Origin of the sequence: Collinsella sp. AF20-14LB (genome assembly GCF_003459505.1) — a bacterium.
Taxonomy (GTDB): Bacteria; Actinomycetota; Coriobacteriia; order Coriobacteriales; family Coriobacteriaceae; genus Collinsella.
In genome coordinates this window covers 1-115,343 of record NZ_QRWD01000003.1, presented here as the reverse complement: position 1 = coordinate 115,343, position 115,343 = coordinate 1, and the positions used below count along the sequence as shown (strand labels likewise).

Genomic DNA, 115,343 nt, shown 5'->3' with positions numbered 1-115,343 from the left:
CGAGTTCGATCAGGCCATCCTCACGCACGTTCGTGATGCCTACAACCTGGCCATCGGCGAGCGTACGGCAGAGGACATCAAGATCAAGGTCGGCTCCGCCGTGCCGCTTAAGGACGAGCTCGACGTCGAGGTCAACGGCCGCGACGTGATTACCGGTCTGCCCAAGACCGTGCGCATCGAGAGCGAGGAGATTCGTCGCGCGCTCAACAAGCCGCTCGACGAGATGGCCAAGGCCGTCAAGGACGCACTCGACGCTACGCCTCCCGATCTTGCCTCGGACCTTATGTACTACGGCATTTTGCTGACCGGTGGCGGCGCGCTGCTGCGCGGTCTCGACGTGCGCCTGCGCGATGAGACCGGCGTTTCGGTCAACGTCAGCCCCACGGCGCTCGATAACGTCGTTAACGGCTGTGCCCGCGTGCTCGAGGCCAATGCGTTTGATGGCGGCTTCGTCCAGACCAATGCTTAATTTCCAAAAGGTGGATTCCATTTGGCACGATCTTCGGGTTTCTCCACAAATCTGAATACCAAGCGACAATCAACGGGTATGCGCCCGTTGATTGTTTTCAGCCTGATTTCGGTGTTGCTGCTCACGTTTTACATCCGCGAGGGCGAGGCAGGACCGATTCATGCCGTGCGCTCGGGCGTGACGACGATTACCTCGCCGGTGCGCTTTGTGGGCTCGGCTGTGGCGGCTCCCTTCAATGCGATCGGTAACGTGTTCTCTAACCTTACGGCGTCGCAGGACACGCTTGACGAGCTTAAGAAGCAAAACGAGGAACTGACCTCTAAGGTTGCTGAGCTCTCCGAGGCTCAAAAGACCGCCGAGCGTCTGGAGGGGCTGGTCGGCCTGCAGTCGACCTATAACCTCAAATCGACCGCTGCTCGTATCGTTGGTGCCTCCGGCGATGCCTGGACCTCGACCGTTACCATCGACAAGGGCTCTGCCGACGGGCTTACCATCAACATGCCCGTGACGAGTTCTGCCGGTGTTATCGGCCAGATTATCGAGGTATCGGCCAAGACCTCTACCGTGCGCCTGATTGGCGACGAGAACTCCGGCGTATCCGCCATGGTGCAGGACACGCGCGCCCAGGGTATGCTGCAGGGTCAGGCTGACGGCACGCTGCGTCTTGAGTACGTGAGCGTCGACTCCGATGTTAAGGTTGGCGACATCATCGTTACTTCTGGCATCGGTGGCGTGTTCCCCAAGGGCCTTCCGCTCGGCACCGTCTCGTCGGTTGAGAAATCGGCAAACGACGTGTACTACACCATTGTGGTGCGCGCCCAGACGACGGCCGAGAACAACGAGGAAGTGCTGGTCATTACCTCGCTGACCGACGAACAGTCGGCCTCGGATGAGGACGTGAACACGGCCAACGGCACGCCGCAGGGAACGTCGCGCGATGCTGCGACCAAGACGAAGGACGAGAGCCCGGATGACAGTTCCGACACGTCCGAGACGACCGATTCCGGCTCGAGCGAATAGGGGGCATGTCCATGGATCTACATGAGCAGGGGATGAGCTCCCGCACGTTTGTAATCGCCGCCATCGTGTGCGTGCTGTTGCAGGCAGGCCTGGCACCGCAGATCTCCATTGCGGGCGGTCGCGTCAACTTTATGATTATCCTGGTGTGCCTAAGCGTGTTCTCGGGCGACCCGACCCGTGCCGTCGTGTGCGGTTTTTGCAGCGGCTTGTTCTATGACCTTTCCGCTGCCGTGCCGGTGGGCGTTATGTCGCTCCTGCTGACCGTGGGTTCTTTTGCCCTGGTGCATAGCGCTGCCGGTCAGACGGGCGGTACCCCGAGTGCGCGCGGCATCACGGTGGGCGCCTTCGCGTTCGTCATTAATGTGATCTACAGCATCATCTTGCTGTTTATGGGTTTGGAGACGAGCTTTGTCGTGGCGATCTTCGGCCATGCACTGCCGTCTTCGATCCTGACGGGTCTGGTTGCCATTCCGTTTTTGATGTCCGGCGTCGTGCCGCAGTCCGGTTATGGATTCTCCGCACGTGGCGGACGCCAGACGGGCATGCGCTTTAAGCCCAAGACCCGTAAGCTCAAATAGGGGAGGCTCGTAGATGTCTTCCCAGATGACGGTTATTATCGCCGGTATCGTGCTGGTTGTGGCCATCGTGGTCGCACTGGTCATCATGCGTCGCGGCGATTCTCGTTTTACCTACGATACGCAGCATGGAACGGCCCCGCGCGCCACCGAGGGCGAGGGCAATACCGCGGCGACCGCCTTTAAGGGCCGCTTCTCCATCCTCACCACGGGTGTGGGCGCGATGTTCGCGGCGCTTGCCGTCAAGCTGTGGGGCATGCAGATGGTCTCGTCGGACTATTACGAAAAGCAGGCTAATAGCAATCAGACGCGCACCGTTACCACACCCGCTGTGCGCGGCCGCATCCTCGACCGCAATGGCGTGGCGCTTGTCCAGAACCGTCCCTCACTTGCTGTCGTGGCCTACCGCGACCTTGCGGAGGATGAGGTTCTGGTTCGCCATCTTGCCAACGTGCTTGGAATGCCTTACGTGGCGGTCCTTCGCAATATTCAGGACAATACAGAGGGCGCTCAGAGCCTGCATACCATCGCGACGGACGTCCGTCGTTCCACGGTTGCCTATATTCAGGAGCATGCCGGCGAGTTCCCGGGTGTCAAGATTGCCGAGCGTACCGAGCGCCAGTATCCATATGGCGAGACGGCATGCCATATCTTGGGCTATACCGGCACCATTACCTCCGAGCAGCTCGAGGCTCAGAATAAGAAAACCTCTGGCGATGATGATGCTTCTGCTGGCAAGATTACGTACCAGTCGGGCGATATCGTGGGCCAAGCGGGCGTTGAGAGCTACTACGAAAACCTGCTGCAGGGTATTCGTGGCGAGCAGACCGTCAAGGTCGATGCCTCGGGCAATGTGACCGGTCAGGCTGGCGCCGTGCCCGCGAAGGCCGGCTCCGACATTAAACTCACGCTCGACCTTAAAATCCAACAGGCCTGTGAGACGGCGCTGTCGAGTGCTATCGAGCTTGCCAAGACCACGGGCCACAGTAACGCCGGCAACGGCGCCGTGGTGTGCCTCGATCCCAACAATGGTGAGATTCTGGGCATGGCGAGCGAGCCCAAGTTCGATCCGTCGGTGTTTATCGGCGGCATCTCCAACGATGTGTGGACTGAGCTCAACGATGACGAGGGTTCGCACCCGCTGCTCAACCGCGCCATTAGCGGACAGTACATGTCGGCTTCGACCATCAAGCCGCTCTCGGCACTGGCCGGTCTTGAGTTTGGAACCTACACGTCGGGGCAGACGACCAACTGCACGGGCTATTGGACGGGTCTGGGCAAGTCGTGGGGCAAGTACTGCTGGCTGCATTCCGGCCACGGCACCATGACGCTGCAGTCGGGTATCGCCAACTCGTGCGACCCCGTCTTCTACGACATGGGCAAGGCGTTCTTTTATGACGAGAAACATTCCGAGGGCCTGCAGGAGGTCTTTCGTCGCTGGGGCCTAGGCAAGACCTGCGGTATCGATCTGCCGAGTGAGGGCGCGGGCCGTATTCCCGATGCCGAGTGGAAAGAGTCGTACTTCACCGACGCATCTGCCGAGGACCGCAAGTGGAATGCCGGCGATATGACCAACATTGCCATCGGCCAGGGCGACATCCTGGTGACGCCCCTGCAGATGGCGTGCGCCTATATGGGTCTTGCCAACGGCGGTAAACAGTACGTGCCTCACGTGTTTTTATCTGCCGTGTCGCGCGATGGCGACGGCGATGCCTATAAGTACAACGGCAAGGGCAAGAAGAAGCGCCTGGAGGCCAAGATCAACAGCGATTCGGATTTGGCTCTAGTTCGCAACGGCATGCACGACGTGATTTACACGGCATCAACGTCCCTGGCGGCGCACTTTGGCACCCTGACGCCGCAGGTATACGGCAAGTCGGGCACGGGCGAGAAAAGCGGCGAGGACGAATACGCGTGGTTCTGCGCCTATGCACCGGCCGATGATCCCAAGTATGTCATTGCTACTGTCCTGGAGCAGGGCGGCGGCGGCTCAGATACCGCGATGCATGTCGTGCGCGACGTGCTCGGCGTGATTTATGACGAGCCCGATACCTCTTCGGCCTCGGGCGATTCTTCGGTTCGATAGGAGGTTGCGATGGATTTTTCTCCGGCGGATCTGTTCCGTTCAACCAAGACCGGCTCTCGCAGCAGCCTGGACCGCGTCAACAAGCAACTTTCGGCCTCGCGCGGCACGTTTCGCCAAAAGGTGCATATCGGTGTGCTCGTGGCTACTGTGGCGCTCGTTGCCTACGGTGCCATCATCATCTGGTCGGCTTCGCAGTTTAAGGCCGATGCCTCGTTCTCACGCCATCTGCTGGGAATTGGCATCGGAGCGGTGCTGGCGGTGCTGGTCTGGCGTACCGATCTGCGCGGTATTTCCAATTTCTCGACGGCGTTGCTCGTCATCGACCTGATCGTGATCTTTTCGCCCAAGATTCCGGGTCTGTCCTATACGGGCGGTCTGGGCATGACGGGCTGGATCAAGATTCCCGGTATCGGCTTGACATTCCAGCCGGTTGAGCTTGCCAAGCTCATCACCATCTTCTTTATTGCTACGCTTGGCTCGCAGTATAACGGTCGCATCGATACCGCTCGCGACTACGTCAAGCTCTGCGGCATGCTGTCCATTCCGTTTTTGGCCGTCGTTGCCATGGGCGACCTGGGCTCGGGCCTGGTCGTGCTGGTTTCGGGCGCCATCGTCATCTGCATGAGCGGTGCACGCGGCGAATGGGTGCTGTCGACCTTGGCCCTGCTGGTTGGTTTGATTGCGCTCATCTTGGCGCTCGATTCGGTCTTTGATTCGCTGCTCGGCCACGATGTGCTCATCAAGCAGTATCAGATGAACCGTCTGACGGTCTTTATCGACCCCGATAATGCCGATTCGGACGATGCGTACAATCTGCAGCAGTCGTTGATCGCGGTCGGCTCGGGCGGTTTCTTTGGTAAGGGCCTGGGGCATGCGACGCAGTCGGCCGGCGGCTTCCTACCCGAGTTCCATACCGACTTCGTCTTCGCCTTCCTGTCCGAGACCTTTGGCTTCTGCGGCTCCTTTTTGCTGCTGTGCTTGTACGTACTGCTCATCTTTTCGACGATTCGCGTCGCCTTTAAGTGTGAGTCGCTGTTTTTGCGTCTTTCGTGTGTGGGCATCGTTGGCATGTGGACGTTCCAGACCTTTGAAAACATCGGCATGTGCATCGGCATGATGCCGATTACTGGTATTCCGCTACCGTTTATTAGCTTTGGTTCGTCTTCGATGATGATTCAGCTGCTGACGGTGGGTATCGTACAATCCATATGGCGGCATCGTTCGGGCGCCGCGTAACCGCTGGAGGGGTTTGCTATGAAAATTCCCGTAGATAAGCTGACCCGCGCTTTTAAGATGGGCGCGTCCGTTAAGAAGGATTCCGATACGCCGGTGCGCGTCTCGGTCTATCTGGATTCGTCCGCCTCGCGCTTTCTGGCCGAGACGGTGCGTGACGCCTTTGTGCCGCAGATGACCTCGGGCATTGTGCGCGTCGAACGTCTGGGGGAGGAGCGAATTGCTCCAAAGACCGATACCGATGTGGTGCTGGTGCTCTCGTGTGGTTCCGACCGCTTGGAGAGTGCCGTGCAGGAGCTCGTGATCGCCGGCGCGCCCGTATGCGTGCTTGCCGAGTCTGCTGTGGAGGTGCCGTTTATCGAGGAGTCCACGCCCATGCTCGGCGTGGTAGCGGCAACCGATAAGACGTATCTGCTCGAGACGCTTGCCCGCTGGATTCTCGATCGCACCGACAAGGAAACGGCTTTTGCGGCGAACTTTGCCTTCATGCGCATCGCGGCGGCCAATCGTATTATCACCTCGTGCGCGCTTACCAATATGGCGACCGGTGCGCTGGTGTTTTTGCCGGGCGCCGATTATCCCGTTATGGCGCTGGCGCAGGTGGGCATGCTCTTTGAGCTCGCTGCCGTCTTTGGGCGCGGCATTAAGCCTGAGCGCGGCTACGAGGTCGCGGGCGTGCTTGCCGGCGGTCTTGTGATCCGCGCGGTCACCCGCGTGCTCGTCAAGCAGACGCCGCATATTGGGTTTGCCGTCAAGGCGCTCACTGCTGCCGCGGGCACCTACGGCATGGGCCGTGCGCTCGTTTCGCTCTACGAGCGCGATGTCGACTACAGCCGTGCCAACGAGGTGGTCACTTCCACGTTCTCCCGTGTTCGCGATCTGGTGACCACCGTCGCGGGCGCTACCCGTCCTATCGCGTCCTACCAGGACGCATCCGATCTCGCAGCTTAGGGGTTTTCCGTTGCGCGTTGCATACCAAGACTGTTTTCATTTAATTGAGCCGCTGCTCGCCAAGGTCGAGAAACCGAGCCGCTATATCGATCACGAGTGGGGCACGCTTTCCAAGGCCGATGCCGACTACCGTTGCTGCCTGATCTATCCGGACGTATACGAGGTTGGTCTGCCCAACCAGGGCATCGCCATCCTCTACAACATTCTTAACCAGGCCGAGGGCATCTCCTGCGAACGCGGCTATGTGCCGTGGCCCGATATGGGTGACGGCATGCGCGAGGCAGGCATTCCGCTGCTCTCGCTCGAGGGTGCAGCGCCGGTCGCTTCGTTTGATATCGTCGGTCTGCATGTGCCGCACGAGATGGCGGTGACGAACTTCCTCGAGGCACTCGACCTCGCTGGCATTCCGCTGTTAGCGGCCGACCGTACCGAGGACGACCCCATTATCATCGCCGGTGGTCCCTCGGTGTATAACCCCGAGCCGTACGCGGCCTTCTTCGATGCCATCCTCATCGGCGAGGGCGAGGAGTCGCTGCTCGAGACCTGCCAGCTGCATCGTCGCCTGCGCGACGAAGGGGTCCCGCGCGCACAGATTGTTGAGCAGCTTGCATCCATTGCCGGCAACTACGTGCCGTCGCTCTATGAGGTTCGTCACGACGAGCCCTGTTCGCCGCATGGCTACACCGTGCCGCGTGAAGGTAAGGATGCGCCGACCGTGGTCTACAAGCGCGTCGTCGAGGACTTTGGTGCCACCAATCCGCTGTCGCAGTCGTGCGTACCCTATGCGCAGCTGGTTCACGATCGCCTGTCTATCGAGATCCTGCGCGGCTGCGCCCGCGGCTGTCGTTTTTGCCAGGCAGGCATGACGTACCGCCCGGTGCGCGAGCGCTCGGCCGACCAGATCGTCTCGTCGGTGATTCAGGGTCTGGAAAAGACCGGCTATGACGAGGTGTCGCTGACCTCGCTCTCCACGACCGACCACTCCTGCATTCGCGACGTGCTCGGCAGGCTCAACCGTCGCCTGGAGGATACGGGTATTCGCGTGTCCATTCCGTCGCAGCGCCTGGATTCGTTTGGCGTGGATATGGCCGAGTCGGTCGCCGGCGAAAAGAAGGGCGGCCTGACGTTCGCGCCCGAGGCCGGCAGTCAGCGCATGCGCGACATCATTAACAAGAACGTGACCGAGGAGGACCTGGACCGTGCGGCCAAGGCGGCCTTCGAGGCCGGCTGGAACCGCATGAAGCTCTACTTTATGATGGGCCTTCCCGGCGAGCGCGACGAGGACATCGTGGCCATCGCCAATCTGGCCGATCACGTGCTGGAGCTCGGTCGTTCCGTGGTGCCCAAGGCTCGTCGTGGCTCGATTTCGGTGTCCATCTCGGTTTCGGTCTTTATCCCCAAGGCTGCCACACCTTTCCAGTGGTGCCCGCAGCTCGATTACGACGACGTCAAGCGTCGCCAGAAGCTGCTTATCACGAGCGTTCGCAACCGTGCCGTCCGCGTGCATTACCACGATGCCGAGACCTCGCTCATCGAGGCCGCGCTGTCCCGCGCCGGTCGTGACATGACGCCTGTCATCATCGATGCTTGGCGTGCGGGCTCTCGCTTTGACGCCTGGGTAGAGCATTTCTCGCTCGATAACTGGAAGGAGGCTGCTGCCAAAAACGGCATCGACCTCAATGAGCTTGTGCACCTGCCCTACGAGTTGGACTGGCGCCTGCCGTGGGAGCACGTGAGCCCCGGCTGCACGCGCGGCTTCCTCGAGCGCGAGTACCGTCGCTCGCTCGAGGGCGTCACGACTCCCGACTGCACCCGCACGTCGTGCACCGGCTGCGGAATCTGCCCCACGCTCCACGCCAAGAATGTATTGATGGGTGATCGCGCATGAGTGAGCGCCTGACCGACAACCCCACGCTCTTTAGGCTTCGTGTTCGCTATGGCAAGCGCGATCGCCTTAAGTACCTGGGCCATCTCGAAGTAATCCATACCATAGAGCGCATCGTGCGCCGTGCGGGACTTCCCTATGCCGTCACGCAGGGCTTTTCTCCGCACATGCGTGTGGGCTTCTCTTCGGCGCTACCGGTGGGTACGTCGTCGACCTGCGAGTGGTATGACCTGTTTATGACCGAGTTCGTGGCGCTCGACGAGGCGTTTGAGCGCCTGTCTGCGGCGTCTCCGGCCGATCTGGCCCCCATCGAGGCGGCGTACATCGACGTGCGCACGCCGGCGTTGACGGCGCAGCTCACGCGCCTGTCGTATCGCATCGACCTGCACTTGGATCCCGAGACGCCCGTAAGCGCCGATGAGGTGCGTCGTGCGATCGACACGCTGCGCGCGGACCATGGCATCGACTACGCGCGTGGCAAAAAGAGCAAGCGCTTGGATTTGGATCACACGCTCGTGGGCTATGAGCTTACGGCGGGGGAGTGCCTGGACCATTTGGTGCTCATGCTCGACACCCATGCCGACAACGAGGGCTCCATGCGTCCGGAAATTTTGCTTTCCGCTGCTGATGTTTTGTTGCAGGGCTTGACCCCGGGCGTGGATGCACCTATTGTTTCCACCGGTATGCAAGACCTCGTGACCATCTGCTCCTACGATGTCGAGCGTCAGAATCAAGCATGCGAGGACGACGAGGGCCGACTCGTCAGCCCCATACCTGTGCGAACTTGTGGATTTGCTCCACATACTCGTTGACGGGGGTATTATCGCCTGCTACTATATTCGGCTGTTGCACTAACTGATGCATGAAGGGCAAGTAAACATGTACGCAATCGTTAACACGGGCGGCAAGCAGTACAAGGTCGCCACCGACGATGTCATCACCGTCGAGAAGATCGAGGGCAATGAGGGCGACAAGGTCACCCTGCCGGTCATCTTCCTCAACGATGGTAAGAAGATCGTCACCGATCCCGACAAGCTGGCCAAGGCCAAGGTTACCGCTCAGATCGTTGAGCAGTTCAAGGGCGAGAAGCAGCTGGTCTTCAAGTTCCACAAGCGCAAGCGCTATCGTCGTCTGAAGGGTCACCGTCAGCAGCTCACCAAGCTGAAGATCGTGAAGGTTCAGGCTACCTCCCGCGCCAAGAAGGCTGTCAAGGCAGAGGCTGAGGCTGTCGCCGAGGCTCCCGTCGCCGAGTAGATTACACTCGTAACGAAAGAGTAGGTATACACAATGGCACACAAAAAAGGACTCGGTTCCTCCCGTAATGGCCGTGACTCCCGCGGTCAGCGCCTTGGCACGAAGCGCTATGCCGGCCAGACGGTAACCACGGGCACGATTCTCGTCCGTCAGCACGGCACGCACATCCATCCGGGTGAGAACGTTGGCCGTGGCAAGGACGATACGCTGTTCGCGCTGGTCGACGGTACCGTTGAGTTCCACAAGGGTATCAAGCACAGGGTCAGCGTACGCCCGCTCGCGAACGCGTAATTCACCCTTCATAGAGCACATATGTGGGAGGCACTTGAGTTTTAGGATTCAAGGGTCTCCCTCTTTTTTGTAGGAGGCGATTCTGTTGTCACAGTTCACCGATATCAGCCGCATTAACGTGTGCGGCGGCGACGGCGGAGCCGGATGCATGTCGTTTAGGCGCGAGGCATTTGTTCCCAAGGGCGGCCCCGATGGCGGCGACGGCGGTCGTGGCGGCAATGTCGTCATCCAGGCCGATGCTCAGCTGTCTTCGCTGATCGATTACCGCTTTAAGCATCACTTCCGCGCCGAACGCGGCACGCACGGGCAGGGTGCCCGTCGTAACGGCAAGAGCGGCGAGGACCTGATCCTGAAGGTTCCCATGGGCACCGTGGTGCGCGAGCTCGACCCCGAGACGCAGACCCCGATGTTCGAGATTGCTGACCTGGTGCACGATGGCGAGCGCGTTGTCGTGGCGCCCGGCGGTGCCGGTGGCCTGGGCAACACGCACTTTGTGACGTCGGTGCGCCGCGCGCCCGCGTTCGCTCAGCTGGGCGAACCGGCCGAGGAGCACTGGATTGAGCTTGAGATGAAGCTTATGGCCGATGCCGCACTCGTGGGCTTCCCCTCGGTGGGCAAGTCCTCGCTTATCGCGCGCATGAGTGCCGCCCGTCCCAAGATCGCCGACTATCCGTTTACCACGCTTGTGCCCAACTTGGGCATGGTGCGTGCCGGCGAGTACTCTTATGTTGTCGCCGATGTTCCGGGTCTTATCGAGGGCGCGAGTGAGGGCAAGGGCCTGGGTCACCAGTTCCTGCGCCACATTGAGCGTACGGCCCTGATCATGCATGTCGTCGACATGACGGGTGGTTTTGAGGATCGCGATCCGGTCGAGGATTACCACATCATCAACCGCGAGCTCGAGCAGTATGGCGCAGAGCTCTCGGAGCGCCCGCAGATCGTCGTTGCCAACAAGTGCGATGCGCCGGGCACGGCCGACAAGATTGCCGACCTCAAGCGCGCCGCGCTCGACGATGGACATATGTTCTTTGCCGTGTCCGCCGTGACGGGCGCCGGCCTCAACACGCTGATGCTTGCCGTGGGCGAGCAGGTGGCTAAGCTGCGTGCCGAGTTGGCGGTCTCCGCTGAGCCGGTCGATCTGCGCGACGAGGAGTGGGAGCGCCGCCGTCTGCAGCGCGAGAAGCGTTTCCGCATTGTTCAGGAAGAGCCCGGTGCCTTCCGCGTGGTCGGTCGTGCCATCGAGCGCATGGTCATCCAGACCGACTGGGAAAACGAGGAAGCCGTCATTTACCTGCAGCACAAGTTTGCGCGTATGGGTGTTGACGACGCGCTCGAGAAGGCCGGTTGCCGTGCGGGCGACGAGGTCCGCATTTGCCAGCGTGCCTTTGACTTTGAGGGCGCTGAGGACTTCTCTGAGTACGAGGAGCTCGAGGACGCTGGCGAGGACGCTGCCGTTGAGGCCATTGACGTGGCCGATGCTGCGGATGAGGGCGTCGAGGTTGTCGATGCGGCGGGTGCCGCGGACGATGCCGAGACCCCGGAGGGCGAGTAAGCCATGTCGCTGCGCGGTGGAATCGGTTTGCCCGAGCTTCCTCTAGAGGATGGGCAGGAGTTTCGGCTTGGCATTATGGGCGGCACCTTTGATCCCATCCATTACGGACACCTGGTGACTGCCGAGCAGGCGCGCGAGTCGCTCGACTTGGACGCTGTGCTCTTTATGCCGGCGGGCTCTCCTGCTTTTAAGCTTGACAAGCCGGTGACGCCTGCCGAGGACCGTTATGCCATGACGGTCCTCGCCACCGCCGCGAACCCGGCCTTTTTGGCGAGCCGGTTCGAGATCGACCGTCCGGGCGTAACCTACACGGCCGATACGCTTCATGCCCTTCGCGACTTTTACCCGCCGCAGGTAAAGCTCTACTTTATTACGGGCGCCGACGCGATTATCGATATCGTGACCTGGCACAATGCTGATGAGATTGCCGAACTGGCGACCTTCATTGCTGCGACACGTCCCGGTTTTGACATCGATACGGCCCGGGCGCGGATTAAGGAATCGGGCCTGCCATTCGACGTGCGCTATATTCAGATTCCGGCGCTGGCGATTAGCTCGACCAATATTCGCAAGCGGGTTGCCCGCGGCATGAGCGTGCGCTATCTTACGAGCGAGTCCGTGCTCGGCTATATCCGTAAACGCGGCCTGTATGCCGATCTTGGGCAAGATGATTTTGATTGATGGGGGAGAACGTTGTCGGTAGAAGACCAGTTTGAGGGCGACGAGCGCGCGCTATTGACGCGTATCCACGAGTTGCTCGATGTGCGCATGAAGGATAAACGTAAACGCTACGTTCATTCGCTCGGGGTTGCCGAGACTGCGCTGCACCTGGCCGAGGTCTACGGTGTCGACCGCTTTGATGCCGCTGCCGCCGGCCTGATCCATGACTGGGACAAAGTGCTCCCCGACGACGAGCTGGTCACGCGCGCCCTGCATTACGGCATTAAGATTGCCGGCTCTCCTTCCGCTGCGACGCCGCTTTTGCATGGCCCTGTTGCCGCCTATGAGCTTCCGCAGCTTTTTCCCGAGCTGTCGCCGGCCGTTTTCCAGGCTGTCGACCGTCACACCGTAGGTGCTTGCGACATGACGCCGCTCGATATGGTGGTCTTTGTGGCCGATGCCATCGAGCCCAACCGTCACGGCGACTATGCCCATGCGCTGCGCAAGATGGTGGGGAAGTCCTCGCTCGACGAGTTGTTCTTCTCCTGTTTTGCGCAGGGTCTGGTCTATGTGATCCAGACCGGGCGTTATCTTTATCCCACGGCTATTACGATTTACAACCATTACGCCCAGCTGCGCTAGCTCGGGTGCGTCTAGAAAGAGGTATTCCATGGCCGACGAGACCATGACTGACGAGCAGATTCTTGAAGGTGTGGAGCACAAGAGCTTCGCCGCCACGTCCGACCGCACCGCCGCCTCGCTGTCCGCGAGCGGTGTCGCCGCCGAGGATGTCGCCCGCGCTGCCGCGCAGGCCGCCTACGACAAGAAGGGTGAGGACGTGCAGGTGCTCGACCTGACCGAGCTTTCCGACGTGTGCGACTACTTTGTGCTTGCCACCGGTACCAACAACCGCCAGGTCGATTCTATCGTCGACGAGATCGAGGAGAAGGTCGCCGCGGCTTGCGGCGAGCATCCGTTCTCCATCGAGGGCCGCGAGCAGAAGACCTGGATGCTCATGGACTACGGCTCGGTCGTCGTTCACGTCTTCACTCCCGAAGCCCGCGACTTCTACCGTCTAGAAAAGCTCTGGGGTGACGCCCCCCAGCTCCCCCTCGACCTCCTCTAGTGGCTCATTTGATACGGGGCTTTTAGTTAGCCTCGCGCATTTTGCCGGGCAGTTGCGGTTTTCCGTACCTGCCCAGCTTTCTTTTTGCCCAAAGGCGGTTAATCGTTGAAGCGGGATTGGCGGCCGAAGGATAGCGCGGTGTCGCCGAACTTGTCTCGGACGGCGTCGATGGCGACGGAGAGGTCGCGGCGGTCGCTGGATTGGGCTCCGCGGTCATCGATCTCGCAGAACAGGTCGGTTTGGATGCCGCCTTGGTGGTCGAAGTCGCTCATGCCGATGCCTGCTAAGCGCACGTGCATTCCTTCCTGCCAGATGTTGTCGAGCAGTTCGAGTGCAACCGCCACGAAGATGTTCTCATCGTCGGTGGGGTGGGGAAGCCGCCGCTGCGCCGTGCGTCCGCTGCCATACGAATACTTAAGCTTGAGCGTTACCGTGCCGCCCGTCAGTCCCTGACGGCGCAGGCGGCGTCCAACCGACTCTCCCAACAGCGCAATCGCCGCTTCGATGTCCCCACGCTCAGTCAAATCTTTCGCAAAGGTGCGCTCATTGCTGACCGACTTGACCTCGCGCCCTTCATCGAGACTCGTGACTTCGGAGATTTCGAGTCCCAGCGCACGCTGGCGCATGCGTTCGCCGTTGACGCCAAAAATTGCAGCTAGCGTGGATTCCGGCGCGCGTGACAGCTCGCCGAGCGTGTAGATGCGCATGCGGCGCAGTCGCTCCTCGGCCGAGCGCCCGATGCCGCTCATGGCAGATACCGGCAGCGCGGCCAAAAAGCGCTGCTCGGTTCCGGGGCGCACGATGGTCAGCCCAAACGGCTTATCCCGCTCGCTTGCGATCTTTGCGACCGTCTTGTTGCAGCCCACGCCAATGGAACAGGTCACTCCCAGCGCTGCCACGCGGTCGCTTATGCGCCGTGCAACCAGCAGCGGGTCCTCGGGCGCAAAACGACCCGGTGTGATATCGATAAAGGCTTCGTCGATGGATACGCGCTCAACGCGCGGCGTCTCTTCGGCAAGAATCGCCATGACCTGCGCGCTCACCTCGCGGTAGCGATCAAAGTGCCCATGCGTCCAAATGGCCTGCGGACAGAGGCGCCGTGCCTCGGCCGAGGGCATGGCGGAGTGCACGCCAAAGCGACGCGCCTCGTATGAGCAGGTGGACACAACGCCGCGGGAATCGGCATCGCCACCCACGATGAGTGGCTTGCCGCGCCACTCGGGATGGTCGAGCATTTCCACGCTCGCAAAAAACGCATCGAGATCCATGAGGCCCACCGCCGGCCCCGTCCAGGGCGGCGGCGTGACGCCCGCAGCATCTTCATAACCGTATGTATGTTCGCGTCTTTTCATGGCATGAGTATACCGCGCAGCTCATGTGGGGTGCGTGGATGTGCTTGCAAATCGCGAATTCTTGTCTAAGATATGGATTTGCCCTCGACTACACCGAAGAAGTTGGTCTCACGGACTTCACCTGCCCGCGTCGATGGCGTATTATGTTCAACTGTTTGTTTGTAGTTGCAGCCTAAAGCTGCTTGGTTGGAGGAGTTTCCTTTGGCAGTCAAGATTCGCCTTGCTCGTCACGGCGCTAAGAAGCGTCCGTACTACCGTGTCGTCGTCGCCGATTCCCGCGCCCCGCGTGACGGTCGTATCATCGAGGAGGTTGGCCGCTACAACCCGATGACCGCCCCCAAGACCATCAACCTCGACCTCGAGAAGATCGCCGACTGGCAGTCCAAGGGCGCTCAGCTCACCGACGCCGTCGCCGCTCTGGTCAAGGCCGCCAACGAGGGCGAGAAGACCGAGACCGTCGTCAAGAAGTCCAAGAAGCAGCTCGCCAAAGAGGCCGAGGCCGCTAAGGCTGCCGCTGAGGCCGCTGAGGGCGCCGAGGAGTAAATCGTGCCTGAGGTTGACGCTGCACAGCTCGAGGGTGAGGCAATGCTCTCAGATCGCATCGCCGATCTCGTCGAATATCTCGTTGTTCAGATCGTCGACGACCCGGATTCCGTGAGCCTTGAGGTCATCGATGGTGACGACGCCTCTACGATCGAGGTTTCGGTCGCCGAGGATGACGTCGCTAAGGTCATCGGCCGTCGTGGCCGTACCATCAAGGCCATTCGCACGCTCGCCCGTGCACTGGCCGCTCGCCTCGACACTGCTGTCGAGGTAGAGGTTCTGGGCTAGGACCTTGAGGTCCCAGTACAAAAACATCGCCCGTGTGGTCAAGCCGCACGGAAGGAAGGGGGAGGTCCTCGCGCAGCCGCTGCGGGGGCTTCCTTCTGTATTAGAGCCGGGTATGCGCGTCGCCCTGACGCCGCCGGCGCTCAAGCGCGACCGCTTTTGCACGGTCGTGTCCGTCACCGATACGGGCGATGGCGATCTGGTCTCGTTTGAGGGTATTGACGACTTGACGGCCGCCGAGGGCATCACGGGATGCTATGTGCTGGCAAATCGTGACGACTTTGAGCTCGATTCGCTCGACGCCGCCTATACCGACCTGATGGGCCGCGAGGTGGTCGACGAGCGCTTCGGTTCGCTCGGCACGATTGTCGAGATCATGTCGACGCCCGCCAACGATGTTTGGGTTGTCGAGGGCGATCGGTACGGCGAGGTACTGATTCCCGTGATCGAGCAGGTTGTGCTCGATCTTCCCGACACAGGAACAATTTCCGTCCACGTTATGGACGGCCTGATCGATATGGACAAGTAGGGAGGACAACATGCTGATTGAGACCCTTTCGGTCTTTCCCGAGATGTTTGAGCCCGTCATGTCCACATCGATTTTGGGCCGCGCCCGTAAGGCCGGCCTTTTTGATTTTAAGGCGTATAACCTGCGCGACTGGACGCACGACCGTCATCGTACCGTCGATGACGAGCCGTACGGCGGCGGGCAGGGCATGCTCATGAAGGTCGAGCCTATCGCAGAGGCCATCGAGGCCATTAGCGCAGAGGGTCCCAAGCCCACGGTTGTGTTCTTCACTCCCTGTGGCGAGCCCTTTACGCAGCATGTGGCCGAGCGCCTGCTCAAAAGTGAGCGCCTGCTGTTTGTGTGCAGCCGCTACGAGGGCGTCGACGAGCGCGCGTATGCGTATGCCGATGAGCGTCTGTCGATCGGCGACTACGTGCTTACGGGCGGCGAACTTCCCGCTATGGTCGTTGCCGATGCCGTCGTGCGCCTCATTCCCGGCGCCCTTGGTGATGAGATGAGCAACGTCGACGAGTCGTTCTCGACCGCCGAGGACGGAGGCCTGCTCGAGTACGCGCAGTACACCCGCCCCGCCGAGTTCAACGGCGAGGGCGTGCCTCCGGTGCTTGTGAGCGGCGATCACGCCAAGGTCGATGCCTGGCGTCGCAAGAACGCCATCGAGCGCACCTGCCGCTGGCGTCCGGACTTGATCGAGACGGCGCGGCTCACGCCCGAGGAGCGCGCTTACGCGCAGGTGATCCTTGACGCTTCGTATTCGCAGAGCGAGGAGTGAGTATGGTTCCTACGCAACATTCCGCGTTGAGGGGCGCTTTTGAGTGGATCGCGGTCATCGCGATCGCACTGGTCGCCACCTTCTTGATTCGCTCGTTTGTGGTCGAGCCCTTTGTAGTGCCCACCGGTTCCATGGAGGACACGATCGAGATCGGCGATCAGATTCTGGCGCAGAAGGTGACGCTCGAACTCGGACAGCCCGTCAAACAGGGCGATATCGTGGTGTTTCACAACCCCGATGCCACATCCGAGCATGACGTGCTGGTAAAGCGCGTCATCGCCACGGCCGGCCAGACGGTCGACCTTCAGGACGGCAAGGTCGTCGTTGACGGCCAGGCGCTCGACGAGGACTATACGACGGGCATGAGCTGGCCGCTTTCGGTCCAAGCGCCTGGCGCCCAGGTGAGTTATCCCTACACCGTTCCCGACGGGTGCGTGTGGGTGATGGGCGACAACCGCGAAAACTCTGCCGACTCGCGCTACTTTGGTCCCGTCGATCGCTCTGATTTGATCGCTGTGGCGCTTGTGCGCTACTGGCCGCTCAACCGCATCGGCGCTATCGACTAAAAACCGCTATAGTACAGTACCTAACCGTGTAATCGTTTCGACGAGGGGATATTAGAGGCATGAACGCTTCATCGCTTTCCTTCCAAGACATCATCCTGCGCCTCCAGCAGTACTGGGGCGAGCAGGGCTGCGTCATTATGCAGCCCTATGACTCCGAGGTCGGTGCCGGTACCTTCCATACCGCGACCACGCTGCGCTCGCTCGGTCCCGCCGAGTGGCGCACCTGCTATGCGCAGCCTTGCCGCCGTCCCGCCGACGGCCGCTACGGCGAGAACCCTAACCGCATGCAGCACTACTATCAGTTCCAGGTGCTCATCAAGCCGTCGCCGGTCAACGCCCAGGAGCTCTACCTGGGTTCGCTGGCCGCCATTGGCCTGGACCCCAACGACCATGACGTCCGCTTTGTCGAGGACGACTGGGAGAGCCCGACCCTGGGCGCCTGGGGCCTTGGCTGGGAGGTCTGGCTCAACGGCATGGAGGTCACGCAGTTTACGTACTTCCAGCAGGTGGGCGGTATCGAGGTCGACCCCGTGCCCGTCGAGATTACCTATGGCCTGGAGCGTATCGCCATGTACGCCCAGGGCGTCAACTCGGTCTACGATCTGGTGTGGAGCTACCTGCCCGATGGCACGCCCATGACCTACGGCGACGTGTTCCTCGAGAACGAGCGCGAATTCAGTGCCTATAACTTTGAGGTCGCCAACGTCGAGATGATGCGTCAGAAGTTTGACGACTACGAGGCCGAGTGCCATTCCTGCCTGGAGCGCAAGCTGCCGTTGCCCGCATACGACTGCGTCATGAAGTGCAGCCACGCTTTCAATCTGCTCGATGCCCGCGGCGCTCTGTCTGCGGTCGAGCGTGCCAACTACATCCTGCGTGTCCGCGCCGTCGCCAAGGCGTGCTGCGAGGCCTATATGGCCGAGGTCGCCGGAGTCAACGAGAATGCCAACCAGGAAGGCGAGGTGGCGTAAGCCATGGCAGACGCTAAGGATTTCCTGTTTGAGATCGGTACGGAGGAAATGCCCTCCGCACCGCTGAACAATGCCGTCAAGCAGCTTGGCACCATGATCGCCAAGGGTCTCGACGAGGCCGGTCTGGCCCACGGCGAGGTCCGCGTGATCTCGAGTCCGCGTCGTTTGGCTGCACTCGTGGCCGACGTCGCCACCGCGACCGATGAGGTTCACGAGGTCAAGCGTGGCCCCGCGGCCAACATTGCCTTCGACGCGGACGGTAACACCACCAAGGCCGCCCAGGGCTTCGCCCGTAAGTTCGGTGTGGCTGCCGAGGATCTGGTCCGTCGCGAGGACACCGACGGTCGTGAGTACGTCTTTGCCGAGAAGAACATTCCTTCCGCTCCGGCTACTCCGATCCTGACGGCCCTGTGCGAGAAGACCATCGCCGGCCTGCAGTGGCCTAACTACCGTAGTCAGCGCTGGGGCCACGAGCATGCCACGTTCGTGCGTCCGGTCCGCTGGATCTGCTGCCTTTTGGGCGAGGACGTCGTGCCCGTTTCATTTGCCGACGTGATGAGCGGCAACACCACGCGCGGCCATCGCGTCCTGGGCCCCGGTGACCATGTGGTCGCCAGCCCCGCTGTTTACGAGCAGGTGCTCGAGGACGCCGGTGTGCTTTCTGCCGAGCGCCGTCGCGAGGCCATCCTTGCCGGTATCGCCGAGGTCGAGGCCGCCCGTCCTGGCTGTCACGTCGATACGCCCAAGAAGGTCTTTGAGGAGGTCATTAACCTCTGCGAGTGGCCGACGGTGCTCGTCGGTACCTTCGACGAGGAGTTCCTCAAGGTCCCGCACGAGATCATCTGCGAGTCTATGCTCACCAACCAGCGCTACTTCCCGATCTATGACGGCGAGGGCAAGCTGACGCGTGAGTTCGTGGTCGTCTCCAACAGCAAGCCCGAGAACGCCGAGCGCGTGATTGACGGCAACGAGCGCGTCGTGCGCGCCCGCCTGGACGACGCTAAGTTCTTCTACGAGGAGGATCTGAAGATCTCCCTCGACGAGTTCCGTGAGCGCCTGGCCAAGGTTGCCTTCCAGGAGAAGCTCGGCAGCGTGCTCGCCAAGTCCGAGCGTATTGAGCAGCTCGCGCTCGCTATTACCCGTGAGGCTCACCTGGGTGCCCACCTGGCTGCCGATGCCGGCCGCGCCGCTCACCTGTGCAAGGCCGACCTGGTGTCCAACGCCGTCGTCGAGTTCACGAGCCAGCAGGGTGTGATGGGCGGTTACTACGCCATCGCGATGGGGGAGAACGAAGAGGTCGCTCATGCTATTCGCGATCACTATCGTCCCCGCTTTGCCGGCGACGAGCTGCCCGAGGGCACCGCTGGCTGCATCGTGGCCTGCGCCGACAAGCTCGATACCATTGCCGGCATCTTTGCCATCGGCGAGCCCCCGACCGGCTCTTCCGACCCGTACGCGCTGCGTCGTGCCGCCATCGGCATCATCAACATCCTGCGCGACCGTCTGCCGATCGACCCCACGTCGCTCATCGACTTTGCGCTCGAGCTCTATAGCGAGCAGGGCATTGAGTTCGACGCCGCCGAGGTCGCCCAGCAGGTTCGCGACTTCTTCCACGGCCGTCTGGTGAGCATGGCCCGCGACGAGAAGATCCCGGCCGACACCGTTGCCGCCGTTTCCGCGGTGCACATCATTGCCCCGTCGGTCTTCTTCGCCCGCTGCGCCGCCCTCGACGAGGCCCGCAAGAACGACGCCGAGACCTTCGACAACCTGGCGACCGCCTACGCCCGAGCCGCGCATATCTCCAAGCCCGAGCTGGGCGCGGAGTACGATCGCGCCCTGATGGGCGAGGTCGAGCTTGCGCTTGCCGACGCCTCCGAGGCCGCTCAGACCGCCGTCGATGCCGCCCTTGCCGCCGAGGATTATCCTGCCGCGTTTGCCGCTCTCGCCGCCCTGCGCGCGCCCATCGACCGCTTCTTCGACGAGGTTATGGTTATGGACAAGGACGAGCAGCTCCGCGATAATCGCCTTAAGCTGCTCAACCGCTTCGAGGCCGTTTTCTCCGGCATCGCCAACATTGGTGAGCTTGCCCGCAAAAAGTAAGCTAGCCTGCGCATAAGCGCAAAAGGAGCCCCGCATGGATTGCCCGGTCACCGCTCGTTCCACCGTTATCGTTATCTCCGACTCGCTCGGTGATACCGCTTGTGAGGTGGTGCTTGCGGCGTCCGGGCAATTTGATGAAGGGGCTTTTCGTGTTTTACGTCTGCCTAAGGTGACCTCGGTGGAGCAGGTCAAATCGTTTGTGGGCTCGCGCGTCGATGCCGACCATCGCGATATCGCCGTGTTCCATACCATCGTCGACCCGGCGCTTCGTGCTCGCGTGCTCGACTACTTGGGTATGCTGCACATTCGATCGGTCGACCTGATCGGACCGACGCTTGCCGTGCTGTCGTCGCTCATCGGTGTGCCGCCCAAGTGCGTTGCGGGCGTGATTCACAAGACCGATGACCGCTATTTCCATCGTATCGAGGCCATGGAGTATTTCGTTGAGCACGATGACGGTCGTGGTTGCGACGATCTGTCGGGTGCCGATATCGTGCTGCTGGGTGTGTCGCGTACATCCAAGACGCCGCTGTCGATGTATTTAGCCTATCAGGGCTACAAGGTCGCCAATGTCCCACTGGCGCATGGCATGGAGCCGCCCAAGTCGATTTACGAGGTTGACCCGATGCACCTGTTCGGCCTGATTTCGACCGTCGATGTGATTTCCGAAATTCGCGATAGCCGCTTGGGCGATGACTACGCCCGTGCCGTTGCCGGCTCCTATGCCGAGCCCGAGAGCGTGCGCGGCGAGCTTGAGGAAGCTCGTGCTCTCATGAAGCGCTTAGGCTGCTTTGTTGTGCGTACCGACGGCAAAGCCATCGAGGAAAGCGCTGCCGAGATCATTGCTCACCTTGAAGAGATTCAAGAGGCAAGAGCCCGCCGTGCCGTCCGCCGCGCTCAACAAAAGTAGCTCACTTGGGACAAGGTTGTTTGGGTAGCTAATTTGGGACGGGGCTCTTTTAGCTAACCAAAGAGAATACTTGGAAATAATGCTGATAAATGGTAAAGCGATTTAGCAAAAACATCGCATCCGACCTGCACTTTCCTTGTAGTGGTATCTTCATAAGGTAACCACCTTTACCTACCGTTTACCGCCGGTTTTAGCACGTTTACCAAACCGCGCACCCTCTGCTCAAGCCTGTCCAAAACCCGCCGTATAGTTCCCTCACGGCCCGCATCCGGCGGGTCGATTCGTTACCACGGTCGTGCGCGTAAGCGCATGGAAGGGGAAGTATCGTGAGCGATTGCAAGAGGGTTTACCGTTTTGGAACCGACGCCCAGGGCACCTGTGTCACTGAGGGCGACAAATCCATGAACTTCGTGCTTGGCGGCAAAGGCGCAAACCTTGCCGAGATGAGCCGCATCGGTCTGCCGGTTCCCGGTGGCTTTACCATTACCTGCCAGACCTGTGTCGAGTACTCCGGTGCCGGCAACGTCTGGCCCGAAGGCGCACTCGATGAGATCGTTGCCGCCGAGGCGGACCTCGAGGCCCGTTGCGGCAAGAAGCTCGGCGACGCCTCCGATCCGCTGCTCGTGTCGGTTCGCTCGGGCGCTCCGTTCTCCATGCCCGGCATGATGGACACGGTTCTCAACCTGGGCCTCAACGACGACTCCGTTCAGGGCCTTATCGCCCAGACGCAAAACCCGCGCTTTGCCTGGGACAGCTATCGTCGCTTTATCCAGATGTTCTCCAACGTCGTCATGGGTGTCGATGCCGACTTGTTCGAGAATGCCCTGACCCAGGCCCGCCTGGTCGCCGGCGTTCGCGTCGATTCCGAGCTTTCGGCCGAGGACCTGCAGGAACTCGTCGAGACCTTCAAGGGCATCTTCTCCGACAACGTCGAGGCTGCCCTGTATCCCGAGCTCGAGGTCGCTGACGGCAAGCCCGTCTTCCCGCACGACCCGGAGCTTCAGCTGCGCCTTGCCATCCAGGCCGTCTTTGGCAGCTGGATGAACGAGCGCGCCTGCATCTACCGCAAGCAGCATGGCATTTCCGATGAGCTCGGCACCGCCGTCAACGTCCAGGCCATGGCCTTTGGCAACAAGGGCGAGACCTCGGCGACCGGCGTCGCCTTTACGCGCAACCCGGCCGACGGAACCAAGGAGTTCTATGGCGACTTTTTGGTGAATGCCCAGGGCGAGGACGTCGTCGCCGGCATCCGAAACACCGAGCCCATCGCCGACCTCAAGACCACCTCGGGCCTCGAGTCCGCAGGCGAGGAGCTCGAGCGCGTGTTCCTGACGCTCGAGGATCATTACCGCGATATGTGCGATATCGAGTTTACCATCGAGCAGGGCAAGCTCTGGATGCTCCAGACCCGCGTGGGCAAGCGCACCGCCACTGCCGCCCTGCGCATTGCTATCGAAATGGTCGAGGAGGGCCTCATCACCCGCGAGGAGGCTGTGAGCCGCATCGATCCCGCGCAGCTCGACCAGCTCCTGCACCCGCAGTTCGACGCCTCCAAGAAGTACGAGGCCCTGGCCAGCGGCCTTAACGCCAGCCCTGGTGCCGCCGTGGGCGAGGTCGTGTTCTCGAGTGATGACGCCGTCGTGCGTTCCGCCGAGGGCCACAAGGTCATTCTGGTCCGCTGGGAGACCAACCCCGACGACCTGAAGGGCATGGTCGCCGCCGAGGGCATCCTGACCAGCCACGGTGGCAAGACGAGCCATGCCGCCGTTATCGCCCGCGGCATGGGTACGCCCTGCGTTTGCGGCGTTGAGCGCTTCCACATTGACGCGGCAGAGAAGGTCGTGCGCATCGAGGGCAGCGACCGCGTGCTGCGCGAGGGCGATGTCATCTCCATCGACGGCACCCAGGGTATCGTCGTCGACGGCGCGGTCGACCTGGTCTCTGCAGAGCTCACCGGCGACCTGGACACCATCCTGTCTTGGGCCGATGAGATCCGTTTGGACGAGACCGACGGTCACGCCAACCACGTGCGCGTCAACGCCGACAACCCCGAGGATGCCGAGCTCGCGCTCGAGTTTGGCGCCGAGGCCATCGGTCTGTGCCGCACCGAGCACATGTTCCTGGGCGATCGCAAGAACATCATCCAGAGCTTTATCCTGTCTGACGATGAGGCCGTGAAGCAGCAGGCCCTGGCCGACTTGCTCAAGGTTCAGACCGAGGACTTCCTGGCGATGTTCAAGACCATGTCCGGTCGCGATGTGGTCGTCCGCCTGCTCGATCCGCCGCTTCATGAGTTCCTGGATAATCCTCGCGAGTTCGAGGTCGCCATCACCAAGAAGGAGGCCGCCGGCGCTCCCGAGGAGGAGCTCACTGTCCTGCGCGCCCGCCTGCGTCGCATTGACGGCATGGTCGAGTCCAACCCCATGCTGGGCTTGCGCGGCGTGCGCCTGTCCGTCGTCTTTGGCGATCTGCCGCTCATGCAGGTTCGCGCCGTCGCCACGGCCGCTGCCCGCCTTATCAAGGAGGGTGTCGACCCGCGCCCCGAGATCATGGTTCCGCTCGTTTCCATCACGGCCGAGCATGTCCAGACCCGCGAGGTTATCGAGCGCGTGATCGCCGAGGTTTCCGCCGAGGAAGGCGTCGAGCTCAATATTCCCGTGGGCACGATGCTCGAGCTGCCGCGTGCCTGCATGGTCGCTGACGAGATCGCCCATCATGCCGACTTCTTCTGCTTTGGCACCAACGACCTCACCCAGACGACCTTTGGCTTCTCGCGCGATGACGCCGAGGCCAAGTTCATCCCGCTGTACATGCATAAAAAGATCCTGAAAGACAACCCCTTCGAGACCATCGACGCGGCAGTGCTGGAGCTCGTGCGCTTGGCCGTCGAGAAGGGCCGCGCCACCAATCCCGACATGCACTTTGGCGTGTGCGGCGAGCACGGCGGCGACCCCAAGTCCATCAAGGGCCTGTTTAACGTGGCCGACGTGGACTACGTGTCCTGCTCGCCCTATCGCGTGCCCCTCGCGCGCCTGGCTGCCGCTCAGGCCAAGCTCGAGGCCAAGCGTTCCGCCTAACGTTTTGGGTTTAGACGCCTAGCGCAGCCCCCTTCATGCCGCCCGTCTCATTCGTGAGACGGGCGGTTATCATGTGCGGGTTTTGTCTTTTTGTCTGCGTGAAAAAATGTTCTTGCAGCAGAAACCCGCGCGTGTATACTCGAATGCGTTTGTTCAACTACGTGCCGGCCAAGGTGGTACGGCACCTCTAGAAGAGTAAGGAATTGCACATGGATTACATCCGCGCAATCGAGCGTCAGCAGATCCGCGAGGACATTCCTCAGGTTCGCGTCGCCGACAACGTCAAGGTTCACTACCGCATTAAGGAAGGCGACCGCGAGCGCATCCAGGTCTTCCAGGGCGACGTCATCCGCATGGCCGGCGCCGGTGCCCGCGAGACCTTCACCGTCCGCAAGATGTCCTTCGGTGTCGGTGTTGAGCGTACCTTCCCGCTTCACAGCCCCAAGATCGCCAAGCTCGAGGTCGTTCGTCATGGTCGCGTCCGTCGCGCCAAGCTGTACTACCTCCGCGACAAGGTGGGCAAGGCTGCTCGCATCCCCGAGAAGCGCTAAGAAGATCGCAGCGTCTGTCCACTCGTTTGGACACAAGGGTCACCTTCGGGTGGCCCTTCTTTTTATCTGATTTGCATGCAAGGAGGGCCTGGTATGGCCAATATGACGAGCTCGGTTTCGGCATCGCAGGTTGCCGGTGAGTTGGCGAGCGCTACGTTTGAGGAGATCCCCGCCCTCGTGGAGCATTATCGCGAGGACCCGCGCCAGCAGGTGATCAAGGCTTGCGAGCGTGCTCTTAAGCGCCATGCCAAGGAACTTGCCGAGCGCGAGCGCGTCAATGACATGTACGAGCTTATGCATGAGCTTGGCGGCGATGGGGTGGTCGTTGGTGTCGACGAGGTGGGTCGCGGATCGGTGGCCGGTCCTTTGACGGTATGCGCCGTCTGCCTTCCTATGGAGCCGCGCGTCTGGGGCATCAACGATTCCAAAAAGCTCACGCCCGCGCGCCGCGAGTTGCTCTCAGTGAAGATTGCCGAGGTGGCGACGGCAATTGGTTTTTGCCATATCGCGCCTAAGGATATCGATGAGATGGGCATGGCCCGCGCCATTCGAGCCGCTGTCGCGGGCGCCGTGGCCGATACGGGGCTCGAGCCCGATTGCGTGCTTATGGACGGTAACCCCTTGGGCGCCGTTCCCAACGAGCGCGACGTGGTGAAGGGCGATGCCAAGATCGCCTGTATCGCCGCGGCGTCCATCATGGCCAAGGTCACGCGTGATGAGATGATGGTCGAGTACGATGCCGAGTATCCCGAGTACCATTTGGCCGAATCGAAAGGCTACGCAAGCCCCGAGCACATCGAGGCCATTCGCAAACATGGACTTTGTCCACTGCACCGCGTGAGCTTTTGCGGAAACTTTCTGCAGACTGAGCGCCTTTTCTAGGTCAATTGTGGAGACAGGGACCTCAGGGGTTTTATAAACCTGCTGGTAGCGGGCCGTATGCAACACCATTGCTGCGTACGGCCCGTTTTTTGACGGCATTTGGTCAGCTTTTGGTTTGCTTCCGGTACTTACCCGCATGAAAGGTGCCCTCATCATCGGGGCAATGCAGCGTGCGGGAAAGGAGACCCCATGAGTGCCGCAAGCAAAAAGAGCAAGACGCAGCAGCTCAAGGAGCGTTGGGAAAACGGCGAGCTCGACTGCGGGGCGATGACGCCCGAGTTTATCAAGGGACTCAGTCCCCGCGAGCTGGGCATGCTGGGCGAGCTGATCACCATCGACTACTTTAACGAGCGCGGCTACACCTTGCTGGAGCAGGGTTATCGTTGCACCGAGGGCGAGGCCGATCTGGTGCTGCTCGATGAGCTCGACGATGTCGTGGTGATGGCCGAGGTCAAGACCAGACGCGTTGCACTGGATTGCAGCACGCGGGTCTTTCCCGAGGAGGCCGTGGACGCTCAAAAGCAACGCCGCTACCGCCGCATCGCAAGTTGCTATCTCATGGAGCATTATCCGCTCAAGGCGATTCGCTTCGATGCCGTGGGTGTCACCATTCGTGGCGGGCATATCGCTGAGATCGAGCATCAGTACAACGCGTTCGATTGGCAGGTGTCGTGATGGCGTTCGAGACGTTTGCCGTTCACGCGGCCTGCATCCGCGGCGTCGAGGCGATTCACGTCACGGTCGAGGTCTCGCTTGCCGGTGGCGTTCCGGGCATCCAGATGCTCGGCATTCCGAGCATGGAGGTGATGGAGTCACGCGGTCGTATTCGCTGCGCGATGCGCTCCGCCGGGTTCGAGATCCCGCGCTCGGGCATTACGGTCAATCTGGCGCCTGGCGATATTCGCAAGACCGGTAGCGGCTTTGATCTGCCCATCGCCATCGCGGTATTGGCGGCCGATGGTCAGATTCCCCGCGACAACCTCGATCGTTGTCTTATCGCTGGTGAGCTTGGCTTGGACGGTACGGTGCTTCCTGTCAAGGGCGAGGTGGCGTTTCAGCTATTGGCGCGTGATATGGGGCTGTCCTTTATCGCCGGCAGGTCCGATCAGCATGTGCCGCTTGCGGGCGTGGATTGTGGATTCATCGATCATTTGTCTCAGCTTGCCCATGGCATGGGCGATGCCGCGCGGCACTACTTGGATTCTGAAGTGCTCGAGGCGACCTTTGAGCCCGAGCTCGACTATGCCGACGTACTGGGGCAGGAGGTCGCCAAGCGCGGCATGGCGCTTGCGGCGGCAGGAGAACTCGGCTTGCTCATGATCGGGTCCCCGGGATCGGGCAAGACGATGCTCGCGCGTCGTATGACCGGCATCCTGCCCGAGCTTTCCGTTGAGGATCAACAGGAGGCGCTGTGCATCCATTCGGTTTTGGGTGAGAACATTGATGGCTTGTTGGCAGGGCACCGGCCCTTCCGCAGTCCCCATCACAGTATTTCGACCGCAGGTCTTATCGGCGGTGGGCGCCCGGTGCACCCGGGTGAGATCAGCCTTGCTCATGGCGGCGTGCTCTTTTTGGACGAGCTTGCTGAGTTTCCCACGGGTGTGCTGCAGACGCTGCGTCAGCCCATCGAACGCGGCTACGTCAGGATCGTACGCGTCGACGGGGCTTTTACCTTCCCGTCGCGCTTTCAGCTGCTGGCTGCGAGCAATCCCTGCCCCTGCGGCTTTTTGGGCGATCGTGAGGTACCGTGTCGCTGCTCGGCGGCGATGGTCGAGCGCTATCGGTCTAAACTGCGCGGTCCTTTGGCCGACCGTATCGACATGATGATCGATGTGACCCGTCCCGACCCTCAGGTGATTATCGAGGGCGCGGAGGGTATGTCGTCAGCTGAGTTACGTGACTACGTTGTGCGCGGTCGCGCTTTTCGCGCTTGGCGCGAATCCCGTATGGACGATGCTGATGCCGAGGCCGAGGATGACGAGACACGGTCCATTGACGGCGTCGTTTCGACCTTTGAGCTCGATGATGCGGCGGAGAAGTGTGTGCTCGGCCTGTCGAAGCGCACGCATCTCACGGGCCGCGGCATCGTGCGCCTGGTGCGTATCGCGCGTACCATCGCCGACGTCGCCGAGAGCGAGCAAGTGACGCAGGACCACGTGCTCGAGGCGGCGATGTACCAGGGAAGGAGGGACCAATGATGGCCGAGGGGACCTTCGAGCTGCATCCAGGTGACGCGTTGTATCCCGAGACCGTTTTGGAGCTTTCTGATGTACCCCAGACACTCTATGTGCGCGGCAACCCCGAGGTGCTTTCGACGCCCGCGCTCTCCATCATCGGCGCGCGCAAGGCCTCTCCGTATGGTCTTGCCGTGGCAGAGCTTGCGGCAAAGGTTGCGGTCGAGGCGGGCGTGACGGTAGTTTCGGGCGGCGCGGTCGGTTGTGACCAGGCCTCGGGTTGGGCTGCGGTCAATGCCGGCGGCAAACACGTCGTGGTGCTGGGGACGGGCGCCGACGTGGTCTACCCGCGTTCGAGCGCGGGGCTTATTACGCGCACGCTCGATACGGGTAGCGCGGTCGTGTCGATCTCTCCGTGGGGCATGGGTCCGCGCAAGTTTGCCTTTCCGCGCCGCAATCGCGTAATCGCGGCCCTGTCGCAAGCCCTCTTTGTATCCGAGGCGGGTATGCCTTCCGGGACGTTTTCTACAGCCGAGGCTGCTATGGATTTGGGGCGAGAACTTCTTGCCGTGCCAGGGTCGATCCTATCGCCCGAGTCGCGTGGCACGAATTACCTCATTGCGAACGGTGCCTGCTGCATCATCGACGAGGAATCTATCGAGATGGCTATTTCACGCATCTACGGCACCCTGCGCTACTCGCGCCCCGATGCTCCCGGCATTGCCGACCTGGATCAAACACAGCAGACCGTGATGCATGCGCTCATAGCCTCTCCGCTCAAGGTCGACGACATCGCGGCGCTCGTCTCGCTCGATGCCGTCGGCGTACTCAAACTCCTGGGTTCGCTTGAGCTCGATGGTCTTATCGAGCGCATGATGGATGGAAGGTATGCGCCCTCCAAGTTTGCCCTTCACGCTCAGACACCCTTCGGTCACAATGGAAAACATGTCAATTAGAAAGGTGTTTGCAGATGCTGTTTGATCAGGTGACGGTTATCGGTGGCGGTCTGGCGGGTTCGGAGTGCGCGATTCAGCTGGCAGATCGCGGGTTCGCCGTAAGGCTGTGCGAGATGCGCCCCCAGGTTAGCTCCCCGGCCCACCATACCGATCACCTGGCAGAGCTCGTCTGTTCCAATTCGTTTAAGTCGACCCGTCCGGATTCCGCGGCTGGATTGCTGAAGGCCGAGCTTGAGCGCATGGGTTCAGTCCTGCTCGATTGCGCCCATCGCGCGGCTGTTCCCGCCGGTGGCGCCTTGGCGGTCGACCGCGTCAAGTTTTCCGAGTTTGTCGAGGCCGAGGTTGCCGCCCGTCCCAATATCGAGATCATTCACGGCGAGGTCACGCAGATTCCCGAAGGTCACGTGGTCATTGCCGCCGGCCCCTTGTGCTCGCCGGCGCTGAGCGAAGAGGTCATGAAGCTCGTCGGTGGCGACGCCCTTGCGTTCTTCGATGCCGCGGCGCCGATCGTCGATGCCTCCACGCTCGATATGGACGTGCTGTTCTCGCAGTCGCGCTACGAGGAGCAGGGGAGCGGCGACTATCTCAACGCTCCGCTCAATAAGGAGGAGTACGAGGGCTTTATCGAGGCGCTTACCACGGCCGACCGCGTGGTGCTCAAGGACTTTGAGGGCGGCGATCTGTTCCAGGCCTGCCAGCCTGCCGAGGAAGTTGCGCGCACCGGCAAGGACGCCATTCGCTTTGGCGCCATGAAGCCTGTCGGCCTCACCGATCCGCGAACCGGTCGTCGTCCCTGGGCGGCGATTCAGCTGCGTGCCGAGAATAAGGAGAAGACCGCCTATAACCTGGTGGGCTTCCAGACCAACTTGACCTTTGGCGAGCAGAAGCGCGTCTTCCATATGGTGCCGGGCCTGGAGAACGCTGAGTTCTTCCGCTACGGTGTCATGCACCGTAATACCTTTGTCGACGCCCCGCACGTGCTCGATGGCACCTTTGCCGTGCCCGGCACCGGCGTGCGCCTGGCCGGTCAGATCACCGGCACCGAGGGGTACATGGAAGCCGTGGCGACGGGTCTGCTCGCGGCGCTCAACACCTATGCCGAGGCTATCGGTGCCGCGGGCGTCGAGCTGCCGCGTGTGGGCGCCCTGGGTGCGCTCGTGGGCTATGCGACCGATCCTGCCACCGTGGGCTATCAGCCTATGCATGTCAACTTTGGCCTGGTGCCGCCACTCGAGGATGGTAAGCGCCGCAGCAAGCGCGACCGCTACCAGGCCTATGCGGACCGTGCGCTCGAGGCCCTTGATGCCTATCTGGCCACTCGCCCCGATTTGTTTGGAGGCGACCGGTCATAGCCTTTGACCTGTACGACACCGTCGACTCGTTTATCGCCTATATCTCACGTGTCGAGGGACTTTCTCCCAACACGGTGACGGCCTATGGCTCGAGGCTGGAGCGTTTTGCTGCCTGGTGCGAGCGTGAGGATATAGATGCTTTCGCTGCCGACGTGCGCACCATTCGTCGCTATCTTGCCGAACTTTCGCGTGAGCAGGTGGCTCCCCGAACGCTTGCGGCACACCTGTCTGCCATTCGCTCGCTCTATCGGTGGATGGCTGCCGAGGGGGTCGTGGAGGGCGATGTGGTCTCGGCAATTTCCTCGCCCAAGCTCCCGCGCGATCTACCCGGTGTGCTGACGACCCAACAGGTGGAGGCGCTGCTCAAGACGCCTGATACCTCAACACCCGCGGGACTGCGCGATGCGGCGATGCTCGAGCTGCTCTATGCCTCGGGCGCCCGTATCTCTGAGCTCGCAGCACTCAATGTGGAGTCCATTGTGTGGTCCGAACGCACGCTGCGCCTGTGGGGCAAGGGGAGCAAAGAACGTATCGTCCCTCTGTATCGTCGCGCGCTCGAGGCGACGCGTCTCTATATTGAGGAGGGGCGGCCGGAGTTGCTCGCTCAGGCAAAGCGCCGTGACCCCACTACCGGGCCGCATCCGCTGCTTATATCGGCGCGCGGTAATCGCATGAGTGCCGCCATGCTCAGGCGGCGGTTCCATACTCTGGCGACACTCGCCGGCATTCCGGCCGACATCGCCCCGCATGCGATGCGCCATACCTTTGCGACCGACTTGCTCGAGGGCGGTGCGGACCTGCGCTCGGTTCAAGAGCTGCTGGGTCATGCGAGCCTGTCCACGACGCAGATCTACACGCACCTCACGCCCGATCGGCTCAAACGTGCCGTGGCTCAAGCCCATCCCCGAGGCGAATAGTGGCTGGGACGTCCCGCGCCGCACTCAGGTGTGTGGTTTTGATTGCGGGTTGGCACGAAGATGCATTCCTGCTATCATTCATCGGGTTGCTTCACGGCAACATGTTTTTATCACGCACGCGCGGCTACTTCATACCGTGGTGCCCGGGCTTTGGTAGCACATGTCCGGGTTGGTTTTGGAGGATGACCCCGCGCGGAGGCAAACCACAGGAGGTTTAACATGGCTACCAAGATTAATATCCGCACCCTGCTCGAGGCCGGCTGCCACTTCGGTCACCAGACCCGTCGCTGGAACCCCAAGATGAAGCCGTTCATCTTCGGTGAGCGCAACGGCATCTACATCCTCGACCTCAAGCAGACCATCCTCGACGCCGACCAGGCCTACACCTTCGTCAAGAACGTCGCCAAGGGTGGCAACGTGCTGTTCGTCGGCACCAAGAAGCAGGCTCAGGAGGCCGTCAAGAACGCTGCTGAGCGCGCTAATATGCCCTACATCAACCAGCGTTGGCTCGGCGGTATGCTGACCAACTTCGTCACCATCCGCTCCCGCATCAACCGCATGGAGGAGCTCGAGGCCATGGTCGAGGACGGCCGCATGGCAGTGCTCCCCAAGAAGGAGCAGGCTGTGCTCGGCAAGGAGCTCACCAAGCTCCAGACCAACCTCGGTGGCGCCCGCGACATGAAGGGTCTGCCCCAGGCTCTCTTCGTCATCGACACTAAGCGCGAGGAGAACGCCATCAAGGAGGCTCAGCGCCTGAACATCCCCGTCGTCGCTCTGATCGACACCAACTCCGATCCCGACGAGGTCGAGTACGGCATCCCCTGCAACGATGACGCTATCTCTGCTGTCACCCTTATGTGCGAGCTCATGGCTGACGCCTGCCTCGCTGGCTCCGGCAAGGAGCAGGTCTCCGAGGCCGAGATGGCCGCTGAGCCCAAGGCCGAGTAAATCAGTCTTAGTTAATTCTTTTTCATCTCTTTGAAAGGAACCACAATGGCCCAGATTACCGCCGCTATGGTCAAGCAGCTCCGCGAGATGACCGACTCCCCGATGATGGAGTGCAAGAAGGCTCTCGTCGAGGCTGACGGCGACATGGACGCCGCTGTCGACGTTCTGCGCAAGAACGGCCTCGCCAAGGCTGCCAAGAAGGCTGGCCGCGAGACCAACGAGGGCGCTGTAGCCGCGTTCGTCTCCGAGGATGGCAAGACCGGCGCTCTGCTCGAGCTCTCCTGCGAGACCGACTTCGTTGGCTCCAACGCCAAGTTCACCGGCTTTGCTTCTAAGGTCGCTGAGGTTGTCGCTACCACCGAGCCTGCTGACGTCGACGCTCTGCTCGAGAAGCCGATGGGCGAGGAGACCGTTTCCTCCGAGCTCACCGAGATGATTCACATCATGGGCGAGAACATGAAGATCTCCCGCTTCGCTGCCCGCAAGGCCGAGAACGGCGCGCTCGCTTCTTACATCCACATGGGTGGTAAGATCGGCGTCCTCGTCGAGTTCGCCTTCGAGAAGGCCGAGACCGCTCAGGCTGAGTCCTTCAAGACCTTCGCTCACGACGTTGCCCTTCAGGTTGCCGCCGTCGCCCCGATCTGCGCTACCCGCGATCAGGTTCCGGCCGAGACCGTCGAGCACGAGAAGCAGATCTACATGGCCCAGGCTGCCGAGTCCGGCAAGCCCGAGGCTATCCAGGAGAAGATGGCTGTTGGCCGTCTGGAGAAGTTCTACAAGCAGTCCGTGCTCACCGAGCAGGAGTTCATCAAGGACAGCTCCCTCACCATCAAGAAGTACGCTGAGCAGGTCTCCAAGGAGCTCGGCGACACCATTACCGTCGTTGCCTTTGACCGTCTGGTCCGTGGCGAGTAAATAAGCTCTTGTAGCTGGTAATGAGCAGGCTGTGGGTTTTACTCACAGCCTGCTTTTTCATGGCTCTTATCAGAGCCTTTGATATCATATTGAGAGTCTAATTAAAGGAGGATCGCTTTGTCCGACATCCGATATAAACGCGTGCTTCTTAAGCTTTCCGGCGAAGCACTGATGGGCGACGGCCAATATGGCATCGACCCCAAGGTTACCGATCATCTTGCCAAGCAGGTCAAGGAGCTGCTCGCCGTTGGCCATGAGGTCGGCGTCGTTGTCGGCGGCGGCAATATTTTCCGCGGCATGGCAGGCGCTGCCGGTGGCATGGAGCGTGCTCAGGCCGACTACATGGGGATGCTGGCAACCGTTATGAACGCGCTCGCCCTGCAGGATGCCTTCGAGCACAACGATGTTCCTTGCCGCGTGATGAGCGCTATCCAGATGAACGAGATCTGCGAGCCCTATATTCGTCGCCGCGCTATCAACCATCTGTCCAAGGGCAACGTCGTCATCTTCGCTGCCGGTTCGGGCAATCCGTACTTTACGACCGACACCGCCGCGGCTCTTCGTGCGTGCGAGATCGGCGCCGAGATTCTGATTAAAGCCACCAAGGTTGACGGCATCTACGACAAGGATCCCGTCAAGTGCGCCGATGCCGTCCGTTTTGACAAGATTACCTATCACGAGGTTCTCGTCCGCGGTCTGCAGGTTATGGATTCCACAGCTACGGCCCTGTGCCAGGATAACCGTATGCCTATTTTGGTCCTCAACATCGATGGCGAGGACACCGTCAAGCGCGCGCTCGCGGGTGAGCCCGTCGGCACGCTCGTCTATCAGGAGGATTAAGCATGGCAGAGAACATCACCGCCCATATGGACAAGTCGCTCGAGTCCCTCAAGCATAACTTCTCCAAGGTCCGTACCGGTCGCGCCAACGCCAACATTCTGTCCGACATCACCGTTGATTATTACGGTGTTCCCACGCCGGTCACGCAGGTTGCCGCCGTCAAGACCCCCGAGGCTCACATGCTGCTCATCGAGCCGTGGGACAAGGCGCTCATCAACGCTATCGTCAAGGCCATCGGCGCTTCCGATCTGGGCATTACCCCCAACTCCGATGGCACCGTCGTTCGTCTTCCGTTCCCGGCCCCCACTGAGGAGCGCCGTCGCGAACTCGTCAAGGAGTGCCGCGAGTACGCCGAGCAGGCCAAGGTGTCTATCCGTAACATCCGTCGCGACTTCAACAACAAGCTCGAGCGCGATGAGGAGCTCACCGAGGACGATGTCCGTCGCGAGCAGGCCAAGGTCCAGAAGCATACCGATGAGTATGTCGCCAAGGTCGAGGAGCTTCTGAAGGAAAAAGAAGCCGAGGTCATGGAGATCTAAGGTGCAATACGACGAGCATAAACTGGTCGAGTACTTTGCCGACGCCCCTGCGGGCGTCGGTTTTTCCGACCTTGACCTCAATAACATTCCGCACCATATCTCGTGCATCATGGACGGCAACGGTCGTTGGGCCACGTCGCGCGGTCTTGCACGCACCGAGGGCCACAAGGCGGGTATCGTCTCGCTGCGCGAGATCATTACCGCCTGCGTGCGCCTGGGCGTCGACGTGCTTTCGGCCTATGCATTTTCGACCGAAAACTGGAATCGACCGCAGCACGAAGTCAACGTCTTGATGCACCTGTTTGCCAAGACGTTTATCGACGAGCTGCCGCTTCTGAAGCGCGAAAATGTGCGCGTAGTCTTTTTGGGTGACATTTCCGCGCTGCCCAAGAAGACTCGCGACGTTTTTGAGCGCGGTCTTGCCGAGTGCGCCGATCACACCGGTATGACGCTGGCGCTGGCCGTTAACTACGGTGCCCGTGCCGAGATCACCCGCGCTGTCCGTCAGATTGCACTCGACGCTGCCGCCGGTAAGATCGATCCTGCCGCAATTGATGACGACATGGTGGCTTCCCACCTCTATACCGCCGGCCTTCCCGATCCTGAGCTTGTGATTCGCACCTCAGGTGAGCTGCGCCTTTCGAACTATCTGTTGTGGCAGGTGGCTTATTCCGAATTCTACGTCACCGATACCTATTGGCCCGACTTTGATCGTTGGGGCCTTGTCGACGCCATTTTGGCCTATCAGGGCCGTGACCGTAGGTTTGGTGGACTGAGCAAGACCGAGGAGGCTTAATCGTGTCCGATCGTCCCAAGGCATCTGCTCCCAAGACGCCTGCGCGCAAAGCTGCCACCGCGGGAGCGCCTGCAGCGAAGAGCGGCACCGGTTCGTGGCTGGCGGGCTTTATTACCCGTGCCGCCGCCGGTATCGTCTACGCCGTTGTCTTTATCCTGTGCCTGGTTTTGGGTATCGTGCCCACGGCCATCTTTGTTTCCGTCATGAGCGGTCTGTGCTGCTATGAGTTTTTCCGTATGACAAGGCTCGATGGCAAGATGGCTAACGAGCGCATGGGTATCGCTGCCGCCGTAGTCTTTCCGCTGTCGGCGTTGGGCGATTCGATGTTGCTGAATGCCCTGCTTTTTGCCTTGATGCTCGCTGTGGGCATTTGGTATGTCTGGTCGCCGCGTACCCGCATCTCTGATGTGGCCGTGACGCTCATGGGTCCCATCTACACTGGCTTTATGCTGTCGGCTATCGTGCTGCTGCGCGATGCCGTGCCCGGTTTTGCCGGCGCCCTGCTTTCAGTGGGCGTTTGCGCGTCCCTTTGGGTCTCCGATTCGTTTGCCTACATCGTGGGCAGCCGTATCGGCAAGCACAAGATGGTTCCCAAGATCTCTCCCAAAAAGAGCTGGGAGGGGTTTGCCGGCGGCATCTTGGGCTCGGTTTTGATTTGGCTCATCCTGTGGGCGACGCACTTCTACAAGCTCAGCCTGCCCTATGCGCTGCTGTGCGGCGTGGTCGTGTCCATTCTGGGCGTTATCGGCGACCTTATCGAGTCGCGCATCAAGCGCGGTGTGGGCGTCAAAGATTCCGGCAACCTTATCCCGGGCCACGGCGGAATGCTCGATCGTAGCGATTCGCTTATCTTCGGCTGCATCACCGCGCAGCTGTTGCTGATGATCGGAGGCGTGCTGTAATGTCCTTCCAGACGACGTATGGCCCCGATGGACGCCTCCGCGTTGCCATCCTGGGTTGTACGGGCTCTATCGGCACCCAGGCGCTCGATGTGTGCCGCCAGCATGCCGATCGCCTGCAGGTGACGGCGCTGTCCGTTAACTCCAGTACCTCCGAGCTCGTTGCCGCTGCCCGCGAGTTCTCGGTTCCGGCGGTTGCCGTGGCCGATGTCGATCATGGCGATGACGCCGTGCTGCAGGAGTTGCCCGAGGGAACGAAGCTCGGCGTTGGCGCGCAGGCGGTTTGCGAGCTCGCGCATCGCGACGATGTCGACTGCGTGCTTGTCGCTATTGTGGGCGCAGCCGGTCTCGAGGCGAGCCATGCGGCCTTGACCTCGAATAAGCGCCTTGCCCTTGCCAACAAGGAGTCCCTCGTCGTCGGTGGCGACTTGCTTATGCCGTTGGCACAACCGGGCCAGCTTATTCCGGTCGACTCTGAGCATTCCGCCATCTACCAGTGCTATCTGGGGGAGAACCCGCGCGAGGCCCACTGCATTTGGCTCACCTGCTCGGGCGGTCCGTTCTTTGGCCGCACGCGCGACGAGCTCGATCGCGTGACGCGTGCCGATGCCCTCGCGCATCCCACGTGGGCCATGGGTGCCAAGATCACCATTGACTCCGCCACCCTCATGAACAAGGGCCTGGAGCGCATTGAAGCCATGCATCTGTTTAGCTGCGACCTCGATTTCATTAACGTGGTCGTGCAGCGTCAGTCCAAGATTCACTCTATGGTCGAGTTCGCCGACGGCTCCGTGATGGCGCATCTCGGTGCATCCGACATGCGTATTCCCATCCAGTTCGCGTTCTCGTATCCCGAGCGTTGGGATACCCCGGCGCCTCGTATCGATTTCCGCGAGCTGGGGCAGCTCACGTTTGATGCTGCCGACATGGATACCTTCCGCTGTCTGGCACTGGCCGAGCGTGCCGGCAAGACGGGTGGCACCATGCCGTGCGTGCTCAATGCCGCCAACGAGGTCGCCGTCGATGCCTTCCTGCACGATGGCTGCAGCTTTACCGATATCGATCGCATTGTGGAATCCTGCATGGACGCCCACGATATGCAGGTGGTCGATTCGTTTGAGCAGCTTCGCGACATCGATGCGTGGGCGCGTGAAAAGGCTGCGCAGGTGCTCGCCGCAACCCGTTCCTAACCCATAAGGATTGCTTTTTCGTTTTATGGATACTGTTCTGAGCGTTCTCTCATCGGTCTTTTGGGGCCTGCTGATGCTTTCCGTCCTCGTGTTTTTGCACGAGGGCGGCCACTTTTTGGCGGCGCGTGCCTGCGGCGTCCGTGTGACCGAGTTCTTTTTGGGTCTGCCGTGCCGCTTTGACATCCATTACACGTCGCGTCGCATTGGAACCAAGTTTGGCGTGACCCCGCTGCTGCTGGGTGGCTACGCTGCCATCTGCGGTATGGATCCGACCGATGTTTCGTGCGCCGATCGCGTGCTCGCGGCTATCTATCGTCATGGTCGCGTGACCGTGGCCGACCTTGCTGTCGAGCTCGAACTTTCCGAGGAGGATGTGCTCGAGGCATGCGCCCTTTTGCTGGGCTGGGGCTCCATCGCGCCCTGGTATGAGGAAGGGGAGAAGCCCTCGCCGAGCTACTATCCCACCAAATATCAGACGTTGCCACGAGACACGGCAGGCTATACCACCTTTGATGGTCGCCGTTTCGATCGCGAACATGCGACTGCCGAGGGCGATGTGTGGGAGCTGCCGTGCGGCGAGGTCGAGTTCCTTGCGCAAGAACGCTCGCACACCTATCTTGGCCAAGGCTTTCTCAAGCGCGCCTTTATGCTGCTCGCAGGCATTATCGTCAATATCTTGACGGGTTTTTTGCTTCTTATGAGCATCTATTCCATTGCGGGTGTCACCGTGCCGATGGATACCAACGTGATCGGTCAGGTTGACGAGGGGTCTATTGCCGCCAAGGCGGGTATCGAGGCCGGTGATGCGATCCTTTCGGTTGACGGTGTCTCATGTTCTACTTGGATGGATGTCTACGATGCCATCGGCAAGGCCGCCGGCAAGGGCGATATCGCCATCGAGTACGAGCGTGACGGCAAGCAGCATTCGACCACGGTTGCGCTCAAAGAGGACGAGCGCCTAGGTGTGTATGCCTCTACGCAGGTGGTCCGTATAGACCCGATCACCTCGGCGCGTCTGTCATTCTCCTATGTTGTACAGACGGCGGATGGCGTGATGCGCCTACTCCAGCCGCAGCATACGATGGAGATTCTCGATCAGTCTTCTTCGATCGTGGGTATTAGCGTTATGTCCTCACAGGCTGCTGCTGCCGGCCCTGCCACGTTCCTTTCGTTTGCCGCCCTCATTTCATTCTCGCTTGGCTTTATGAACCTGCTGCCCATCCCGCCACTCGATGGCGGCAAGCTAGTCATCGAGATCATTCAGAAGATTGCGGGCCGCGAGCTTCCGCTCAAGGTCCAGACGATTGTGAGCTATGTGGGCATCGCGCTCTTTGCGCTGCTGTTTGTCTATATGCTTCGTTCCGACATCCTTCGATTTATTCTGTAGGGGAGTGTTTGGATTGTCTTTATCCCATCCTTTGCCTCGCGAGCTGACGCGCCCCGTGCATGTGGGCGGCGTGCAGATCGGTGGCGGCGCGCCGGTGGTGGTCCAATCTATGACCTGCACCGATACCGCTGATGCCCAGGCAACGCTTGCGCAAGTGTGCGCGTTGGCGCAGGCTGGCTGCGATATCGTGCGCGTGAGCGTGCCCTCCGAGGCCGCGCTTGAGGGCTTCCGCACCATCTGTGCCGAGTCTCCGGTGCCGATTGTCGCCGATATCCACTTTAACCATAAGCTCGCCATTGGTGCCGTTGAGGCCGGTGCCGCCAAGCTGCGCATCAATCCCGGCAATATCGGCGATTGGGCCAAGGTTGACGCGGTGATCGATGCTGCGGGTGCCGCGGGCTGTGCGATTCGCATTGGCGTGAACGCGGGCTCGCTTGAGCAAGATATTGCCGAGCGCGACGACCTCACGCAGCCCGAAAAGCTCGTGATGTCGAGCGAGCGCTTCGTCAAGCACTTTGAGGATCGCGGCTTTACGAACATTGTGCTTTCGGCCAAGGCCCATAGCGTGCAAACGACGCTCGATACCTATCGAGCCCTGTCACGTGAGATTCCCCACGTTCCGCTTCACCTGGGCGTGACGGAGGCGGGGACCAAGCTTCAGGGCACCATCAAGAGCTCTGTAGGCTTGGGTATCTTGCTTTCCGAAGGCATCGGCGACACCATGCGTGTGTCGCTCACGGCCGATCCGGTTGAGGAGCCGCCGGTCGCCTGGGGAATTCTACAGTCGCTGGGCCTGCGTCGCCGTGGTCCCGAGATTGTCTCGTGCCCCACGTGCGCCCGCTGCCAGGTTAACCTCATTCCCATCGCCGAGGAGGTCACCGAGCGGCTTAAGAACTATTCCGCGCCGCTTTCGATTGCCGTCATGGGATGTGCCGTTAATGGCCCCGGCGAGGCTTCTGATGCCGACCTGGGCGTTGCTTGCGGACGTGGTCAGGCCTTGCTCTTTTCGCATGGCCAGATCATTGGTAAAGTAGCTGAGGACCAAATTGTCGACGCGCTTATGGCAGAGGTCGACAAGCTTATTGAGGAGAAATAAATGACCCGAGCAATGTATATGTCTAAGCTCTATGCGCCGACGCTTAAAGAGGATCCGGCGGACGCTGAGCTCGCCAGCCACCGCCTGCTGCTCCGTGCCGGCATGATCCGCAAGGAGGCCGCCGGTCTGTATTCCTACCTGCCGCTCGCATGGCGCTCGATTCGCAAGATTGAGAACATCGTGCGCGACGAGATGGACGCCGCCGGCGCCCAGGAGCTTATGATGCCCATTATGGTCGACGCCGAGTTGTGGCGTGAGTCCGGCCGTATCGATGCCTATGGCAAGGAGCTTGTGCGCTTTGACGACCGTCATGGTCGCGAGTTCGTGCTGGGCCCCACGCACGAGGAGACCGTCACGGCCCTGGTGCGCAACGAGCTGCGCTCCTATAAGCAGCTGCCAGTGAACCTCTATCACATCCAGGATAAGTTCCGCGACGAGTTCCGTCCCCGTTTTGGCCTGATGCGCGGTCGCGAGTTCATCATGAAGGATGCCTACAGCTTCTCCGCCACGCAGGAGAGCTTGCAGGAGGAGTATGACAAGATGAAGCAGGCCTACGCTAACATTTGCGAGCGCTGCTACATCAAGGCCTTGCCCGTCGTTGCCGACTCCGGCGAGATCGGTGGCGATACCTCCGTCGAGTACATGGCTTTGGCCGACGCCGGCGAGGCTTCTCTCGTCTATTGCGATGACTGCGGTTTTGCCGCCGATGATGAGGCTGCAAGCACCAAGGTCGTCGTGACTGAGGGTCCCGGTGACGGTACGCTTACCAAGGTCGAGACTCCGGGCATGGGCACCATTGAGGCCGTTGCTAAGTTCTTTGGGTTCCCCGAGAACGGCACGCGCAAGTCCCTGGCGCTCATCGATGCCGAGGGCAAGCCCGTCGTGGCTATCGTCCCGGGCGATCATGAGCTCAACGACTGCAAGGCCGAGCATGTCTTTGGCAAGGGTTATCGCATGATGACGGACGAGGAGCTTCAGACCTACGGTCTGCACAAGGGCTTTATCGGACCGGTTAACTTGCCCGAGGGCATCCGTCCGGTGTGCGACGAGAGCCTGCGCGAGTCCAAGCAGTGGGCCTGCGGTGCCAACGAGGTCGATTATCACTTTACCGGTGCCTGCCCCGAGCGCGACTTTACCGTCGATGAGTGGGCAGATCTGGTCACCGTCGTTGCCGGCGATCCCTGCCCGCACTGCGGCAAGCCGCTCTCTGCTGCTCGCGGCATCGAGGTCTCGCAGGTCTTCCAGCTGGGTACCAAGTATTCCGAGGCCATGGGCGCCACCTTTATGGACGAGGACGGCAAGGAGAAGCCGCTTATCATGGGTTGCTACGGCGTGGGCGTGTCCCGCTCGCTTGCTGCCGTCGTGGAGCAGCACAACGACGAGCACGGTATCGTCTGGCCGGTTTCCGTTGCCCCGTACGAGGTCGCTGTGATTCCGCTCGATCCCAAGAAGGAGGAGTGCGCAACCGTCTGCGACCAAATCGTCGAGGGCTTGTGCGCCGAGGGTATCGAGGTCGTCGTCGACGACCGTGACGAGCGTCCCGGCTTTAAGTTTGCCGATAACGACCTTATGGGATTCCCGTATCAGGTGGTGCTTGGCAAGCGTGGCCTTAAGAATGGCACCGTTGAGCTCAAGGACCGTGCCACGGGCGAGCGCGAGGACGTGGCGATTGACGAGGTCGTCGCCAAGGTTGCCGAGCTTGTTAAGGCGGCCCGCCGTTAATCGACGATTTCGCTTGTAGTTCGATATACGGGACGGCCCCACATTTCTCCAGATCGGGGAGATGTGGGGCCGTCCTTTTATCTTGTGGCATCCTCGATATCTAAAAGGAAAACCCCACAGCCCATATGAGCTGCGGGGTTTTCTTGTGCCTCCGATGCGAAATAAATCGCTCAGATATTACTGATAATCGACGACGTCGATCCAGTTCTTCAGGAACTCATCGTTCACGTTGCGCTTACGAGCGAGCTCGGAAGCGGCGACGATGCTCGTCCACTGACGCACGACCTGCATGGGCATGTCGGCGCGGTCGCAGTAGAGCTCCAGGTAGGCCTCGGCCTGATCCTTGCTGTTGAGGGCGAAGAGCAGGTAGGTGGTGGCAACGTCGGCAGCAGGGGAGCCCTGGGTGGCGTGTGCCCAGTCGCACACATAGAGCTGGCCGTCGTCGCCGACGATGACGTTGGAGGGGTTGAAGTCCCCGTGGCAGACCTTGAACTCCTTGGTCATGCCGTCCAGACGCTCCTGAAGGTTGTAGCGCGTGGTGGCATTGAGCTGATCAAGGCTGTCGATCATGCGGGCGAACTTGTCGCGCTGACGGTTGAGCAGCGGGGAGGTGTAGCCGTGGATCTCGATTTGGAGGTCGACGAACATCTCGAGATACTCACCAAAGCGCTGGGGCTCGGCAGTCATCTTCTCGGCAAGGGTGGTGCCCGGAACCTTCTCGGTCACGAGCGCCCAGCCGTTGGCGTTCTCGAGCTGGGAAACCTCGAGAGCCTTGGGGCTGCGGATGCCGCACTCATTGATGCGGGCAAGATTCAAAGCCTCGTTGAACACGTCGGAGACAGGCTTGGTCTCGTTAAAGACCTTGACGATCTTGTCGCCCAGGTCGTAAACGACCTTGTTGCCACGGCGGACGAGCTCGGTCTTGGAATCGGGTAGCAGCATGGTTGCATCCTTTCAACGATGCGATAGAAGCGACGGCGGGGGTGTGTGAAACACCCGTGCACCCCCGCCGTTAAAAACCGTGCTAAAACTAGCAGACGGCGTAGTCCTGAGGCTTGCGGCCGTAGTAGGCGTCCAGGTAGAGCTCCTTGATCTCGCTCATGAGCGGGTAGCGCGGGTTAGCGCCGGTGCACTGGTCGTTGAATGCCTGCTCGGTCATCTCGTCGAGGGTGTCGAGGAAGTACTGCTCGTCAACACCGTAGTCGGCGATGGTCTTCTTGACACCGATGAAGTCCTTGAGCTCCTCGAGCTTCGTGATGAAGTTCTCGAAGACCTCCTTGTCGTCCTTGCCCTCGATGCCGCAGTACTTGGCCATCTCGGCGTAGTTGTGCAGCGCGTTGGGGTAAGGATACTGGGAGAACGTGCCCATCTTGACGGGAGCCTCGGCGGCGTTGTAGCGCATAACGCGGGTCAGGATGACGGCGTTGGCGAGGCCGTGGGGCAGGTGATGGAAGGCGCCGAGCTTGTGAGCCATGGAGTGGTTGAGGCCCAGGAAGGCGTTGGCGAAGGCCATGCCGGCCATGCAGGAGGCGTTGTGCATCTCCTCGCGGGCGTGCGGGTCCTTGGCGCCGTTCGTGAAGCTGGAGGGCAGGTTCTCGAAGACGAGCTTAGCAGCGCGCTCGGAGAGGCCCTTGGTGTAGTCGGAAGCCATGATGGAGACGTAGGACTCGATGGCGTGGGTCATGACGTCGATGCCGGAGGCAGCGGTCAGGCCGCGCGGGGCGGTCATGCAGTTGTCGGCGTCGACGATAGCCATGTTGGGGAGCAGCGCGTAGTCGGCGAGCGGCCACTTGATGCCGGTCTCCTTGTCGGTGATGATGGCGAACGGCGTGCACTCGGAGCCGGTACCCGAAGAGGTCGGGACGGCGACGAAGTAGGCCTTCTTGCCCATCTCGGGGAAAGTGAAGATACGCTTGCGGATGTCCATGAAGTCCATGGCCATGTCCTCAAACTTGCACTCGGGGTGCTCGTACATCATCCACATGATCTTGCCGGCGTCCATAGCGGAGCCACCGCCGACGGCGATGATGACGTCCGGCTCAAAGAGAGCCATCTGCTTGGCGCCGCGACGTGCGCACTGCAGCGACGGATCGGGCTCGACGTCGTAGAAGCAGTCGTGGGCGATGCCCATCTCGTCGAGCTTGGCCTCGATGGCGCGGGTGTTGCCATTCTTGAAGAGGAACTGGTCGGTGACGATGAAGGCGCGCTTCTTGCCCATGACGGTACCGAGCTCGTCGAGAGCGACGGGCGTGGAACCCTTCTTGAAGTAGACCTTCTCGGGAGCGCGGAACCACAGCATGTTCTCACGGCGCTCGGCCACAGTCTTAACGTTGATCAAGTGCTTCACCCCAACGTTCTCGGAGACGGAGTTGCCGCCCCAGGAGCCGCAGCCCAGGGTCAGAGACGGCTTCATGCCAAAGTTGTACAGGTCACCGATGCCGCCGTGCGAGGACGGGGTGTTGATGACGATACGGCAGGCCTTCATGACGTGCTCGAACAGGCTGATCTTCTCGGCCTGGGCGGGGTGCACGTACAGAGAGGCGGTGTGGCCCGGGCCACCGGCGAGCACCAGGTGCTCGGCCTTGTCGACGGCCTCCTGGAAGTCCTTGGCGTGATACATGGCCAGGACCGGGGAGAGCTTCTCGTGGGAGAACTCCTCCTTGGCGGGGTCGGTGGAGGTGACCTCGGCGATCAGGATCTTGGTCTTGGCGGGAACCTCGATGCCGGCGAGCTCAGCGATCTTGGCAGCGGCCATGCCGGGGATGCGGTGATCGAGGGCGCCATTCTTGAACATGGCGGCACGCAGTGCCTCCATCTCGGCACCCTGCTTGACGAAGTAGCAGCCGCGCTTCTGGAACTCGGCCTTAACCTGGTCGTAGATGGTGTCGATGACGGTCACGGACTGCTCGGAAGCGCAGATCATGCCGTTGTCGAAGGTCTTGGAGTGGATGATGGAGTTGACGGCGAGCAGCACGTCGGCGGTGTCGTCGATGACGACCGGGGTGTTACCGGCGCCAACGCCCAGGGCGGGCTTGCCCGAGGAGTAGGCGGCCTTGACCATGCCCGGGCCACCGGTGGCGAGGATGATGTCGACGTCGCGCATGACCATGTTGGTCAGCTCGATGGAGGGGACATCGACCCAGCCGATGATGCCCTCGGGGGCGCCGGCCTTGACGGCGGCGTCAAGCACGAGCTTAGCGGCGGCGATGGTGCACTTGGCGGCAGCCGGGTGCGGGGAGATGATGATGGCGTTGCGGGTCTTCAGGCTGATCAGCGTCTTGAAGATCGCAGTGGAGGTGGGGTTGGTCGTCGGGATGACGGCGCCCACGATACCGATGGGCTCGGCGATCTTGGTGATGCCGTAGGCCTCGTCGCGCTCCAGGACACCACAGGTCTTGGTGTTCTTGTAAGCGTTGTAGATGTACTCTGCGGCGTAGTGGTTCTTGATGACCTTGTCCTCAAGAACGCCGCGGCCGGTCTCCTCGATGGCCATCTTCGCCAACGGGATACGAGCCTTGTTGGCGGCCATGGCGGCCTCATAGAAGATCTTGTCGACCTGCTCCTGCGTGTACGTAGCAAAAAGCGCCTGGGCCTCTCGCATCTGAGCGAGCTTAGCCTCAAGCGCCTCTACGTTGTCCACGATTGCGGGAGTAGTGTTTTCCGGTGACTTTTTCACCATTTGTGTCTCCTTGCGATCGGAGATTTACCCTACGCCTTGCATGATAGCAAGAAATAATTCGGTAAACGGTAAGATTCCCGTAAAAGGCACACTAAAACGCTTCAATAAACTGAAACGTTTCAACTAATTATCTGCCTGCTGCATCGCCCCGCTCATTGGGGACAGGCTTACATGAGTGCTTTCACTCATTTGGGACAGACATCGATTTGTCATTTTGTCGTTTTGGGCATGTTTTTGTCGTTCATTGTATATAAATAGGTCACAGGCTCAGCATTTCGCGTTGCTTCTCTCCTTTTAGGTGTTGCCTGTACAGTTTTGAAAGGAGAGATTATGCCCCGATGCGCCCGCGCCGTTTCGCTCACCGGCTATTACCACGTCTATGACTGCGGCAATTTCAAACAGATTTTTTTTGAAGATGACTCCGACCGCTATCGTTTCTTATCGGACATCTCGGACAGGTTTGCTTGCCATGACGTGGCGGTGTTGGCCTGGTGCCTTATGGACAACCACTTCCATTTGATGGTTGATGACCCATTTGACAACCTTTCAAAGGCAATGCAGTGCGCGCTGACGGCCTATGCCAAGTATTTCAATGGGAAAACCGGAAGAACGGGCCACCTGTTTGATAATCGCTATTCGCGGGTCGCGGTCGAGTCGGACACGCAGGCGGTGCAGTTGCTCGATTATATCCATCTCAATCCCGTGAAAGGTGCGCTCGACTCGCTTGATGCCTACCGCTGGTCAAGCTACAAGGCATACCAGCTGGGATACGATCCCTTTGATATCTGCGATGCGGCCCCCATGCTCGATATTGTCGGGGGTTCCCGTCGCTATTGCGAGCATCTTAAGGAAGTTGCCGAGCGGATCTGGTCAGTTGAGATTCTTCCGCGTCGACGGATTCCCGACGAGGATGCCCTTACCGTCGCACACGAGGCCCTTCCGAGCATTGATCCTGCGCTGCTCAAGGCCCTGCCACGCCCCGAACGCGATGCCTGTCTGCTAAGGCTCAGGCGGGCCCATCTTACGGTCAAGCAAATTGCCCGTATCACCGGTATCGGCGCTACAAGCGTAACCAAGGCCACCACAGGCTGGAACGAGGCGGCCTGAGGTATGGATTGGGGCCGATCGATGCACTGTGAGCTTAGGAAAGCATTCATCTAAGTCTGTCCCCAATGCGTGAAAACACTCATGTAAGTCTGTCCCCAATGAGTGCAAAAAAGGCGCCCTCCGTGGGGGAGGACGCCTTTGGTAAGTTCTATATGAACGCGAGGTCTTTGACCCGGAGAGTCCGAGGTACTTGTTGGTAAGACCTTATTTAGGAGCGCGCAACCTTGCCGGACTTGAGGCAGGTGGAGCAAACGTTCATCTTGCGACGGTGACCATCGACGACGACGTAAACGCGCTGGATGTTGGGGCGGAACTTACGGTTGGTGACGCGGTGAGAGTGGCTGATGGAGCGACCGGCAACGGGGTGCTTACCGCAAACTTCGCAAACTTTGGACATAACTGACCCTCCTTGGGCGACAAACGAACATGTCGCGTTAACAAACAAGCCTGAACTATAGCACAGAAGCAGCTCCCTGTGCGTAATCTACACAGAGATATTCCTCTTTTGGCGATAGTGCTCACGCCACGGCCCTGGACGTAGATCCGATTTGCGTGCAGCAGAGGGGATTATGCCAGCTCGTGCGTGCGTTTTCAAGCTCGTCCCACAAATATATATAGGTTTATGGAGCACCTGCGCCCGTTTACGGATTGCCCTGTATTTATGCTCGCAATTAAGCTCGAGGTTGGCTACACTATCCCTTGACCATTAAAGGGGTACGAGATACCCACATGGAATTACATAGCTGCCAAAGAGCAGCCCTTCCTGTGGGTGTCTGGTCCGCTTTAAGCGGTCGGGCATCTATTTTTTTTGACTGTGTCAGCAGTCAAGACATGTGAGGAAGGAGATCGATGGGCACGACTTCCCCCAAGGCGGTCATCATGGACGAGACCGCCGTCAATCGAGCGATGACCCGCATCGCGCACGAGATTCTCGAGCGCAACGAGGGCTGTGAAGACCTCGCTCTGGTCGGCATCGTCACGCGCGGCGACCTTCTGGCAAAGAAGCTCGCCGAGGAGATCAAGGAGATCGAGGGCGTCGACGTTCCGCTCGGCAGCCTGGACATCAGCTTCTACCGCGATGACTATGCGACCAATTTCGCTCCCGCGATCCACGCTACCAACATTCCCTTCAGCGTCGACGGCAAGCGCGTCGTGCTGGTGGACGACATCCTGTATACGGGCCGTACTATCCGCGCCGCTCTGGATGCCGTCATGGACCTGGGCCGTCCGAGCCGCATCGAGCTGGCAGTTCTCGTTGACCGCGGTCACCGTGAGCTCCCCATCTCGCCGGACTTTGTCGGCAAGAACGTTCCCTCGTCGCATGAGGAGAACGTGCACCTATATATGAAGGAAGTCGACGGCCACACCGCCGTCGAGATTAACGACGTCGCGCCGGGTTCCCACGTGGGCTCCGCGCCGCTGGGAGGTGAGTAGTACCGTGGCGTTCAACCATAAGCACCTGATCGACATTACCGAGTACTCCGAAGAGGACATCAAGCTCATCCTCGAGACCGCCAAGGCGTTCTCCGAGGTCAATGAGCGTGCGATCAAGAAGGTCCCCACGCTCAAGGGCAAGACCATCGTCAACATGTTCAACGAGCCTTCGACGCGCACCCGCAGCTCCTTCGAGCTCGCCGAGAAGCGTCTTTCGGCCGACAGCCTCAACTTTGGCGGCTCCTCGACCTCCACGGTCAAGGGCGAGAGCCTCGTCGACACCGTCGAGACCCTCAACGCCTACAAGATTGATTGCATCGTCGTTCGCGATAAGCACGCCGGTGCTCCCTACATCGTCACGCAGAACTCGCCCGCGAGCGTCATCTGCGCCGGCGACGGCAAGCACAACCATCCCACGCAGGCCCTGCTCGACCTGTACACCATCTGGGAGCACAAGGGCGACTTCCACGGTCTTAAGGTCGCCGTCGTCGGCGATATCGCGCACTCCCGCGTCTGCGGCTCGCTGATCCCCGCCCTTAAGATCATGGGCTGCGAGACCTACGCCGTCGCCCCCGGCACGCTGCTGCCGCCGGCGCCCGAGGTCCTGGGCTGCGACCACGTGACGAGCGACCTCGATTCGGTACTCCCCGAGCTGGACGTCGTCTACATGCTGCGCGTGCAGCAGGAGCGCCTCGAGGGCGCTCCGTTCCCGACCATTCGTGAGTACCACAAGCTCTTCGGCCTGACCAAGGACCGCGAGAAGCTCATGAAGCCCGACGCGATCATCTGTCACCCGGGCCCCATCAACCGCGGCGTCGAGTTCGACTCCTATATGGCCGACCACCCGCAACGCTCCGTCATCCTGGAGCAGGTCTACGCCGGTATCTGCGTGCGTATGGCTATCCTGTATCTGCTGCTTGGAGGTGCCGATAATGGCCTTGCTTCTTAAGAATGCCCACGTCGTCGACCCGTCCGTCGAGCTTGACGGTGTCGTTGACGTCCTGATTGACGGCGACAAGATCGCCGAGGTCGGCGAGAATCTCGCCGTCGAGGGAGCCGAGGTCCGCGACCTTTCCGGCAAGTACCTCGTCCCCGGCCTGGTTGATATGCACGTTCACCTTCGCGAGCCCGGCTACGAGGTCAAAGAGGACATCGAGAGCGGCACCCGCGCAGCTGCCAAGGGCGGCTTTACCGGCGTGTGCTCCATGCCCAACACCGATCCCGTCACCGATAACGGCACCGTCGTGGAGTTCGTCAAGTCCCGTGCTGCCGAGGTCGGTCACTGCCGCGTCTATCCGTCGGGCGCCATGACCCGCGGTCTTAAGGGCGAGGCTATGTCCGAGATGGGCGATATGGTCGCCCACGGCGCCGTCGCCTTCACCGACGACGGTCGCGGCGTGCAGGGCGCGGGCATGCTCCGTCGCTGCATGGACTACGGCAAGATGTTCGGCAAGGTCTTTATGAGCCACTGCCAGGACGAGGACCTGGTCGGTCACGGCCAGATCAATGAGGGCAAGGTCTCGACCCGTCTGGCTCTCGAGGGCTGGCCGGCTGTCGGCGAGGAGCTCCAGATCGCCCGCGACATCGAGATTGCCAAGCTGACCGGCGCCAAGCTGCACATCCAGCACATCTCCACCGCCCATGGCCTGGAGCTCGTGCGTGCCGGCAAGGCCGCTGGCGTTCAGGTTACCTGCGAGGCCACGCCGCATCACATGTTCCTGACCGAGAACGACCTGGACGAGACCTACAACACCTCGCTCAAGGTCAACCCGCCGCTGCGTACCGAGGCGGACGCCGAGGCCATCCGCCAGGGCGTCATCGACGGCACCGTCGACGCTATCGTCACCGATCACGCTCCCCACACTCCGTGGGAGAAGGCGCGCGAGTTCGAGCTTGCGCCCTTCGGCATGATCGGCCTCGAGACCTCGCTGTCGCTCGTGCTCACCGAGCTGGTCAACACGGGCAAGATGAGCATGGGCCGCATGGTCGAGCTCATGGCCATCAAGCCTCGTGAGATCCTGGGCCTCGACCAGGTTCAGGTCAAGGCGGGCTCCGTTGCCGACCTGACCGTGTTCGACGCGTCCGCCACCTGGACGGTCGGCGAGGACGGTTACGAGTCGCGCGCCGAGAACTCCGGTTTTGCCGGCAGCACGCTCACCGGTCGTGCCACCGATGTGTTTGTCGGCGGCAAGCAGACGCTCGCCGACGGCTGCATCTGCTAGCATAGCCTTATCGCTTTTGTGCGCGGCGCCCTTGCGGTGCCGCGCTTTCTGTTCGCCTGAACCATGCAACCGCATGGGGGATTGGAGCGTCTATGCCCACACCTTCCACTGCACGCATGCACGACTTCGAGGTCGTCTCGAACCAGGAGATCGCCGAGGGCATCTTCTCGCTCGTAATCTCGGCCCCCAAGCTTGCAAGTGCGCTCAAGCCCGGTCAGTTTGTGAACATCGCCGTGCCCGGCGATGCCTCTTCGCTGCTTCGCGTGCCTCTGAGCTTCTATCGCGCCGACGCCCAGGCCGGCACCGTCGAGCTGTGGTACGCCGTCGTGGGCGACGACACCCGCCGTCTGTCGCAGATGGCCCCCGGTTCCACCTCTAATCTGCTGGGCCCTGGCGGCCGCGGCTGGCTTGTTCCCGAGGGCACCAGGAAGGCGCTGCTCGTGGCAGGCGGCATCGGCGTTCCGCCCGTGCTCTGCCTCGCTGGCATGCTTGCCGAGCAGGGCGTGGATGTCGACGTGTGCCTGGGCTTTGGCACCGCTTCCAAGGCCGTGGGTGTCGATGAGTTCCGCGCGCTGGGCGCCACGGTTAACGTATGCACCGACGATGGCACGCTGGGCACGCACGGTTTTTGCACCGAACCGGCAGCCGAGCTGCTCGGCGAGGGCGGCTACGACTACGTGGCCAGCTGCGGCCCTGCCGTCATGATGAAGAAGGTCGCCGCCGCTGCCGCTGAGGCCGGTGTGTACTGCGAGGTGTCGCTCGAGCGCATGATGAGCTGCGGCTTTGGCGCCTGCAACACCTGCAACGTCGAGACGGTCGACGGTATGAAGGGCGCCTGCATGTGCGGCCCCGTGTTCGATGCTTCCAAGGTGGTGGTCTTCTAGTGGGTACCGTGAATATGGCCGTCGATTTCGGCGGCGTCAAGATGCAGAACCCCATCAACACCGCAGCCGGTACCTTTGGCTACGGTTGGCAGTTCCAGAACTTCTTTGATGTCTCCCAGCTGGGTGCCATCACCACCAAGGGCTGCGCTGCCGAGCCCTGGCCCGGCAACCCCGCGCCCCGCATGGCCGAGATCCCGGGCGGCATGATCAACTCCGTGGGCCTTCAGAACCCTGGCGTGGCCGCCTTTGCCCGTGAGTCCGGTCCGTGGCTCGAACAGCTGTCCAAGGACGGCTGCCAGGTCATCTGTCAGGTCGCCGGCCATTCCGTTGACGAGTTTGTCCGCGCGCTCGAGATGTATGTCGAGCTGTGCCCCTGGGCTGCCGGCTATGAGATCAACGTGAGCTGCCCCAATATCGCCGCCGGCGGTGCCGCCATGGGCTCCTCGCCCGAGGGCGCCTCTGCCGTTATGGCTGCTTGCCGTAAGGTGACCGATAAGCCGCTGTTCGTCAAGATGGCTCCGGTCAACGTCGCCGAGATCGCCAAAGCCCTCGAGGCCGCAGGCGCCGACGGCCTTTCGGTCATCAATTCCATCCAGGGCATGGCCATTGACGTGCACACCCGCAAGTCCCGCGTTGCCAAACCCAAGGGCGGCCTTTCGGGTCCACTGTGCCACCACATCGCCGTTCGCATGGTCTGGGAGGTCGCTCAGGCCGTCGATATCCCCATCAACGGTGTCGGCGGCGTCATGACGGGCGAGGATGCGGCCGAGTTTATCCTGGCTGGCGCTACCTGCGTGTCGGTCGGCATGGCCAACTTCGTCGATCCGTGCGCCTCGCTCAAGATCGCGCACGAGCTCGAGGCCTGGGCGGAGTCCCAGGGCGTGAAGGACATCAACGAGCTGGTAGGTGCTTTCGAATGCTAGAGACCGATGCCCGCGACCGCGTTATCGTCGCCCTCGACTGCGACCGTGAGCGTGCGCTCGAGCTCGCCCACGAGCTTTCTGGTCATGCCGCTTGGCTCAAGGTCGGCATGACGCTCTATTACGCTGAGGGCCCCGAGATCGTCAAGACGTTCAAGGACCTGGGCTTTAAGGTCTTCCTCGACCTCAAGTTCCATGACATTCCGCATCAGGTGCGCGGTGCCGCCCGTTCGGCCTCGCTTGCCGGTGCCGACCTGCTCTCGGTCCACGGTTTGGGTTCGGGCGCCATGCTCGCCGCGTGCCGTGAGGGTGCCGAGGAGGCGCGCGAGGACCGCGCCAAGCTCGTCGCCATTACCGTGCTCACGAGTATGAACCAGGATGCGCTGGCCGAGATCGGCGTCGAGTCGCCCGTGGCCGAGGAGGCCGCCCGCTTGGCAAAGCTTGCCCAGGCCAACGGCATCGATGGCATCGTGTGCTCACCGATGGAGGCTCATGACATGCGTGAGCTGCTGGGTCCTGATGCCCTGATCGTGACTCCGGGTGTGCGTCCGGTGGGTGCCGCCCTTGGTGACCAGTCCCGCGTGGCGACGCCTTCCCAGGCTATCGAGCGTGGCGCAAGCCACATTGTGGTGGGCCGTCCCATCACCGGTGCCGACGATCCGGTTGCCGCCTTTGACGCCATCGTCGCCGAGCTGGTAGAAAACGTCGCGTAAAAGATTCCCCTAAGTCACCACTTTTGGGTCTCATTAGCACAAAATAGCCCCTGTGCCTGCGTAAACTTTCCCATCCTTTGTGTGGAATCGCAGGTCAGGGGCTTAACTTTGGGCGCAGTATATTGCACTTTTTGCGGGTATCGTCTAACCTATGGAGCCGCGATTAGGCATTTTGTACGTTCTACGTGCTAAAATGCCAATTATTGAATCAGATATAACCCAACTATTTGGAGGTACGAATGGCACTCCCTCAGCTTACCGACGAGCAGCGCAAGCAGGCTCTTGAGAAGGCTGCTGCCGCACGTCACGCCCGCGCTGAGCTTCGCGAGCAGATCAAGAAGGGCGAGAAGTCCCTCGAGTCCGTGCTCAACTCCGATGACCCCATCGCTTCCCGCATGAAGGTTTCCACCCTCATCGAGTCTCTCCCCGGTTATGGCAAGGCCAAGGCCGCCAAGATCATGGAGGAGCTCGGTATCTCCGCTACTCGTCGCGTCCAGGGCCTCGGCGTCCGTCAGCGCGAGCAGCTCCTCGAGCAGCTGACCAAATAAGTGAGCGCTCAGGATTCCAAGCTCTTTGTGATTTCTGGACCGTCAGGCGCAGGCAAGGGTACGCTCGTCGCTCGTGTGCGCGAGCGCCGCTCGAACCTGGGTCTGACGGTTTCGGCTACCACGCGAGCACCACGCAAAGGTGAGGTCGACGGCGTCAACTACTTTTTTCTGACGCGCGAGGAGTTCGACCGCCGCGTGGCAAACGGTGAGTTTGTTGAGTGGGCCGAGGTCCACGGTAACTGCTACGGCACGTTGGTGAGCGAGGTCACATCCAAGCTCGCCTCGGGCTCGTCTCTGATTTTGGAGATCGATGTCCAGGGCGCCCTGCAGGTGAAGGAGCGTTTCCCCGAGGCCGTGCTGATCTTTATCAAGCCGCCTTCGCTTGAGGTGCTCCGCGAGCGTCTAGTCGGTCGCGGTACCGAGACGCCCGAGACGATTGAGCTGCGTATGGCAAACGCCGCCGATGAGCTTGCCCTTGCCGACCGCTACGACGACGTCGTGGTGAATGACGATCTCGACCGCGCGACCGATGAGCTCGTTCGCGTTCTCGATATGCATGAAAGGATCTGAGGTCCGTGTCCGTTGTAAAGCCTTGCATTGACGATCTTCTGGAGAAGACCGATCACAACCGCTTCCTGCTCGCTTCGCTTGCCTCCAAGCGCGCCTGCGACATCAATAGCATGCTGCGTGGCCAGCACAACCGCGTGCTTGCCGTCCAGGATGTCGATGACATCACCATCGGGCTTTCCGGTGCCGATACCATCTCGATGGCTATGGACGAGATTGTCGACGGTGACATCTCTTACGACGAGGCCCGTTACGAGAAGGCGCTCGGCCACAAGGTTGCTGAAGCCTAAATGGCGGCTCGCGTCTGCCTGGTCCACTATCACGAGGTTGGACTGAAGGGCAAGAACCGCGCACATTTTGAGCATATCCTCATGGATAACATCAAGGCGGCCTTGGCCGCCTTTTCCGTGAATGCCGTGTCTCGAATTTCCGGTTATATCCTCGTGACCTTTAACGAGCATCAGGCCGACGAGGCGGCGCGTGTCATCCGCACCGTTCCCGGCGTTGCTCGTGTGTCTTTGGCGTATCACACCAACCGCGACCCGCAGGAGTACTGCGCCGCCGCCGTGAAGGCACTGCGCGAGTTTGGTTCCTTCGATTCGTTTAAGGTGCACGCCAAGCGCTCCAATACCGACTATGAGCTCACCTCGATCGATATTAATCGTCAGGTGGGCGAGGTACTGTGTGAGGCCTTCCCCGATAAAAAGGTTCAAATGCACGACCCCGATGCGATGGTGCACGTACTGGTGGTCCAGGGTAGCGTTTATGTGTACGCGCGCTCCGAGCGCGGCGTGGGCGGTCTGCCGGTGGGTTCTGCCGGCAAGGTCGTGACGCTGCTGTCGTCGGGTATCGATTCTCCGGTGGCGACCTGGATGCTCGCGCGTCGTGGCGCGGTGTGCGTGCCGGTGCATTTCTCCGGTCGTCCGCAGACGCCCGATACGAGCGAGTATTTGGTGCAGGACATCATCCGTGCGCTTGAGCCGGGTGTCCAGATCGGCCGCCTGTACGTGGTGCCGTTTGGCGACTGCCAGCGTGAGATTTCGGTCACCTGTCCCAGCAACCTGCGCGTGATCATGTATCGCCGCATTATGTATTCGGTTGCTGAGCGCATTGCACACATCGAGGGTGCCAGGGCCATCGTTACGGGCGAATCGCTTGGGCAGGTTGCCTCCCAAACGCTTGAGAACATCATGGCCGTCAACGAGGCCGTGAAGATTCCCGTGTTCCGTCCTCTCATCGGTTCGGACAAACAGGAGATCATCGCACGCGCCGAGGAGATCGGTACGTTCGATATCTCGACTGAGGCCGCTCCCGACTGCTGCACGCTGTTTATGCCACGCCGTCCCGAGACGCACGCTAAACTCGATGCCGTGCATGAGGCCTGGGAACTGTTTGATCACGAGGAGATGATTGAGCGTCTGCTCAAGCAGACCGAGTACATCGACTTCGAGAGCAACACGTACAAGGCCCCTAAGACCTTAAAACGCAAACATTCTGAGCTTGCTCCGCGTGAGATTTACCAAGATCACGAGTAAATATGTGCATAGACCGACGATGCGCCTGCATCGTCGGTCTTTTGCTATCTGGGCATTTTGCGGCTAAGTGTTCATTTGCTGACGTGTGCCTGAATAAATGGACATTATTTCGTAAGGTTTTGGTCAGCTTTTGGTTTGACCGCGAAAACCGGTGTGGACGTGCGGAAGCTGCGGCGTTCGTTTCCTGACACGATGGTGTTGGGAGGTTTTGCTATGGCGCAGCGCGAACAACACGAACGAGTCAAAAAGATGGACCGCTGGGCGGGCAAACTGCTCGGTCATAAGGCAGTGGTGATGGCGATACTGGTCGTTATTGCGATGGCGAGTGGACTGGCAATGGCGAACTTTGGCGGCGGTGCCGGCGGTGTGTCGTTTGAGCGCACTGATGGTTCGGGCACGTTAGTGGAGCCGGGATCCGGCGATGCTTCGAGTGGAAAGACATCTGAAGGCTCTTCGCCTAAGGCGTCTGCCGCGGCAGAGGTCTATGTCGATGTTGATGGCGCCGTGGTGTCACCCGGTGTATATCGCCTCAAAGACGGGGCGCGGGTGGCTCAGGCGATTGATGCCGCCGGCGGGCTGGCGCCCGAAGCAGACGTTACGGGGCTTAATCGTGCATCCAAGGTCACTGATGGACAAAAAATTCACGTTCCAACGGTAGGGGAGCAGCAGGTGTCCATTGCGGAAGCCGGTGTTGATGGTGGGACTTCCGCATCATCAGGCGTCGGTGGCGCAACAGGCCTAGTAAACATTAATACGGCAAGCTCGGCAGAGCTGCAGACGCTCTCGGGAATCGGTCCCTCAATGGCACAGTCGATTATCGATGAGCGGACAAAGAACGGTGCTTTTGCTTCGGTTGACGATCTGATGCGCGTGTCGGGAATCGGCGAGAAGAAGCTTGCCAAAATCAAAGATTGCATCTGCGTATGAGTGCGACCGAGCGAGAGCACGTGATGCCTCCGCGGCCCCTGATTCCGTGGACGATGGCCCTGTGTGCCGGCATGTGCGTGAGCTGCGCCTTGGTGCTCAGCATAGCCGCTGATGCGCTGCTGAGGGAGCAGGCGACGACGGTCGGGCCGCTATGGGCCATTCCCGTTGCGGCAGCGGTTTTCGTTGTGCTGGCTCAATCTTGTGCGCGGCTTGCCCCTTTGAAGCGGTGGCTGTATGCCGCGTCCGTCGGTCTCATAGCGGGTGCGGTCGTTTCGGCGTGGTGGGCCGTGGGTGCGCTCAACGCCTCGAAGACGCTCGACGGTCGAGCGGCAAGCATTCTCGAGTTTGTCGTGCAGGGTGACCCATCCATAAATGACGACGTGTATTCCTATACCTGCGAGGCGCGCTCGGACGGTAAGAACTTGGCAACGGTTCGCCTATCGTGTGACCGTGAGTTCAAGGTCGGGGCGCACGTGCGTGTTATCGGTCGCGTGTCACGTTTTGAGAACGATGCGTATGGACGATCGCGCGTGCTCCGAGGCGAGGTACGCAAGGTTAAAGCCGTTCGGATTGTGTCGGTCGATGAGGGTTCTCCGAGGCCGCTGCTTCGGCTGCGAAATGGGCTGCTTGCGTCCATCGCGCCTGCGACCGACCCGGCGCGTGCGCTCATAGCCGGTGTCGTCTGCGGTCGTTCGGCCGAGCTGCGCGCCCAGCCGGCGGGCGACTGGTTTTCGGTGACGGGAACGGCGCATCTTATCGCCGTCTCGGGCAGCCATTTGGCTATCGTGGGGTTTGTAATCGAGGGTGTATTGCAAAAGACTCGGTGCTCACGTGGTCTTCAGCGGGCGATATTGGCGATAACGCTTGTGGGCTACGCTGCCTTTACGGGCGCGTCTCCCTCGGCCGTGCGCGCGTGCTGCATGGTGTTCGTGACGCTTGTCGTAAACGGCGCGGGGCGTCGTCGGCACGGCCTTTCGGCACTCTTCGTAACCATGTCCATCTTTGTGCTACTGCGGCCGACGGTGCTGTTCGAGATGGGCTTTCAGCTTTCATGCGCCAGCGTCTTAGCCATTCTGTGCTTTTGTCCCTATGCGACCTACGCTTTGGGTGAGCTAGGTGTGCCATCGGGCGTTGCCAGCGTGCTTTCCGTCACGCTGTGCTCGCAACTGGCGACACTTCCCATCACCATTCCTGCCTTCGGTACATTCTCGCTCATTGCTCCGTTGGCAAATGCGGTCATCGGTCCGGTGGTGAGCGTTCTGCTCGCTGTGTCGATCGTGCTGGCTCCCTTTTCGCTCGTGGGACCGTTGCGGACTTGGGCGCTCGTTGTGCCCATGATTGCCGCCCGTTGCGCGCTGTTCTTCGAGCAGCTGTTTGCCGCCGTGCCGGGTGCATACGTGAGCGTGCCGCCCGATAGCATGTGGATTTACCTAGTGCCGTGTTTTCTGGCGGTTCTGCTGGTCTGGTGGCCACGTCCCCGTGCACGTCCTATGGCGGTGGGGCTTGCATGCCTGATGCTCTTGGCTGCGATTCCGTACGTCTATTGGGATCGATTCGCTCCGCCTTCGGTGACGGTGCTCGATGTGGGCCAGGCCGATGCGATTCTTATCCGCCAAGGCGGCGCAGTAGCTCTCGTCGACTGCGGGCTCGACGAGCGTGTGGTTGCGGCGTTGGTTCGCAATAACGTGCACCATATCGATGCCGTTTTTGTGACGCATTGGGATGAGGACCACTGGGGTGGTTTGCCTGCCGTGCTCGAACAGTTTTCGGTCGGAACGATTGCCGTGGCGGCGGATGCGCTGGAGGATGCTCCTGCCGAGGTATTGAACCGACCTGGCGTGGAGTATCGGCAGGTGCGCCATGGGGATACGGTCGACATCGGCTCATTTTGCGCCCGCGTGATGTGGCCATTCGAGTCCGTGGATGGCGAGGGCAATGAGGACTCTCTTGTTTTGCTGCTCTCCTACGCTCAGGAGGGTAAGAGCCTGCGCGTGCTCCTCACTGGTGATGCCGAGCTCGATCAGGAGCGCGAGTTTGTCCAGGAAGTGGGCGATATCGATGTACTCAAGCTGGGGCATCACGGCTCAAAAGTTTCCGTCGACACAGACCTGCTGGGCACGCTTAAGCCCGGGCTCTCTATCGCGAGCGCGGGCGAGGGCAACCGCTACGGCCATCCATCCGATGCCTGCATCGATGCGGTTCGCGATGCGGGCGGCGCTTTCGCTTGCACCATCGAACATGGAGACATTACCGTCTCGCCGACCGCAACCGGTTTTGCCGTGCGATGCCAGCGACCGTGATGACATCGTTGGCGCGCGGTGTGCCCCTGGGCTAAAATGGCACGGTACGAATTCGAGTGTGTGCGAGAGGGGAGCGCAATGTCCGAAACCGGTCTGCTGCCGGCATATCTGATCGTCGGTACCGATGGAGTCAAGCGCGACCACGCTGTCTCGCGTATGAAAGCTCGCTTGGAAAAGTCGGGTATGGTTGAGTTCAACCTCGATGAACGCGACATGACGAAAGATCCCGATATCGAGTCGATCATCGGCTCGCTCAATACCTTTCCCATGGGTAGCGAGTTTCGCCTGGTGATCCTCGACGGCTGCTCCAAGCTTGCCAAGGCGGTCTCGGAACCGCTCGTCGAGTACCTCGCAAGTCCCAGCCCTACGACGGTCTGTCTCATTATCGCCGACTCACTTGCCAAGAATACGCGCCTGTATAAGGCAATCGCCAAGATCGACAAGAAGGCTATCGTCGATTGCTCGGGTACCAAGCGCTGGGAACTACCGCGCCGCGTTCAGCAGATGGCGACGCAGCACGGTAAGTCCATCTCGACGGCTGCTGCCGAGGAGCTCGTCTCGCGTTCGGGCGAAAACACGCGCATGCTCGATAACGATCTGGCAAAGCTCGCCCAGATGGTCGAGGCGCCCCAGATTGAGCTTGCCGACGTGGAGCGTTGGATTGTGCGTACGGCCGAGGTTCAGCCCTGGGACTTCCTCAACGCCGTCTCGGCTCGCGATATGCGGCGTTCGCTCGAGCTCTTTAAGCTTCTGCCCTCTAAGAGCTATGTGTGGACCTACACGCTGCTATGCGGTCGCATCCGTGAGCTGATCGTCGCCAAGGCGCTCGATGGGCGTGGGCAGGGCCGTGAGCTCGCCGCGACGCTCAAGCTTCAGGCCTGGCAGGTCAAGAATCACCTTACCTGGGCACGTCGCTTTTCGATGACCGAGCTCGTTGCCGCGCTCGAGGGCGCCGTCGATGTGGAGCTCGCGCTCAAGGGTTCGGCCGATTCGGAGACTGCGCTTTTGCTCTGGATTACGAACATCTTGAGAAAATCGTGATGATACCTGCCTATTTGACAAATTCGTTCTATCCCTTTGAGGGGGAGCGTGCTATAGTAGGCGCTTGCATGACCTCACCGTGTCTCAGAGGTGTCATACATTTTTTGCAAGGAACTCGAAAGGAACTCCAGAAGTGGCAAACATCAAGTCTCAGAAGAAGCGTATCCGCACCAATGAGGCAGCTCGCATGCGTAACAAGGCTGTCAAGTCCGAGCTCAAGACGCTGACCAAGCACGTTCAGTCCGCCGTCGCCGAGGGCGACGCCGAGAAGGCCCAGGCTGCCCTCAAGACCGTCACCAAGCGTCTCGACATGGCTGCCGCTAAGCATGTCATCCACAAGAACCAGGCTTCCAACCGCAAGTCCGGTCTTGCCAAGCTCGTGAACAGCATCAACGCCTAAGTTGTAAATTTCACACCACACAGATTACGCGCATAAATGGAGCCTGTTTTATGGAACAGGCTCCATTTTTTGTACCGCTCGGGTAAGATAGTCCGCATGAATACTTCAATTGACATTTCCCACATCCGCAACTTCTCGATCGTTGCGCATATCGACCATGGCAAGTCCACGATCAGTGACCGCATCCTCGAGCTCACCCATACCGTCGATGAGCGAGACATGGAGTCGCAGCTGCTTGACACGATGGACATTGAGCGCGAGCGCGGCATCACGATCAAGTCCAATGCCGTCCGCGTGTCCTATGACGCCGACGACGGCGAGACGTATCAGTTCAACCTGATCGATACGCCGGGCCACGTGGACTTTACCTATGAGGTCTCGCGCTCGCTGGCAGCCTGTGAGGGCGCGGTGCTCGTTGTCGACGCCACGCAGGGCGTCGAGGCGCAGACTGTCTCCAACGCGACGCTCGCCATGAACGCCAATCTGGACATTGTGCCGGCCATCAACAAGATCGACCTGCCCTCTGCCCATCCCGATGAGGTTAAGACCGAGATCGAGGATGACCTGGCGATTCCCGCCGATGATGCCGTGTGTGTCTCGGGCAAGACCGGCGAGGGCATCCATGATCTGCTGGAGTCCATTGTCTTTTTGATCTCTCCGCCCAAGGGCGATGCGAGCGCGCCGCTCAAGGCACTCATTCTGGATTCGTACTTCGACGAGTATCGTGGCGTCGTCGCCACGGTGCGCGTCTTTGACGGCTCCATCAAAAAGGGCGATACCCTGCGCATGATGCAGGCAGAGGGCGACTTTTTGGTCGACGGCGTGGGTGTCAAGCGTCCTGCCGAGACCCCGGTTGACGCGCTGACGGTTGGCGAGGTCGGCTATGTGGTCACGGGCCTGAAGGACCCCGAGGCCGTTCGCGTGGGCGACACCCTTACCTGGGCGTCGAACCCCTGCCCCGAGCCGCTTCCGGGTTACCGCGAGGCCAAGCCCATGGTCTATACGGGCCTGTTCCCAATCGATAACAAGGACTATGAGAACCTGCGTGACGCGCTCGATAAGCTGCACGTTAACGACCCATCGTTGGTGTGGGAGCCCGAGACCTCGGTGGCGCTCGGCTTTGGCTTCCGCGTGGGCTTCTTGGGCCTGCTGCACATGGAGGTCGTCAAGGAGCGCCTGGAGCGCGAGTTCAATCTGGACCTGATCGCCACGAGCCCGTCGGTCGACTACCACGTGTACAAGACTGACGGCGAGATGATCGATGTCCGCAGCCCGCAGGATCTGCCCGAGGCCACGCGCATCGAGCGTATCGAAGAGCCCTACCTCAAGGCAAAGATCATCTGCCCGCCCGAGTATACGGGTGCTGTCATGCAGCTCGCCATTGAGCACCGTGGCGTCACGACCGATATGATCCACCTGACGAGCAAATCGGTCGAGATGCGCTTTGATATGCCGCTCGCCGAGCTTATCTTGGACTTCTTCGATCAGCTCAAGAGCCGCACCAAGGGCTATGCCTCGCTCGACTATGAGTTCAACGAGTATCGTCCCTCCGAGCTCGTCAAGCTCGATATCCTGCTTTCGGGCGACGAGGTGGACGCGCTGTCGTTTATCGTGCACAAGGACAAGGCCTATGGCCTGGCCCGCGGCCTGTGCGACAAGCTCAAGGAGATCATCCCGCGTCAGCTGTTCGAGGTGCCCATCCAGGGTGCTATCGGCAACAAGATCATTGCTCGCTCCACCGTCAAGGCGCGTCGCAAGGACGTGCTTGCCAAGTGCTACGGCGGCGATATTTCGCGTAAGCGCAAACTGCTCGAGAAGCAGAAAGAGGGCAAGAAGCGCATGAAGGCCATCGGCTCGGTCGAGGTTCCTCAGGAGGCGTTTATGGCGATCCTCAAGGTGGACGAGTAGGTCTATGGCGCTTTCCGAATATAGTCAGCGGTTGCTGGGCGCCTATGCCGAGCAGCCGTTCCTTATGGCTCCCATGGCGGGCGTAACCGACCCCGCCTATCGCATCATGTGTCGCCGCCGCGGTGCCAACCTTGCCTATAGCGAGATGGTGAGCGTTGCAGGCCTTGCCTATGCCAGCAACAAGACGTGGCGCCTGGTGCTGCCGGCCGACGAGGAGCAGCAGATTTGCGTGCAGCTCTTTGGCTCCAAGCCCGAGCAGTTTGCGAGTGCCGTCGCTGCCGTCGAGGAACGCGTGGGCGATCGCCTGTCATTGATTGATATCAACATGGCCTGTCCGGCTCGCAAGGTCGTTACCAAGGGCGAGGGCTCGGCGCTTATGCGCACGCCCGACCTGGCCGAAAGAATCGTTGAGGCGACGGTGGGCGCGGCGCATGTTCCCGTGACCGTGAAGATCCGCAAGGGTTTTTATGCCGAGGATCGCAACGCCGCAACGTTTGCCCAGATGCTCGAAGGGGCTGGCGCCTCCGCAGTTGCCGTGCACGGTCGTTGTGCCACTCAGCTCTATACGGGCCAGGCCGATTGGTCTGTCGTCGATGAGGTTGCCGACGCTGTCGAGATCCCCGTGATTGGTTCGGGCGATGTGTTTTCGGCCGAGGACGCTGCCGAGCATCTGAGCGGCTCGGGTGCCAGCGCTGTGTTTATCGCGCGCGGCATCTACGGCAATCCGTGGGTGTTCGGCGATGCCCGAGCCCTTGCGCTCGATGGCACGCCGGTTCCTTCTCGCTCCTCGGTCGAGCGCCTGGAGGCTCTGCGTGAGCACCTGACGTTGACGCACGAGCTTCTGCCGCTTATGTCGCGAGCCCGTACATATGCAAGCTGGTACTTAAAGGGCATGCCCCATGCCGCCGCCTGGCGCGCTCAGGTGGTGCGCTGCTCCACGTACGAGGAGTTTATGGCGCTGGTCGATGATATCGAGCGCGACGTGGTGGTCTGCGAGGCCGCGCTTGCCGCCGGCGAGCCGGTGCCCGCCCATCCGCTGGAGGCTTAAGGGTGGCCGTTACCGCGCTGTATGTGCACGTGCCGTTTTGCGCTCAGAAATGTCGCTATTGCGACTTTGACTCGCGCAGCGTGGCGCCGTTCGACCTGGACGCTGCGCTCGATGCCTATTTTGAGCAACTGTATGCGCGGCTCGATGCTTTTGGCAACGCTGGGGCCCTTGACCAGATCCGCACCGTCTATGTTGGCGGTGGCACGCCGTCGCTGGCGGGGGAGCGCCTGGTGGAGCTGGCGCGGCATATCTCCATGTGGTGCAAGCCCGTTGAGTTTACTTGCGAAGCCAATCCTGAGTCGCTGACCGCTGGGCTCGCCACCGCGCTTGCCGAGGCGGGTGTCACGCGCATTTCTCTGGGCGTGCAAACCCTCGACAATACCGAGTTGGCCGTCATCGGCCGCATCCATAATGCCGAACGGGCGCTTGAGGCTATTGCGACGGTGAAGGATGTTGGGCTCGATGTGTCGTGCGACCTTATGTGTGGGCTTCCCGGACAGACTATGGCGAGCTGGCAGTATTCGCTTAATGGCGTGCTTGCGGCGGCCCCGCACCATGTGTCGGTCTATCCGCTCACGCTCGAGGAGGGCACGCCGCTGTACCGCATGGCGTGCCGTGATGAGTCGCTTGAGCCCGATGAGGATTTCCAGGCCGCATGCATGGACGTGGCGCGTGATTGTCTGACTGCGGCCGGCTATCACCCGTATGAGGTGGCGAGCTACGCGCTCGACGGCCATGAGTGTGCCCACAACATTGCCTATTGGACCGGACAGGGCTATCTGGGCCTGGGCCGTTCTGCCGCGGGCATGCTCGACGCCGAGGATTTCGACTGTCTTGCAGGTTTGTTCCTCGGCGTGTCTTCTCGAGGCGATGCGCACCGCGTGCGTCTGGTGCAACGCAACGATGCCGCGACGGCGTTTGAGGCCGAGTACCTGACGCATCGCGAGGCGGCGGCCGAGGACCTGATGCTCGCTTGTCGCATGACGCGCGGTGTTGCTTCCGACTTGTTGGTTCGCGCGGCTCGTGTCATCCCTGCCGATAAACTGACAGCGGCTTGTGACCGCGCTCTTGAGCTTGGGCTTGCCACTTGGGTGCCCGAGCACGGTGATAACCATGCGGGGCCTATCGTCTCTGTCGATGTCATCGCTGGTCGCACTTGTGCCCGCCTGGCGCCGACCCACCTAGGTTGGCTCGATGGAAATGTGCTGTTCGAGCTGTTTTGGGGTCTAGCTTAGGCCGCTCGGGTAGAATTACCGCAATATATACGCTGCTGTGAGCAGGAGGTTGCCGCGCATGGCGACGATGAACGAAAAAGATTACTACGAGATTTTGGGCGTCTCCAAGGACGCCACCTCGCGTGATATCCAAAAGGCTTTCCAACAAAAGGCCCGCAAGCTCCATCCGGACGTCAATAAAGAGCCGGATGCCGAGGAGAGGTTTAAAGAGGTTTCCGAGGCCTACGCCGTGCTCTCGGACGAGCAGAAGCGTGCGCGTTACGACGCCATGCGGTCGGGCAATCCCTTTGCCGGTGCACCGACGGCTTCGCCCTATGGCGGCGGCTATGCCGGCAGCGCCGGTTACGGCAATCCCTTTGACGGCGGTTTTCCCTTCGGAGGCGCCTGGGGCCAGCCCCGTCGCGGCCAGGCGGCCTACAACCCCGAGAGTGGCGCCAACGTGGTCGTCGATATCAAGCTCGACGCCAAGGAGGCCAAGAGCGGTGCCCACAAGACCGTTCGATACACCCGCTTTGACACCTGCGGGCATTGTGGCGGATCGGGCTCCGTTTCGTCAGAGCATGCCCACACCTGTCCGAGCTGCGGTGGTCGCGGCCATATCGATGTCGACCTGTCCTTCCTGTTTGGTGCGGGCACGTTCCAGACGGTTTGTCCTGAGTGTGGCGGTTCCGGCAAGGTCGTTGCCGACCCGTGTCCCGATTGCGGCGGCAGCGGCCGTATCCGCGTGACCTCCGAGCAGACGATTGAGTTTCCCGCCGGCACGCATGATGGCGACGAGGTGCGCATCCCCAACATGGGTCACGCCGGCACGAACGGCGCTTCGGGCGGTGACCTGGTCGGTCGCGCGCACGTTGAGGCCGAGCGCCTGGAGGGTAAGGCTCGCACCGGCTTCTACCTCATGGGTATCATCGCGCCGTTTTTGGTACTGTCGGCCATCTCGGGCGTGTTCTCCGCCTTTGCCATGATGTGCTTCATTCCGTTTGCCATGGGCTTGTTCATGGTGCTGTCGGACGGCGTGCTTCATCGCAGTCTGCTGTGGTGGAAGCGCGGTGCGATGCAGTTTGCCAATGGATTTGCCAACGGTTTTATGTTCGCGCTCGTGTCGGTTTGGTTCGCGAGCTGCTCGCAGCGGGCCGTGCTTTCGCCGTACGGAATTCAATAACATCAAACCCTCTGTTTGCGCCCGGCCCAGCTTGGGTATAGGACGCACTGTGACAATAATGAAAGTTGGAAGGATTCGGTCGTGTCGGAAAATAGGGATTACTACGAGGTACTTGGCGTTGACAAGGATGCCGACGCGCGGACGATTAAGCGCGCGTTTCTAAAGAAAGCCCGTACGGTACACCCAGATGTTTCGGACGACCCCGAGGCCGAGGCCAAGTTCAAAGAGCTCAACGAGGCCTATTCCGTTCTTTCCGACGAGCAGAAGCGTGCTAACTACGACCGTTACGGCACCGCGGACGGCCCCGGTGGCTCTGGCTATGTCGACATCAACGATATCTTTGGCGGCATGGGCATGGACGACCTGTTCTCGTCGTTCTTTGGCGGTGGCGCCGGTGGTGGCGCTCGCAGCCGTCGCGAGCGCCGTCGCGGTCGCGATATGGCCATCTCCCTTTCGGTGACGCTCGAGGAGGCGGCGCTCGGCTGCAAAAAGACGATCAGCTACGACCGTCTTGCCCCTTGCGATGACTGCAATGGTACCGGCAAGGCCGAGGGCGCGACCGTAAAGCAGTGCAGCCGCTGTCACGGCACAGGCTATGTGACGACGGTCCAGCGTTCGTTCCTGGGTCAGGTTCAGTCCTCTTCGCCCTGTCCTGACTGCCACGGCGAAGGCACGGTCATCGATCATCCCTGCGAGACCTGTGATGGCCAGGGCCGCACGCCTTCTCACGAAAAGATTGACATCGATATTCCCGCCGGTGTTTCGACCGGTCGCCAGCTGCGCGTGAGTGGTTTTGGCGAGGCCGGCCTTCGTGGCGAGCCCTCGGGCGACCTGATCGTCAACGTGCGTGTCGCCGACCACGAGCGTTTTAAGCGTAATGGCGATGACCTGTATCTGGTGAGCGATATCTCGATTGCGCAGGCCGCGCTCGGTTGCGAGATTGAGGTCGAGGGCATTATGCCTGACGAGGTCGTCAAGCTGTGCGTCCCCGCCGGCACACAGTACGGTGACACCGTGAGTGTCAACAATTACGGCATGCCGCGTATCGGCGGTGGCGGTTCGCGCGGTCGTCTGGTCGTGCAGCTGCGCGTTGTCGTCCCCACCAATCTCTCCAACAAGCAGCGCGAGCTGCTTCGCGCCTTTGCCGACGAGATGGGCGATGACGTCGCATCCGGTAAGAAGTCGGTGACCGACCGTATCAAGAGCGCCCTCGACGACATCCTCGATTAAGGAGCCCGTGTGCTCGCACCCCATATTTCCGTCGTCAACCTCGGTTGTCGTGTCAACCGGGTTGAGTCCGACCGTATCACTGCCGATCTTATGCGCCTGGGCTTTGCGATGGTGGAGCCCCGGGACGCCGACCTGATCGTTATCAATACCTGTGCCGTGACGGGGGAGGCCGAGGCCAAGACCCGCAAGGCCGTTCGTCACGCCCTGGCCTATCCGGGCGAGCCTTACGTGGTCGTAACTGGCTGCGTCGTCAACCTGCATCCCGAGGAGCTGCTGGAGCTCTCCGATCGCGTGATCGCCGAACCGTCCAAGATTGATGTCGCCGAGCGCGTCTGCGAGGTGCTGGGCGTCGAATCCGATAGCGTGCCCGCCTGCAGCGATGGCGACGTTGTCGATGCGCTCGGACGTTCGCGGCTGGGCGTGAAGATCCAGGACGGCTGCAACCACCGTTGTACCTATTGCATCGTGTGGAAGGCCCGCGGCCCCGAGCGTTCCGTGCCCGTCGAGTCCGTGCTCGAACAGGTACGTGAAGCCCAGGAGGCCGGCGTGCCCGAGGTCGTGCTGACCGGCGTGAACCTGGGTGCCTATGACGGCAAGAGCGCGACCGACGAGCATGTCGAGATCGATGAGCTGCTCCAGGCCATCATGGAGCGCACCGAGATCGCCCACGTGCGTATCTCCTCGGTGGAGCCCATGGATATTTCCGAGCGCTTGCTCAAGGTGATGGCTCGCTATCCGAAGCGTATCGCGCCGTTTTTGCACCTGCCCGTGCAGTCTGGCTGCACGGCGACGCTGCATCGCATGGGTCGTCCCTATAGTGCCGAGGCCTTTGAGGATACGGTGCGCATGATTCGCACCAACTTGCCCCAGGCGTCTCTTTCGTGCGACGTTATCGTCGGTTTTCCTGGCGAGACGGACGAGGAGTTCGAGGAGTCGCTGGCGCTGTGCCGTCGCGTGGGCTTTTCGCGCATGCACGTGTTCCGCTATAGCAAGCGTCCCGGCACCCTCGCCGCCGACATGCCCGACCAGGTACCCCCCGAGGTTATGGTCGAGCGCAGCCGTCGCATGCGCGCGGCGGCTCAGGAGCTCGCGGTTGCCGATGCCCGCCGTCGCGTGGGTACCGTCGAGCGTGCCGTGCTTGAGTACGGTGACAATTTGACGCTCGGATCGTTCCATCATGCCCGTCTCGATGATACCTGTGGACTCACAGCCCCGTGCCTGCTCGATGTTGCTATCATCGGAGTCGATGATTCCGGCTTGGTCCATGCACGCAGGGAGGTTCATGGAAGCCTCGAAGATTAGACTTACCGTTCCTGAGGGTATCGACCCCTCGCGCGTTTTGGGCGCCGGCGACGGCGTCCTTCGTGCGCTCGAGAATTTGGTGCGCGCCCATGTGGTTGCCCGCGGTGACAGCGTTGCCGTGAGCGGCGATCCGGACGAAGTCGAGCTCGTCGCGCGTTTTTTCGAACATGCCTTTCGTGAGGCTGCTGCCGGGCGCACGCTTTCTGCCGATGATATCTCGCGCTGTCTTGCCGTTCTGCGCGACGGCGAGCATGATGCCTCGTCGTTGCGCGATGACGTGCTGCTATCGTACCGCGGTCGCGTTATCCGCCCCAAGACGCTCGGTCAAAAGCGCTATGTGGATGCCATCCGCTCTTCGACCATCACGTTTGGCCTCGGTCCCGCCGGTACCGGTAAAACCTATCTGGCCATGGCGCTCGCCGTCGCCGCGCTCAAGCGCCATGAGGTGGGCCGCCTGATCCTGACGCGCCCGGTTGTCGAGGCGGGGGAGAACCTGGGCTTTTTGCCCGGCACCCTCGAGGAAAAGATCGACCCGTATATGCGCCCGCTCTATGATGCCCTCTTTGACATGATGGATCGCGAACGCACCGATGAGCTTATGGAGCGTGGCGTGATCGAGATCGCGCCGCTCGCCTACATGCGCGGTCGAACGCTGAGCGATGCCTTTGTGGTGCTCGATGAGGCACAAAACACGACGCCCGAGCAGATGAAGATGTTCCTGACGCGCCTGGGTTTTAATTCCAAGTTCGTGATTACCGGCGACCTGAGTCAGCGTGACCTGGCGGGTCGTCGTGGTGGTCTTGCCGATGTCGAAAGGATTTTGGGTCGCGTCGACGATGTGGCGTTTTCTCACCTCGAGCGTGCCGATGTGGTACGCCATGCCCTGGTGGGCCGTATCGTTGAGGCCTATGATGCATACGACGATGCGCGTGAGCAGCGCGCACACGATCGAAAGGAGTCCCGTTGAGTGTATTGATCAGCAACGATGCCGAGCTCGATACGCTGCTCGATGCCCAGGAGGTGGAGCACATCTGCTCAGTTGTGCTTGCCGCCGAGGGTGTTGAGCGTGAGGTCGAGATTTCCCTTTCGTATGTCGATGAGGACGAGATGCACGAGCTCAACCTTGAGTGGCGTGGCATCGATCGCACGACCGACGTGCTCTCGTTTGAATGCGACTCGGCCTTTGACGAGGACATTCCCACCGACGAGACGCTCGAGCTCGGCGATATCATCTTGGCTCCGCAAGTTATTGCCCGTCAGGCGCCCGGCTTTGGCAACAGCCCCGCCGATGAGTGCCGACTGATGCTCGTGCATGGAATGTTGCACCTGCTGGGTTACGACCACATCGAGGACGATGAGGCCGAGGTCATGGAGGCACGCGAGGATGCCATCTTGCGCGACCTGGCGCTTGAGCGCGGCGAGGACCCCAAACTCGTCCACGTCGGCCCTATCACCAACCACGCCCACGACTAGGAGCCGTCTATGATTCCCGGATCGAACAAGGACCATCCGTCCTTTTTAAAGTCGTTCTCATACGCCATGGAGGGCTTCGTTACCGCCGTCAAGACCGAGCGCAATATCAAGGTCATGCTCGTGGCGGGCGTGTGCACCGTCATCGCCGGCTGCATCGTGGGGCTCGATATTGCCGAGTGGGCTACGGTCATCATCTGCTGCGGCCTGGTGATTCACGGCGAGTTGTGCAATACCGCCATGGAGGCGATTGTCGACCTGGCGACCCAGGAGCTGCATCCGCTGGCCAAGCGCGCGAAGGATATCGCCGCTGCCTCTGTGTACGTTCTTTCCATTACCGCCGCGATCGTAGGCTTGCTTGTCTTTGCCCACGCGCTCGACTTTATTTAGAAAGGGATTCCCATGTCCGACAATATGCAGCCTACCGATGAGGTTTTGGATGACGAGGTCCTAGATGAGACTGAAGGCGCCGATTCGTTTGACGAGGTCGAGGAGTTCGACCCGTTTGAGGGTATGAGCGGCGAGGAACTCGATGCCCTGTGCGACGAGGATGAGAGTCTCGCGGGCTTTGGCGACGTGGAACCCGGTTTCCGCAGCGGCTTTGTGGCCCTGGTCGGTCGCCCCAACGCCGGCAAGTCCACGCTGCTCAACGCCTGTTACGGCAAGAAGGTCGCCATCACCTCTCCGGTGGCCCAGACGACCCGCCGCCGTATGCGCGCCGTGGTCAACCGCCCCGGTTACCAGCTGGTCTTCGTTGACACGCCGGGTATCCACAAGCCCAAGGACGGCCTGGGCTCCGAGCTCAACAAGAGTGCCCTGTTTGAGCTCAATGACGTAGACGTCGTCGCGTTTTTGATTGATGCCACCAAGCCGATCGGCAGGGGAGACGCCTGGGTTGCCGAGCGTGTCAAGAGCGCCCGTTCCAAAAAGGTCCTGGTGCTTACGAAGGCCGACGAGGCCGATCCCGCCCAGGTTATGGAACAGCTCAAGGCCGCTCACGAGCTCATGGAATATGACGACGAGATCGTGACGTCGTCGGTCAAGAACTTCAACGTCGATGCGTTTATCGAGACCGTCGCTCACTTTTTGCCCGAGGGCCCGCGCTGGTTCCCTGAGGACATGGGCACCGACGCGTCCGACGAGACCCTCGTGGCCGAGTTTGTACGCGAGAAGGTTCTGCGTCGCACCCGCGACGAGATCCCCCACTCCGTGGGCGTCATCTGTGACGCGCTCGAGCAGACTAAGAAGGTTCTGCGCGTGCACGCCACGATTTACGTCGAGCGCGAGGGGCAGAAGGGCATCATCATCGGCAAGGGCGGCGAGATGATTAAGCATATCGGCATCGATGCCCGTCGCGACCTTGAGCGTATCTTTGGCACGCAGGTCTTTTTGGAGCTCGACGTGAAGGTCAAGGCCGGCTGGCGCGATGACGAGGCACAGATCCGCCGCTTTGGCTACAATGCCGAAGATTAAGCCTCGGCGTTCATGGCAGGCTCTCGCACATATCGCACAAAGGTGCTCGTCCTCGACAAGACGAAGCTCAAGGAAACCGACCTGATCTTGACCATGCTCGACGAACGGGGACGGCAGGTGCGTGCCGTGGCTAAGGGCGCGCGTAAGCCCGGCGGTCGCCTTGCGGCCCGCTGCGAGCTTTTCTGTACCGTCGATATGCTGCTCGCGCGTGGTCGCTCGCTTGACGTGGTTTCTCAGGCGGAGCTTATGGAGGCGCCACTCGGTGCCGCTCCTGACTACGAGACGATCTGTGCCGCCAGCGCGATTGCCGAGGTTGCGCGCGTGTGCTCGTTCGAGGATGCCGAGGATCCATTTACCTTTGCCATCACGCAGCGGGCGCTCACGCTTGTCGGCTGCGGGCTCGACTCGGCACATATGGACCTGCTCGTGGCGGCCTTTGTCTTTAAACTGCTGTCGCACGTTGGTTACCGCCCCGATTTCTCGGCATGCGTCTCGTGCGGCGATCCCATGCTCTCGCATTTCTCGGCCCAGGCCGGCGGGCTTCTGTGCGGGTCGTGCGCCTCGAGCGTGCCTGGCGCCGAGTTGGTATCGGTCGGCGAGGTCGCATGGCTGCGCGCTCTGATGTCCATGACCTTCGATGCCCTTATGGGCGAGCAGATCGATCCGCATACGGCTGCGTTTTTGCTGGGGCTTTCGCATGTTTGGGCCGCCACGCACACCGATCAGCGGCTCCGTGCGATGGAATTCATGTTGGGTCGGTGATGATGCGCAGGCGCGCGCCGCTTGTGGTAACATACCCACCTGTTGGTACCTCGACCTTGGATGTTCGCTCCACCGGCGGCTTCCCAGTCCGAGGCGAATGGAGTCGCCCACAGGCGACGCGAAGCGAAAGGTGAAACAATGACTGTTTCCAAAGAGCGCAAGGCGGAGCTGACCGCCCAGTTCGGTAACTCCCCGGTCGATACCGGTAACCCCAAGGTTCAGGTCGCCATCCTGTCCGAGCGCATCAAGGAGCTGACCGAGCACATGAAGTCCCACCAGAAGGACTTCCACACCCGTCGTGGCCTGCTTATGCTCGTTGGCCGTCGTCGTCGTCTTCTCTCCTACATCAAGAAGAACGACATCGTCGAGTACCGTGAGCTCATCAAGGCTCTGGGCATCCGCGACAACATCCAGTAAGGATTTGTACATGCTAAGAGCGTCCTGCGCAGCGGGGCGCTCTTTTTGTGTAAGGGCGTGAACAATCACGCTCTGAAGCGTGGCGGGGGCAGGGGGCCCGCGTCACATGAGAAGCCCGCAGGCAAGGGGCCTGTGGGGTAAAGGAGAACAATGACACTCGTATCCAAGACCTTTGAGCTGTACGGCAAGACCTACACCTTTGAGTCCGGCGAGCTTGCCAAGCAGGCCACCGGCGCTTGTCTGGTCAAGCAGGGCGACACCACGATGCTCGACACCGTGGTCGTCTCCAAGGAGCGCAAGAATTACGACTTCTTCCCGCTGACCGTCGACTTCAACGAGAAGATGTACGCCGCCGGCCGTATCCCGGGTGGCTACCTTAAGCGCGAGGGCCGTCCCAGCGAGAAGGCCACGCTCACGGCTCGTATGATCGACCGTCCGATCCGCCCGAGCTTCCCGGACGGCTTCCGTAACGAGGTGCACATCGTCGCTACCTCGCTCGTCGCCGACCAGGTCAACCCCTTTGACGTCATCAACGTCATGGGTGCTTCGCTGGCCATGACGCTCGGCGGCGTGCCATTCGAGGGCCCGCTTGCCTGCGTGCGCATCGGCCGCAACGTGGAGACCGGCGAGTTTATCGTCAATCCCACCTATGAGGAGCGCGAGAACTCCGACCTGGACCTGGAGCTGGGCGGCTCTGCCGACTTCATCTCGATGGTCGAGGCCGGCGCCGAGGAGATCTCCGAGGACGACATGCTCGCCGCTATGAAGTTTGGCCAGGAGGCCCTCGCTGCCTTCTGCCAGGCCCAAGACGAGTTCGTCGCCGAGTGGGAGCAGGTCAACGGCGCTATCGTCAAGAAGGAGTACCCGCTCGACCAGCCCGTCGAGGAGGTCCAGGAGCGCATCTTCGCCCACTACGACGAGATGGCCGCTGCCCTGCGCGACGCCGACAAGCTTTCCCGCATCGGTAAGGTCGAGGCTCTGAAGGAGTCCATCCGCGCCGAGTTCACCGACGAGGAGCAGGCCGCCTGGGAGCGCGAGATCCCCGTGGCGCTCAAGAAGCTCGAGAAGAAGGCCATGCGCACCATGGTCGTCGAGACCGGCGAGCGCGTTGACGGTCGTGCCGCCGACGAGATTCGTCCCATCATGGTGAAGGACAACTACCTGCCGCTCGTTCACGGCTCCGGCCTGTTCCAGCGTGGTCAGACTCAGGTGCTCTCCGTCCTGTCGCTCGGCATGCTTAACGAGGGCCAGCGTCTGGATACCATCGAGCCCACCGAGGGCAAGCGCTATATGCACCACTACAACTTCCCGCCGTTCTGCACCGGCGAGACCGGCCGCATGGGCAGCCCCAAGCGCCGCGAGATCGGTCATGGCAATCTGGCCGAGCGCGCTCTGCTTCCGGTGCTTCCCGACGAGAACGAGTTCCCCTACGCCATCCGCGTCGTCTCCGAGGTCATGGAGTCCAACGGCTCCTCTTCGATGGCTTCGACCTGCGGCTCCACGCTCGCCCTTATGGACGGCGGCGTGCCCATTAAGCGCCCGGTCTCCGGTATCGCCATGGGCCTGATCCAGGAGGAGGGCAAGACCGTGGTCCTGTCCGACATCCAGGGTCTCGAGGACTTCCTGGGCGACATGGACTTTAAGGTCACTGGCACCACCGAGGGCATCACCGCCCTGCAGATGGACAACAAGGCCACCGGTCTTACCTTCGATATCTTGGCCCGCGCCCTGCAGCAGGCCAAGGAGGGCCGCGCCTTCATCCTGCAAAAGATGCTCGATGTGATCCCCGAGCCGCGTCATACCACGCGCAGCACCGCTCCGCGCATCGTCTCCATCCAGGTTCCGACCGATAAGATCCGTGACGTCATCGGTTCCGGCGGCAAGGTCATTCGCGGCATCCAGGACGAAACCGGCGCTTCGGTCGACATCCAGGAGGACGGCACCGTCTTTGTCGGCGGCACCGGCGAGTCCGTCGACCAGGCCGTCGAGCGCATCAAGCTCATCATCAAGGTTCCCGAGCCGGGCGAGGAGTACACCGGTCGCGTGGTCTCCATCCAGCCGTTCGGCGCCTTCGTCAACCTGCTGCCTGGTAAGGACGGCTTGCTGCACATCTCCCGCGTCGCAAAGGGTCGTGTGGAGAAGGTCGAGGACGTCCTCAACGTGGGCGATGAGGTCAAGGTCGTCGTCATCGAGGTTGACGATCGCGGCAAGATCTCGCTCGATCGTCTCGACAAGCCCGAGGCCCCGGCTCGCGCCGAGGGTGCCTCCGAGGGTGACGGCGAGCACTTCCAGCGCCGTGAGCGTCCGCGTCGCGAGCGCTCCGAGCGCAGCGACCGTCCGCGCCGTCCCGGCGACAACGGAGGCCGCAAGCCCCGCCGTCACCACGACGCCGAGTAACAGCCGTACATAAGCAGCTCATGCAAGGGCGACTCCTAAGGGGTCGCCCTTTTGTTTGCGCCCGGGAGGGCCGCATATGAAGTTTCCTGCTCTACAGTCCTGCGCAAGACGGAAAGCACATTAAGTGCTTTCCTTTGCGTGCGGAACTCGCGATAAACTTCATATGCGCCCCTCCCGGTCGCAAGCAAAAGGGCTGGTTAGTGCCGCTCGCTATTTAGCTAGACAGTCTATTCAGTAGTCAGATTTCAGATCTGTAGATAGCCGCAGCAGCATCTTCCCAGATAAAACCGACCAAAACAAACCTGTCCCTTTTTGGCAGGTTTCCCGTGGGGCGGGCGCTGATGAAGTTTATCGCGAGTTCCGCACGAACAGGAGGCCACTTAATGTGGCCTCCGTCGTGAGCAGGACTGTAGAGCAGGAAACTTCATCAGCGCCCGCCCCACGGGAAACCGGCGGGATAGACCAGTTCAGATGGGGCTTTGATGCATGGGTGGTCTGTTGTTGTGCAAATGGGTATCATACTGTGGTTATTGCATCGACTCTGCGATGCATATTTGTACGTTCCCGGCGGTCGGTTTGCCAGAAGCGCCCCGTCGGTTGTTCCAGACCCGTTTCGAAGAAAGGAAACAACACTCACTTATGGCAGCTAAAAAATCATCTCCCTTGAAGATCATCCCGCTTGGCGGCCTTGACGGCATCGGCAAGAACATGACGGTCTTCGAGTGCGGCGACGACATGGTGCTCGTCGACGCTGGCCTCATGTTCCCGGATGACTCCCAGCCCGGTATCGACCTGGTGCTTCCCGACTACACCTATGTTCTGGAGAACGAGGAGAAGCTCCGCGGTATCATCGTCACCCACGGCCACGAGGACCACACCGGTTCGCTTCCGTACCTGCTGCAGGACCTCAACAACAAGGTGCCCATCTTCTCGAGCAAGCTGACGCTCGGTTTTATCGAGGGCAAGCTCTCCGAGTTCCGCATTCGCGCGCCCAAGTTCCGCGAGGTCAAGGGCGGCAGCCATGTCAACCTCGGCGGCATCTCGCTCGACTTCTTCTCGATGACGCACTCCATCCCCGGCGCTCTGGGCGTGTTCATCCGCACCAATCAGGGCACCGTTATGCACACCGGCGACTTTAAGCTCGACCAGACGCCCATCGATGGCGTCACGCCCGACTACGCCGCTATCAGCCGCTTTGCCAAGCAGGGCATCGACCTGCTGCTTTCCGACTCCACCAATGCCACGGTTCCCGGCTTTACCAAGTCCGAGGCCGAGGTTGGTCCCAACCTGCTGCACGCCATCAAGAACGCCCCGGGTCGCGTGTTCGTCGCATCGTTCTCGAGCCACATCCATCGTTTGCAGCAGATCTGCGATGCCGCCCGCAAGTGCGGCCGTAAGGTCGTCGTGACCGGTCGCTCCATGCTCACTAACACCCGCGTGGCGCGCGAGCTGGGCTACCTCAACATCGATGACGCTGATATCATCGATGCCTTCGACATTGATAACCTGCCTGACGACAAGATTGTCGTCATGTGCACCGGTTCGCAGGGCGAGCCGCTGTCGGCCCTGTCCCGCATGGCCAATGGCGAGCACAAGACGCTCTCCATCCATGAGGGCGATACCGTTATCCTCTCGGCAACTCCTGTTCCCGGCAATGAGAAAGCCGTCCAGCAGGTCGTCAACAGCCTTGCCAAGCTCGGCTGCGACGTGTGGGATAAGAACCGCGCTCTCGTTCACGTCTCCGGTCACGGTAGCCAGGAGGAGCTCAAGCTCCTGATTGCCATGGCTAAGCCCACGTACTTTATGCCGGTTCACGGTGAGGCCGTGCATCTGCGCGCCCATGCCCAGCTGGCCCGTAAGATGGGTCTCAAGGACGATCATATCTTTATCCTCGATAACGGTGACACGCTCGAGATGCGTGGCGGCATCGTCAAGCGCGGCACGCCCGTCGAGTCCGGCGTCGTCTACGTCGACGGTCTGCGCATCGGCGATACCGACCCCATCGTCCTGCGCGATCGCCAGAAGCTCGCCAACGACGGTATGGTTACGGCTGTCGCCATCGTCTCGCTCAAGCACAAGAAGATCGAGGCCATCGAGTTCTCGGGCCGCGGCGTTTCGTTTGCCATCGACGACCAGTTCTCCGAGGATGCCTCCGCGTCCATCATGAAGACGATCGAGAAGGGCAAGTTCAGCTTTACCAGCAGCGGTTCCGACGCCATTCGCAAGGCCGTGCGCGACTCGCTCTCCAACTTTATCTGGAGCCGTACGCGCACTCGCCCGATGATCATCCCGGTCGTCATGGAGGTTTAGTTTGGCGCGCGGATCTGCACAAAACGCCAAAGGCAATAAGGCCAACAACCAACCGGCATCTGCTAAGGGTGCCGGTTCCCATCTTCGTGCCAATAAGGGCCATGAGGCAGACTTCGACGATTTTGAGCCCTTGGTCGAGCCTTCGGCCAATCGCGATATCGCTGGTGTGGTCATCGCCGTTTTGGCGATCGCGTCCTTCATTGCCGTGATCTCTCCGGCAACAGCGCCCGTGACGGCTGCGGTTGCCGGTTTCTACCACCTGGGCTTTGGTCTGGGCGCCTACGTGCTGCCGATCGTCATCTTGCTGTTTGCCGCCACGCTCTTTTTGGGTGAGGACTCGCCGCTCAACGTGCGCTCTGTTGCGGGCGGCGCCTTGGTCTTTATCGCCGTCGTCTCCATTCTTTCGCTGATGGTGCCGGGCACGAGCGATTCGTGCGACCTTATGTTTACGCCGCAGAACCTTTCCGTGTCGGGCGGCTACATTGGCGCCTTTATCGCAAGTGCCTTGCAAAACGCCCTGGGTAAACCTATCGCCATGGTTGTCTTGCTGGGGCTTGTCGTCGTTGGTTTGGTCATTATCGGCTTTTCGGTGGGTGGCGTTTTGCGCTCCGCACGCGATCGCGCTGCCGATTTTGCCGAGCGTCGACGTGCCGATGTCAATGCGAGCCCGTGGGGCGATGAAGAGGCCCTGTCTGTTCCCGGCGTCGCTCGTCCGCACCTGAGCATTCTGCGCCAGAAGGGGACTGACGCCGCGGTGACCACGGTCATGGGTGGCGATGTCGACCCGGTTTTGGATGACGACGAGGACGATGACCCATTTGTTGACGTATCCGAGTCGGTTGAAGCCGAGCGCGCCAAGACGACGCTGCTGCCGCGCCGTCATGCCAAGAAGGGCAAGACGGTTCCCAAGCTCAATACGAGTGAGCCCGACCCGTCTTGGTCCGATAGCGAGATTGAGCTCACCGAGGGCGATGACGTGGACGACGAGGCTCCGATTGAGACCGCAAAGACAACTTTGCTGCCGCGTCGCCATGCAAAGCGCGGCCAGGTCACCGGACAGCTTTCGATGGAGGACGATCCGGACAAGGTTGACGAGTCCGAGCCGCCGTTTTCCGTGAATCCCGTCTCGGCCGCACCCCAGATCCCCGACTTCCTGAAGCACCCCAAGGTCGCTGACGCCTCAACCTCTACGGCCTCTGCCGCTCCTGCTGCGGCTGACAATGGGGGAGCGAGCGACACCGCAACTGACGCCGAGGGCGAAGAAGAGGACGGCCTCAAGCTTCCGCCGCTCGAAATCCTGCATGCCAACCCGCAGTCGGCTTCCGCTGCGTCTTCGGACAAGGAGCTGGAGCAGACCGCTGAGTCACTGCAATCCACCTTGCTTGAGTTTGGCCGCAGTGCCCGCGTGGTCGGCTGGATCGCCGGCCCCACGGTGACGACCTTTAAGCTGCAGCCCGGTGAGGGCGAGCGTGTGAGCAAAATCTCGAGCCTCGAGGACGATATCGCGCTTTCGCTCGCTGCCCAGTCGGTGCGTATCTTTGCCCCGATCCCCGGCACCTCGCTCGTGGGCATCGAGATTCCCAACCGCAAGCGCCAGAACGTCAATCTGGGCGACGTACTGCCCTATGTGAAGGGCGGTCCGCTCGAGCTCGCCATCGGCCGCGACGCCGAGGGCACGCCGGTTGTCGCCGACCTCGCCAAGATGCCTCACCTGTTGATTGCCGGTACGACCGGTTCTGGTAAGTCGGTGATGATCAATTCCATCATCACGACCTTGCTCATGCGCGCCCTTCCCGAGGACGTTCGCCTGATTATGGTCGACCCCAAGCGCGTCGAGCTTGCGGGCTATAACGGTCTGCCGCATCTCTATGTGCCCGTGGTGACCGAGCCCAAGCAGGCCGCGAGCGCTCTGCAATGGGCCGTGTCCGAGATGGAGCGTCGCCTGAAGGTCTTCGAGCGTCTCAACGTGCGTAAGATCTCGACCTACAACGAAAAGCAGGCCGCCGGCGAGTTTGAGCATTACGACAATCCGCCGCAAAAGATGCCCTACCTGGTCATTATCATTGACGAGCTCTCTGACCTGATGATGGTCGCCGGTAAGGATGTCGAGGCCTCGATCGTGCGTATTGCACAGCTGGGCCGTGCCGCTGGTATTCATCTTATCGTTGCCACGCAGCGCCCCAGCTCCAACGTGGTGACGGGCCTCATCAAGGCCAACATCACCAACCGCATCGCCTTTAACGTCGCCACGGGCATCGACTCGCGCGTCATCATCGACCAGATGGGCGCCGAGAAGCTCACCGGTTTGGGCGACATGTTGTTCTCCAAGGTCGACTGGGGCAAGCCCCGCCGTATCCAGGGCTGCTTTGTCTCGGATGATGAGATCAACGAGATTGTCGAGTTCGTCAAGTCGCAGAGTGAGCCAGACTACCACGAGGAGATCCTGTCTGCCGTGGCGCCCGCTTCCATGTCCATGGCGGGTGGCGGAGGCATTGTCCGCACCGGAGTAGCCGAGCCGCAAGACGATGATCCACTCATTTGGGAAGCCGCCCATATTGTGGTGGAATCGCAGCTTGGCTCCACATCTGGCCTGCAACGTCGTCTGAAGGTTGGCTATGCGCGTGCCGGGCGTATTATGGACATGCTGGAAGAAAAGGGTGTCGTCGGCCCGCCCGACGGTTCCAAGCCGCGCGAGGTCCTGTTGGACGAGGAGGGGCTTGCCGCGCTGGAATCTGTCGACGCCGAGATGGCACGTGAAGATCGTGAGTTTGGAGGATTCTGATGGCTGCACGCTTTGGTGACATGCTGCTCGAGCAGCGTCGCCGAATGGGCCTTTCCATTCAGCAGGTCGCCAACACCATCAAAATCAGGCCGCAGATCATCGAGTTTTTCGAGACTGGTAACTTTGCTTCGATGCCGCCGCGCGGCTATGCGCAGGGCATGATTTCGAGCTATGCTCGTTTTTTGGGCCTCAATCCGCGCGAGGTCGTCAATGCCTACTTTGACGACCTGATGGCATACGAACGCGAGACGTCGCAGCAGGGCGGTCGTTTTCAGGACGCCGCCGGCTACGTCAATTCGCGTTCCTCTGTCGATAACGGGCGCTTCCTGATGGTTCAGGGTGGTCGCTCAACGCGTTATGGTCAGCGTCCGCAGCAGGCTGGCTATATTACCGAGACGGGGTCCAGTGAGGAAATCCGTTCTCAGCGCGATCGTTTCCGCAGCACGCCTATGCCCGACGATCGTGCGCTTCCCGCTGCCCGCGGTGTGGTGCGCGATCCCCGTGTCGGCTACGGAGATGGCGGCTATTCCGATCGTGGCTACCGTGGTGTCTCTGCCGGTCGTGCTCTCGGCGGCTATGCGGACGCCGATGCCACGCAGGTGACGCCGCGTCTTCGCTCTCAATCACAGCCGTATGGCCAGCGCTCTTCGGCTCCGCGTGCGGGCCAGCGTGGCTATCAAGGCCGCGGTGAACTTGCGCCCCGCTCGGGTCAGCGCAGCCTTCAGGGCCAGGGTGGCTATCGCGGCCGTTCCGACAGCAATCGTGGTCGTATGCCTCAGGGAGGCGGCCGCAGCAGTTCCAGTCGTGGACGCGGCGGTTCCCGTACTCCTCAAAACAACGGTCTCGATCCGCGTATCGTCTACGCCGGCATCGGTGCCGTGGCGTTGCTGCTGATCGTGCTCATCGTGGTACTTCTGCGCGGCTGCGCATCTTCGACGCCCGAGACCACGCCCGAGACGCCCACTGCTACCAAGACGACGCCCAAGAAGTCTTCTAAGAAGACCGAAACGGTCGACGAGGACGATGACACCGATGAGGCGACGGATGAGTCGACCGTTTCGGACGCCACCAAGACGACGGCTAAAAAGGAAGAAAACGAGGTAACGAAGGTCAAGGTCTCCGTTGCCAAGGGAAAGACCGCCTGGATTGAGGTCAAGGTCGATGGCAAGTCGGTCTATGGCGCCCAGGCGACTGGCCCCTTTGAGCAGGAGTACACGCCTGAGTCCTCGATCGAGATCACCACGTCCAAGCCTTCCGATGTCACCGTTACCAAGAACGGCGAAAAGGTCCGTTACGATACCAAGACCTCGGGCGTGGCGCGTGTGACGATCACCGTTCCCAAGAAGGAGACGACTGGTTCCGAGAATGGTGAAAGTTCTGATGGTACCGACACCACCGATGGTACCGACACCACCGACGGCACCGATGCCCAGTCCACGGATGGCGCCGATACCGCAACTGACGGCCAGACGCCCACCGATTCTACCGACTATTCGTACGATAGCTACTAAGCCGCTCGTACGCGAAAGGAAACATCATGGCTAAAGATTCCAGCTTCGACGTCGTGTCCGAGGTCAACATGCAAGAGGTCGACAACGCCTTCCAGCAAACCACGCGCGAGATTTCCCAGCGCTATGACCTGAAGGATTCCGGCGCCACGATCGAGCTTTCGAAGGGCGACAAGCTCTTTACGATCAACGCCCCGGCCGACTTTGTCTCCAAGCAGATTATCGACGTGCTGAGCTCCAAGCTCATCAAGCGCGGCATCGACCTCAAGGCTGTCTCGTGGGATGCTCCGCAGGCGGCATCGGGCGGCACCGTGCGCGTGCTCGGCCATATCGTCGAGGGTATCGACCAGGCGACCGCCAAGAAGATCAACAAGGACATCAAGGACCAAAAGCTCAAGGTCAAGGTGACTATCGAGGCCGACAAGCTGCGTGTTTCCTCTGCTTCGAAGGACGCGTTGCAGACCGTGATCCAGTTCCTGCGCGACCAGGACTACGGCCAGCCGCTGCAGTTCACCAACTACCGCTAATATCATTCGAAAGGACTGCTCTCCAACATGGATACACCGTTGGGCTCCGTGCTCTACATCACCCTCGGGTGCGCTAAGAACGAGGTTGACACCGACCGCATGCGTTCTCTTTTGACCGCCGCGGGCTACGAGGAGGCATTCGACCCACAGGATGCCGATATCGCCATCGTCAATACATGCTCGTTCCTCGCCTCCGCAACGTCCGAGAGCATCGAGACCACGCTCGAGCTCGCCAACGAGGTTCAGGACGGCGTTCGTTCTTGTCCCATCGTCATGTGCGGCTGTGTGCCGTCGCGCTATGGCGACGACCTGCCTGACGAGCTGCCCGAGGTCGCTGCCTTTGTGAAGGCCGACGAGGAGGACGGCATCGTGGCGGTCATCGATGGCGTGCTGGGTGTCGAGCGTGAGATCGCTGCCTATATTCCGCAAGTCAAGCGCACTGTCGAGGGCGCCGTTGCTTACGTCAAGATTTCCGATGGCTGCAACCGCTTCTGCAGCTTCTGCATGATCCCGTATATCCGCGGTCGTTATCACTCGCGCGATGCCGAGAGCATTATCTCCGAGGTACGCGACCTGGTTGCCGGCGGTGTGCGCGAGATCGTGCTGATCGGCCAGGACACGGGTATTTGGGGCACCGACTTTGCCGACGAAGACGTTACCGATGGCTCGCCGCGCAATCTGGCGCAGCTGCTGCATGCCGTCGCCGAGTCCGTGCGCCCGCACAACGTCTGGGTCCGCGTGCTCTATCTGCAGCCCGAGGGCATGACCGACGAGCTTATCGATACGATTCGCGATACGCCCGAGGTGCTGCCTTATATCGATATCCCCGTGCAGCACTGCGACGCGCGCATCCTCAAGGCTATGCGCCGTTCTGGTTCGCGCCAGGAGCTCGAGGACCTGTTCCGCGATCTGCGTGAGCGTATCCCCGGCATCGTGATCCGTTCCACGGCCATGGTCGGCTTCCCGACCGAGACCGACGACGAGTTCCGCGACCTTATCGACTTTATGGACACCGTCGGCTTTGACTACACGAGCGTCTTTGCCTACTCGCAGGAGGAGGGCAGCCTGGCCGCCAAGATGGAGGGTCAGGTCGATGAGGAGGTCAAGCTCGAGCGCGCCCAGGAGGCCATGGACCTGGCCGAGTCGCTCGGTTTTGCCGCCACCGCCGCACATGTGGGCGAGCGCGCCCAGGTGATCGTCGACGGCATCGAGGAGACCGAGGACGGCGCTGAGCTGATCGGCCATGCTTGGTTCCAGGCGCCCGATTCCGATGGCGCGGTGCACTTGGACGCCAGCGAGGCGTCCGTGGGCGATATTCTGACGGTCGAGTTTACCGATAGCTTCTGCTATGAGCTTATCGGCCATGTTGTGGAGTAGGAGAGCATCGTGGCAAACGAGAGCAATAAGGAACTGACGAGTGTTTGGACGCCCGCCAACATCGTGACGTGCGTTCGCATCGTCTTTATCCCGGTGTTCATGATCGTGTCGGCGCTTTCTCACACGAGTGTTGCCGGTACAGATTGGAGCACCTTCGACGGCCCGCTCGCCGCCGCTGCCTTCATTCTGTATGTTATCCTGTCGTGCACCGATAAGGTCGACGGTTATCTGGCGCGCTCGCGCAACGAGATTACCGATTTCGGTAAGTTCTTGGACCCCATCGCCGATAAGCTGCTGGTGTTCTCGGCTCTGCTGCTGTTCTTGGATTTTGGCGCTGTGACCGTGTGGTCCGTGTTCATTATCCTGTTCCGTGAGCTTCTGGTGAGCGCCCTTCGCATGGTCGCGAGTGCCGCCGGCGTGGTCGTTGCCGCCGATAAGCTTGGCAAGTACAAGACGGCGACTACGATGGTCTCCATCTGCGGTTACCTGTGCGTCTTTGCGATGGCCGGCTTGCACCTTGGCCCGCTGGCGCTGACGCTCGGCATCTACTCGGTGTCGCGCTTCCTGTACGCCGTTGCCGTTGTCCTGACCGTTATCTCGGGCGCCCAGTACTTCTGGAACTGCCGCAAGATCGTCTTTTCGGTCTAGGTCCTGGTGGGTATGACGGACTCTTTTGAGCAGATTTCCGCACATAACGAGGAGCTGGCGCGTCATATTGTCGAGCGCGCGAGCGCTCGGGGCGTGACGGTTTCGACGGCTGAGTCGCTGACGGCAGGTATGATCGCCTCGACGATTGCCGATATCCCGGGCGCCTCGGCGGTGCTGCGTGGCGGTGCGGTGACCTACTGCGATGAGATCAAGCATCGCGTTTTGGGCGTTGATCAGGAGACGCTCGACCGCTATACCGCGGTGTCGCATCAGACCGCGCGCGAGATGGCGGCGGGTTCGCTGGAGCTGTACCAGAGCGATATTGCAGTGAGCGCAACGGGTTATGCCGGCCCCGGCGGCGGCACTGAGGACGATTCGGCTGGCACTTTCTATATTGGCTGGGCGTATCGCGCGGCTGATGGGGAAGTGCTGGTCGTGGACTCTGTGCGCTGCCACTATGAGGGCGACCGTTCGTGTGTTCGTGCCCATGCGGTCGCGGAGGCATTGGGACGCATTGTCCTTGTGCTTAACTCTATGGAATAGACGTGTTTTAAGGGGCCTTCGGGCCCCTTAATTGTGGAGATAGGGACCCCTGACGAATTTAGCGTTTGCGCTGGTCATAGGTGTATTTTTGCCTTTCTTGTTCTTATTTGCCCCTTTGTGGTCAAGCATTTGGTCAGTGTTTGGTCGGCGTTTGGTTGGGTTTTGGAAAGACTGCCTGCATATGATTGGCCTGAACGGTTGACCACGAACAGCCGTTCGTTTATTATCGATGCAGGTTGTTAAGAGGAGGGCTATTCATGGCCAAGAATTCAGGTCCCGTACGTACCGTTCATGCTCGCACGACGGGTAAAGAGCGCGATGAGATGATCGCCACCACCAAGGCCGAGATCGAGAAGAAGTTCGGTCAAGGCTCCATCATGAGGTATGGTGACGGCGGCCCCGAGCTTGAGGTTGAGGCCATCCCCACGGGCGCTCTGGCACTCGATGCCGCTCTGGGTATCGGCGGTGTGCCGCGCGGCCGTATCGTCGAGATTTACGGTCCTGAGTCCTCCGGTAAGACGACGCTTTCGCTCGAGATCCTGGCCGAAGCCCAGGCAATGGGTGGCGTGGTGGCATTTATCGATGCCGAGCACGCGCTCGATCCCACGTATGCCGCGCGCATTGGCGTGGATATCGACGAGGTACTGATTTCCCAGCCTGATACGGGTGAGCAGGCGCTCGAGATTGTTGACATGCTCGTGCGTTCCGGCGCCATCGATGCCATCGTCGTCGACTCTGTCGCCGCGCTGACCCCGCGTGCCGAGATCGAGGGAGAGATCGGCGATACCACGGTCGGATTGCAAGCTCGTCTGATGAGTCAGGCGCTCCGCAAGCTCGCCGGCTCGCTGTCCAAGTCCAACACGACATGCATCTTCATTAACCAGCTGCGAGAGAAGATCGGCGTCATGTTCGGCAACCCCGAGACTACGACGGGCGGCCGCGCCCTCAAGTTCTTCTCTTCGGTGCGTATCGACATTCGCCGTATCGACAGCATTAAGCTTAAGGACGAGGTTATCGGTAACCGCGTGCGCGCCAAGGTCGTTAAGAACAAGGTAGCAGCTCCGTTCCGTTCTGCTGAGTTCGACATCATGTACGGTACGGGCATCTCTAAGGAGGGCTCGATCTTGGACATGGCTGTCGAGTGCGGCATCTGCAAGAAGATGGGCTCCTGGTTTGCCTATGGCGAGGACAAGCTCGGTAATGGTCGCGAGGCCGCTAAGGCCTTCCTGCGCGAACACCCCGATTGTGCTGACGAGATCGAGCATAAGGTTCGCCTCGCCTGCGGCCTTGAATTCGATGACGATGCTCCGTCCGAGGTCGAGCTGACCGATCAGCCCGAAACTGAGGAGTTCGATGAGCTTTACGCCATCGATGGCTCCGCGATGCTCGATGATGATGACGAGTAGCGGATGCCCTCATGTCGTATACGGTGACCGAGGCAACGGTCGTCTTTCCCGATAAGAAGGCGGCCTCCTCGTTTTCGAGTGGGTATGCATCAAAAAAGCCTTGTGCACATATCGACTGTGAGCTCGAGGGCGGTTTTGAACGATCCGTCTGGATTCCTGTTCGTGTCGCGCGCCTGTTCCTTAAAAATCGCCCCGATCTTCCCTGCGATTGGGATGAGTTTCGCGAGGCGGTGCAGCTCATTGAGCGTAAATGCGCGCTTACCATGGTGACTGAGATGCTGTCGCGCCGCGACCATGCCACAGGTGAGGTCCGTGACAAGCTGGCTCGTTACGGATTTCGCCAGCCCGCAATCGATTTTGCCGTCCAGCGTGCCACTGAGTATCGCTTTTTAGATGAGAACCGCTTTTGTTCGTACTTTATCGAGGAACGCAAACGACGCGGTTGGGGACAGCGCAAGATTGAGACCGAGCTCAAGCGCCGCCATGTCGTACTCGATGATATCCCCGGCTATCCCGAGGATTATTTTGCCGTGGAGGACGACTTGGCTCGCGCATCGGCTTTACTCACGAAGCGTCGCATTCCCGAGACGCGTGGATTCGAAAAGCTCGTCCGGTTTTTGATGGGCAAGGGCTTTTCGTACCACATCGCCGCCGATGCCGTTAAGGCGCGTCTCGATGCTGAACGTGAGGAATGTGTAGTTTAGACACATGCTAGAAGTATGCGTTTTGCGTACCTGCCGTTCACCGCGTTTTAGACGCCGTGCTGGGTGCATTTATTTGACAGTTGTTGCGGTTCAACGTACGATAATCACTGTCATTTGCTTTGTGATATGTGCTCATCTTTGATGAGTTTGTTTATATGTTTATCTGTATCCGACCCGCATAAGCTGCGCCCATATTACTCAAATGTCGCGAGCCGTTCGCAAGGACGGTTCGCTTTGTTGTGTAACGAATCCATAAAAAGGAGTGAGCATGCCTATCATCGCAGCGCTCGTTGGCATCGTTTTGGGTGCCATCGCCGCCATTGCCTACATGCGCACCGCCAAGCAGGGTAGTCTTCACGAGGCCGACGAAAAAATCCAGTCGGCACATGCACAGGCTGAGTCCCTAATCGGCGATGCAAAGCGTCAGGCCGAGACCCTCAAAAAAGAGGCTCTGCTCGAGGCTAAAGAAGAGATCATCAAGAACAAGCAGGCTGCCGAGGCCGAGGACAAGCAGCGTAAGAACGAGATTCGTACGCTCGAGAATCGCGTGATGCAGCGCGAGGAGTCCCTCGATCGCCGTAACGATGCCCTCGACAAGCGTGAGCACCAGCTGTCCAGCCAGGCTGGCCAGGTCGAGAAGCGCTCCCGCGAGCTTGAGGAGCTCTGCGCCAAGCAGACCTCGGAGCTCGAGCGCATCGCCGACCTGACCCGCGAGGACGCTCACAAGGAGCTCCTCGACAAGGTTCGCGGTGAGGTTACCCACGAGGCCGCCACGATCATCCGCGAGTCCGAGCAGCAGGTTCGCGCCGAGTGCCACAAGACCGCCCAGGAGATCTTGTCCCTGGCGATTCAGCGCTGCGCCGCCGATCACACCGCCGAGGTCACCGTTACCTCTGTCCACATTCCTTCCGATGACCTCAAGGGCCGCATCATCGGCCGCGAGGGTCGTAACATCCGCACCTTCGAGCAGGTTTCCGGCGTCAACCTCGTGATCGATGATACGCCCGAGACCGTCGTGCTTTCGAGCTTCGATCCGGTCCGTCGCGAGACCGCCCGCGTCGCCCTCGAGAACCTTATTGCTGACGGCCGCATTCATCCTGCCCGCATCGAGGAGATGTATCACAAGGCCGCCGACTTGGTTCAGCAGCGCGTGCGCGAGGCCGGCGAACAGGCTGCCTTCGATACCGGTATCCACGATCTGCACCCCGAGATCGTTAAGACCCTGGGTGCCCTGCGCTATCGCACCTCGTTTGGTCAGAATGTGCTCCAGCATTCCCTCGAGGTTTCCGACCTGTGCGGCGTGATGGCTTCCGAGCTTGGTCTGGACGTTGTGACCGCCAAGCGTGCCGGCCTGCTGCATGATCTTGGCAAGGCTATCGACCATGACGTCGAGGGCCCGCATGCCGTTATCGGCGCCGAGCTCGCCCGTCGCTATGGCGAGAAGCCCGTTATTGTTCACGCTATCGAGGCTCACCACGCCGACGTCGACCCCAACACGGTGCTCGATGTTCTGGTCCAGGCTGCCGATGCCGTTTCTGCCTCTCGCCCCGGTGCTCGTCGCGAATCTGCCGAGAACTACATCAAGCGCCTTGAGAAGCTCGAGGAGATTGCCAACTCCCATGACGGCGTCGAGCGTACCTATGCCATGCAGGCTGGTCGCGAGGTCCACGTTATGGTTCAGCCGGACAAGATTTCCGATGCTCAGTCCACGGTCTTGGCTCATGACATCGCCCATCAGATCGAGGAAGAGATGGAGTATCCCGGTCAGGTGCGCGTCGTCGTGATTCGCGAGAGCCGCGCTGTCGATATCGCTAAATAACATGAACGACGCGAACGAGCTCATCTCATTTATCGCGTCGATGTCGGGGGAGGGCAACCTTCGCGTCGAGGAGAACCTTGGCGAGGGGTATGTCCGCCTCCGCGTTTCGGAGGCCGAGCGGCGCCAGGCAAAGCACGACATCCAGCATGTCGAGGATATTGTCATCGAAATGCTGCGTAACGCTCGTGATGCTGGCGCCGATAAGGTCTATCTCGCCACGACCAAGGAAGATGGCGTCCGTACGCTCGTGTTTCTGGATAACGGCTCGGGCGTGCCGCAGGATATGCAGGAGCGCATCTTCGATGCCCGCGTTACCTCCAAGCTCGAGAGCATGAAGATGGATCGTTGGGGCGTTCACGGTCGAGGTATGGCATTGTTCTCGATTAAGCAGAACACCGACGAGGCACGCGTTGTCGCGTCGGATGTTGACCTTGGCTCGGTCTTTAAGGTGAGCGTCGCTACCGACCGCCTTAGCGAGCGCGCCGATCAGTCCAGCTGGCCTCAGGCCGTGAAGGACGAGGACGGTCACTATGTTTGTGCCCGTGGCCCTCACAACATCATTCGCGCCGCTTGCGAGTTTGCCCTCGAGGAGCTGCGCGCCTGTGATGTCTATCTGGGGTCTCCGTCCGAGATCGCCGCGACGCTGCATGCGCAGGCCTCCAGCCGTCTCGATGCTTCTCGTCTTTTGTTTATCGATGACGAAGCCGAGCTTCCCGTGGTCGATCGTCTGGGTCTTGCTTCGGATGCGGAAGACTTTATCCGTATCTGTTCGGGTTTGGGCCTTGAGATGTCCGAGCGTACGGCGCATCGTATCTTGGCGGGCCAGATTAAGCCCGTTCGTGGTGTGACCGCACGCCTGCTACGCGAGCGTGATTCGTCTTCACATCCGTCTGCTCCGGTTGATCTCGCCAAAGATCGTCGCGGGTTGCGTATTGCCAAGGACGACATGGCGCAGTTCTCGCGAGCAGTGGAACGTGACTTTAACGATCTTGCAGCACGGTACTATCTCAACCTTTGCGGCGACCCCAAGATTCGTGTTTCGCGTGATCGTATTACCGTGACGTTCGATCTTGCCAAAGAGGAATAGCATCTTTACCGAGTCCGTTCGGTACGATACAGTTATTGCAGTTAAAACGTACTTTTAAACGCAGGAGTTTCTTCATGGATTGCCTGAAGGTATCAAGCAAATCGTCGCCCGCGTCCGTTGCCGGCGCCATTGCCGGCATGGTCAAAGATGGTGTTCCCGTCAATATTCAGTGTGTCGGCGCGGGCGCCGTCAACCAGGCCATTAAGGCTGTGGCCATTGCACGCGGATTTTTGATTCCGACCGGGTTTGATATTTCCTGCGCGCCGGTGTTCTCCGACATCCTCATCAACGGGGAGTCGCGCACGGCCATCCGTCTTTCTATTTACGTTCATCAGATTAATCGAGCTGCTATGGATAACGTTGTGATTGACCACGTTAAGCCTGTGGCATAGAGTGTTTACTCTTTGCCCGCGCTCTTTGATTCCGCCTATTCCACCTCGTTAGGACTTATACACATGGACCAGGGTTCCGTACGCGATATTCTTGCCGGTAAAACCTACTTTATCCGCACCTTTGGCTGCCAGATGAATCAGCACGACTCCGAACGCGTGAGTGGCCTGCTCGACTCGTATGGCTGCCTCATGGCGCTCGATCCGGAGCATGCTGACATCGTCGTGTTCATGACGTGCTGTGTTCGCGAGGCAGCTGACACCCGTCTGTACGGTCAGTGCAACTCTTGTAAGAGCCTCCCGCCTTCGCCCTCGGGCAAGCGCGTGGTCGCCGTGGGCGGCTGCATCGCGCAGCGCGACGGCGAGGGTCTGCTCACCAATGTCGATAACGTCAATGTCATCTTTGGCACGCATTCCATCGCGCATGTGGCCGAGCTCATTGCCGAGGCATTCTTGGACGGCAAGCGTCATATTCGCACCAATGAGCACGAGGACACGGATGCTATGAGCATGCCGTGGCATCGTGAGACCCAGTATCACGCCTGGGTCCCCATCATGACGGGCTGCAACAATTTCTGCACCTATTGCATCGTGCCGTATGTGCGCGGTCGCGAAAAGAGCCGTCCTTTCGAGGAGATTGTCGACGAGGTGACCGGTCTAGTACGCCAGGGCGTGCGTGAGATCACGCTTCTGGGGCAAAACGTCAACTCCTATGGTCGCGATCTGTTTGGCAAGCCGCGCTTTGCCGACCTGTTGCGTGCCGTGGGCGATACGGGTGTGGAGCGCATCTTCTTTACTTCCTCGCACCCCAAAGACCTGCTGCCCGAGACCATCGACGCTATGGCCGAGACGCCTGCCGTCATGCCGCAACTGCACCTGGCAGTTCAGTCGGGCTCGACGCGCATCCTTAAAGAGATGAATCGTCGCTATACGCGTGAGGATTATCTGGGACTCGTCGATCGCATCCGCAATCGTATGCCCGATATCGCGCTTTCGACCGATATCATCGTGGGCTTCCCCGGCGAGACCGAGGAAGACTTTGAGCAGACGCTCTCGCTTGCCGAGACGGTCCGTTATGCTCAGGCCTATACGTTTATCTATTCCAAGCGCGCCGGTACTCCGGCCGCCGAGATTGACGATCCTACGCCGCATGAGGTAATTCTCGAGCGCTTCAACCGTCTGGTGAAAGTTATCGAGACTACAGCGCACGAGTATAACCAGGGTGAGCTCCACACCGTTGTGCCGGCGCTTATTGAGGGTACGAGCAAAAAGAATGACGCGGTGCTGCTGGGCAAGAGTCCTAAGAATCAGACCGTTCATGCACCGATTCCCGAGGGCTACAGCATTGATCGGCTGGTTGGCAAGATTGTCGATGTTGACATCGACGTTGCCAAGACGTGGTATCTGTCCGGATCCGTTGTGGGCGAGCCGCGCTAATGATTTCTCCCGGGGCAGGCCTTTCCGCCGTTGCGATTGTCGGTCCGACCGCGGTTGGCAAAAGCGATGTCGCAGATCGTTTGGCGGCTCGCCTTTCGTCGGAAGTGCTGTCGTGTGACGCGATGCAAATCTATCGAGGCATGGATATCGGTACCGCCAAGATGGCACCCGAGGAATGCGCGGCGCCTCTACGCTTGGTCGATATTGTTGAACCGGGCGTTGCATATTCTGCAGCGCTGTATCAGGCAGACGCTCGTGCACATGTTGAGCGCTTGCTGGGCGAGGGCCGCCTACCGGTGTTTTGTGGGGGTACAGGCCTGTATCTCAAGTCCGCCCTGGATGAGATGGATTTTCCCTCGGGCGAGCTTGAGGACGATCGCCGCGCAGGGTATCAGGAGCTTGCCGAGCGCATAGGCGAGGAAGCGCTGCACGCGTTGCTTGCCGAGCGTGACCCCGAGTCCGCTGCGGTCATCCACCCCCATAATGTTCGTCGTGTGATTCGCGCGCTCGAAATGCACGATGATGGCGTATCCTACGCGCAGCAAAAGTCGCAGTTTAGTGTTCCGCGCGAGCATTATCACGCTCTGTGGTTTGGATTGTCGCGTAATCGCCAGGCGCTTTACGAGCGTATTAACCTACGCGTCGATTTGATGTTTGAGCAGGGTCTAGTTGATGAGGTTCGCGGTCTTATGGACCAGGGGCTGGGAGATGCACTTACTTCGATGCAGGCGATTGGCTATAAAGAGATTATCGATGTCTTTGACGGCGTGATTTCTATGGATGAGGCTCGCGAACTCATCAAGATGCGTTCGCGTCGCTATGCCAAGCGTCAGCTTTCGTGGTTTAAACGCGATGACCGCATCGTGTGGTTCGATATGGACGAGTTTACGATCGATGAGGTCGTTGGGGATATCCTTCACCGTATCGAGGCGGCCTAATGGCTCGGTTTCCCCTCGTTCCCACGGCGCCTGAGCCCGAGCGTGCCGTTCTTGTCGGAGTTGAGTGGCGCGATAACGCCTGGCCGCTCGATCGTTCGCTTGACGAGCTTGAGCGCCTGGCCCATACGGCTGGCGCCCAGTGTGTGGCGCGTTTGTCACAGCGTCTAGTTAAGCCCTATCCAAAATCGTTTATTGGCTCCGGTAAGGTTGAGGAGCTCTGCGGGCTCGTGCATCGTATGGATGCCGATGTTGTTATCTTCGATGACGATTTAACGCCCTCGCAGCAGTCTTATCTGGAGAAAGCCGTGGGCGAACCGGTTAAAATTATCGATCGTACGGCTTTGATTCTCGATATCTTTGGCCTGCACGCTCAGACCCGTGAGGGCCGCCTGCAGGTGCAGCTAGCCCAATTGCAGTATCTGTTGCCCCGTTTGCGCGGTATGTGGAGTCATCTTGCTAAAGAGCAGACACGCGGTGGCATTGGTTCGCGCTTTGGCCAGGGCGAAAGCCAGCTCGAGGTTGACCGGCGTTTGATTCGCAACAAGATTGCCGCGCTTCGTCGCGAGCTTAAGCAGGTTGAACAGCGTCGCGATGTCCAATCAAAGAGCCGTATCGAGTCGCCGGCGTTTCGCGTTGCCTTAGCCGGTTATACCAATGCCGGCAAATCGACGTTGCTCAATCGTCTGACTGGATCTACGGTACTTTCGCAGGATAAGCTGTTTGCTACGCTCGACCCGACGACGCGTTCGTATCGTCTGCCCGGCGGTCGCGGTATGACGATTACCGATACTGTTGGCTTTATTCAAAAGCTGCCGCATGGCCTGGTCGATGCGTTTAAATCGACGCTGTCCGAGGTGTTGGGTGCCGATCTAATTCTCAAAGTCGTAGATGCGTCTGACGAGGACTATGAGCGGCAGCTGGAGGCTGTCGACCGCGTGCTTGATGAGATCGGTGCCGGCGAGCGTTTGACGCTTACGGTGTTCAATAAAATCGACCTACTCGATAGCGTCGATCGATTGAGTTTCCATCGTCGCTATCCCGAGGCCGTGCTGTTCTCGGCCCAGACGGGTGAGGGGCTTGACGATCTCGTCGACCGTATTGCCCGTGAGGCGGCTGCCACCGATGTGTTGCTCTCTGCTGATATCCCGTATCGCGAGGGCGCCCTCATCACGCTGGTGCATGAGCAGGGAACCCTTCTGCATGAGGAATATCTCGAGGACGGAGTTCGCATTGTGGCGAAGTTGCCGGCCCGAATCGCGCCGCGTCTTGAGCGCTATCGTACGGAATAAACGAGTTCTAGTACGCCTAGGATGACAGGCTGATGGAGCAGGTAGAACGGTAAGGCATGCCGACCGAGGACTGCGAGCGCCGGGACGGGATTGGCGTATGCCCATGTTGGCGCTTCGAGGCTTGATGCTTGTGCTGCCCGGGCAGCAAAAAAGCCGGTAAGGTACATAAAGATAAACGGAATGAGCGGATAGTAGTCTCCCGAAACAAAATCCGGGCTCGGGAATCCAAGCCATGCCAGGTAGGGGAGTGGGTAGACCGCTTTTGGAATGCCCCAGGTGAGGGCAAAAAGAACAAGACACGCCGCGATGCCCCATGAACCCGGTAATTTTTGGAGTAACGGACGGGTGAACGCAACCACCGCGGTGCACACCGCCATGCAATAAATGATGCCAAAGTTCACTGAATCGTCGACCGATACGAGCGTTGTTGCGATCCAGACGACCAAAGCTGCGGCAGCGTACTTAGCCGCTCGTTTGGCATTGTTGCGTGAGAGCGTGCACATCCAACCCGCGATAAACAAAAATACCCAGCTGATGCTGGCTCGCCAGACGTCTTGAAAGACAGTCTGGGTAAACCAAGGCATATCCCAACCGTACAGGTAGGCGAGATCATAGCAAGCGTGAAAACCTGCCATAGAAATCATCGTAAACCCGCGGACGGTATCAAAGATGGTTATGCGTTTTTGCATTACGAGAACCGGCGCATCAAGCCGACGACTTTGCCCAGGATAACGGGATTCGTTGCATAGATAGGTTCCATAGTGTCGTTCTCGGGCTGCAAGCGCACACGCCCCTGCTCCTTGTAGAACGTCTTGACGGTCGCCGAACCATCAATCATGGCCACGACAATTTCGCCGTTCATGGCACTCTTTTGTTCACGGACGATGATGTAATCGCCATTGAAGATGCCGACATTGATCATTGAGCTCCCATGCACCTCAAGGATAAAGGAACCCTGATCAGTGGCGATTTCGGTCGGGATAGTAAACGTGTCTTCGATATTCTGCTCTGCCAGAATGGGAATCCCAGCCGCGACGCGACCAACGAGCGGTAGCGAGACCGTTCCGCGAGGTGCGGTGGGCTCGTCAGATTTGGAAATTGAGACAGAGGAACCATCCTCGTTAAAGAGTTCCAGGGCGCGCGGTTTGGTGGCATCGCGCTTGAGTAGCCCGCGCGCCTCCAGGGCAGAGAGATGGGCGTGCACGGTGCTGGGGGAGGAAAGGCCCACGGCAGAAGCCATCTCGCGCACGCTGGGCGGATAACCCTTCTCCTGCTGATATTCCTTGATGAAGTCGTAAATTTGCTGCTGACGCTTGGTAATTTTGCGAGCCATCAGGGCATCCTCTCTACCCATGTCAAACAAATGTTCGAATTTTGCTTGACAGGAACAACTGTTCGAAGATAATAATAACCGAACATTCGTTCTCGCGCTAGACATTTTTGTCCGCGCGGCTTGATAAAACTGTTCTCAGCAAAACACGCGAGAGGAGAACATGATGAACGTAACGAATATGGTCCAGGGAAACCTCGCCCTTAAGCTCGAGACGCCTGCAGAACCCACTTTTACGGTTGTTCAGGGTGGCCGCTCCGGCTTTCAGCCTTTGACCGTAAAGCCTGCGCGCAATCAGCAGGCTGTAGTCGCGCCGGCCCGCGTTGCCCTGAAGGTTCCGACGATTGTCGCCGTTGCGCTTACGCTCTTCTTTGTCCTCGCTATGTCGGTCTTTAGCGCTCGTCACGCCGCGTATGCCGAGTCCGTTTCCAACATTACCTACGGGACCATTCGCGTTCAGCCTGGCGATTCTCTTTGGTCGCTTGCCGAAGAATATCCAATCGAAGGCCTTTCCACGCAAGAGACTTCCGACATGATCCGTAGCGTCAATCATCTGGAGCATGGTTCGCTCGCCGCCGGTGCGCATCTTAAGGTTCCTGCTCGTTCGTAATCATTATCGCGCTGCGCATGGTACCCTTGTTATCGTTTAAGAGGAGGTACCATGCGCTGTCCCAAATGCGGCAAGGCACATACCCGCGTCGTTGATTCCCGTATGCAGGAGTCAAATAACACCATTAAGCGCCGTCGCGAATGTTGCTCGTGTAACTACCGCTTTACAACGTTCGAGCGATGCGAGGACCCTATCGAGGTCATTAAGTCAGACGGAACCAAGCAGCGGTTCGATCGCAATAAGCTGCTCGTCGGCTTGATGCGAGCCACCATCAAGCGCGATATCGACACTAAGAAGCTCAATGAGATTATCGATGACATCGAGGTCGAGCTGCGCTCTCGCACGCTGACGGCCGTCACGTCCCATGAGTTGGGTGACATGGTGCTCAAGCGCTTGGCCAAGATCGACAAGGTTGCGTACATCCGTTTTGCCTCGGTCTACCGTGATTTCAAAGACGTCGATGAGTTTCTGCAAGAGCTCGACAAGCTAAGGTGATTCCATGTCCAACATTACCGTCAACATAAAGCGTCTCGACCCCACCGTTGAGCTTCCCAAATACGCCCATCCCACCGATGCCGGCTTGGATTTGCGCTCCAACGAGGACTGCGTCCTGAAGCCCTTCGAACGCCGTCTGGTCTCTACGGGGCTGGCCATCGCCCTGCCCGATGGCTACGCCGGCTTCGTCCAGCCCCGCAGCGGCTTGGCCATCAAGCAGGGCCTGTCTATAGTCAATACGCCGGGCCTCATCGACGCCCACTACCGAGGAGAACTCAAGGTTATCCTCATCAACCTGGATCCCTCCAATAACATTCAAATCAATAAAGGCGACCGCATAGCCCAACTCGTCATCCAAGAAGTCCCCACGGTCAATCTCATAGATGTAGAAGAACTAGACGAAACCGACCGAGGCAAAGGAGGCTTCGGCTCCAGCGGCATCGCCTAGGGCGCCCGTATCCCTCCCGCCCGGGGCTTACCTATATCATTCCATGCTCAAACATTCTCGCGTCGCTTCGCTCGCTGTGAAACTGCGCGTGGAACGATATAGGTAAGCCCCGGGCGGGCGGCTACTCGCTTGAAACAATATTTACTTTTCTAGTAAGTCGATGCGATGAAGGGACGCCTCCTTTGTCGCATCGACTTACTGTATTTATATTTTCTGGTTCCCCTTTGCAGATTCTACTGGTGGGGAATCTGGTATAGCCGCTGGTACGTTAACGCAGCTTACCTGCGGGAGGCCCCTATATATCGTCCCGCGCGCAGTTTCGCAGCGAAGCGAGAATGTTTGAGCACGGGATGATATATAGGGGCCTCCCGCAGGCAAGCGGAAATTAAGACGCTAGCGGATGTGCGCGGGTTTTCCGCCCCAGTAGAAGCGGCAGAAGGCTCGTTTGCGCTTTTGGGGTTTGCCTACGAGCTCCATGGTTGCGATGGCTATGTCTTCGGCTGCGTGGGGGCGGCGTAGAACTTCGCCGTTGATGAGTAGCGCTTTGAGTGATTCGGGATGGTCGTGCAGGTGGCGCAGGGCTACGATGAGTTCTCGTGCGGTGGTGACATGCATACTGGCGCCCATGCCGGTGAGCATCGTGGTGTTGGCCTTTTCCTGGCCATAGGACTTGCCCAGCAGGATCATCGGCAGATGCGCGCACAGGCACTCGGTGACGGTGAGTCCGCCCGATTTGAGAATTGCCAGGTCGCAGCCGTGCATGAGGGCCGCCATGTCGTCCACGTAGTCCAGAACCGTAACGTTTTCGAGTTTCATGGCGTCGAAGAGCGTCTTGAGGCGGTCGGCGTATTCCTCATCCTTGCCCGGCAAAAAGACAAAATGCATGTCCTCAAAGCTGCGTAGGAAGGGGAGGGTCTGGTCCATCGCCGCGCGAAAGCGGACGTACGGTTGAGGTAAACTGGCGCCGGCCATAACCAGCACGACGGTCTTGTCGGTGGGGAGGTTGAACTTGGCTAGCTCTTCCTCGCGATCGTAATCCGTGTCAAATCCGGCGCGAATAGGAATGCCGGTAATGCGAATCTTTGTCTCGGGCACCTTGCGCGGACGCAGCGTTTCGGCCATAAATTCGTTGGCAACACAGAATAGATCGGTGTCCTTGTGGGGCCACCAGCCCTCGACTTCGTAGTCGGTCGGCACGCAGATGACCGGATAATCGATACCCGTAATTACGCGGGCGCCCACGGCAACATTGGCTGCTGTGATGTGCGTTGCGACCACGGCTATAGGCCTGCGGCTACGAATATATTCGTTGAAGGCGGGGAACATAATTCGCGACCATGCCGTGCCGCCACCCCAGAGCAAATGCCCCGTAAGCGTATATCGCCAGGTCAGGTCGTAAATGGGGCGCGTGGCTCCCGTAAAAGAAGCCGCGGTTTTATTGCCGTCGAATTTAATACGTCCAAAATCAAGGATATCGAGCATTTCAATCTCAACATCCTCGGGGATGCCATTGGTGCCGCGGATGAGGTCGAATGCCTGCGCAATCGCATTTGCGGCGGCCTTGTGGCCCGAGCCGACCGAGGCGTGCACGATGGTCACGAGAGGTTTTTGCTGAGCCAAGAGCCCGGTTTGCTCCGATTGGGGAGTGCTGAGCTTGAGCAGGGGAGCGTCGTCGCTCGTCTGCGTCTGATCCATCGATAACTCCCCTTCGACTTTGTAACACGGATTTATCATTGTAGTGCATGAGTGTCACGTTCACGTAAATTTGGGTATGAGCGCAAAGAACGACAACGTTTTGACGAGAGGACTCTTCATGACTACCGATCAGACGATCGATGTTGCGATTATCGGCGGCGGTCCCGCGGGCTATGCTGCCGCCATTTATGCGGCGCGCGCCAACCTGACGACGACTGTCCTTGAGCAGGGCATGTCGGGCGGACAGATCGCCACATCCAACGAGATTGAGAATTATCCTGGCATTCCGCTACTGAGCGGTGTCGAACTTGGTGAGCGGTTCCAACAGCATGCTGAAGGCCTGGGGGCTCAGGTTGAATGGAGTATGGTGACGGGCGTCGATTACGATGCCGATGCGGCTCAATTCACCATCCATCATGATATGGGCGACACAGTGGCCAAGAGCGTCATTGCGTGTATGGGTGCCACGCCGCGTCCTGCGGGTTTTGTTGGCGAGGACACGTATCGCGGTCGTGGCGTTTCGTATTGCGCGACCTGTGACGGCATGTTCTTCCGTGGCAAGCAGGTCTTTGTTATCGGAGGCGGCAATTCGGCATGCGAGGAGGCGCTGTTCCTGTCCGACATTGCCAGCAGCGTGACCATCGTGCTGCGTCGCGATCAGTTCCGTGCACCCGAGGGCGTTGTGAATAAGGTGCTTGCTAAGGACAATATTTCAGTTAGGTACCAAACTAGTATTGTTGAGCTTTCTGGTGAAGCGATGCCCACGACAATTACGTTCAAGGATAATGCGACTGGTGAAATGCACACTGAGTCTTTTGAACCTGGCTCATTTGGCATTTTTGTCTTTACGGGAACGCAACCTCATACCGAACTTGTTGAGCATCTCGTCGATCTGGCTCCTGACGGCGGCATTGTTACCGACGATTCGATGGCCACCCGTACGCCCGGCTTATTCGCAGCCGGTGATATCCGTTCCAAGCGTTTGCGTCAGGTTGTGACCGCCGTTTCGGATGGAGCCATAGCGGCAACCAGCGCATACGCTTTCCTACGCGCATAAGTACGATAATATATCTTATGTAAGGATGTTATCTTTAAACAAAGTGGTTGGACGGTGCATCAATGTGCCGCCCAACCACTTTTACTTTGTGACTATGTGGTATGCAAAACTAGATAACCTAGAATACAATATAGAAAACGAACGGAGGCCTCTTATGAACCACGCTAAACACGTTATCCCGATGTCCGATACATCGGTCAGCATTAAGCCCGAGGATATTCAACCAACGGTGCTGCCCGATGCATTTATCGAGTCCGATATGGTGCGCAATCTCAATACGTTGAGCCTATCGCGTTATGACCAACTGCCCAATGTGACGCTCTACCGCGATCAGGTCATTGAGTATGTTGCACTCTGGATGGAGCCGCTTTCCATTTGCGTGGAGCAGCCCGTTATTACGCCTTCGATGATCAATAACTATGTGAAGGTCGGCCTCGTGCCTGCTCCCGTTAAAAAGCAGTATGGTCGTGAGCAGATCGCGCGCTTGATCGCTATTTGCATCTTTAAGCAGGTGCTTCCCATCGCGGCAGTCCAAGCGCTCTTTACTATTCAGCGTTTGAGCTACGATGCGCCGACGGCTTTCGATTATGTGGTCGACCAGCTCGAGGCATCGATTCGAGCAGCATTTTCCGTCGAGCAGACGCCGGTTCCCGATACGGCGCGTCAGGTTACGCGCGAGTCGCTGCTCGTGCGCAGTGCGGTGTCGTCCTTCGTTTCGAAGGCGTACCTGATGAGCTACCTCAAGTTCAATGGGTTTAATAGTTAGTCAATGTAAAAAACGGGCGGGACAAAGAGCCATCTGTCACTTTGTCCCGCCCGTGTTTTTGTTTGGTTGAACGTTATCGACCCGAAGCTACGCCCATGCCGTAGCCGATGATGAGGCCGTGCATCTCGGCATAATATGAATCTAGCCCGTTGCAGGGCATGACAATCGTCTTGGAGCCGGGCCAGTGCTCGACAATGCGGTCGGCAAGCGCCTGGGCTCCAGCTTCGTTCTCAACGTGATCGATGATGACCTCGCCGCCCGTGAAACCTTCGGCCTCCATGGTGTCGACAATCTTGGTGAGCATCTTCTTTTCGCCACGCGTGTGCCCGACGAGTTCAATTTTGCCCGCTTCGCTCGCCGTGCCCAAAATGCGGATATTGAGCTTGTTGGCAATAACGCCGGCCGCCTTAGGAATACGTCCGGCCTTCGCAAGGTTTTCGTAATTGCACAAACTAAAGAGGATCTTGCTGTTCTGCTCCAAGCTATCGAAGTAGGCGCAGGCATTCTCAAAGGAGGTATCCGGGTTGCTTGCAAGATAGCGGTCGAACAGCAGGAAGATTAGGTCCATTTTGCCACCTGCGGCTCGCGAGTTAACCAAATGAATCTGACGATTGGGCTCCTCGGCAAGCACCATGTCACGTGCGGTGGCCGCGGCATTGTAGCTTCCCGATACGCCCTCCGAGATGGGCATGCAAATCGTCTTGTCGGCAAGCCTAAAGAGTTCGGCCCACTCCCCTACGCTTGGACAGGCGCTTGAAGAAGCACTTGACTCCGCCTGCACGGCGCAATTGAGCTCGTGAACGTCGAGCGTGAGGTCATCGACAAACTCGCGCTCCCCCACTCGGATCTTAAGGGGTGCAAATGCAAAGGTGGTATGAGGTGCGGTTGGCTGCCAATCGCGAAGATTGCAGCTCGAATCGGAGATAAGCGCCCAGCTCATTGAGGGTCCTTTCTATTTGTTCCTCAACAATTATAGCCGTCTTTCGGATTGATTGGACGGCTATCTAGTTTTGAATACTAGATAGCCGTCCTGATCTTAAGGCAAACTGTTGGGGCAAAAAGAATGGGCCTCGTGACTCAAGATCGCGAGGCCCACGTTCGTTCGCTGTAGAAATAAATTAGTAGCGCACGAAGATGTAATTGTTGTTCATGCCAGCGGCAACGGAGCTGATGATAACGCCCGTCTTGTAGTCGGAAGCATGGATCATCTGGCCGTTACCAATGTAGATGCCGGTGTGGTAAGAGTTAACCACGACGTCGCCAGGCTGGGGATCGGACACGCGGGTCCAGCCCATGAAGGTGCCCGTATTGCCAAGGCGGCAATAACGGCCCGTGAGGCAGTAGCTTACAAAGCCGGAGCAGTCAAAGCTGTTCGGTCCAATACCACCCCAAGAATAAGCATAGCCAAGCTTGCTGTAGGCGCGCGAAACAACGGAGCCACCATCAACAGATTGACTCGGTGCTGAGGGCGTGGGTGCCGGAGCGGGCGTGGGGGCAGGCTGCGGCGTGGGAGCAGGAGCGGGCGTGGGCGCAGGCGTGTTGCCACCGCCGTTGTTGGTCGTACCGCCACCATTGTTGGTGTTCTCGGTCGTACCGGCGGTGTCGTTGCTCACCGTGGCCTTTTCGGCGGTGCTGGCATTAATGCCAGCCTGCAGCGCAGCGTTGGCCTCGGCCTCGGCAGCGAGCTCGGCCTGCAGCTGCGAATCCAGGGAGTTCACGACACTCTGGGCCTCAGCCTGCTGAGCATTGAGCTCGTCGACCTTCTTCTGTGTCGCGGCGACGTTCTTCTCCTGCTCGGTCTGCTTATCGGTGAGCTGCTGCTTAAGGTCCTTGACCTCCTGAATGGTCTGGGCCTGCTTGTCGGACACCTTGCCGTAGTAGAAGAGACGGTTGAGCATGTCGCCCAGATCGTCGACGCCCGTCAGAACCTGAAGGAGACTCAGACCGCCGGTCTTGTACTCACCGGCAACGTAGTTAGAGAGCTTGGCCTGGCCATCGGCAATCTCTTGGTGCTTTTGCGTGATTTCGCCTGCAGTCTGATCAAGCTCCTGCGTCTGTGCGGAGAGTTCTTCATGAATTTGCTGGGTTTGCGTGCCAATCTGCTCGAGCTTGGTACGGGCAGCGGCAAGGTCGGATGCGGTATCGGCATAGGCAGGAGCCGAGAGGCCCAGGCCCAAAACACAAGCGAGGGTTGCCGTAGCAGCGCAGCGTGCCATGTTTCTGTGCGTGTTTGCTGTGCGCATGGAGCTTCCTTTCCGGTATCTAAGGGTAGCGGCTAGTCCACCGTTACCAGACTAAAGAGCTCAACGTCGTCGTTAGAAGGCGTGAGCTTCTTGCGCGGGTTGAGAAACGCAAGCTCAAGGATACAACCGTAGCCCACAAGCTTTGCGCCCATATCTCGTACCAGTTTACCTGTTGCCTCGACGGTTCCGCCCGTCGCGACCAAGTCGTCCAGAATCAACACGGTATCTTTAGAGGTAATGGCATCGGCGTGGATCTCGATAGAATCCGTTCCATACTCGAGCTCGTAGCTCTCGCTGACCGTCTTGCGCGGCAGTTTACCCGGCTTACGTGCGGGAACAAAGCCGGCACCCAGGGCGACGGCCACGGGAACGCCGACCATAAAGCCGCGGGCCTCGGGTCCTACGACCTTGGTAATGCCCATGTCGGCAAAATGCTCGGCCAGGGCATCCACCATGGCCTTCAGGGCCTCGGGATTGCCAAAGAGCGGCGTGATGTCCTTAAAGACGACTCCGGGCTCGGGATAGTCGGGGATATCGACGATATGAGATTCGAAGTCGTACATGGCGTGACCTTTCATGGATTGCCGGGTGGACGGCGGTTATTTACCCGTGTTAGCAGACGAGCTATGCGAGGGGACGACGACCTTGGACGGCTGCACGAGCGACTCCTCGTGCGCGGCAACCGCGGGGACGCTTGCCCCATCGCTTTTGGCCTTGGTGGATTCGGAACGCGCGATCTCCTCATCGAGAGCATCGATATCGGCATCCTCGACCACGGCGTTGAGCGACTCAAAGACACGGTTCTTAAGTAGCGCGGTGTGCACACCCTCGGTGAGGTCGTGCAGCTTCTTAAAAGCGCGCTCGAGCTTGGCGTCGCGCTCGTCATCGGAGGTATCCATGCCGAGCATACTCACGAGAACCTGCTCAAACATCGAAGACTCGCGGTTTGCCGACGATACGTACTGACGCAGGTTGCGCGGCTCAATGTGGAAGCGCGACAGCTCTGAGCAGTAACGGATAATCGGGAAATCTCGGCCATCGACAAGCTCACGGTTCTGCGGGCTCTTGATGATGCGGATAAGATCGTTCTCGGCAAGAGAGCGGATAAACGAAATCTCAACACCGAGCATGTCGGGGATCGTCTCGATGGGGTGCAGCTTTTGCTTGGTCTCCTTGGGCTCCGTCTTAAGCGGAACATCGGACAGAAGACCCACCTCGTAAGCCAAAGTGGACAGGTCCGTTGCGTTTTCCAGGCGCTGCTTAATGACGTTGAGCGGCATGTAGCGGGTCTTCTGCAGGTGCAGGATGACCTCGAGACGGTCAACATCTTCCTTGGAGTACTGGCGATACCCCTTAGGCGTACGATGAGGGGTGATGAGCCCCTCATCTTCTAGAAATCTAATTTTTGAGTTCGAAAGATCGGGGTATGCGCCTCGAAGTAGATTGACGACTTGGCCGATACTCAGATAATTGCGTTCGGCCATGCCCTACTCACCGGTTTCGATGCGCTCCGGCGTGCTCTCGTGGTAGATGAGCGTAAACGTACCGATCTGAACGGAAGAGCCGTCGTGCAGCGGAGCACCGTTGACGATGGCGCCGTCGACCCAGGTGCCGTTGAGCGAGCCCAGATCCTCAATACGAGCGCCCAGGCCCTCACGAATAATGCGTGCGTGGCTGCGCGAGACAGTCATGTCGTTGAGGAAGATGCCGTTCGCGGGATCGCGGCCGATGGTGGTCACGTCGTCCTCGAGCTCAAAGGCAGCTCCGGTCTGCGGACCCTTGACGATGGACAGAACCGGAGCGGTGATGTGCACGTTGGCCATGAGGTCGGGAACGGTGACATCGCTCGAAGGAACACGGAAAACGCAGGTAGCGTCCGCAGTCTTATCGTTCTGAGGCATATTGTTAACCTTGTTGTCCATGACAACCCCTATCTAACGCGGCCACGCCGCAAAGAATGAACCGTACGTAATCATACCCCAATGAATCAGTCTTCGATTTCGGGGTTAAGAAAGTCGATGTCCTCGTCCTCGGGATGCGCGATGGCCTGTTTAATGGCAGCCCCGCCCTTAATGGAATAGATGACAGCGGTGAGCATGGAGAAGATGACGCCGCCGTACACAAAGAAGATGCCGAGGGGCACCGAGCTGCCGTTGAGGCCCGGGAATGCCGTGTACGTGGCAGGCAGCAGATGCCAGCCGTCCACGACGGGGAACCCAAGCAGCATAAGCGAGAAGCCGGTCATGAGCAGCGCCGTGGCAATCTTGCCGGGAAAGACGACGTCAATGGGACGACGGTGATAGTGGCGCACGATGAGCGTGCCGATGCCCAGGTAGATATCGCGGCCGATAATGAGCACGCAGACCCAGATGGGTAGCTCGCCGCGGACCACGAGACCCAGCACGCCGGTAAACAGCAGCGCACGGTCACAGATGGGATCCGTAACCTTGCCGAGCCATGAGACCGTTTTGGTCATGCGGGCAATCTGACCGTCCATCCAGTCGGTGGAGGCCGCGATGGCATAGATGACAATGGCGACGACACGGTTGTTGTCCGTCACAAACAGGTACAGGAAGACGAGCGTGAGGATCAGGCGCGTAAAGGTGATGAAATTGGAGATCGTGAAGATCTTATTCGACGGGTAATCGGAAGTGCCGATAAGCTCCTTTTTGATCTTCTTCTTGATGCCCACAGGACTCCCCCGCTGGTAAACGACAAAACTTTCGATACTATACCCGTTCTGGCGATGTCTATCCAGCGTAAGCATAGAGAGTCCAGACATATGGAGGATGCTACTGGGTTGTGCGAGATTCTGCATTTGTGTACATCAGCCTCCAAAAACGACATTTTTCGGCATCTTTGATGGCTGATGTACACGTTTTGATTCGGTGATTACATCGATCGGGAAAGTTGTTGCCTTAAGCAAATTAATCATGATGTGCGGGTCGAGAAGGGTTGGCGCCAAAAGAACCCAACGGCCGTTACGGCTTCGTTAGAAACGCGCCCCACCATGGATGGTGAACCCGAAAGGTAAGGCGCGCGGGCACGGTGGCTCGGCCCGCGCGCCCGGAAGAGAAAGGATACACCCATGGGTTATATGCTCGAGACACGTGGGCTCACCAAGCGCTTCGGCCGCGGCGACCAGGCGCAGGACGCCGTGGCCGACGTGAGCCTTCATATCCGCGAGGGCGAGGTGTACGGGCTGCTCGGTCCCAACGGCGCCGGCAAGTCGACAACGCTCAAGATGATCTGCGGGATGCTGCGGCCGACGGCCGGGGAGATCCTCTTTGCCGGGCACGCCTGGCGCCGCGAGGACCTCTACGCAATCGGCAGCCTCATCGAGGAGGCGCCGCTCTACCCCAACCTCACCGCGCGCGAGAACCTGCGCGTGCGCACCACGCTGCTGGCCCTTCCCGAGAGCCGCATAGATGAGGTGCTCGCCGCCGTGGACCTCGCGGACACCGGGAAGAAGCGCGCCGGGCGCTTCTCGATGGGGATGCGGCAGCGCCTGGGGCTCGCGTTGGCGCTGATCGCCCGGCCACGCCTGCTCGTGCTCGACGAGCCCACCAACGGCCTCGACCCCATCGGCATCGAGGAACTGCGCGACCAGATCCGCGGCTTCGCGGCGGCGGGTACGACGGTGATCGTCTCGAGCCACATCCTCTCCGAGGTGCAGCAGATGGCGGACACCATCGGCATCATCTGCGGGGGGCGCCTTGCCTACGAGGATGCGCTTCGTCCCGGGCAGGACCTCGAGGAACTCTTCATGAGCTTCTGCCGGGAAGGGCGACGAGCGCGCGGGGAGGTGGCGGCATGACGGGCGAGAAAGGCGGCCTGCTCGCGGGCCTGCGCGCCGAGGCCCTGAAGTCGCGCCACGCGGCACCGGTTCGCCTGGCCGTGCTCATGGCGCTGCCGATGCCGCTGCTCGGCGCGATGCCCTACCGGGGCGTGCAGATCTTTAGCGCGTGGAACTACTGGTACGCGCTCTTCCTGCCCGTGTCTCTATCGCTTGTGGTGGCGTGCGTCGCGCGGGCGGACGCTCGCACGCGGATGCGGGGGCTTCTGGGCCTGGGCTTCCCGCTCGGGCGAGCCTGGTGGGCCAAGGCGCTCTGGTGCCTCGCTCTTTGCACGCTCTCGAACCTCGTGGTCTTCGGCATCTACCTCGCGGGATCGGCGTTCTCCTCGCAGGGTCTCACGGCCGCGGGCACGCTCACGATGCTCCTCTGCGCGCTCGCCAACACGGTGACCGCGGCGTGGATGATCCCCGCAGGGCTCTTCCTCACGGCGCGGCTCGGCATGCTCGCGGGCATCCTCTGCCCGCTCGCCGCGCAACTCGTAGGTGGGTTCGCCTGGTCGTTGGTGCCGCTGCCGCAGCTCTTTCCGCCGTCGGCGAACATGGTCATCCCCACGAGCTTCATCCCCGTGCTGCCGAGCGGCGAGCCGCTCGCGGCGGACATGGCGCTCGGCGGGGCGCTCATGGCGGACGGCATGCTCACGCTGGCGGGCCTTGCGGTCTGCGCGCTCGCGTTCGCTGCGCTCACGGCGGCGGGCGCGGCCTGGTTCGCGCGCTCCGAGGAGAGGTGATGGCCATGACACGACTCTCCGACCCGACGCCGCGCATGACTCTCCCGCGGGCCCTGCTCTCCGAGGCCCTGCGCCTGGCGCGCTCCCCGCTCGCGGCGGTGCACCTCGCCTGCGGCCTAGCGGCCGGTCTTGCCTGCGGCGAGTACTTCTCCGTAACCCGATGGGACCCGGCGCTGGGCGCGGACGCCTACACCCAGTTCCTCGGCGCCCTCATGCCGCTCATGTCCGCCATCGTCTGCGGGCTCGCCGTGGACGAGGAGCGCGCTGCCGGGCGCCTCACCAACCTCACGGCGGTCCCCTCGCGCGGGCACGCCGTCGCGGCGAAGCTGCTCGCCCTTGCGGCGCTCGGCGCGGGCGCGCTGGCCGTGGCGCTCAGCGTGTTCGGGGGCGCGCTCGCCGTCGCCGGACGCCTGCCGCTCGGGCCCGCTCCGCTTGCGGCCGCCTGGGCGAGCATCGTGCTGGGCAGCTTGCCCCTCTACGCGCTGGGGCTCGGCGTGGCCCTGCGCCTCGGCCGCAACGCCGCCATCGGCGGCGGCGCGGCGGGGACGCTCCTCGCGTTCTTCTCGGTGGGCGGACTTGCGCACGGCCTCATGACCGGCGAGCTCACCGGTGCCCTGGCGACGCCCCTGGGCTGGGTGCCGCTCGCCTGGCCCGCGCGCCTGGGGTCGCTCGGGGTGGAGGCCTTCATCGACGCCGCACGCGCGGCGGGCCCTCTCCTCACGACTGCGCTCGCTGGCCTCGCGCTCACCCTGGCAGCCGCCGCCGTCCTTCTCGCCTGGTTCTGCCGCTTCGAGGACGGGAGGGCAGATGCGTAGGAGGCCGCTCGCCGCCGTGCTCGCCCTCCTCTCCGCAGCGCTCGTCCTGGGCAGGAATGCCCTGCTCGACGCCGGCTGGGGGGGGGGTCGGCGCTGCGCTCGATCGCCGACCGCGTGCTGCCCAACCTTGAGATCGCCATGTGGGCGCCCGCGCTCGGGCCCGGCAGCCACGCGAGCTTCTATGCCGACGCCACCGGGGCGGGGGCGAACTACGTCTACCTGGTGGACGCGGCGGACGACAGGGGCAATGTCCGAGAGCTCCAGCTCATCTTCTTCGGGCGGGAGTCGGACGGCGAGGGCTGGCTCGGGATCGAGGCGCGCTGCGGCTCGGGCGTGCGCTACCGCGCGTGCGAAGCGGCTGAGGCGCCCGCAGCTGCGCGCGGGGCTCTGGACCGCTGAGTGCGGCGCTAGTACAATTCCGACGAGAGTTTCAGGAGGTCGAACATGGCGAGGATACTGGCAGTGGATGATGAACGGGCTATCCTCGACGCGCTCGCGCGCGTCCTCGGCCGCGACGGCCATGAGGTCGTCAGGGCGACGGACCCGACGGCGGTCCCGGGGATGGACCTCTCGCGCTTCGACCTCGTGCTCTGCGACGTCATGATGCCGGGGCTCGACGGCTTCGAGCTCGTGCGGCAGATCCGCCCGGACTTCGACGGGCCCATCGTCTTCCTGACCGCGCGCGTGGCCGAGGAGGATGCCGTGGCCGGCTACGGCCTGGGCGCCGACGACTACGTCCGCAAGCCCTTCGGTGCCGCGGAACTGCGCGCCAAGGTCGCGGCCCATCTACGCCGTGAGCGCCGGCCGCGCTCGCACGCTCTCTCCTTCGGGGAGGTGCGGATCGACCTCGGGGCGCGCGACCTCGCCGTGGGCGGCGAGACCGTGCCGCTCACGCCCACCGAGTACGCCATCTGCGAGTACCTCGCGCGCCACCCCGGGCAGGTCATGAGCCGCGCGCAGATACGCGAGGCGGTGCTCGGCTGGGAGAGCGACGCCGACGACGCGGCCATATCCATGCAGGTCAGCCGCGCCCGGAGGAAGCTCTCCGAGGCCGGCGCCGATCCGATCGCGACCGTCTGGGGGATGGGGTACAAGTGGCAGCTCTGAGGATCGGGGCGCGAGGTCGCGGGGGCATGCCGCTCTCCTTCGTCATCGCGCGCTACTTCGCCTACGCGTTCGCGGCGGTCGCCACGGCGTGGCTCGCCTCGCTCATGGTGCTCTCCGTGGCGATCAACGCGGGCTTCGTCTACGAGGCAAGCTGGGGGCCGGCCAATGCGCGCGAGGTCGCGGAGGGCCTGGCACGCGACGGCGTCTGCGGGCAGCAGGACGTGCCGACGGCCTACCGCTACCTCATCCTGAACAAGGACGGATACGTGCTGATGACAGACCTCGAGGGCACGCGGCTCGAGGATGCGACGGAAATGGCCAGTACGGCACTCGCCGCGGATCCAGGCACAGTGGAGATCGAGGGCGGGGGCTCGGGCCTCACCTACGCTGCGTTCCCGCTCAAGGGCGGCGGGGCCTGCGCACTCGTCAGCGAGTACCTGCCGCAGTGGGTCTCGCGCGATCTCGCCGGCCTGCTTCCCAACCCGCAGAACCTCATGCTCGTCGGCGTCGCGGCGGGAAGCGCGCTCGCGCTCGCGCTCGTGGCGCGCCGTGCGAGCCGCGTGATCTCGCGCAAGATGGCGCCGCTCGCGGAGGCGGCGGGGCGCGTCGGCGCGGGGGAGCTCGACTTCGCGGTCGGCAGCACCAACGTGCGCGAGGTGAACGACGTCCTCGCCGCGATGGACACCATGCGGGCCTCCCTCGCCGAGTCGCTCGAGGCCCGCTGGGCCGCGGAGCGGGGGCAGCGCGAGCAGATGACGTCGATCGCCCACGACCTCAAGACGCCGCTTACTGTGCTGCGCGCCAACGCCGACTTCGTGGCGGAGGAGCTGGAAGACGAGAAAGACGCCGACCTCGCGGCCGCCGCGCGCGACATAGCCGGCAGTGTCGAAAGGCTCGACGACTACGTGCGCCTGCTCATCGAGGCCTCGCGCGGGTCCGGCGGGGCGGAGAGGGCCCCCATGCGGCCGGCCGAGCTCTGCGAACAGGTCCTCGCCGAGGCCGCCCAGATCGCCCGGGCGCGAGGCGTGACGCTCAACGCGGCCACGGGCCCCGCTGTCGCGGGCGCGCCCGAGGCCCTACTCGACCGAACCGCCCTGGCGCGAGCCGCCGCGAACCTCGTGGCCAACGCCGCCGAGCACGCGCGCTCGCGCGTGGCGGTCTCCTGCGACGTCGCGGGCGGACACCTCGTCATCGAGGTGGCCGACGACGGACCGGGCTTTTCTCCCGCCGCCCTCGAACGCGGCTGCGAGCGCCTCTTCACAGACGACTCGTCCCGCTCCTCGCGCGACGGAGGCCGCCACTACGGGCTCGGCCTCCACGTCGCCTCCGAGGCCGCGAGCGCCCACGGGGGCTCCGTCTCGCTCGCCAACAGCCCCTCGGGCGGCGCGGTGGTCACCATCGCGGTCCCCCTGTGCGGGATCTGACGATTTCCTCGATGTCTACCTCGACTGCGATATGTCGCTCGCCGAGGCCGCGACGAGATGGTGTTGCGTCTGCCCCATTTGGTGCTTCTAGCTCAAATTTGATCTGATGTAAGGCCCGTGCAATCCTGCATGGGCCTTTCTTTTGGCAATTGCTCGACCGATTCGTGGCTTGAAACACAAATTATCGAGTTAAGGAGACATGGGGTCACACAGCGGCTCTCAGAGCGCCCGCCGCACTCCCCCGCCATTACCCTGCGGCGTCCTCGTATAGAGCCCATCCCGCTTGGCGTTTCGTTGCAACAGCCCACTTGTCCACCGATCAAGTGAACTACTGGAATAAATACAGCGACATGCTTGTCCGTTATAGTCGCTATATCTGTGTTAATCGCCGCGATAAATACAGCCTGTACTCGGCTGCATACCAGCTACGCGTATGTAGATTCATATCGCGTTAATAAATCGGCTCAAGCGCGTGCAAAACGCGCAAGTAGCCGCAAAAGGCGAATATCGCGCAGGTAGATTTTTGGCACCCTGTTGCTTAATCAAAATTAAGCAATTGCTTAAAACAAAAAAGGTCAGGCACTAGGTACCTGACCTGCAAACTTCTGGTCGGGACGACTGGATTCGAACCAGCGACCCCTTGACCCCCAGACCCCTATTTTTGGCTCTACCTGTGGTTTTTTTATTATAGGAAGCGCAAATAGCGCATGTAAGCTGTTTCCGCATATGTAAATTAACGCAGGTAAACACAGGATTCTATATCTCGTTATAATTCGACTTACAAACTCATGGCGCAGTCGGTGATTCTCTGGTGACTCCGGAGGCTCCGGAATCACAGACTTTTGAGTTTCCGCAGGTAGATATGCATATCTGGAATCACGAAGTGTTTTGGGAGCAAAATGGGTAGCGAAAAAGAGAGCAATAAGACTTTACGCATATGTGGAAGCGGGTCGGTCAGGAAGAACAAGGGGAGGTGGCAGGCCGTCGTTAGCCTCATCGACGAGGAGACGGGGGAACGCACGCAGAGGACGAGGAACACGGGCATCGCATGCCTCAGCGATAGCACCCGCGGCAAGAAGACCGCTCTGGATGCCTTGGCGGAGTTCAGGGACGAGATCGCGGCGGAGCTCGCCGAGGCCGAGGGCTTGAGGGTCGCAGCCGAGGAGCGGCAGGCGCAGCTCGAGGCGGACGAGTACGCGCTTCTCCCCTTGGGGGTCGCGCTCGAGAAATTCATCGACTTCTGCTTGCAGATGAACCGAATCACCCCGACCACGCGCGATGACTACCATTTCAGCGCCCTGCACATCGAGCGCGACGAGCTGGGGGCGATTCCCGTGAACGAGGTCACGACCGACGACATCAACGCATGGTCTGCGCGGAGGATCGCGCTCGGTTGCGCCCCCGATACGCTCAACAAGGCGTTTAAATTGGGAAAGCGCCTCTATACGGTGCTTGTCAAGAGAAGCAACGACACCATTGGCAAGAACCCGTTCGACGGTGCCTTGGCCCCGCGCATCATCGGACGGCCGCGCAACGCGCTCAGGTCGGACCTCGTGCCGAAACTCAACTCCATCTGCTCCATGATGCCCGACTCGCGCTTCAAGCGGGCGGTCGTGCTCGCCCTGCACACCGGCATGCGCATCGGCGAGGTCTGCGGGCTTCGGTGGTGCGACGTGGATTTCGAGGCGGGGCTGATCTCGGTCAGGCACTCGGTGGCGTATGCGAAGGGGATGGGCTCGTTCATCAAGGACACCAAGACCCATGATTGCAGGGCCATCCCCATCGACCCGGTGGGTCTTCTCCCCTTCTTGAAGGAGATTCACGGCATAGACCTCGATAAGCTGCGCTCGCGCGGTCTGGCGGGCTCGACCGAAATCGGGGACTGCTATATCCTGTCTGAGCCGGGCGCGTCCTTCGCGACGACCAGCTACGTGCGCCGCGCGTTCAAGACGTTCTCGGAGACCAACGGACTCATGGGCACCAACGACGAGCTGATTACGTTCCATGGCCTTCGCCATACGTTCGCAACGCAGTGGATCCGCCAGGGCGGCGATATCAAGGCGCTCCAATCAATCCTAGGGCACAAGGACGCCATGGTGACGCTCAACGTCTACGCCGACATCGAGCCGATCTCCAAAATCCATAACATGCTGCGCGTCTCGCCATGCCTTTGGCGCGGCTACCTCGGGCTTCGGGTCGATCCGGGTCCCATGTTCCAACAGCGCATCCAGGAGGCCGTCGAGACGCTCCAGGCGTTCGGGTACGGCATCACTGAGCCGGACGACCGCAATATCGTCATCCGCGACGTGAAAACAATCAGCCGGCTCTACCCCACCGAGTACGCCGCCGTGCTGGGGGCGATCCCGACCGAGGCCACGGTGGTCTGATAGAAGTTGCAACGCCTTTTGAGCGGGGCATTACTTAGCGAAGGGCATCCCCTACCTAACAGTTGGGGATGCCCTTCGATTTCAGTCTGGAATCAGCGGACGGAGTCAAGTGGTGCGGTTTCGTCATCGGGATAGCGGAACTCGACTTGGATGCCCATGCGCTCCAGCTCGCGGGCGATGGCGCGGGAGGTCGCATTTGCCTGACCGTAGGGGCCTGCGTCCCGCCCGCACTCGTCATAGGCGGCTTGGTCCCTGAAGTAGGTTATCGGCACAACAATCGGGCTTTCGGCAAATACCTCGGCGTGCTTCTCGATTACGGAGCGGGCGTATGCCACCTGCTGAGCCTGGATATCGGCGGCACGGTCGAGGTATTCCCATGCGGCATCGGAGATGCGGTATCTCGTCTGGCGAGGGTTCTCCCAGTTCTTGATTGTTTTCACATTGGCGTTGAGGGCATCCGCCACGTCCTGCTGGGTGAGCCCCAGCATTTCGCGGCGGGCCCTGAAATCGGCTTTTCCCCTCGCCATCCTATTCGCCTGCCTCGGTCGAGTTCAGATGGACGGTCTCGGTAACCTCCCCCGCGCCCTGGTTGACGGGAATGGGCGGGATCCACTTGACCACCAGCTCGTCACCGAACTTGCCGTCCTCGCGGCCCTTGCGCTTTCCGGTCCAGAAGCTCTGCCAATGGGCTCGGCGAACGTGAGGCGCCAAGGTGCGCTCTCCTGTCCCCTGATGCGGAGCGTATCTGACTCGGCGTGCCGCGCCGATGGCGCTGCCAATCTTGGCTCCGAGCATACGGACGGTCTCGGTGTTCGTGCGCTTGCCAACTTTCTGCCCCCTTGGGGTTTTCGGCGGCGTGTAGACAATCTCCGCGCCGTTCTCGGCAGAAAGTACGAAAAGTAGAAGGTTCAGTGAGGCCGTGGCGCAATAGCGCAGGCATGCCAGCTCCTCGGGGTCGGTGATTTTGTTATTTGCCATCGCGCCACCCGTCAGCTCATCGAGCACATCGTCGACGTCGGCAATATGCGCCAAGCACGTCTCGAGCGTAGCACCGTCCTCGATTACCAAGGACATGCGCGACCGCGTCCCATCGTCCATGAGGTAGACGAACGTCATGTCGAGTTCGCCCATGAGGTCGCGGTCCAAGTAGGCGAAAAAGCCATCTGCCCAGCGCTTGGTGGTCTGGCAGCTCACCGGCACATGTGCATCGACATAGATAATCGGATACGGCATGCGATGAAGCAGTTCTACCGGCAGGTCTCCGTCTAGTTCCTGCTCGACCAGCGTGTCGGACACCGTGCGGTCAATCTTGTAGACCTGCCTGCATGCGTGCCACCTCGCAATCCAAGGGAGGTCATCGGACATGACCCATCGACCGTCAACGGTCGATGCCGTATCGGTCAGGTCAATCGGCATTCCGGTCTTCGCGGAGCATGCGTCGAGCATATCCAGCGCCATCTCGAGACAGTTCCTATCGCCTGAGTTCATCTGGGGGTACGGGGTGACGAGCTTGGGCAGCTGCGGATAGAGACCGGTCAAGCGGTCGTATTCCTTCGATGCGCGGGAAAGCGGATAGCGCTTTGCCATGGTCTAGTCCTTTCTTAATGACGGGCGCGGTCCGTTTTTCGCGGTCGCGCCCGTTGCAAAATGTTCCTGCCGAGCGTTAGCACTCGGCGGCGAAGAGTTTATAGATAATCTGGTCGAACTCGTCGGCGGTCTGCCAGTCCTGCCACCACTCGCTGCGCACCTCTTCAAGCACTTCCTTGAGCTGGTCAGCGGTCCTGAGGTCGAAATCATAGAAAGCGGCGGGAAGCCAGATGCTGCCGCCGTTGTCGGTGTACGCGCTGAAATTGCCGAAAGCGGAAAGCTCGAAGCGGTAGAGTCCGTAGCACTTGCCATCGATCTCGACGTCATCGACCCACTTGCACTCGCCGGTGATGTAGCTCGGGAGCTGGCACTTGCAGCGGTCTGCCTTGTCGGCCAGTTCGCGCAGCTCGGGCATGCGGTCGAGCGGGTCCACAATCTCGATGGTGTCCTCGTCAACTATATCCCCGTCCTCGTCGAGCTGCGTCTCGCAGACCTCGAAGACAATGCGGGAAATGCCGTTCTTGCAGACCTCGACCTTTCCCGTGTCGCGTACGTCTGCGGCGTACTTGCGGGCGATGCGGAGGGCCTCGTCCATGTCGTTACCCTCGTACCACAAAACGGCATCGCGGTAGGGATTGAGGTCGATGTCGTTGCCGGCGCCCTTGTAAATAACCTCGCGGCTGCTTACGGTCTACGTCTTCACGTCGGTGGTCTGCTTGTTTTCAGTCATTTGGTTCTCCCCTGTTCGGTTTGCGGGTTAGACCCGCGCCTTGTTGTTGGTTATAAGTATACCCCCAAAGGGGGTACGGTGCAACAGGAAGATTAAGCTGGATGGAGTTTATTTTGTTGGAATTGGCGGGTTGACCTGTGGTTCCCGTAGCGATCTATCAAAGAGAAAAGGAATAAGAAGAATAATAAGAAGAAAAAAGAATGAGATACAGGTAAACCTAAAGGCTCTCGATGTCAAAAGGATAATAACAACTAGCTATCCTGCGGGGTGCCATTAAGGGCACCCTTTTGTTGGACTAGATGCCTGCTAGATGCTTTGCGTGTAGCTCTGTAGGGGTGAAGCAGTGTAGTCCTGTAGGGGTGCGGTCCAGTACGTGTGAAGACACCTTGCCGCTGCGGCAAGACCGGTGCTGAAACCTGCAATAGCCCTACCCTCGAGCCGCATCTACAAACCCTGGCGAAGGGAGCCGCACATGAACGCAGCGGAAATTCCTTTCGGGGGGGGGTATCTCCCAGATTTACCCGCCGCCCGAAAGGGCAATCGATTATCGAGTACGTACTGATCATCGCCGTCATCGGTCTGGTGATTGTATTCGCGGGGCCCGGCGTCGTCGGTGCCATCAGGAACCAGTTCAACCTGGTCGGCAACACGGTGAACAATGGGACGACCGGTGGCGTCGAGGGCGGTGGGGCAACTGGCGGCGGTTCCACTGGGGCGGATTCCGCGACCGTCCAGGCGGCCGTGGCCAAGGACGCGAAGGACTGGAGCCTCGGCGAGCAGGAGGCCGTGGCCGAGGACATCGCCGCCAAGGGCGAGGCGTCGCCGGCGTACGCGAAAGCTAGGGCAGCCATGGATGCGGGGACGAAGTTCTCGGTCAAGCTCACGAACGGGCAGACGCTCGAGTACCGAATCATCGGCATCAACCACGATGACTTGGCCGACGGTTCGGGCAAGGCGGGACTCACGTTCCTTACCACCTCAGCGGGGATTAAATCCCGCATGAACGCCAAGAATACCAGCTACCGTGGGTGGGAGGGATCCGAGTTGCGCAAGAAGATGAACTCCGGCGAGATATGGAACCTCATGCCTGCCGACTTCCAATCCAAGGTGAAGTCCGTCAAGAAGCTCACGAACAACGTCGGCGGCGGCAGTGACAACAAGAATGCCGCAGTTACGGCAACGACCGACAAGCTGTTCCTGCTCAGCTACTCCGAGATTGACGATACTCTTCCGAAAAACCTTTCTGATTGGT

General features: G+C 60.4%; 112 protein-coding genes (1 of these 112 running past the window's edge). 96 read left to right on the top strand and 16 right to left on the bottom strand.

Annotated features, from left to right (window positions below):
* The 14 genes from DWX63_RS02535 to rsfS all read left to right on the top strand — a co-directional run.
* A protein-coding gene (locus DWX63_RS02535; protein ID WP_006236061.1) for a rod shape-determining protein crosses the window boundary here: on the top strand, positions 1–469 show its final stretch. 563 nt of this gene lie to the left of the window's left edge; only the last 469 of its 1,032 coding nucleotides appear in the window; its start codon lies beyond the left edge, outside the window; the stop codon is at positions 467–469.
* A gap of 78 nt (positions 470–547) precedes the next feature.
* Positions 548–1,489 (top strand): rod shape-determining protein MreC, encoded by a 942-nt coding sequence (gene mreC, locus DWX63_RS02530; RefSeq protein ID WP_117639955.1) that lies wholly within the window; start codon positions 548–550, stop codon positions 1,487–1,489.
* Between the two features lie 11 nt (positions 1,490–1,500).
* A complete protein-coding gene (locus tag DWX63_RS02525) occupies positions 1,501–2,067 on the top strand; it encodes a hypothetical protein (protein WP_117646379.1) in 567 nt (188 codons plus the stop codon).
* A 13-nt stretch (positions 2,068–2,080) separates the two neighbouring features.
* Positions 2,081–4,150 (top strand): penicillin-binding protein 2, encoded by a 2,070-nt coding sequence (gene mrdA / locus DWX63_RS02520; RefSeq protein ID WP_117842712.1) that lies wholly within the window; start codon positions 2,081–2,083, stop codon positions 4,148–4,150.
* A gap of 9 nt (positions 4,151–4,159) precedes the next feature.
* Entirely contained in the window at positions 4,160–5,386 is a 1,227-nt protein-coding gene (locus DWX63_RS02515; protein WP_117842711.1) for an FtsW/RodA/SpoVE family cell cycle protein, read from the top strand.
* 18 nt (positions 5,387–5,404) lie between these two features.
* Positions 5,405–6,334, top strand: coding sequence for a YcjF family protein (locus DWX63_RS02510; protein WP_117842710.1), 930 nt, complete (start codon positions 5,405–5,407; stop codon positions 6,332–6,334).
* Between the two features lie 10 nt (positions 6,335–6,344).
* Positions 6,345–8,222 carry a TIGR03960 family B12-binding radical SAM protein gene (locus tag DWX63_RS02505; RefSeq protein ID WP_117842709.1) on the top strand — a complete coding sequence of 626 codons (1,878 nt, stop codon included), beginning with the start codon at positions 6,345–6,347 and terminating at the stop codon, positions 8,220–8,222.
* Positions 8,219–9,031 (top strand): TIGR03936 family radical SAM-associated protein, encoded by an 813-nt coding sequence (locus DWX63_RS02500; protein ID WP_117842708.1) that lies wholly within the window; start codon positions 8,219–8,221, stop codon positions 9,029–9,031. Before DWX63_RS02505 ends, DWX63_RS02500 begins: the two co-directional genes overlap by 4 nt.
* 67 nt (positions 9,032–9,098) lie before the next feature.
* Complete coding sequence (gene rplU, locus DWX63_RS02495; protein WP_035138585.1) at positions 9,099–9,473, top strand: 50S ribosomal protein L21; 375 nt, start codon at positions 9,099–9,101, stop codon at positions 9,471–9,473.
* Positions 9,474–9,506: 33 nt separating this feature from the next.
* Positions 9,507–9,764, top strand: a complete 258-nt coding sequence (gene rpmA, locus DWX63_RS02490) for a 50S ribosomal protein L27 (protein WP_006236075.1) — start codon at positions 9,507–9,509, stop codon at positions 9,762–9,764.
* A gap of 85 nt (positions 9,765–9,849) precedes the next feature.
* A complete protein-coding gene (gene obgE, locus DWX63_RS02485) occupies positions 9,850–11,316 on the top strand; it encodes a GTPase ObgE (protein ID WP_199411069.1) in 1,467 nt (488 codons plus the stop codon).
* 3 nt (positions 11,317–11,319) lie between these two features.
* A complete protein-coding gene (nadD, locus tag DWX63_RS02480; protein WP_117842706.1) occupies positions 11,320–11,997 on the top strand; it encodes a nicotinate-nucleotide adenylyltransferase in 678 nt (225 codons plus the stop codon).
* Between the two features lie 87 nt (positions 11,998–12,084).
* A complete protein-coding gene (yqeK, locus tag DWX63_RS02475; protein ID WP_199411072.1) occupies positions 12,085–12,618 on the top strand; it encodes a bis(5'-nucleosyl)-tetraphosphatase (symmetrical) YqeK in 534 nt (177 codons plus the stop codon).
* Between the two features lie 28 nt (positions 12,619–12,646).
* Positions 12,647–13,102, top strand: a complete 456-nt coding sequence (gene rsfS, locus DWX63_RS02470) for a ribosome silencing factor (protein WP_117842704.1) — start codon at positions 12,647–12,649, stop codon at positions 13,100–13,102.
* Positions 13,103–13,200: 98 nt separating this feature from the next.
* Here the strand turns inward: rsfS and dinB are convergent, their stop codons facing one another.
* Complete coding sequence (gene dinB / locus DWX63_RS02465) at positions 13,201–14,454, bottom strand: DNA polymerase IV (protein WP_117842703.1); 1,254 nt, start codon at positions 14,452–14,454, stop codon at positions 13,201–13,203.
* A gap of 201 nt (positions 14,455–14,655) precedes the next feature.
* Between dinB and rpsP the strand changes: the two genes are divergently transcribed.
* From rpsP to DWX63_RS02335, 26 genes are all read left to right on the top strand, one after another.
* Positions 14,656–14,997, top strand: a complete 342-nt coding sequence (gene rpsP, locus DWX63_RS02460) for a 30S ribosomal protein S16 (protein WP_022094749.1) — start codon at positions 14,656–14,658, stop codon at positions 14,995–14,997.
* 42 nt (positions 14,998–15,039) lie between these two features.
* Positions 15,040–15,285, top strand: a complete 246-nt coding sequence (locus tag DWX63_RS02455; RefSeq protein ID WP_171021534.1) for a KH domain-containing protein — start codon at positions 15,040–15,042, stop codon at positions 15,283–15,285.
* Positions 15,286–15,319: 34 nt separating this feature from the next.
* A complete protein-coding gene (gene rimM / locus DWX63_RS02450; protein ID WP_226812527.1) occupies positions 15,320–15,811 on the top strand; it encodes a ribosome maturation factor RimM in 492 nt (163 codons plus the stop codon).
* 10 nt (positions 15,812–15,821) lie between these two features.
* Complete coding sequence (trmD, locus tag DWX63_RS02445; protein WP_089573450.1) at positions 15,822–16,580, top strand: tRNA (guanosine(37)-N1)-methyltransferase TrmD; 759 nt, start codon at positions 15,822–15,824, stop codon at positions 16,578–16,580.
* 2 nt (positions 16,581–16,582) lie between these two features.
* Positions 16,583–17,146, top strand: coding sequence for a signal peptidase I (gene lepB / locus DWX63_RS02440; RefSeq protein WP_089573451.1), 564 nt, complete (start codon positions 16,583–16,585; stop codon positions 17,144–17,146).
* Positions 17,147–17,205: 59 nt separating this feature from the next.
* Positions 17,206–18,117, top strand: coding sequence for a glycine--tRNA ligase subunit alpha (locus DWX63_RS02435; RefSeq protein WP_117654830.1), 912 nt, complete (start codon positions 17,206–17,208; stop codon positions 18,115–18,117).
* 3 nt (positions 18,118–18,120) lie between these two features.
* Positions 18,121–20,217: a glycine--tRNA ligase subunit beta gene (gene glyS, locus DWX63_RS02430; RefSeq protein ID WP_117842702.1), complete on the top strand. Its 2,097-nt coding sequence runs from the start codon at positions 18,121–18,123 to the stop codon at positions 20,215–20,217.
* 34 nt (positions 20,218–20,251) lie between these two features.
* On the top strand, positions 20,252–21,127 hold the full coding sequence (locus tag DWX63_RS02425) for a pyruvate, water dikinase regulatory protein (protein ID WP_117842701.1): 876 nt from the start codon (positions 20,252–20,254) through the stop codon (positions 21,125–21,127).
* Between the two features lie 326 nt (positions 21,128–21,453).
* A complete protein-coding gene (gene ppdK, locus DWX63_RS02420; RefSeq protein WP_117842700.1) occupies positions 21,454–24,204 on the top strand; it encodes a pyruvate, phosphate dikinase in 2,751 nt (916 codons plus the stop codon).
* A gap of 209 nt (positions 24,205–24,413) precedes the next feature.
* Entirely contained in the window at positions 24,414–24,755 is a 342-nt protein-coding gene (gene rplS / locus DWX63_RS02415) for a 50S ribosomal protein L19 (protein WP_006236098.1), read from the top strand.
* Positions 24,756–24,848: 93 nt separating this feature from the next.
* Positions 24,849–25,637 carry a ribonuclease HII gene (locus DWX63_RS02410; protein WP_117639929.1) on the top strand — a complete coding sequence of 263 codons (789 nt, stop codon included), beginning with the start codon at positions 24,849–24,851 and terminating at the stop codon, positions 25,635–25,637.
* 189 nt (positions 25,638–25,826) lie between these two features.
* A complete protein-coding gene (locus tag DWX63_RS02405; RefSeq protein ID WP_035138570.1) occupies positions 25,827–26,312 on the top strand; it encodes a YraN family protein in 486 nt (161 codons plus the stop codon).
* On the top strand, positions 26,312–27,835 hold the full coding sequence (locus DWX63_RS02400) for a YifB family Mg chelatase-like AAA ATPase (protein ID WP_117766659.1): 1,524 nt from the start codon (positions 26,312–26,314) through the stop codon (positions 27,833–27,835). Before DWX63_RS02405 ends, DWX63_RS02400 begins: the two co-directional genes overlap by 1 nt.
* Positions 27,835–28,767 carry a DNA-processing protein DprA gene (locus DWX63_RS02395; RefSeq protein WP_117842748.1) on the top strand — a complete coding sequence of 311 codons (933 nt, stop codon included), beginning with the start codon at positions 27,835–27,837 and terminating at the stop codon, positions 28,765–28,767. Before DWX63_RS02400 ends, DWX63_RS02395 begins: the two co-directional genes overlap by 1 nt.
* Positions 28,768–28,781: 14 nt before the next feature.
* Positions 28,782–30,119, top strand: coding sequence for a methylenetetrahydrofolate--tRNA-(uracil(54)-C(5))-methyltransferase (FADH(2)-oxidizing) TrmFO (trmFO, locus tag DWX63_RS02390; RefSeq protein WP_117842699.1), 1,338 nt, complete (start codon positions 28,782–28,784; stop codon positions 30,117–30,119).
* A complete protein-coding gene (locus DWX63_RS02385; RefSeq protein ID WP_117766655.1) occupies positions 30,116–31,036 on the top strand; it encodes a tyrosine recombinase in 921 nt (306 codons plus the stop codon). The genes trmFO and DWX63_RS02385 overlap by 4 nt, the downstream gene beginning before the upstream one ends.
* Before the next feature lie 219 nt (positions 31,037–31,255).
* Positions 31,256–31,984, top strand: coding sequence for a 30S ribosomal protein S2 (rpsB, locus tag DWX63_RS02380; protein ID WP_006236109.1), 729 nt, complete (start codon positions 31,256–31,258; stop codon positions 31,982–31,984).
* Positions 31,985–32,029: 45 nt separating this feature from the next.
* On the top strand, positions 32,030–32,899 hold the full coding sequence (gene tsf / locus DWX63_RS02375; RefSeq protein ID WP_022094736.1) for a translation elongation factor Ts: 870 nt from the start codon (positions 32,030–32,032) through the stop codon (positions 32,897–32,899).
* A gap of 117 nt (positions 32,900–33,016) precedes the next feature.
* The gene (gene pyrH / locus DWX63_RS02370) at positions 33,017–33,739 is read left to right on the top strand and encodes a UMP kinase (RefSeq protein ID WP_040359955.1); all 723 of its coding nucleotides are present in this window, start codon (positions 33,017–33,019) and stop codon (positions 33,737–33,739) included.
* 2 nt (positions 33,740–33,741) lie between these two features.
* A complete protein-coding gene (gene frr / locus DWX63_RS02365) occupies positions 33,742–34,278 on the top strand; it encodes a ribosome recycling factor (RefSeq protein ID WP_006236112.1) in 537 nt (178 codons plus the stop codon).
* A gap of 1 nt (position 34,279) precedes the next feature.
* Positions 34,280–35,074 carry an isoprenyl transferase gene (locus tag DWX63_RS02360; protein WP_117735162.1) on the top strand — a complete coding sequence of 265 codons (795 nt, stop codon included), beginning with the start codon at positions 34,280–34,282 and terminating at the stop codon, positions 35,072–35,074.
* A gap of 2 nt (positions 35,075–35,076) precedes the next feature.
* Positions 35,077–35,976: a phosphatidate cytidylyltransferase gene (locus DWX63_RS02355; RefSeq protein ID WP_233514440.1), complete on the top strand. Its 900-nt coding sequence runs from the start codon at positions 35,077–35,079 to the stop codon at positions 35,974–35,976.
* Positions 35,976–37,163, top strand: coding sequence for a 1-deoxy-D-xylulose-5-phosphate reductoisomerase (dxr, locus tag DWX63_RS02350; protein WP_117842698.1), 1,188 nt, complete (start codon positions 35,976–35,978; stop codon positions 37,161–37,163). Before DWX63_RS02355 ends, dxr begins: the two co-directional genes overlap by 1 nt.
* 25 nt (positions 37,164–37,188) lie before the next feature.
* Positions 37,189–38,550, top strand: coding sequence for an RIP metalloprotease (locus DWX63_RS02345; protein ID WP_117842697.1), 1,362 nt, complete (start codon positions 37,189–37,191; stop codon positions 38,548–38,550).
* Between the two features lie 31 nt (positions 38,551–38,581).
* Positions 38,582–39,646 carry a flavodoxin-dependent (E)-4-hydroxy-3-methylbut-2-enyl-diphosphate synthase gene (gene ispG, locus DWX63_RS02340; protein ID WP_233514439.1) on the top strand — a complete coding sequence of 355 codons (1,065 nt, stop codon included), beginning with the start codon at positions 38,582–38,584 and terminating at the stop codon, positions 39,644–39,646.
* Positions 39,647–41,368 carry a proline--tRNA ligase gene (locus DWX63_RS02335; RefSeq protein WP_233514438.1) on the top strand — a complete coding sequence of 574 codons (1,722 nt, stop codon included), beginning with the start codon at positions 39,647–39,649 and terminating at the stop codon, positions 41,366–41,368.
* A gap of 177 nt (positions 41,369–41,545) precedes the next feature.
* On the opposite strand, the gene DWX63_RS02330 is transcribed toward DWX63_RS02335, so the two are convergent.
* Both DWX63_RS02330 and adhE read right to left on the bottom strand, forming a co-directional pair.
* Positions 41,546–42,310, bottom strand: a complete 765-nt coding sequence (locus DWX63_RS02330) for an aminoglycoside phosphotransferase family protein (protein WP_006236119.1) — start codon at positions 42,308–42,310, stop codon at positions 41,546–41,548.
* Positions 42,311–42,398: 88 nt separating this feature from the next.
* Positions 42,399–45,047: a bifunctional acetaldehyde-CoA/alcohol dehydrogenase gene (gene adhE / locus DWX63_RS02325; RefSeq protein WP_117842696.1), complete on the bottom strand. Its 2,649-nt coding sequence runs from the start codon at positions 45,045–45,047 to the stop codon at positions 42,399–42,401.
* A gap of 330 nt (positions 45,048–45,377) precedes the next feature.
* Here adhE and DWX63_RS02320 point away from each other — a divergent pair, with 330 nt between their 5' ends.
* Positions 45,378–46,154: a transposase gene (locus tag DWX63_RS02320; RefSeq protein ID WP_117842695.1), complete on the top strand. Its 777-nt coding sequence runs from the start codon at positions 45,378–45,380 to the stop codon at positions 46,152–46,154.
* 208 nt (positions 46,155–46,362) lie between these two features.
* Here the strand turns inward: DWX63_RS02320 and rpmB are convergent, their stop codons facing one another.
* Positions 46,363–46,551 carry a 50S ribosomal protein L28 gene (gene rpmB, locus DWX63_RS02315; RefSeq protein ID WP_022094725.1) on the bottom strand — a complete coding sequence of 63 codons (189 nt, stop codon included), beginning with the start codon at positions 46,549–46,551 and terminating at the stop codon, positions 46,363–46,365.
* A gap of 452 nt (positions 46,552–47,003) precedes the next feature.
* Here rpmB and pyrR point away from each other — a divergent pair, with 452 nt between their 5' ends.
* The 42 genes from pyrR to hflX all read left to right on the top strand — a co-directional run bounded on the left by pyrR (position 47,004) and on the right by hflX (position 92,813).
* Entirely contained in the window at positions 47,004–47,588 is a 585-nt protein-coding gene (pyrR, locus tag DWX63_RS02310) for a bifunctional pyr operon transcriptional regulator/uracil phosphoribosyltransferase PyrR (RefSeq protein WP_006236123.1), read from the top strand.
* A 4-nt stretch (positions 47,589–47,592) separates the two neighbouring features.
* Complete coding sequence (locus DWX63_RS02305) at positions 47,593–48,537, top strand: aspartate carbamoyltransferase catalytic subunit (protein ID WP_035138537.1); 945 nt, start codon at positions 47,593–47,595, stop codon at positions 48,535–48,537.
* Positions 48,521–49,810: a dihydroorotase gene (locus DWX63_RS02300; RefSeq protein ID WP_117842694.1), complete on the top strand. Its 1,290-nt coding sequence runs from the start codon at positions 48,521–48,523 to the stop codon at positions 49,808–49,810. The genes DWX63_RS02305 and DWX63_RS02300 overlap by 17 nt, the downstream gene beginning before the upstream one ends.
* A gap of 116 nt (positions 49,811–49,926) precedes the next feature.
* On the top strand, positions 49,927–50,694 hold the full coding sequence (locus DWX63_RS02295; RefSeq protein WP_117758541.1) for a dihydroorotate dehydrogenase electron transfer subunit: 768 nt from the start codon (positions 49,927–49,929) through the stop codon (positions 50,692–50,694).
* A 14-nt stretch (positions 50,695–50,708) separates the two neighbouring features.
* Positions 50,709–51,617, top strand: coding sequence for a dihydroorotate dehydrogenase (locus tag DWX63_RS02290; protein WP_199411071.1), 909 nt, complete (start codon positions 50,709–50,711; stop codon positions 51,615–51,617).
* The gene (gene pyrF, locus DWX63_RS02285; protein WP_117758526.1) at positions 51,611–52,327 is read left to right on the top strand and encodes an orotidine-5'-phosphate decarboxylase; all 717 of its coding nucleotides are present in this window, start codon (positions 51,611–51,613) and stop codon (positions 52,325–52,327) included. The genes DWX63_RS02290 and pyrF overlap by 7 nt, the downstream gene beginning before the upstream one ends.
* 239 nt (positions 52,328–52,566) lie before the next feature.
* A complete protein-coding gene (gene mihF, locus DWX63_RS02280) occupies positions 52,567–52,875 on the top strand; it encodes an integration host factor, actinobacterial type (protein WP_006236130.1) in 309 nt (102 codons plus the stop codon).
* Positions 52,876–53,445, top strand: a complete 570-nt coding sequence (gmk, locus tag DWX63_RS02275; protein WP_117629178.1) for a guanylate kinase — start codon at positions 52,876–52,878, stop codon at positions 53,443–53,445.
* A 5-nt stretch (positions 53,446–53,450) separates the two neighbouring features.
* Positions 53,451–53,732 carry a DNA-directed RNA polymerase subunit omega gene (locus DWX63_RS02270; RefSeq protein ID WP_035138532.1) on the top strand — a complete coding sequence of 94 codons (282 nt, stop codon included), beginning with the start codon at positions 53,451–53,453 and terminating at the stop codon, positions 53,730–53,732.
* Positions 53,733–54,977 carry a tRNA uracil 4-sulfurtransferase ThiI gene (thiI, locus tag DWX63_RS02265; RefSeq protein WP_117635259.1) on the top strand — a complete coding sequence of 415 codons (1,245 nt, stop codon included), beginning with the start codon at positions 53,733–53,735 and terminating at the stop codon, positions 54,975–54,977.
* A gap of 213 nt (positions 54,978–55,190) precedes the next feature.
* Positions 55,191–55,904, top strand: coding sequence for a helix-hairpin-helix domain-containing protein (locus DWX63_RS02260; protein WP_158550964.1), 714 nt, complete (start codon positions 55,191–55,193; stop codon positions 55,902–55,904).
* The gene (locus DWX63_RS02255) at positions 55,901–58,204 is read left to right on the top strand and encodes a DNA internalization-related competence protein ComEC/Rec2 (protein WP_117842693.1); all 2,304 of its coding nucleotides are present in this window, start codon (positions 55,901–55,903) and stop codon (positions 58,202–58,204) included. Before DWX63_RS02260 ends, DWX63_RS02255 begins: the two co-directional genes overlap by 4 nt.
* A 78-nt stretch (positions 58,205–58,282) precedes the next feature.
* Complete coding sequence (holA, locus tag DWX63_RS02250) at positions 58,283–59,245, top strand: DNA polymerase III subunit delta (protein WP_117842692.1); 963 nt, start codon at positions 58,283–58,285, stop codon at positions 59,243–59,245.
* A 133-nt stretch (positions 59,246–59,378) separates the two neighbouring features.
* Positions 59,379–59,645 (top strand): 30S ribosomal protein S20, encoded by a 267-nt coding sequence (gene rpsT, locus DWX63_RS02245; RefSeq protein ID WP_022094714.1) that lies wholly within the window; start codon positions 59,379–59,381, stop codon positions 59,643–59,645.
* 96 nt (positions 59,646–59,741) lie between these two features.
* On the top strand, positions 59,742–61,553 hold the full coding sequence (gene lepA / locus DWX63_RS02240) for a translation elongation factor 4 (RefSeq protein ID WP_117842691.1): 1,812 nt from the start codon (positions 59,742–59,744) through the stop codon (positions 61,551–61,553).
* A 4-nt stretch (positions 61,554–61,557) separates the two neighbouring features.
* Positions 61,558–62,601 (top strand): tRNA dihydrouridine synthase DusB, encoded by a 1,044-nt coding sequence (dusB, locus tag DWX63_RS02235; protein ID WP_117842690.1) that lies wholly within the window; start codon positions 61,558–61,560, stop codon positions 62,599–62,601.
* A 2-nt stretch (positions 62,602–62,603) separates the two neighbouring features.
* Positions 62,604–63,836 (top strand): radical SAM family heme chaperone HemW, encoded by a 1,233-nt coding sequence (gene hemW, locus DWX63_RS02230; protein ID WP_117842689.1) that lies wholly within the window; start codon positions 62,604–62,606, stop codon positions 63,834–63,836.
* A 58-nt stretch (positions 63,837–63,894) separates the two neighbouring features.
* The gene (locus tag DWX63_RS02225; protein ID WP_199411068.1) at positions 63,895–64,998 is read left to right on the top strand and encodes a DnaJ domain-containing protein; all 1,104 of its coding nucleotides are present in this window, start codon (positions 63,895–63,897) and stop codon (positions 64,996–64,998) included.
* 81 nt (positions 64,999–65,079) lie between these two features.
* On the top strand, positions 65,080–66,228 hold the full coding sequence (gene dnaJ, locus DWX63_RS02220; RefSeq protein ID WP_117842688.1) for a molecular chaperone DnaJ: 1,149 nt from the start codon (positions 65,080–65,082) through the stop codon (positions 66,226–66,228).
* Between the two features lie 9 nt (positions 66,229–66,237).
* The gene (locus tag DWX63_RS02215) at positions 66,238–67,530 is read left to right on the top strand and encodes a MiaB/RimO family radical SAM methylthiotransferase (RefSeq protein ID WP_117842687.1); all 1,293 of its coding nucleotides are present in this window, start codon (positions 66,238–66,240) and stop codon (positions 67,528–67,530) included.
* Positions 67,511–68,497: a PhoH family protein gene (locus DWX63_RS02210; protein WP_117842686.1), complete on the top strand. Its 987-nt coding sequence runs from the start codon at positions 67,511–67,513 to the stop codon at positions 68,495–68,497. The genes DWX63_RS02215 and DWX63_RS02210 overlap by 20 nt, the downstream gene beginning before the upstream one ends.
* Positions 68,494–69,003, top strand: coding sequence for an rRNA maturation RNase YbeY (gene ybeY / locus DWX63_RS02205; RefSeq protein WP_117842685.1), 510 nt, complete (start codon positions 68,494–68,496; stop codon positions 69,001–69,003). The genes DWX63_RS02210 and ybeY overlap by 4 nt, the downstream gene beginning before the upstream one ends.
* A 9-nt stretch (positions 69,004–69,012) precedes the next feature.
* The gene (locus tag DWX63_RS02200; protein WP_022094706.1) at positions 69,013–69,390 is read left to right on the top strand and encodes a diacylglycerol kinase family protein; all 378 of its coding nucleotides are present in this window, start codon (positions 69,013–69,015) and stop codon (positions 69,388–69,390) included.
* Positions 69,391–69,402: 12 nt separating this feature from the next.
* Positions 69,403–70,473, top strand: coding sequence for a GTPase Era (gene era / locus DWX63_RS02195; RefSeq protein ID WP_199411067.1), 1,071 nt, complete (start codon positions 69,403–69,405; stop codon positions 70,471–70,473).
* Between the two features lie 12 nt (positions 70,474–70,485).
* Positions 70,486–71,235, top strand: coding sequence for a DNA repair protein RecO (recO, locus tag DWX63_RS02190; protein ID WP_117842684.1), 750 nt, complete (start codon positions 70,486–70,488; stop codon positions 71,233–71,235).
* Between the two features lie 138 nt (positions 71,236–71,373).
* Entirely contained in the window at positions 71,374–71,652 is a 279-nt protein-coding gene (rpsO, locus tag DWX63_RS02185) for a 30S ribosomal protein S15 (RefSeq protein ID WP_006235963.1), read from the top strand.
* Between the two features lie 150 nt (positions 71,653–71,802).
* Positions 71,803–74,049 carry a polyribonucleotide nucleotidyltransferase gene (locus DWX63_RS02180; RefSeq protein WP_022094703.1) on the top strand — a complete coding sequence of 749 codons (2,247 nt, stop codon included), beginning with the start codon at positions 71,803–71,805 and terminating at the stop codon, positions 74,047–74,049.
* A gap of 639 nt (positions 74,050–74,688) precedes the next feature.
* Positions 74,689–76,359: a ribonuclease J gene (locus tag DWX63_RS02175; protein ID WP_117786039.1), complete on the top strand. Its 1,671-nt coding sequence runs from the start codon at positions 74,689–74,691 to the stop codon at positions 76,357–76,359.
* A 1-nt stretch (position 76,360) separates the two neighbouring features.
* The gene (locus tag DWX63_RS02170) at positions 76,361–79,141 is read left to right on the top strand and encodes a DNA translocase FtsK (protein WP_233514437.1); all 2,781 of its coding nucleotides are present in this window, start codon (positions 76,361–76,363) and stop codon (positions 79,139–79,141) included.
* Positions 79,141–80,652, top strand: a complete 1,512-nt coding sequence (locus tag DWX63_RS02165; protein WP_117842683.1) for a RodZ family helix-turn-helix domain-containing protein — start codon at positions 79,141–79,143, stop codon at positions 80,650–80,652. The genes DWX63_RS02170 and DWX63_RS02165 overlap by 1 nt, the downstream gene beginning before the upstream one ends.
* Positions 80,653–80,678: 26 nt before the next feature.
* Positions 80,679–81,176 (top strand): YajQ family cyclic di-GMP-binding protein, encoded by a 498-nt coding sequence (locus tag DWX63_RS02160; protein ID WP_022094699.1) that lies wholly within the window; start codon positions 80,679–80,681, stop codon positions 81,174–81,176.
* A 27-nt stretch (positions 81,177–81,203) separates the two neighbouring features.
* The gene (gene rimO, locus DWX63_RS02155) at positions 81,204–82,553 is read left to right on the top strand and encodes a 30S ribosomal protein S12 methylthiotransferase RimO (protein WP_117842682.1); all 1,350 of its coding nucleotides are present in this window, start codon (positions 81,204–81,206) and stop codon (positions 82,551–82,553) included.
* Between the two features lie 99 nt (positions 82,554–82,652).
* A complete protein-coding gene (gene pgsA, locus DWX63_RS02150) occupies positions 82,653–83,201 on the top strand; it encodes a CDP-diacylglycerol--glycerol-3-phosphate 3-phosphatidyltransferase (RefSeq protein ID WP_231500751.1) in 549 nt (182 codons plus the stop codon).
* Between the two features lie 12 nt (positions 83,202–83,213).
* On the top strand, positions 83,214–83,744 hold the full coding sequence (locus tag DWX63_RS02145) for a CinA family protein (RefSeq protein ID WP_117842681.1): 531 nt from the start codon (positions 83,214–83,216) through the stop codon (positions 83,742–83,744).
* 257 nt (positions 83,745–84,001) lie between these two features.
* Positions 84,002–85,150: a recombinase RecA gene (gene recA / locus DWX63_RS02140; RefSeq protein WP_304650751.1), complete on the top strand. Its 1,149-nt coding sequence runs from the start codon at positions 84,002–84,004 to the stop codon at positions 85,148–85,150.
* Positions 85,151–85,161: 11 nt separating this feature from the next.
* Entirely contained in the window at positions 85,162–85,854 is a 693-nt protein-coding gene (locus DWX63_RS02135; RefSeq protein ID WP_117842680.1) for a regulatory protein RecX, read from the top strand.
* Positions 85,855–86,122: 268 nt separating this feature from the next.
* Positions 86,123–87,673, top strand: coding sequence for a ribonuclease Y (rny, locus tag DWX63_RS02130; protein WP_089573375.1), 1,551 nt, complete (start codon positions 86,123–86,125; stop codon positions 87,671–87,673).
* Between the two features lies 1 nt (position 87,674).
* The gene (locus DWX63_RS02125) at positions 87,675–88,760 is read left to right on the top strand and encodes an ATP-binding protein (protein ID WP_117842679.1); all 1,086 of its coding nucleotides are present in this window, start codon (positions 87,675–87,677) and stop codon (positions 88,758–88,760) included.
* A gap of 74 nt (positions 88,761–88,834) precedes the next feature.
* Positions 88,835–89,152, top strand: a complete 318-nt coding sequence (locus DWX63_RS02120; RefSeq protein WP_117842678.1) for a stage V sporulation protein S — start codon at positions 88,835–88,837, stop codon at positions 89,150–89,152.
* Positions 89,153–89,215: 63 nt separating this feature from the next.
* Complete coding sequence (gene miaB, locus DWX63_RS02115) at positions 89,216–90,586, top strand: tRNA (N6-isopentenyl adenosine(37)-C2)-methylthiotransferase MiaB (RefSeq protein ID WP_117842677.1); 1,371 nt, start codon at positions 89,216–89,218, stop codon at positions 90,584–90,586.
* Entirely contained in the window at positions 90,586–91,524 is a 939-nt protein-coding gene (gene miaA / locus DWX63_RS02110; RefSeq protein WP_117842676.1) for a tRNA (adenosine(37)-N6)-dimethylallyltransferase MiaA, read from the top strand. Before miaB ends, miaA begins: the two co-directional genes overlap by 1 nt.
* Complete coding sequence (gene hflX, locus DWX63_RS02105) at positions 91,524–92,813, top strand: GTPase HflX (RefSeq protein ID WP_117842675.1); 1,290 nt, start codon at positions 91,524–91,526, stop codon at positions 92,811–92,813. Before miaA ends, hflX begins: the two co-directional genes overlap by 1 nt.
* On the opposite strand, the gene DWX63_RS02100 is transcribed toward hflX, so the two are convergent.
* A complete protein-coding gene (locus DWX63_RS02100; RefSeq protein ID WP_117842674.1) occupies positions 92,798–93,502 on the bottom strand; it encodes a heparan-alpha-glucosaminide N-acetyltransferase in 705 nt (234 codons plus the stop codon). The genes hflX and DWX63_RS02100 overlap by 16 nt on opposite strands.
* Positions 93,502–94,146: a transcriptional repressor LexA gene (gene lexA / locus DWX63_RS02095; RefSeq protein ID WP_040359862.1), complete on the bottom strand. Its 645-nt coding sequence runs from the start codon at positions 94,144–94,146 to the stop codon at positions 93,502–93,504. Before lexA ends, DWX63_RS02100 begins: the two co-directional genes overlap by 1 nt.
* 163 nt (positions 94,147–94,309) lie before the next feature.
* Here lexA and DWX63_RS02090 point away from each other — a divergent pair, with 163 nt between their 5' ends.
* From DWX63_RS02090 to dut, 3 genes are read left to right on the top strand one after another with little or no spacing between them, the layout of a single operon-like run.
* Positions 94,310–94,753 (top strand): LysM peptidoglycan-binding domain-containing protein, encoded by a 444-nt coding sequence (locus DWX63_RS02090; RefSeq protein WP_158559592.1) that lies wholly within the window; start codon positions 94,310–94,312, stop codon positions 94,751–94,753.
* 51 nt (positions 94,754–94,804) lie between these two features.
* On the top strand, positions 94,805–95,248 hold the full coding sequence (gene nrdR / locus DWX63_RS02085; protein ID WP_022093781.1) for a transcriptional regulator NrdR: 444 nt from the start codon (positions 94,805–94,807) through the stop codon (positions 95,246–95,248).
* 4 nt (positions 95,249–95,252) lie between these two features.
* Positions 95,253–95,696 carry a dUTP diphosphatase gene (gene dut, locus DWX63_RS02080; RefSeq protein WP_117842672.1) on the top strand — a complete coding sequence of 148 codons (444 nt, stop codon included), beginning with the start codon at positions 95,253–95,255 and terminating at the stop codon, positions 95,694–95,696.
* Between the two features lie 393 nt (positions 95,697–96,089).
* On the opposite strand, the gene DWX63_RS02075 is transcribed toward dut, so the two are convergent.
* Positions 96,090–97,391: a glycosyltransferase gene (locus tag DWX63_RS02075; protein WP_117842671.1), complete on the bottom strand. Its 1,302-nt coding sequence runs from the start codon at positions 97,389–97,391 to the stop codon at positions 96,090–96,092.
* 118 nt (positions 97,392–97,509) lie between these two features.
* Between DWX63_RS02075 and DWX63_RS02070 the strand changes: the two genes are divergently transcribed.
* Positions 97,510–98,448 (top strand): NAD(P)/FAD-dependent oxidoreductase, encoded by a 939-nt coding sequence (locus tag DWX63_RS02070; protein WP_117842670.1) that lies wholly within the window; start codon positions 97,510–97,512, stop codon positions 98,446–98,448.
* Between the two features lie 154 nt (positions 98,449–98,602).
* The gene (locus DWX63_RS02065; RefSeq protein ID WP_199411066.1) at positions 98,603–99,214 is read left to right on the top strand and encodes a DUF1836 domain-containing protein; all 612 of its coding nucleotides are present in this window, start codon (positions 98,603–98,605) and stop codon (positions 99,212–99,214) included.
* Positions 99,215–99,287: 73 nt separating this feature from the next.
* On the opposite strand, the gene DWX63_RS02060 is transcribed toward DWX63_RS02065, so the two are convergent.
* From DWX63_RS02060 to DWX63_RS02035, 6 genes are all read right to left on the bottom strand, one after another.
* Positions 99,288–100,154, bottom strand: coding sequence for a DegV family protein (locus tag DWX63_RS02060; protein ID WP_117842669.1), 867 nt, complete (start codon positions 100,152–100,154; stop codon positions 99,288–99,290).
* 178 nt (positions 100,155–100,332) lie between these two features.
* Entirely contained in the window at positions 100,333–101,457 is a 1,125-nt protein-coding gene (locus tag DWX63_RS11375) for an NlpC/P60 family protein (RefSeq protein ID WP_117842668.1), read from the bottom strand.
* A 32-nt stretch (positions 101,458–101,489) separates the two neighbouring features.
* A complete protein-coding gene (locus DWX63_RS02050; RefSeq protein ID WP_199411065.1) occupies positions 101,490–102,020 on the bottom strand; it encodes an adenine phosphoribosyltransferase in 531 nt (176 codons plus the stop codon).
* A 36-nt stretch (positions 102,021–102,056) separates the two neighbouring features.
* Positions 102,057–102,941: a MerR family transcriptional regulator gene (locus tag DWX63_RS02045; protein WP_117583179.1), complete on the bottom strand. Its 885-nt coding sequence runs from the start codon at positions 102,939–102,941 to the stop codon at positions 102,057–102,059.
* A 3-nt stretch (positions 102,942–102,944) separates the two neighbouring features.
* On the bottom strand, positions 102,945–103,379 hold the full coding sequence (locus DWX63_RS02040) for an FHA domain-containing protein (protein WP_195239292.1): 435 nt from the start codon (positions 103,377–103,379) through the stop codon (positions 102,945–102,947).
* A gap of 65 nt (positions 103,380–103,444) precedes the next feature.
* A complete protein-coding gene (locus DWX63_RS02035) occupies positions 103,445–104,149 on the bottom strand; it encodes a CDP-alcohol phosphatidyltransferase family protein (RefSeq protein WP_117842666.1) in 705 nt (234 codons plus the stop codon).
* A 396-nt stretch (positions 104,150–104,545) separates the two neighbouring features.
* Here DWX63_RS02035 and DWX63_RS02030 point away from each other — a divergent pair, with 396 nt between their 5' ends.
* The 7 genes from DWX63_RS02030 (at position 104,546) to DWX63_RS02000 (ending at position 111,774) form a co-directional block, all read left to right on the top strand.
* Positions 104,546–105,274, top strand: coding sequence for a lantibiotic protection ABC transporter ATP-binding protein (locus DWX63_RS02030; protein WP_117842665.1), 729 nt, complete (start codon positions 104,546–104,548; stop codon positions 105,272–105,274).
* Entirely contained in the window at positions 105,271–106,041 is a 771-nt protein-coding gene (locus tag DWX63_RS02025) for a hypothetical protein (protein ID WP_117842664.1), read from the top strand. The genes DWX63_RS02030 and DWX63_RS02025 overlap by 4 nt, the downstream gene beginning before the upstream one ends.
* On the top strand, positions 106,041–106,856 hold the full coding sequence (locus tag DWX63_RS02020) for a lantibiotic ABC transporter permease (RefSeq protein WP_117842663.1): 816 nt from the start codon (positions 106,041–106,043) through the stop codon (positions 106,854–106,856). The genes DWX63_RS02025 and DWX63_RS02020 overlap by 1 nt, the downstream gene beginning before the upstream one ends.
* 114 nt (positions 106,857–106,970) lie before the next feature.
* Positions 106,971–107,255, top strand: a complete 285-nt coding sequence (locus tag DWX63_RS02015) for a hypothetical protein (protein WP_117842662.1) — start codon at positions 106,971–106,973, stop codon at positions 107,253–107,255.
* A gap of 45 nt (positions 107,256–107,300) precedes the next feature.
* Positions 107,301–107,963, top strand: a complete 663-nt coding sequence (locus tag DWX63_RS02010; protein WP_117842661.1) for a response regulator transcription factor — start codon at positions 107,301–107,303, stop codon at positions 107,961–107,963.
* Positions 107,964–107,989: 26 nt separating this feature from the next.
* A complete protein-coding gene (locus DWX63_RS02005) occupies positions 107,990–109,387 on the top strand; it encodes a sensor histidine kinase KdpD (protein WP_117842660.1) in 1,398 nt (465 codons plus the stop codon).
* Between the two features lie 899 nt (positions 109,388–110,286).
* Complete coding sequence (locus tag DWX63_RS02000) at positions 110,287–111,774, top strand: site-specific integrase (protein ID WP_117842659.1); 1,488 nt, start codon at positions 110,287–110,289, stop codon at positions 111,772–111,774.
* A gap of 92 nt (positions 111,775–111,866) precedes the next feature.
* Here DWX63_RS02000 and DWX63_RS01995 read toward each other — a convergent pair whose 3' ends face one another.
* The 3 genes from DWX63_RS01995 to DWX63_RS01985 all read right to left on the bottom strand — a co-directional run bounded on the left by DWX63_RS01995 (position 111,867) and on the right by DWX63_RS01985 (position 113,956).
* Entirely contained in the window at positions 111,867–112,262 is a 396-nt protein-coding gene (locus DWX63_RS01995; RefSeq protein WP_158559591.1) for an XRE family transcriptional regulator, read from the bottom strand.
* Between the two features lie 40 nt (positions 112,263–112,302).
* A complete protein-coding gene (locus tag DWX63_RS01990; RefSeq protein ID WP_117842657.1) occupies positions 112,303–113,361 on the bottom strand; it encodes a hypothetical protein in 1,059 nt (352 codons plus the stop codon).
* Between the two features lie 76 nt (positions 113,362–113,437).
* Positions 113,438–113,956: a hypothetical protein gene (locus DWX63_RS01985; protein WP_117842656.1), complete on the bottom strand. Its 519-nt coding sequence runs from the start codon at positions 113,954–113,956 to the stop codon at positions 113,438–113,440.
* Between the two features lie 717 nt (positions 113,957–114,673).
* Here DWX63_RS01985 and DWX63_RS01980 point away from each other — a divergent pair.
* A partial coding sequence (locus tag DWX63_RS01980) for a DUF6273 domain-containing protein (protein ID WP_199411064.1) occupies positions 114,674–115,343 on the top strand: 670 nt, incomplete at its 3' end.

Bases quoted from the DNA above. Each gene is read 5' to 3' on its own strand.
- DWX63_RS02525 (WP_117646379.1), top strand. From the start codon at position 1,501: ATGGATCTACATGAGCAGGGGATGAGCTCCCGCACGTTTGTAATCGCC.
- glyS (WP_117842702.1), top strand. From the start codon at position 18,121: ATGGCAGACGCTAAGGATTTCCTGTTTGAGATCGGTACGGAGGAAATG.
- DWX63_RS01990 (WP_117842657.1), bottom strand. From the start codon at position 113,361: ATGGCAAAGCGCTATCCGCTTTCCCGCGCATCGAAGGAATACGACCGC.
- DWX63_RS02025 (WP_117842664.1), top strand. From the start codon at position 105,271: ATGACGGGCGAGAAAGGCGGCCTGCTCGCGGGCCTGCGCGCCGAGGCC.
- DWX63_RS02070 (WP_117842670.1), top strand. From the start codon at position 97,510: ATGACTACCGATCAGACGATCGATGTTGCGATTATCGGCGGCGGTCCC.
- DWX63_RS02010 (WP_117842661.1), top strand. From the start codon at position 107,301: ATGGCGAGGATACTGGCAGTGGATGATGAACGGGCTATCCTCGACGCG.
- DWX63_RS02290 (WP_199411071.1), top strand. From the start codon at position 50,709: ATGGCCGTCGATTTCGGCGGCGTCAAGATGCAGAACCCCATCAACACC.
- dxr (WP_117842698.1), top strand. From the start codon at position 35,976: ATGTCCTTCCAGACGACGTATGGCCCCGATGGACGCCTCCGCGTTGCC.
- DWX63_RS02320 (WP_117842695.1), top strand. From the start codon at position 45,378: ATGCCCCGATGCGCCCGCGCCGTTTCGCTCACCGGCTATTACCACGTC.
- era (WP_199411067.1), top strand. From the start codon at position 69,403: ATGTCCGACAATATGCAGCCTACCGATGAGGTTTTGGATGACGAGGTC.
- DWX63_RS02075 (WP_117842671.1), bottom strand. From the start codon at position 97,391: ATGGATCAGACGCAGACGAGCGACGACGCTCCCCTGCTCAAGCTCAGC.
- dut (WP_117842672.1), top strand. From the start codon at position 95,253: ATGTCCAACATTACCGTCAACATAAAGCGTCTCGACCCCACCGTTGAG.
- DWX63_RS02065 (WP_199411066.1), top strand. From the start codon at position 98,603: ATGAACCACGCTAAACACGTTATCCCGATGTCCGATACATCGGTCAGC.
- tsf (WP_022094736.1), top strand. From the start codon at position 32,030: ATGGCCCAGATTACCGCCGCTATGGTCAAGCAGCTCCGCGAGATGACC.
- DWX63_RS02045 (WP_117583179.1), bottom strand. From the start codon at position 102,941: ATGGCCGAACGCAATTATCTGAGTATCGGCCAAGTCGTCAATCTACTT.
- DWX63_RS02100 (WP_117842674.1), bottom strand. From the start codon at position 93,502: ATGCAAAAACGCATAACCATCTTTGATACCGTCCGCGGGTTTACGATG.
- trmD (WP_089573450.1), top strand. From the start codon at position 15,822: ATGCTGATTGAGACCCTTTCGGTCTTTCCCGAGATGTTTGAGCCCGTC.
- miaB (WP_117842677.1), top strand. From the start codon at position 89,216: ATGGACCAGGGTTCCGTACGCGATATTCTTGCCGGTAAAACCTACTTT.
- DWX63_RS02225 (WP_199411068.1), top strand. From the start codon at position 63,895: ATGGCGACGATGAACGAAAAAGATTACTACGAGATTTTGGGCGTCTCC.
- DWX63_RS02335 (WP_233514438.1), top strand. From the start codon at position 39,647: ATGACCCGAGCAATGTATATGTCTAAGCTCTATGCGCCGACGCTTAAA.
- DWX63_RS02300 (WP_117842694.1), top strand. From the start codon at position 48,521: ATGGCCTTGCTTCTTAAGAATGCCCACGTCGTCGACCCGTCCGTCGAG.
- mrdA (WP_117842712.1), top strand. From the start codon at position 2,081: ATGTCTTCCCAGATGACGGTTATTATCGCCGGTATCGTGCTGGTTGTG.
- lepA (WP_117842691.1), top strand. From the start codon at position 59,742: ATGAATACTTCAATTGACATTTCCCACATCCGCAACTTCTCGATCGTT.
- DWX63_RS02255 (WP_117842693.1), top strand. From the start codon at position 55,901: ATGAGTGCGACCGAGCGAGAGCACGTGATGCCTCCGCGGCCCCTGATT.
- DWX63_RS02120 (WP_117842678.1), top strand. From the start codon at position 88,835: ATGGATTGCCTGAAGGTATCAAGCAAATCGTCGCCCGCGTCCGTTGCC.
- trmFO (WP_117842699.1), top strand. From the start codon at position 28,782: ATGCTGTTTGATCAGGTGACGGTTATCGGTGGCGGTCTGGCGGGTTCG.
- mreC (WP_117639955.1), top strand. From the start codon at position 548: ATGCGCCCGTTGATTGTTTTCAGCCTGATTTCGGTGTTGCTGCTCACG.
- DWX63_RS02500 (WP_117842708.1), top strand. From the start codon at position 8,219: ATGAGTGAGCGCCTGACCGACAACCCCACGCTCTTTAGGCTTCGTGTT.
- DWX63_RS02030 (WP_117842665.1), top strand. From the start codon at position 104,546: ATGGGTTATATGCTCGAGACACGTGGGCTCACCAAGCGCTTCGGCCGC.
- DWX63_RS02400 (WP_117766659.1), top strand. From the start codon at position 26,312: ATGGCGTTCGAGACGTTTGCCGTTCACGCGGCCTGCATCCGCGGCGTC.
- rny (WP_089573375.1), top strand. From the start codon at position 86,123: ATGCCTATCATCGCAGCGCTCGTTGGCATCGTTTTGGGTGCCATCGCC.
- mihF (WP_006236130.1), top strand. From the start codon at position 52,567: ATGGCACTCCCTCAGCTTACCGACGAGCAGCGCAAGCAGGCTCTTGAG.
- recA (WP_304650751.1), top strand. From the start codon at position 84,002: ATGGCCAAGAATTCAGGTCCCGTACGTACCGTTCATGCTCGCACGACG.
- rimO (WP_117842682.1), top strand. From the start codon at position 81,204: ATGGATACACCGTTGGGCTCCGTGCTCTACATCACCCTCGGGTGCGCT.
- rsfS (WP_117842704.1), top strand. From the start codon at position 12,647: ATGGCCGACGAGACCATGACTGACGAGCAGATTCTTGAAGGTGTGGAG.
- DWX63_RS02090 (WP_158559592.1), top strand. From the start codon at position 94,310: ATGAACGTAACGAATATGGTCCAGGGAAACCTCGCCCTTAAGCTCGAG.
- rpsO (WP_006235963.1), top strand. From the start codon at position 71,374: ATGACTGTTTCCAAAGAGCGCAAGGCGGAGCTGACCGCCCAGTTCGGT.
- DWX63_RS02005 (WP_117842660.1), top strand. From the start codon at position 107,990: ATGCCGCTCTCCTTCGTCATCGCGCGCTACTTCGCCTACGCGTTCGCG.
- DWX63_RS02210 (WP_117842686.1), top strand. From the start codon at position 67,511: ATGGAAGCCTCGAAGATTAGACTTACCGTTCCTGAGGGTATCGACCCC.
- DWX63_RS02135 (WP_117842680.1), top strand. From the start codon at position 85,162: ATGTCGTATACGGTGACCGAGGCAACGGTCGTCTTTCCCGATAAGAAG.
- hflX (WP_117842675.1), top strand. From the start codon at position 91,524: ATGGCTCGGTTTCCCCTCGTTCCCACGGCGCCTGAGCCCGAGCGTGCC.
- DWX63_RS02125 (WP_117842679.1), top strand. From the start codon at position 87,675: ATGAACGACGCGAACGAGCTCATCTCATTTATCGCGTCGATGTCGGGG.
- nadD (WP_117842706.1), top strand. From the start codon at position 11,320: ATGTCGCTGCGCGGTGGAATCGGTTTGCCCGAGCTTCCTCTAGAGGAT.
- miaA (WP_117842676.1), top strand. From the start codon at position 90,586: ATGATTTCTCCCGGGGCAGGCCTTTCCGCCGTTGCGATTGTCGGTCCG.
- dusB (WP_117842690.1), top strand. From the start codon at position 61,558: ATGGCGCTTTCCGAATATAGTCAGCGGTTGCTGGGCGCCTATGCCGAG.
- DWX63_RS02020 (WP_117842663.1), top strand. From the start codon at position 106,041: ATGGCCATGACACGACTCTCCGACCCGACGCCGCGCATGACTCTCCCG.
- frr (WP_006236112.1), top strand. From the start codon at position 33,742: ATGGCAGAGAACATCACCGCCCATATGGACAAGTCGCTCGAGTCCCTC.
- rpmB (WP_022094725.1), bottom strand. From the start codon at position 46,551: ATGTCCAAAGTTTGCGAAGTTTGCGGTAAGCACCCCGTTGCCGGTCGC.
- lepB (WP_089573451.1), top strand. From the start codon at position 16,583: ATGGTTCCTACGCAACATTCCGCGTTGAGGGGCGCTTTTGAGTGGATC.
- lexA (WP_040359862.1), bottom strand. From the start codon at position 94,146: ATGGCTCGCAAAATTACCAAGCGTCAGCAGCAAATTTACGACTTCATC.
- DWX63_RS02345 (WP_117842697.1), top strand. From the start codon at position 37,189: ATGGATACTGTTCTGAGCGTTCTCTCATCGGTCTTTTGGGGCCTGCTG.
- thiI (WP_117635259.1), top strand. From the start codon at position 53,733: ATGGCGGCTCGCGTCTGCCTGGTCCACTATCACGAGGTTGGACTGAAG.
- yqeK (WP_199411072.1), top strand. From the start codon at position 12,085: ATGAAGGATAAACGTAAACGCTACGTTCATTCGCTCGGGGTTGCCGAG.
- DWX63_RS01985 (WP_117842656.1), bottom strand. From the start codon at position 113,956: ATGGACGAGGCCCTCCGCATCGCCCGCAAGTACGCCGCAGACGTACGC.
- holA (WP_117842692.1), top strand. From the start codon at position 58,283: ATGTCCGAAACCGGTCTGCTGCCGGCATATCTGATCGTCGGTACCGAT.
- dinB (WP_117842703.1), bottom strand. From the start codon at position 14,454: ATGAAAAGACGCGAACATACATACGGTTATGAAGATGCTGCGGGCGTC.
- DWX63_RS02165 (WP_117842683.1), top strand. From the start codon at position 79,141: ATGGCTGCACGCTTTGGTGACATGCTGCTCGAGCAGCGTCGCCGAATG.
- DWX63_RS02405 (WP_035138570.1), top strand. From the start codon at position 25,827: ATGAGTGCCGCAAGCAAAAAGAGCAAGACGCAGCAGCTCAAGGAGCGT.
- DWX63_RS02510 (WP_117842710.1), top strand. From the start codon at position 5,405: ATGAAAATTCCCGTAGATAAGCTGACCCGCGCTTTTAAGATGGGCGCG.
- pgsA (WP_231500751.1), top strand. From the start codon at position 82,653: ATGATCGTGTCGGCGCTTTCTCACACGAGTGTTGCCGGTACAGATTGG.
- rplS (WP_006236098.1), top strand. From the start codon at position 24,414: ATGGATTACATCCGCGCAATCGAGCGTCAGCAGATCCGCGAGGACATT.
- DWX63_RS02330 (WP_006236119.1), bottom strand. From the start codon at position 42,310: ATGCTGCTACCCGATTCCAAGACCGAGCTCGTCCGCCGTGGCAACAAG.
- DWX63_RS02425 (WP_117842701.1), top strand. From the start codon at position 20,252: ATGGATTGCCCGGTCACCGCTCGTTCCACCGTTATCGTTATCTCCGAC.
- DWX63_RS02395 (WP_117842748.1), top strand. From the start codon at position 27,835: ATGGCCGAGGGGACCTTCGAGCTGCATCCAGGTGACGCGTTGTATCCC.
- nrdR (WP_022093781.1), top strand. From the start codon at position 94,805: ATGCGCTGTCCCAAATGCGGCAAGGCACATACCCGCGTCGTTGATTCC.
- DWX63_RS02040 (WP_195239292.1), bottom strand. From the start codon at position 103,379: ATGGACAACAAGGTTAACAATATGCCTCAGAACGATAAGACTGCGGAC.
- DWX63_RS02410 (WP_117639929.1), top strand. From the start codon at position 24,849: ATGGCCAATATGACGAGCTCGGTTTCGGCATCGCAGGTTGCCGGTGAG.
- adhE (WP_117842696.1), bottom strand. From the start codon at position 45,047: ATGGTGAAAAAGTCACCGGAAAACACTACTCCCGCAATCGTGGACAAC.
- DWX63_RS02200 (WP_022094706.1), top strand. From the start codon at position 69,013: ATGATTCCCGGATCGAACAAGGACCATCCGTCCTTTTTAAAGTCGTTC.
- DWX63_RS02060 (WP_117842669.1), bottom strand. From the start codon at position 100,154: ATGAGCTGGGCGCTTATCTCCGATTCGAGCTGCAATCTTCGCGATTGG.
- rpmA (WP_006236075.1), top strand. From the start codon at position 9,507: ATGGCACACAAAAAAGGACTCGGTTCCTCCCGTAATGGCCGTGACTCC.
- DWX63_RS01995 (WP_158559591.1), bottom strand. From the start codon at position 112,262: ATGCTGGGGCTCACCCAGCAGGACGTGGCGGATGCCCTCAACGCCAAT.
- DWX63_RS02295 (WP_117758541.1), top strand. From the start codon at position 49,927: ATGCACGACTTCGAGGTCGTCTCGAACCAGGAGATCGCCGAGGGCATC.
- DWX63_RS02050 (WP_199411065.1), bottom strand. From the start codon at position 102,020: ATGTACGACTTCGAATCTCATATCGTCGATATCCCCGACTATCCCGAG.
- pyrR (WP_006236123.1), top strand. From the start codon at position 47,004: ATGGGCACGACTTCCCCCAAGGCGGTCATCATGGACGAGACCGCCGTC.
- DWX63_RS02180 (WP_022094703.1), top strand. From the start codon at position 71,803: ATGACACTCGTATCCAAGACCTTTGAGCTGTACGGCAAGACCTACACC.
- DWX63_RS02000 (WP_117842659.1), top strand. From the start codon at position 110,287: ATGGGTAGCGAAAAAGAGAGCAATAAGACTTTACGCATATGTGGAAGC.
- rpsB (WP_006236109.1), top strand. From the start codon at position 31,256: ATGGCTACCAAGATTAATATCCGCACCCTGCTCGAGGCCGGCTGCCAC.
- pyrF (WP_117758526.1), top strand. From the start codon at position 51,611: ATGCTAGAGACCGATGCCCGCGACCGCGTTATCGTCGCCCTCGACTGC.
- recO (WP_117842684.1), top strand. From the start codon at position 70,486: ATGGCAGGCTCTCGCACATATCGCACAAAGGTGCTCGTCCTCGACAAG.
- rplU (WP_035138585.1), top strand. From the start codon at position 9,099: ATGTACGCAATCGTTAACACGGGCGGCAAGCAGTACAAGGTCGCCACC.
- DWX63_RS11375 (WP_117842668.1), bottom strand. From the start codon at position 101,457: ATGCGCACAGCAAACACGCACAGAAACATGGCACGCTGCGCTGCTACG.
- DWX63_RS02160 (WP_022094699.1), top strand. From the start codon at position 80,679: ATGGCTAAAGATTCCAGCTTCGACGTCGTGTCCGAGGTCAACATGCAA.
- DWX63_RS02260 (WP_158550964.1), top strand. From the start codon at position 55,191: ATGGCGCAGCGCGAACAACACGAACGAGTCAAAAAGATGGACCGCTGG.
- DWX63_RS02175 (WP_117786039.1), top strand. From the start codon at position 74,689: ATGGCAGCTAAAAAATCATCTCCCTTGAAGATCATCCCGCTTGGCGGC.
- DWX63_RS02515 (WP_117842711.1), top strand. From the start codon at position 4,160: ATGGATTTTTCTCCGGCGGATCTGTTCCGTTCAACCAAGACCGGCTCT.
- DWX63_RS02145 (WP_117842681.1), top strand. From the start codon at position 83,214: ATGACGGACTCTTTTGAGCAGATTTCCGCACATAACGAGGAGCTGGCG.
- DWX63_RS02435 (WP_117654830.1), top strand. From the start codon at position 17,206: ATGAACGCTTCATCGCTTTCCTTCCAAGACATCATCCTGCGCCTCCAG.
- DWX63_RS02455 (WP_171021534.1), top strand. From the start codon at position 15,040: ATGCTCTCAGATCGCATCGCCGATCTCGTCGAATATCTCGTTGTTCAG.